Source organism: Paenibacillus sp. GbtcB18, from assembly GCF_019091125.1.
Taxonomy (GTDB): domain Bacteria; phylum Bacillota; class Bacilli; order Paenibacillales; family NBRC-103111; genus Paenibacillus_F; species Paenibacillus_F chitinolyticus.
The window spans coordinates 102,320-217,662 of the sequence record NZ_JAGXJX010000009.1; the positions used below are offsets into that span (position 1 = coordinate 102,320).

A 115,343-nucleotide genomic window follows, 5' to 3' on the forward strand; every position below is an offset into this window, starting at 1 on the left:
GTCCTCCAGCCTCAGCACCCCTCTCGCAAAAGCGTTCATAGCGGGAGAATCGCAATCAAAGGTCAGCACGATCACATTAGGCGCCCTGCCGGGCGCGGCCCGGAAGCTGTGAAATTCGTTCGGCTCGTGGAATATAGCCATGCCCTGTTTGAGGACATGCCCGGCGTCGTCCGTCACGACCTCGATCTCTCCCTTGTCCACGTACAGAAACTCCCAGAAGTTATGCCGCTCTCCCTGAAACACGTAGTCCTTCCCATGCTCGAAATAATACATTGTGATGATGCTGCCGATCCGGATCACCTGCTCCAGGTGCGTCCTCTGCATCCGGTTAAGCCGGGCTTCCCGGGTTTCTCCACTCGCGGGAACTTCTTGGGACTCCAAGGAACGAGTTTCTTGAGCTTCTTGAGATTCTTGAGTTTCTTGAGTTTCTTGAGTTTCTTGAGTTTCTTGAGTTTCTTGAGTTTCTTGAGTTTCTTGAGTTTCTTGAGCTTCTTGGGCTTCTTGAGCCTCTTGAGCCTCCTTCAACCCTTTTCGCTCTTCCCGATCTTCGCGCTCCTGCTCCCGGTCTTCTCTTGTTTCGCGGTTTCCCTGCTTTTCCTCGACTCCCTGAATTTCCAGGGTACCGGTTTTTTCGCGCAGCTCCTTCTCCGCCACTCTCTCACCTCCCTTAGCGTTCTCAACTAAAAGGGACAAAAAATCCGGCCCTTCGGACAAAGAAAAAGAAGGCTTCCCTTTTTATACTGAACGTAATGGATTTTATTCTTTTACCAAATGCGATTCAGAAAAGAGGAGCTTCTATGAACCTGGGAATAATCGGCTACGGCGACCGCATCAGCCACGTTGCGTCGGAGATCATGAAGCAGGACCCGGACTGTAAAATAACCGCCATCACCGATATCCGCCTCGGGGAACTTCGGGAACAGTTCCGTGAAAAAGGACGGGAGGATATCTCCTTCTACACATCCGCCGACGAGATGCTGGGCAACGAGCGGCTGGACGGCGTTCTGATCGGAACGCGCTGTTCCCTGCATACGCCCATGGCGCTCAAGGTGCTTTCCCGCCATCTGCCGCTGTATCTGGAAAAGCCCGTCGCGACAACGATGGAAGATCTGCTCCGGCTGAAACAGGGCTACGAAGCGTCCCGTTCACCGGTCGTAGTCTCGTTTCCCCTGCGGGTCACGTCCATCGTCGAGTTCGTCCGGGAAATCATCGACTCCGGTAAGATCGGTACCGTCGAGCACGTGCAGGCCGTCAATAACGTGCCGTACGGAGCGGTGTATTACCAGAACTGGTACCGGGACGAAGCCGAGACGGGAGGACTTTTCCTCCAGAAGGCGACACACGACTTCGACTATATCAATTCAGTTCTCCGCCTCGCTCCGACGGATGTGGCCGCCATGACATCCAAGCAGATTTTCAAAGGGACGAAGCCTGCGGGCCTGAAATGCACCGACTGCGAAGAAAAGCGGACCTGCCCGGACAGCACGGCGTTTCCTTCCAAAGATATCCCGGAGACGTGGGAATACTGCTTATACGCCGAAGACACCGGCAACGAGGATTCCGGCAGCGCGCTGATCCGCTACGAATCGGGCATGCATGTGTCGTATTCGCAAAATTTCTTCGCCCGCCGGGGCGCCGCTTCCAGAGGAGCGCGTTTCCTCGGGTACAAAGGTACCGTCGAGTTCGATTTCTACACGAACCGGGTCCAAGTGTTCATGCACCACACCCCCCGCGTGGAGACTTACGAGATCGGGGCGGGCGACAACCATTTCGGCGGCGACTCCGCCCTTGCGGCTAATTTCGCCGGGCTGATGCGGGGCGCCGCTTCATCGGTCGCTACGATGGACGACGGCCTGTTAAGCGCTTTGATGTGCGTCCAAGCCCGCGAATCCGCAGCATCCGGCACGTTCCGGCCTATCCGGTACGACACGCCGGCGGTATGTAAGCCTTAACCGGCCTCTTGAAGCAGCCTGTCCGTCACGGGACGGGCTGCTGTCCGTTTTACTCGATCTCGTATACGAGCCAGTCCGTAGAGACATGCCCGCCCATTTTGTTGTACAACGACTGCGCGGCCGTATTATCTTTGGCCGTTTCCCACGTCATGTAAGCAAAGCCCTGCTCCCGGATATAGGCCAGACACGCGCGGAACAACCGCTCTCCGACTTTATGTCCGCGGGCCGAAGCAGCGACGAAAAGATCGTTCAGCACGGCCGTCCGTTTGACTTGAAGCGTGCTGAACGAAAAATACAGCGTCGCGAAGCCGACGAGCGTACCGTCTTTTTCCGCAACAAACTGCAGACCGGCGGACGGATTTTCACGGAGATGGCCGATGAGCTTATCCAGCTCGCGCTCATCCGGACGAGGCCTTTTATAAAAGTCGACGATATATTGGATCATAAGATCGTGAAGCTGGCGGGTATCTTCCGCCGTTACGGGTCTGATGCTGACCGAATCCGTAGTCATGGCAGGCGTTCTCCTTCATAGCGCAGGTATAGGATGTATGCTTTTCTATCATTTTAGTTACGGCAGACCCCGGTTACAACCTTATTTTGCAAATCGGTCCGTTTCTCCCTGTCCTTCCGCACACAAAAACATCGTGTATTTTCCACTTGCCGAGTTTATAATAAATGGAATAAAACTTCATAGTTGCTGGAGGATTAGGAAATGAATGCCGTCGAGAAAAGAATTCATACTCTTCATCAGTACAAGCCCGCACTGACGCTGGACCCGTCCGCCGCCGATCATTTCTGGGACAAGAAGCTGGACCTTTTCAAAAACAAGCCCCTCAACGCCCGCGTCGAGCAGAGAGATTCGCTGATGCACGGCGTCGATACTTATCACGTTACCTACGAGGGATTTGACGAGACCCCCGTCCACGGCTGGTTTCTGGTCCCCTCTTTTATGCAAAAGAAGAGCTACCCCTGTCTCGTTATGTTCCCGGGATATACGGCCGACAAAGGCCTGCCGGAACGGTATGCGGCTTGGCTGCTGCAAGGTTTTGCCGTTTTTGCCGTCGATGTGAGGGGGCAGGGAGGCGAAACCGGCAACCGGCTCGACTACGACGAGGGAACCAGCACCGGCTGGATGACGCAGAACATCCTCGACAAGGACCGCTGCTATTACATGGCGGTTACGCTGGATGCGTACAAAGCGGTCGAGTGGGCCGCCGGACGGCCGGAAGTACGGACATCCAAAATCGCGGTAGTGGGCGGTAGCCAAGGCGGCGGCCTCTCGCTGATCACGGGCGCGCTTCACGAGAAAGTGTCGCTGATCGTTGCGGATATCCCGAACATGTGCCACATGGATTTCGGCGTGCTGAACTCGGTCGGTTCCTTGAAGGAAGCCGCCGATTTTATCAAGCGGAACCCCGACCGGCTGGAGGCGGTATTCGAAACGCTCGCCCATTTCGATATGATGAACCTGGCCCACCGCATCCGAGTGCCCGTCCGGATGACCGTCGGGCTCAAGGATATGGTGTGCTGGCCCGAGGCTATCTTCGCCGCTTACAACCGGATCGAAGGGGATAAGCACATCGACGTGCATCCTTTCTCCGGCCATGAAGTCAGCGAGCGGCAGCAGCAGGAGCACAGGCGCTATCTGGCCGAGTGGGCCCGCGAGGCGCAGTAGAGAAGCGCCGGGAGCCCGGCCTGAGAAGCAGGGTCTTCACGTTACCCGCCCGCAGAGCATGCGGACGGATAACGGAGGACCCTGCTTTTTTTGCGGCGGATGCAGGATGGAGCGAGGCTCCGAGGGAGGCAAGTCAGACGCCAGCCGAGGGCCGATCCCGGCAAGCGGCTCAGACACGCGGCATGTCCGCTTCAGGACTTGGGGCCGGGTTTGAGCGCCCGCTCGTTTCTTCGCCATTGCCCGCTCTCCTATTCGGCATCTTTCGGAGAGCCCGCAGCAACCTTCCAGCATCTGGAGTGTTTTTCGTTGACGCGTATACGTGTATACACGTATACTTATTTTAATCCGACTATCCTATAAAGGAGGTGAGTTCTATGGCGTCTACCCGGCAAATTCCTTTCATCACGAGCGGCAAGTCGTTGGGCGGACAAGCGTATGAAGCCTTGCGGGACTCCATCATCACTTTAAAGCTGGAACCCGGGCAAACGATTTTCGAAAGTGAAATCGCCGATACGTTCCGGATCAGCCGCACTCCGATCCGCGACGCGTTCCAGCTTCTTGTCATGGAGCATCTGATCGAGGTGCTTCCCCAAAGGCATAAGAAGATCGCCCGCATTTCGGAATCCAAAGTGAAGGAAAGCAGCTTTGTTCGGCTTAGTCTGGAGAGCAGCGCCTTCAGGCTCGCGGCTGGAAGCTGGGACAGTTCCGAGAAGTTCGTGCAGGCGGAGAGACAGATCAGCCGTATCCTCCGGGAACAGAGCGAGGCGGCGGAGCATCAGGATGTGGTTCAGTTCCTGCAGTTGGACGAAGCTTTTCACAAGTGCGTCCTGGAACTGACCGGCAACGCGACACTGCTTGAAGTGGTTTACCATATGCGGGGCCATCTGAACCGTCTCAGATACCTGGCCATGAAAGAACTGGGGCTGACCCCGAAACTGGTCGAAGAGCACCTGGAGCTGTTCGACAGTTTGAAAAAGCGGGACGAAGCGCGTACCGTTCAACTGCTGGAACAGCATCTCGGCAGCCTGAGTTATGAGATCCCGCAGCTCCGGGAGCAGTTTCCCGACTATTTCATCGACTGAAGACTCAAGCGGAAGACTCCGGAATGCCTTGCCCCTTGAGCATACGAGGGCAGGGCATTAAAGTACGTCGTCACGGAGCTTATTTTCACCGGCTTCCTTAATCCGCAGTACCGGGGCCCCGGCCTCTAAACTTATTGGGAGGATGATCACCTTGAAGATGACCTTTCGCTGGTTCGGCGAGAACGATCCCGTAACTTTAACGAACATCCGTCAAATCCCCGGCGTGACCGGAATCGTATCGGCTATCTACGATGTTCCCGTCGGAGATGCGTGGCCGCTCGACAAAATTACCCGCCTGAAGCAGACGATCGAAGATCACGGTCTCCGTCTGGACGTAATTGAAAGCGTCCCCATTCACGAGAATATCAAGCTGGGTCTTCCTTCGCGCCAAGCTTATATCGACAACTACAAAACGACACTGCGCAATCTGGCCAAAGCCGGCATCGATACCGTTTGCTATAATTTCATGCCGATCTTCGACTGGACCCGCACTTCGCTCAACTATGAGCTGGAAGACGGCTCCAACGCCCTCATCTACGAGGAAGAAGTCGCGCAGAAAATGAATCCGCTTACAGGCGAGCTGAAGCTTCCCGGCTGGGATACGAGCTATACGGACGACCAGTTGAAAACACTTTTCGACCATTATAAAAAAGTCGACGAAGAGAAGCTCTGGCTGAACCTCGCTTATTTCATCCGGGAAATCATGCCGGTCGCCGACGAGGAAGGCATCAAAATGGCCATTCATCCGGACGATCCGCCGTGGCCGATCTTCGGGCTTCCCCGCATCATTACGAACCGGGAGAACCTCGACCGTTTCCTCGGCCTCTATGACAGCCCGAATCACGGCCTGTGCATGTGCAGCGGTTCGCTGGGCGCCCATAAAGACAACGATTTCCCGGCCATGCTCCGTCATTTCGGCCACCAGAAGCGCATTCACTTCGTTCATGCCCGCAATATCAAGCGGATCGGGGACAAAAGCTTCTGCGAGACTTCCCACCTCTCGGAGCACGGCTCCGTCGATATGGTGGAAGTGATGAAGGCTCTCAAAGAAGTCGGCTTCGAGGGGCCTCTGCGGCCCGACCACGGCCGTATGATCTGGGGCGAAACGGGAAAACCCGGCTACGGGCTTTACGACCGCGCCCTCGGCATCGTCTACCTGAACGGCATCCGCGAGGCCCTGAACCATTAGCTGGTTCACTCCGCCCGGCGTGAGGGTAATTCCTTAAAAGATTTATCCCGTTCTGCTATCCCGTTCGGATCCTGCGAACAGGCGGAACTCACGCTGATAAGGAGGGCATACACATGCCGGATAAACGTTTGGAAGGTAAAGTGGCCGTCGTCTCCGGCGGCGGCTCCGGGATCGGCAAAGCTTCGGCCATCCGTTTGGCCCAGCAGGGAGCTAAGGTCGTCATGCTTGACCGCACCCCCGAAAATGCGGAGAAAACGAAAAAAGACATCGAAAGCGCCGGCGGAGAGGCTCTTGTGATCGAGTGCGACATTTCCAAGCCCGAGATGATCAAACAGGGATTGGAACAAGCGGCCGTCCGATTCGGCGGAATCGATATCGTATTCGCCAATGCGGGCATCAACGGAACCAAAGCCCCGATCGAAACGCTGGAGATCGACGAATGGGAGCAGACGATTAACATCAATCTGCGCGGAACGTTCGCTACCGTCAAATACGCGATTCCTCATCTGAAAGAAAAGGGCGGGAGCGTGATTATTACGAGCTCCATTAACGGCAACCGCGTCTTTTCCAATATCGGTTTTTCGACTTATGCCACGACCAAGGCCGGTCAGGTAGCCTTTATGAAAATGGCGGCCCTGGAGCTTGCCCGGTACAAAATCCGGGTAAATGCCATCTGTCCGGGCGCAATCGACACGAATATCGACGACAACACGTATCCGACCGACGATTTGAAGGAAGTTCAAATTCCGGTCGAATTCCCGGAAGGCGATCACCCGCTCAAGGGTGCGCCGGGAAAGCCCGAGCAGGTGGCCGATCTCGTACTGTTCCTTGCTTCCGACGAGTCCTCCCATGTCACGGGGACGGAAATCTACGTCGACGGCGCAGAGTCGCTCCTGCGCGGCTGATCGAACAAAGGGCGCTCTCCATTTTCGTGGAGAGCGCCCTTTCGGCGTTTGCCGGGCGTACGGCGCGCATGCCTGCCGTCATCCGGTGCCCTATGTAACGTCACGGGAGCGGCCGGCCTTTTTAGGCACCGGCGCGGTCGCGCTCCCATTTTTCCATCATCAGCTCGTACAGCTCCTCCAAAGGCATCTTCACGGCAGTCTGCGTAATGTTGACCGTAGCCTCCACCAGACCCTGATTCGCTTTCATGAGCGCTTTCTTGAACCCGCTCTGCCGAGCCAGATACGTTTCCGCGTCGTGAAGACGGATGCCGATAAACCGCTGGCCCATATAGTCGTACAGCATCATTTCCTCGATATCGGCCCACTTCAGCTTGCCCCCGCCGATAGCCGACGAATGGTCCACAATCCCCTCGTCGTTCACGATAAGAGAAGGCTTCCGGTTGAAGAGCCGGTAAATCAGGTACACCAGACACGCTCCGAAAAAGACGACGCTGACTCCCCCGATCGCTACAAGCCCCAGGGAACGCTCATCCTCCGATTGCCCTGCCCCTATAAATACGACGCCCAGTACAACAAAAACGAGTGCGGCCAAAACAAGCCCTATCGTTTTCTTGGTACTCGGATAAATGATCAAATCATTAGGCTGATGAACCGGCTGCAAAAAAAATCCCCCCTAATTTTCCCCTTTATCCGTTATATAACAAGCCTCGCGCGGGTTGAAACACACGGACGCATTTAAGACAGGTAGACGTGTCCCTGATACAGCTCGGTAATGCGCCGTGCCGCTCCTTCCAGCACCGTTTCGTTCAGCCCCTCCAGCTCCTCCAGATGCTCCAGCCTTTCCTCCAGCGAAAGCTCCGGGAACGTGAACAGGCTCCAGTTGGCCAGATTCTCGATTGCCTCCCGGAAATCCAGCCGGCCGTAATCCAGATAAGCCTTGTAGATATAACAGGCTCCGTATGACGGGTCCAGGGCCAAAGCCTGGTCGAACGCGTTGCGTGCCGCATCCTCTTCCCCTTCCAGCTTGAAGCAAACGAGACCCAGATTGAAAAACGCCGAAGGACTGTCCGGATGAAGTCTCGAAAACTGACTGGCGAGGTTGCGTGATTCGGCGTACTCTTTTTTGAGGTACAGCACATTGCCCCGCAGACTGATCAGATCCGTGTAGGAGGCATCCTTATCGTAGCCGACGATGCAGTCCAGCTCCGCTTTCTCCAGCTCGCGCAGAGTGAGGTAGCATTTCGCCCGGCTCTCGTAATAGGCCGCATGTTCCGGCTGAATATCGATTGCTTTCGTAAACGAGGCGATGGCCATGTCAAGGTGGCCCATCTCCTCAAGCACCCGGCCCATCGCATGGTGGTAGCCGGCGCCTTCGGAAATGCCGGGCTCCAGCTCCGCCGCATGATGCAAATCCATCAGAGCCTCGTCAAAGCGGGAGTCCATGAAATAAGCATAGCTGCGCTTCATGCGGAAATCCGCCCGGTCCTGCATCGCGATCGCTCTGCCGTAAGCGGACGCCGCCTGCCCGTAAGCGCCGGTCTCTTCCAGAATCAGCCCCCGCTGCTGCTCGTTGAGAGGATCGTCGTCCTCCAGTTCCAGCAGACGCTTGTTGAATTCCAGAGCTTTCTCAGTCTGGCCCAGATCCAGGTAAGCGTCCGCCAGCCAGTAGCAGACGATCGGATTCCCGGAATCCTGCTCGTAGAGCTTGTGAAGCAGGGGGACCGCTTCGGAGTCCCGGTTCTGCGCCCGGTAGAGAAGGACTCTTTCCATCCACAGGACGCGCTCTTCCACGTCCCGCTCCTTCTCCAGAACATCCAGTTCGCGCTCCGCGTCCTCCCAGCGCCCCGAGCTGCGGTAGACCGCCACACGCTGCAGGTACAAACCGTCGTTGTCCGGGTAGGTTTCAAGAGCGCGGTTGATTTCTTCCAAAGCTTCCCCGTACCGTTTCAGCCCGGCATAAAGACCCGCCAGATCCTTGCGGAACCCGCAGGTGCGCTCCGCCTCTTCCATGAAAATCCGGAAAGCACCCGCGCCGTAGCCGGTCCGGGTGAGCACGAGCCGCTGCCCCTTATCGGATATGTATTCCCATTCGATCACCTGGTCGACGGCTTTGCGCATAGAAGCGGCGGCTTCTTCCAGCCGGCCCAGATTCTCCAGCGTTTTTCCAAGCCTGTAATGAAAAATGGGAATGTCCCGGTCGGGATACGACAGCACTTTACGGAACGTTTGCTCCGCCCGCCCGTAATCTTCCATCCGCCAGTAGCACATGCCCAGCTCGTAGTAGCTCGATACGACGGAATCTTCGGGCTCGCGCTTGACGCATTCCTCCAGATCGGCGGCCGCCGCCTCGTAATCCTGAAAATCTTTGCGCCATACTCCCCTCGTATACCAGTACATGTAAGGTTCGGGATTGAGCCGGATGGCCTCGTCCAGATCCCGCAATGCCTCCTCTTCCCGACCGATTTCCTGCAAAATATGCGCACGCCGCTCATGAGCCTGATCCGAGCTCACCCTCCCGATAATTTCCCCCAGGAGAGACAACGCGTGTTCCGTACGCCCGCACTCGTGATAAACCTCCGCGACTCGAATCTTTTCGGCGGTGTCCAGCTTGCCGTAATCGGCTTTTTCGTAATACTGGAGCGCTTTTGCGAAATTTCCTTCTTTTATGTACTGTCTGCCTTTTTTTATATAATAGCCGTTAAAAAGCTTCACGGCCTTCCCTCCCTCTGTTCTGTCCTTTGCCAGTAAGTAAGTATACCTGAATCCGCTGAAATGAAACACGGTTTCATACGTCATCTGTTTCGGCACGTTTCAAGAATCCCACGCAGACCCCGATGCAGGAAAAGAACGTCAAAGGAACCTGCCTTCGTACGCTCTTCCGGTACAGCTATCCTTTTATTATACAAATTTTTACTCGGGGGAGGTATACGTTTTTATAGGGAATGATAAAAGGAAGCACAAATAGCCCTTCAACCGGCAGACTGCCGGCAAGGACTATTGAATAAAAAGGATCGGGAGAAGCGAGAATCTAATGCGGACGGCCGCCGGTCCGGCCGATGATGGAGGCGATCTCCAGGATAAGGGCCACGTTTCCGTCGCCCAGAATGGTCGCCCCGGCGATGCCCTCGACTTTTCCGATATAAGGCCCCAGCGACTTGATGACGATCTCCTGGTTGCCGATCAATTCGTCGACCGCCAGAGCGAGGCGCTTCTCGGCCGATCCCACGATAACGAGCGGAATGTGGCTGCCCGTATTCGCCTTGTACGGGATTTGGAGATAATCGTGAAGCCGGGCAACCGGAATGACCTGATTGCGCAGCACGATGACCGACTGTCCCTGGATGCTGCGGATCTCATCCGGATTCACGCGGACGATTTCCGCTATGTTGCGCATCGGGACGATGAAGGTCCGCCCGCCGAGTTTGACCTGGAGGCCCACGATAATGGCCAGCGTCAGGGGAAGTTTGATTTTGAAGCAGGTTCCTTGTCCGAGGCGGGTTTCAATGTCGATCAGCCCGTTCAGCTTCTCAATGTGGCTGCGGACGATATCCATTCCGACACCTCTGCCGGATACGTCGCTTACTATGCTTGCCGTCGAAAAGCCCGGGCGGAAAATAAGCTCCACGGCTTCCCGCTCGCTGAGCTGCCCGGCCTCTTCCTGAGTGATGACGCCCTTCTCCAGCGCCGAACGGATCATCCGGGCGGGATCGATCCCCGCTCCGTCGTCCTGGACGTAGATGACGACCTGGTTGTCTTCGTGAGCGGCCCGGATGGTGAGGACGCCTCCCGCGCTTTTGCCCGAAAGCGTGCGGACTTCCGGCTTCTCGATCCCGTGATCCACCGCATTGCGGATCAGATGGATCAGCGGGTCTGCGATTTCCTCGATGAGCGTCCGGTCCAGCTCGGTATCCTTTCCTTCGAGGACAAGCTCAATCTCCTTGCCCAGCATGCGGGAAAGATCCCGGATCATGCGGGGAAAGCGGTTGAAAAGCTGTTCGATCGGCAGCATGCGCGTCTTCATGACGCTTTCCTGCAGATCGCTGATTATCCGCGACAGATGGTCGGCTATGTGGCCCAGCTCGTCGACGGTCTCATCGGCGAAACGCCGCCGCTGCGTCCGCTCCACCTGATGAATGCGGGTCTGGTCGATCACGAGTTCTCCGACCAGGTTCATCAGGTGTTCCAGCCGCTCGACGCTCACGCGGATCGTCGGAGACTTGGCCTTCGCCGGGGCGGAAGCATCCTCGGCCGACGGCCGGGAGGCCGGTGCCGCGGCGTGCGGCGGCGCGGCACCGGCGGCCCCCGCAGGGCCTGCCGTGCCCGCTGCGGCCGGCGCGCTTCCCGCGGGGCCTGCCGTGCCTGTCGCGGCCGGCGCTGCGCTTTCTCCAGCGCCCGCTGCACGCTCTGCGGCCCCGGCTCCGCTTACCGCGACTTCCTCTTGCGCAAGCGGCTCCACCACGGCCCGCTCGACCTCCATCAGGCCGTCCGCGAATGCCTGCAGTTCCTCCAGGGACTGATTTCCCGCATACAGGAAGAGCAGGTCCCCGGGCCCCTCCTCGTTCAGACCTTCCGGTTCCGGATCGGCCAGAAACACGTCGCCGTACTCATTCAGCGCCGAATGGATAACGTACGCCCGGGCTCCACGGATCAGACATTCGGAAGCAATCCGAATGTCCACCCAGAACACCTTTTGACCGAGTTCCATCCGTTCCTGCACCCTTAACCGCAAATCGAGTGATAGAGACGGTTTACCGCGATGAGCCGGCAATACCTCCGCATCCGCCCTATCTGTGTCCATGTCCTGATCTTCACCGCCGAAGTTCCGCAGCGCCCGGACGCAGTCCGAAATATCTGCGGAAGACGACTCCCCGCCCACGATGTCGCGCTTAAGCTGCTTGAGAATATCCAGCGCGGTAAACAGAAGATCGATCAAAGCGCCGGACACGGCAAGCTGCCCGCTTCTAACCCGGTCCAGCAAATGTTCCATCTCGTGGGTTAACTGCTTCATCTCCTCGAAGCCCATCGCCGCCGACGATCCTTTGATCGTATGAGCGGCCCGGAACAGGCTTTGAATGACAATCCCGGACTCACCGGACTGCTCCAGCTTCAGAATCTCTCCGTCCATGACCTGAAGCTGTTCCTCCAGCTCCTCCAGAAAGATCTCCTTATACTCGGACAACATACCCGTCAACTCCTATTCGTGAAGCAGAACTTCGTCCAGTTTCAATATCCCGGCCAGGCCGCTGTCCGCAAGACCGATTCCCGTAAAAAATCCGCCCTGCACGCCGCCCACGCGCTCCGGAGGAGGCTGAATGTCCGTGAAGGTCGTCACTTTGTTCACATAATCCACCATGATACCGACGGTATCCTCCAGATGATGAACCACAACAATACGGGACGCCTTCGTCGGCTCCGCTTCTTCCATTCCGAACAAGGTCCGAAGAGAGATGACCGGGACGATCCGCCCTCTCAGATTGATCACCCCTTTTACATAGGGCTTTACATTAGGGATGGCCGTTACGGCCTGCATTTTAATAATTTCGTGAATATCGTAAATCCGGATGGCGTACTGCTCCCGGTCGATGCCGAACGCCACATATTGCTCCTGCCCGCTTCCCTGCATAAAAAGGTCCTCCCTGTCGTTCATACGGAATCGGCTCCCGCCGTTGAAAGAATAACCCCAATCAGGCTGACTGGGGTCCCTGCCTCGCTAGGCGGATTTGCTGATTTTAAACACCGCTACCGTCCGGTTAAGCTCTTCCGCCAATCCGGCGAGCGACTGGGCCGTCGAGGCCGTCTCTTCGCTGCTTGCCGCCGACTGCTCGGTTACGGCGGAGATGCTCTCGATCGACGACATAACCTCGGTGGACTGCGCCGCCTGCTGCTCGCTTGCCGCGGCAATCTCCATCACCTTGTTGGCCGACTCGTTCACCATGCCGATAATATGATGGAACGATTCGCCTGTCTGGCGGGACAGGACCACACCGTCGCCGACCGCTTTGACGCTCTGGCGCGTGTTCTCCTGCATGCCCTTGATGATCGCGGTTATCTGCTTCGTCGCTTCCCCGCTCCGCTCGGCGAGTTTCCGTACTTCGTCCGCGACAACCGCGAACCCGCGTCCCTGGTCCCCTGCACGCGCCGCTTCGATGGCCGCGTTCAAGGCAAGCAGATTGGTCTGCTCGGCGATATCGTCAATCACTTCGATAATCTCCCCGATTTTGTTGGAATCCTCTTCGAGCCTGGACACCTGCTCATTGACCTGGTTCATGCTCTCGATGGACGAGTTCACGATCTTGCCGCCCTGCTGGGCGATGTTCAGCGCATCCGACGATACCCCCGAGGCTTGTTCGGCGCTGGTCGCAACCGACGTAATCGCGGTCGACAGCTCCTTGAACAGCTCGTGGATGGTTTGGGCGGCGCCCGCCTGGCTGACGCTTCCGCTCGCGATTTCCTGCGTGCTCGCCGAAATCTGCTCGGCCGCCGCCGACACGCTCTCGGCCGACGCCAGAATGCCGCCTACGGTGCTTCGCAGGCTGTAGACCATTTCGTTCACGGATTTGGCCAACTGCCCGATTTCGTCGCGGGTGTCGATGTCCGTGACTTCGGTCAAATCACCCGCGGATACCTTACCCACCAGGCCGACCACCTGATTAAGCGGCCGGGAAATAATCCTCGCGATCGCATACCCCAGCCCGATGGAGATCAGGAAGGCCGCGATCATCACCCCGAAAGTCACGTTGCTGGAGCTTTTGTATAAGGCGGCGCCTTCGGCATTGCGCTCTTCCGCCAGCTTCACGTTAATTTCGAACATATCGTCGAAAAACTTCATGACCTCGTCGCCTTTGGTCTTGAAGCTTCCGCTCGCAAGCAGGGCTTTAAATGCTCCCCGGTCATCGCCGTAATCGACTTTGACGGCTTCCTCCAGCTGCTTCTGGTAGCTCTCCCATACGGAATGAAAAGCCTGGAGCAAATCTTTTTCCTTCTGAGTTATATCGGTTTTCTCGTAAACGGCTATTTTTTCACCGATTTTGTTCACGTTCTCGTCGATTTTTTTCTTGTACTCGTCTTTCTGAGCCGGAGTTTCCGCCAAATCGTTCATATCCCGGAGGTCCGTTCTTATCAATTGATAGTAGAAGGAAGCGTCCGAAACGACCCGAAGCGGAACCAGGTTATTCTCATACATGCTGCTTAGGCTGTTATTAAGTTTGCTCATATTGAAAAGTCCGAAAAAACCCGTAAATACAAGCAGAATCGCGATAAACACAAATGCCGAAACCAGCTTTGCCGAGGTTTTCAGATTGCGGTACCATTTCATTGTCCGTACCTCCTGCCTTTGCGCCCTTCAATCACTTTGAGCTCGGCCTCCAGATCGTGCAGAATGTCGTCTATTTCTTCGCTCGTCAATTTTCCCTCGTTTCGTTCCGGATTGTAATCGGTTCTTCTTCTGGAATTGTCCCACAGCGCTCGAATAACTCTCGTTCTTTCCATGCGTTTCCCCACCTTATCTTCTTGTTTAGTTGCCTATATCCTTAAGCGGCTTCGGTTTTCTGCAAAAGAAGGATCATCTGGATGGTTCCGACTTCCTGGAGAGAAACCGCTATTGAAATCCCTTTCTCGAATCCGTAAAGCTGCATTTGACCTACCATGACCGTGGGCGGGGTAATATCGATTTTGTGCCCTTTCTGATAAACGATAGCCGATGTATTTCCGGCAATCATATTCGCCATTTCACCTACAAAACTATGGAGCATTTCACCTTCAAGGGGCATGCCAAACATGGATTGTCCCAGTTTACCGAACGTTTGTATATCTCCTTCGATCACCAGTCTCCCTTCGACATCGCCGACAATCCCGATCAACACCCCTATCTCGCCCTGAATAACCGCATTTCGCACCATACTGGGCGGCTTCGTATCAATGGGGACGGGAAAAACCTGGCTCATCGATGCGATGGTACTGTTCAGCAAATCTTGAATTCCGTTTGGACTTTGCACTTCAATCATCCATCCTTTATATGTGTATAAAATGATCTCGGTCCGGGACCCTCGCTGTGAAACGCCAGCGGCCCGCGGTTAGAGGCAATCACTTACCCGCAAATTCGCATTCTCCCTAGGGGAGCGCTAAAAATCTGAGCAATCCGGCATAGGTTAAAAGACCTAAAAGATGCTTTAATCATAAACCGCAAAAGAGCGGTGGTAACCGAAAAAACTTTGCGGGAACCCGCAAAATTATTGCGGAAACTTGTAAATTCCTGTCGGTTTAATGGTAATAAATAGACAAAAAAAACCGTAACACGGCTGTGTACGGTTGAGTTTATGTCGAACTTGATAAATTTTTTATCAGGCCATTTTCGGAAAATCTTCGTCAGACAGGAGACCCAACTGCTTCGCTTTCATGGCCGCTTCGATCCTTGATTTCACGTTAAGCTTGTGAAACAGGTTCGTCAAACAGTACTCCAGCGAGCGCTGGCTCATCAGGACGGAGGCGGCGATTTCCTTGTTGCTTCTTCCTCTGGCAATTTCTTTCAAGATCTCGTATTCCTTGGAGCTGACCGCCTGTGTTTCCGGACTGCCGCTTGCCGATTCCGCAAACTGGCTGCCCGTCGTCCGCCTCAAGTGTTTGACCAGGGACAAAGGCAGCACCGCTTCACCCCTGAGAGCGCACCTCACAGCCGTTACGAGCTGTTCCTTGTTTGCCGTTTTGAGGACAAAACCGGAAATCCCGGCTTCAATCATCAGATTGAAATGATTGTTGAATTCAAAGCCGGTGTAGATGAGGATGACGGCGTCCGGAATAAGGTTCAGAATTTGTTTGGCCAGATCGATTCCGTTCATCGTAGGCATATGCAGATCGATCAGCATCACATCAAAACGCCGGGCAACCGCCAGCTCCATCGCTTCTTTGGCCGTATAGGCCAGCGAGACTTTCATATTGGTATCCTGCTCCAGCAGCATTTTGGTCCCCTCCATGACGGAAGGGTGGTCGTCGACCAATAAGATCTCAATCATCGTTATCCCTAACACTCCAATTTCTGATTTCGAATTTCTGATTCTGTTTCACCGGTACGTTAATGAGAACGGCGAGCCCATTGTTCGGGGAGGAGTAAAACTCAACGTCGCCATCCATGCTGCGAACCCTTTCTTTAATACCGTAAACTCCCATACTGTTGAAGGACTCCACCATTCCGCTAACATCCATACCGATTCCGTTATCCTCATAACTCAAATGAATCCGGTCGGAGTGAGCCGACAACATGAATTGAACTTTCGCTGCGTTAGAATGTTTCGTCGCGTTGGCCAGAAGCTCCTGTACAATTCGATACAACCCGATCAGCAAATCGTCGTCGTGCAGGGAGCCGTGAAAACCCGTGTAGTCAAAAGCAATCGAATAGTCGCTCCGAAGCTGAGTAAATTCGAACAGGGCCTCCAGAGAAGCCACAAGCCCCTCTTCCTTGAGCATCGGCGGCCTCAATTCGTTGCACGTGATGCGGATCTGATAAATAACGTCGAGCAGCCCCTGCGTAATCTGAGCCAGCTTCTCGCGCAGGACCGGCGGAACCTCGGCGTCCGACGTGATCTCGTCCAGCTTGCGGTACCAGATGATCTGCTCCTGCAAAGCCCCGTCGTGCAAATCCTGGGAAAGACGCTTGCTTTCATTTTCGGACAAATTGAACAAAAGCCGGATCAGCCAGGAAGGCGTCTTTTGGCGGGTCGCCAGCTCGCGAAGCTCCTGAGTCAGATCTTCGATGACTTTGAAATTGTCGTACAGGACACTCGCGTAGCGGGCAATCGTTTTGATCCATACCCTTTTCGATTGAAACCCGAGTGAAGGGGGTTTTTCCCCGATGCAGAGCAGGTAGCTATTCCCTTTTATTTCACCGATGCGGATCAAATGGCCGTCCGGCGTGTCGATAATTTCGCAGACGGGCAGCGGGTCGGAATAGCCCTCGACTATCTCTTCCCAGACGTGCTGGGGAATGTCCGGGCTGCCGTTTTTGACCGTAATCTTGTTCTGCTTGTCCACCTCAACGAGACTGATCTTCTCCGTGTGGATCATTTCCCGCACTTCCTGAATGAGCCTCCGGTCCAGCTCCTGCACATTCATAAGCCCGAATAAATCGCTTGAGAAGCGGTCCAGGCTCGTCTGCAGCATATAATAGCGGTCCTTGCTCTCGCGGACAATCTGTTCCGCATACTCCCGGTCCATTTCCGCCTTCTTCTGTTCGCTTATATCCCGGATGACCGTCATGGCGACATCTCTGCCGATATAAGGGATCGGAATGGACACCATCTCGGCGTCGATGATCCGGCCGTCCAGACGGATCATTTTGTTCTCCGTAATGCGGGTGGCTTCCTTGCTCTCGTAAACCGTATGCAAGCGGGCCCGCACCTTGTCTTTGTAATCCGGGTGGACGGTATCGTAAATCGAGCGGCCGATGAGACTGCAGCTCGTTCCCGCTCCGAACAGATCCAGCCCCGCCGGATTCACGTATTCGAATTTGTGGTCCCGGGTCAGAATCGTCGGAATCGGCGACAGCTCCACCAGATTGCGGCTCAGCCGCTCGCTTTCCTCCAGGGCCGTTTCGGCCTGCTTGCGCGCCGTAATATCCTCGAAGAACACGAGGAACGCTTCCGATCGGGCATCGTAAATGGCGGTCGCCAGCATATCGACCACCTTGCCGTCGCGCCGGGTAATCGCCAGGTCGATAGGATTGCTGGCTCCGAATTCGCGGATAACATCTTCTCCCACGACAGGCGAGCCCGGCTGAACCCAGTCCTGCGGCGTCGTGCCTATGATCTCCTCCGGACATTCCGCACCCAGTACCCGGACCGCAGCCGGATTCGCATAGATGACCTGCCCGTCTTTATAAAGCGCGATCGAAACCGGGGACAGCTCCACAAGGCTGCGGTAGCGCTCTTCGCTGTCCCGGAGCGCCCGCTCCATCTCCTTGCGCGCGGTAATATCCGTATGTACATGCAAGGACGAGTTCGTGAGGCCGTCGTAGATGCCCGTCACTTCCACATCGATGACCCCGCCGTCCAGCCGGACCATCTTGTACTCCAGCGTCGGGCCATATTTCTTCTGCGCCATCGCCACCGCGCGTCCGCGGGCCTGCTCCACATAATCCGGATGCATGAACTCGTAAATGCTCCGGCCGATAACCTCGCAGGGCTGCACGGCGCCGAATAACTCCAGCCCGGCGGGATTCGTATAGATAAACCGCTCGTCGCGGATCATCGTCAAGGGCTGGGGCAGCAGCTCGATCAGATGCCTGTAGCGCTCCTCGCTCTCCACCAGCTCCCGTTCGATCCGGACTCTCTCCGTAATGTCCCGGGACACGACAATGACGCTCTCGACTTCGCCGCCGGCTCCTTGGACAGGGTTCGCCACACAGTCAAAATGCAGCTCGGAACCGTTCCCATGAATAAGCCGGCAGCGCGCCGTCCATACGCAAGCCGATTCCGGCATTTCTTCCAGCTTAAGCCGGAGAACCTTCTCGTCTTCGGGATGCATGATATCGTACAGCGACAAACCCGCTTCGGTCGCACCGTCCAAACCCAGCCGCGCTTTGTAGGAAGGTGACGTATAGCGGAACTTTCCGTCCGTACCGATTACGGCCACGAGGTCCGTCATGTTTTCCGCGATCAGACGGTACAAAGCTTCGCTCTCTTTTAACGACTGCTCCGTCCGTTTCTGCGAAGTGATGTCCCGGGACAGCACAAAAATTCCCGTAACCGCGCTGTTTACATACACGGGCACCATTCTTATATCCCAGTCGTACATGCGGCCTTCTTTATGGTAAGAAGTCATTTCAAACGTCTGGGTCGTCCCCTGCACCACCTGTTCGAAATACACCGACATCCGCTTCAGGCTGTCCACACCGAACAATTCGATAAGCGATAGCGGGTTCGCGATATTACGCCCGTTCCCCGTAATTTCCAGGGCAGCCGAATTGATATCCAGAACCTTCCCGTGCAGATCCAGCTCCACAATCACATCCGAATGATGTTCGAAGAGAGAACGGTAGCGCTGCTCGCTTCTCAGCAGTGCTTCCTCCGCCGCTTTGCGGGCCGTAATATCCAGTACCACACCGTCCAGACGGACAAACTGCCCGCCCGTTTCATCCAGCGTCGGAATCATCCGCACCTGTACCCACCGGATCTCGCCGGTCGCGTGAACGATCCGGTACTCGCTGTAATCGGAAATCCCCTGCCTGACGTTAGCGCACGCTACCTTGTACCGCTGAAAATCGTCCGGATGGATAATTCTTTCCCACGCTTGCTGGGTAGCAAAATATTCAGGCCGATAGCCGGTAATTTTGAGTAGAGCTTCCGATGTGAAAGGGACGCGCCGGGACGAGTAATCATACGACCAAGTGCCGACATCCACGGTATGCATAATTTTCAATAGCAGGCCGTACTTTTTGACAAGCTCTTCATGATGTTTCCATTTTTCCAGATTTCTTTTGTAAAAGATAAGAAGGATTTGGACGGTCAGAAGAAGGATGCATACAACAGCGCCGATGATAAATTCATTCAAGATGTGTGTCTCCTTTATGCGTTGAAGAGTAAGCTCGGGGATGATGTGCGGCAGATGCGGCTGCCATGGAACAAGAAAGATACGAATTGGATTCAACTAGCTATTAGTTCGGAAAAAACACGTTCCAGTCCTTCCCGATCCGTGCGTAAATGCGGATAAATTTGGTAACGGGGGAAATTTGTTTAGCGCTAAAGTTTTTATACCGCGAAGCATTGGTTTATAATATAGCTTATCTGGATCAGCATTTAAAGGAGATCTTGCAAATGAGCCCTGATTTTTATTCGGCCTCTTCCCCGCTTCCTGCCGGTGGAACGCCTCCCATCAAGCGCGTCCTGATCATGACGCCCGTGGAAGCCGAGCGGGACGCCGTGCTCCGCGGTCTGGCCGGAGCGCCCGGCTTCCGGGTGGAGCTCGCGGGCGTCGGACCCGTGGCCGCGGCTGTCTCCACCACGACGGCGCTCACTGCCGCCGAGTACGACCTCGTCATAACCGCCGGAATCGCAGGCGGCTTTGAGGGCCGGGCCGCGGTGGGCTCGCTCGTCGTATCGAGCGAGATTCTCGCCGCCGATCTGGGCGCCGAGACGCCCGGGGGTTTCCTCAGCCTGGACGAGCTCGGCTTCGGCTCGGCCCGCGTGCCCGTCGACGCGGCGCTTGCCGGCCGGGTCGCCGAAGCCCTGGCGGCCGCCGGGCTGCCCGTAAGCACAGGTCCTGTGCTTACGGTCTCCACCGTGACGGGCACGGCGGAGCATGCCCTGGAACTTGCCGGGCGGGTGCCCGGCGCCGCTGCCGAGGGCATGGAGGGCTTCGGCGCGGCAAGCGCCGCCCTCTCCCGCGGCATCCCGTGCCTGGAGCTCCGCTCGGTCTCCAACGCGGTGGGGCCGCGCAACAAAGCGGCATGGCGAATTCCCGAAGCCCTCGCCATGCTGGAGAAAGCCAGTTCAGTCTTACCGGAGGTGCTGTTATGAAAATCGCGTTTTCCCCGTGTCCGAACGACACGTTCGTCTTTCACGCCTGGGTGCACGGACTCGTTCCGGGCGCACCCGAGCTCGATGTCCTGTATGCCGACATCGATATTACCAACGGCCTGGCCGCTAAGCCCGGCGGACCCGAAGTGATGAAAATCTCTTACGCGGCCCTGCCCTGGGTCCTCTCGGACTACGCCCTGCTTCCTTGCGGCGGCGCTCTCGGCAGAGGCTGCGGTCCGCTCGTGCTGTCCCGGGACTCCGCCGATCCCGCGTCGCTCTCCGGCAAGCGCGTGGCCGTACCGAGCGAACGCTCGACCGCGTACCTGCTGTTCCGCCTGTGGGCCGCCCAGCAGATTCCGGGCGGCGTCGGCGAGATCGTCGTGATGCCTTTCCACGAGATCATGCCGGCCGTGCGGGACGGGAAAATCGACGCGGGCCTCGTCATTCACGAGGCGCGCTTCACTTACCCGTCCTACGGTCTCAGCCTGCTGGCCGATCTCGGCAGCTGGTGGGAGTCCGACACGGGACTCCCGATTCCGCTCGGCGCCATCATCGCGAAGCGTACGATGGATCTGGAGGCGGTGGCGGGATGGATCCGCTCTTCCGTGGAGTATGCGTGGGCTCATCCGGAAGCGTCTCAGGCTTATGTGCTCCAGCATGCGCAGGAAATGTCTCCCGAGGTCGCCAAAGCGCATATCGATCTGTACGTGAATTCGTTCACGGCGGATCTCGGCGAAGACGGCTACGGAGCGATTGAAGCGCTGCTCGGTCGGGCCGCGAAGGAAGGGCTGGTGCCCGAGTTCGATCTGAAGATGCTTCGCGGGTAACGGGGCCCTGAGGCGTTCATGCCGCTGCCGCCGTGCAGCGCTCGCGCTTGTTTCGGAATGCCTGTTTTAGACGCACGGCCTTCCCGCTTAAAAGGCATCCCGCTAGCCCTGCACTTACCGCCGGCCCGTCGATAAATACGAGTCGCGCGGTAAAAAGACAAAGGCTACCACTTCAACGGCAGGGCTTGGTTTCTCTTCCGAATTGATTTTCCTATCCATTCGCTAAAACGATCCAACGCAGAAAAAGCCTTCGCGAAAGCGCAGGCTTTTTCTTGCGTTGGACCGCTTCCTAACCCTTCACACACGTGCGGATGTTCTATGCTCAATGAGAAGATTTTTCGTTTTTTTCTCAACTTATACGGTTCTGATGCTCTTTTTGCTTTCTAGTCATTCAAAAAAACGTAGTCCATGTCGGTATCCTTTCCCTCAAGAAAGTCCTGCATGGTCCAATCTATATCAATATCCGGATAAAGAGAATCGATTTTTTTATTGCCTATTAGGATAAATTTTTTCGTCGTGTAATAAACAACCGTTTTTGAGTTTGGCAAAGCAAATGTCTGGACATTCCCGAACATATCCGGCTTAGAAGAAGTCGGTTGTCCGATAAGGATACCTCCGAGTTCTTTCTTAAATGTAAAGGCATCACTGACGGCGGCCGAAGCCGATGCGTTATTAATAAATAGATATGTTTTCAAAGACCCGGCTTTATTTAACTTGTCGATAGAATCAATCAAGCCGTTTAACAAACCGGACCTCCCTCCCCCGTTGTATCTGAAATCGATGATTAGCTTATTCGTCGGATGTTGGGTTATTTGGTCCAAGATGTCTTGGATAAAATCGTTTACAGGCTTATCTGCCATCTCCAAACATTGATTATACTTGATGTAGATAGCCTTCTTTTCCGGAAGAGAAGCAAACCAATAATTTTTCGAGCTGTTTTGCATAAACAACGGTACAGAAGCGGTTTTCAACGATATGGAACGATTATTTTCTTTCGTCCCGCTTGTTTTAATCTCCTCGGTAACTCCATTGTTGTCGGCGAATCTAAACGATATCGTTTGTCCCGGCTTCGCAAAATTCAGACCGTATAGAAAATCCACATTTTTTAGGTAATCAGGAAATCGAGCTGCCACTGAATATTCATTATCGTGAGAAATAATCGAGCGATACTTGTCTTTCACTCTGTCAATGGGAGTTCCATTTATTTGGATTAGTTTTTTTCCAAGAACGGAACTGTACGAAGGGTCTGCGCCGACAACATAGATACCGTCTGAAAATTGCAGCAAAGAAAAAGGAAGCGACTCTTGAACGGGAAACTGCAAATAAGTGTGCCCATCCCCGATATCGGCTACAAGCTCAAGCAGTTTGACCTTAATCTGCTGTTCATTAAGCCGGGGAACTTGGGCCAGAAGGTCCGTAATTTTATTATTGAACTGACCTTGAGTAATTCTGGAAAAAGCATCAACGTGCCTAGAAGGTAACTCACGGGCCAAGTAGCGGATGTCCTCCTCCCATTTGTCGATAAAGCTTTTTTTCTCTGGGGATATGTAACTGCAGCCGGTCACGATTAAAAATAATATCAAGATCTTGATCACAACCATCATTCTTTTCATAGAACTTTCCCTGCCTGTAAAGAAGTTAAACTTCGAAAAAAAGTCATGTAGCCAAAAGAGTATTTTTATCGTAGTCATTTTCATTATTATAAAAAAATTCATTTTCAATTAACTTTGCCATATCAACCTGATCCTTTAGATAATTCATTATTTAGACTACCTTCTACTTTGTAAAATTTGTTTATTAATGATAGAAATAGGGATGATTCCACCTGCATTTTATCACTAAATTTTCCATTTTCCAATTACTCTATTTACCGCTGCCTGAGAGATCGCATCTTTTAATCTTATAAACAACACAAAAACACCTTCAGATATGCCCCGTCACAGGTTCCATATCTTTGAAGGTGTTTTCGAAAACGGAATGCTTATACCACAGGGAACCAGCCCGGTGTATTTATAATCGCATTCCATAGAGGATCGGGAATGACCAGACGCTCCTGATCGTCTTTCGTCAGCGTCGTCTTGATCTCCGACTCGTGTCCGTCCGCGATTTTGCCGACCCAGTCCGGTTCCACGATCAGCTCGCGGCCCAGGGCGATCAGAGGCACGCCGGTCTCCAAAGCTTTCAGTGCGTCGTCGGCCATATGAATGGAGCCTACGCCCATCACGGGCGTTCTGCCGCCGACGGTTTCGAGGATGATCTCGATCCGCGGACGGTTATCGTCCAGCGTTCTCGGAGTCGACCAGAAATCCATCAGGGAAACATGGATATAATCCAGACCTTTGTCGGCCAGCGTATTTACGAGCTGAATGGAATCGTCCATGGAGATTCCGGGTGTCTCGGCTTCTTCCGGCGAGAAGCGGTAGCCGACGGCAAACGGCTGTTTCGCATGCTCGGCCACGACACGCTTCACTTCGTCCACGATTGCCAGCGGGAATGTCATCCGCTTGTTCACGTCTCCGCCCCAGCGGTCGTCGCGGCGGTTCGAGTGCGGGGAGAAAAATTGATGAATGAGATAGCCGTTCGCTCCGTGAATTTCGACGCCGTCATAGCCCGCTTCGATAGCGCGGCGGGTCGTTTCGCCGAAGTCGCGGATAATGCCTTCGATCTCGGCATCCGTCAGCGCTCTCGGCACGACGCTGCCTTCCTTCTCTTCCGCCACGGCGCTTGCGCTTACGATCTCGCCGTTCGGCACCAGCTCCGGCGGGCAGCTCCGGCCGCCGTGGAAAATTTGCAGGATGGCTTTGGCGCCCTGCCCCTTGATTGCCGAAGCGAGACGGGCCAGGCTCGGGATCATCTCATCGCGGTCTCCGGCGAACTCGCCGGGAAAGCCTTTTCCGTTAGGCGTTACGTACGTGCACGCCGTAATGACGAGACCCGCTCCATTGGATCTGCGCTCATAGTAAGCGATCTCCGCATCCGAGACGGTTCCGTCCTCGTGAGACGAAAAGTTCGTCATCGGAGCCAGCACGATCCGATTATCCAACTCCACACCGCTGGGGAGAGAAAAACTCTCGAATAAAGGTTTGAATTTACGGTTCATCTGGTTTTTTCCTCCTCTATATCCAAACAAAGTTACAGGATTAGCTTTCTCTATGTCTTTAGGAAATATATAAATCCGGCAGGGAAACATCGGCGCTATGCCGATTCCGACCGAATACTTCACCGGAGGCTTTTGGAATGCCAAAGCTTGTTAGGACTATTCCTTGACTGTTATTTTATTGATAACAGTTTATGTTGTCAAGGGGCCTTTTGCCGCTTGTTTTTGCTTCGCACCTTTTTATCTGTCTATTCCGCCTGTTTCGATTGGATTTAGAAGGAATGAATGGCGGCTTGCTTTCGGATAAAACTGTAACTATAATGATTACATGATACTCTTGCAAATAACTCCCTGTTTGCTTCATGCGAACAGTCCGAGATAGAAATTTGGAGGTTTTCCTACTATGAAAATTGAAATCTGGTCCGATTTTGCGTGTCCGTTCTGTTATATCGGCAAACGCCGGTTCGAGCAGGCGCTTGAACAAGTTCCCTTCAAGAACGAGCTTGAAGTCGTTTACCGCAGTTTCGAGCTGGACCCGAACTCCCCCCGGGACATCGGCCACAGCGTCCATGACATGCTTTCCAAGAAATACGGGATGAGCGTGGAGCAGGCGAAAACGATGAATGCCAACGTGGTCGCGCAGGCGGAATCCGTCGGGCTCACCTACCGCATGGACACGATCGTCCTGACCAACACGTTCGACGCGCACCGTCTGGCTCATTTCGCGAACGCCCACGGCAAAATGCACGAGATGACCGAACGGCTGTTGAAAGCCTACTTCACGGATTCCCTTCATCTCGGTGATCATGCCGTGCTGGCTTCCCTTGCCGAGGAAGTCGGACTCGACAAGGCCGCGGCCGAGCAAATGCTGGCGGGCGACCAGTATGCAAGCGAAGTGCGTACCGACGAGCAAGAAGGCGCCGAGCTGGGCATCACCGGCGTTCCGTTCTTCGTGATCGACCGCAAATACGGCATTTCGGGCGCTCAGCCTCTTGAAGTTTTCGTGCAGGCTCTGGAGAAAGCGTACGGCGAATCCAAGCCTCTCACGATTTTGAGCGACGAAGGCGGCGCGGCTGACGGAGCCTGCGCCGACGGCGTGTGTACGCCTCCCGCGCGGGACAAGTAACATTGCCCGCTTCCCGGCGAAAGCACTCAAACCGCACAATAAAGACACGGGACCTCCACATCCCGTGTCTTTTTCTTCGCCTCAAGCGTATGCTTCAGACCTCACTCGCCCCCGCCTTCTACATCTTCAAGCGTCGCGGCATAAATATTTTTGCCATAGAAAATTTCGTCCATCTCCAGCTTCAGGCTTTCCGTTATTTCCTCCTGCTCCCCGGCAGTCAGCTTGTCCTTCGTGTAGCCAAACAAATAGTTGTTCAGATCAAATTCACGGAGTTTACATTTCGTGTGGAAAATATTTTCCTGGTATACGTTCACGTCGATCATATGATACTTATCCTTGATGGACTGCGGAATATAGTTCTGAATGGAGCTGATTTCGTGGTCGATAAACAACTTATGGCCGTTAATGTCCCTCGTAAACCCGCGGACCCGGTAATCCATCGTAAAGATATCCGTGTCGAACGAATGGATCATATAGTTCAGCGCCTTCAGCGGAGAAATTTCGCCGCAAGTGGAGACGTCGATGTCCGCACGGAACGTGGAAATGCCTTCGTCAGGATGATATTCCGGATACGTATGGACCGTGATGTGGCTTTTATCGAGATGAGCCACAACGGCTTCCGGCAGGGGCCCCGGGGACTCCTCGAACGATTCCGTGGGAGCGGTATCGACTGGTCCTTCCGATACGAGCATCGTCACGCTGGAACCCTGCGGCTCGTAATCCTGCTTGGCGATATTCAGAACGTGGGCGCCGATGATGTCGGACACGGTATTTAAAATTTTCGTCAGCCTCTCCGCATTGTACTGCTCGTCGATATATTCGAGATACGCCTGCCGCTCTTCCCGGGTACGGGTATAACAAATATCGTACATATTAAAACTCAATGACTTTGTAAGGTTATTAAAGCCATGAAGGGTGATCCGCTGCTCGGGTGTCAGTGCCATCCTTGGTTTCCCCCTATCCTCATTCAGGTTAAAAAGATTCTTTTTATTTTTACCCACTCTGCCCAATAAAAAACATGTCGAAAAAAGGGAGGAGCCGTCCCTTTCGCAAATACAAAAAGACCGCCCTTGCGGGCAGCCTCTGTCACGCTTTATACGGTCTTACTTAAATCCGGGAAGTCCCCGTTCCTTCAACCATTTTTCTTCGTAATAATCAAACACGTTGTTCTGCACAAGCGCTTTGCGTTGTGCCGCATATTCACGGCCGAGCTCCATGGATCGTTTGAGGACGGATTCGACTTTAAGCCGGGTGATCGGCTCCGTAACCCCATGCTCCTGGACAAAAGCGTACAAGGATTCCGCTTCTTCCTGTCTGCCCGCCAGACTCCAGCCCATCGCTTCCTCGCATAAAATGTGGGAAACGATCATTTTGTTGTGTCTTTTCCCGGATTCATCGCGGAGAGCATCCATCAGAAACGGCATAAAATCAATGGCATGGATTCGTTCTCTGCCGATCACCTGGCTGAAATATTTCGAATAATACAGCACAAACAGATCTGTAAACTTCTCCGTGATTCCCTTCTTGTTGCCGATATATTTATCGAACAGATACGTTTCCGACTTCAGCAGCAGAAATTTGAGACTCTCTTCCTTCACGTGCGGAATGGTAAATAAAATATTCCAGTAATAATAAAGCGATTCGTACGGATCGGAAATCGTTTTGGCAAGCCTGCCGTCCGAGAAGATCAGCGTACCCAGGCCCATCGCCAGCGATAAAATACCGAACAGCGTCACGACCAGATGGTCGAAGCTGCTTTTAAGCAGCGTCAAGGCGAGAATACCCGCCACCAGGCTCATAACGGGCCCGAGAATGAAAATGACGGACTGCTTCTTGTTATTCCGCTCATAAGAGGCTTCATCCCTGAAATCGGCCACATCCACCAGCACATTTCCGACATAATAAAAATTTTTCCAAGAAAAAATAATCTTTTTCTGCGGAATGGACAGGGTAATGGGCCCCAGGCTGAATTTGATTACTTTTCGGCCCGTAATAAACGCCCCCAGAACATGACCCAGCTCATGCACAAAAAGGGCGGCTCCGCCCGCGGCCACGAAAGACAGGAGGAAAACGACGATATTCAGAGCCATGCCGGGGCTCGCAACGGCAATTGCCGCAAGAACAACTAAACAGCCGATCAAAAACTTTACTTTTCCCTTCATTTCTCTCTCCTTTGAAGACCGGCAGAGCTTTGCGCCAACGCTTCCTGCCGTTTTGTTAAAAAGTTGTGTCAGGTTTATTTTACCTCATAAAATAAAAAGTTAAAAACACAAAGAGGCACATCCGCCTGAACGAATGTGCCTGACATGCCGGAACCCCTCTATTTATCCGGTGCCGCGTCGTAGTCTTCTTTTAAAATCGCGTAAATTTCCAGATCGACAATTCCTTTGCCGGCCCATAATGCGGCCTGCCGAAGCGTTCCTTCTTTGCGGAAGCCGTTCTTGATCAGCACCTTCTTGGAGGCATCGTTCGCAGGCATCACCTGGGCCTGAATCCGGTTTACCTCCGCTTCCGTAAACAGATAGGCGGTCAGCAGCCGGACGGCTTCGGTAGCGATTCCCATGCCCCAGCAATCTTCCGCCAGGAAATAGCCGATCGTCACCATATCGACTTTCTGGTTGAAATCGGAAGCCTCCGCGATTCCCGTCATCCTGCCGTCCTCTTTCCGGAAGATCCCCCATTTGATTCTCGATTTTTTGCCGAAATCTCTCTCGAAATGGCCGATCATCGAACGGACCGTCTCTTTGTTATGCTTGGGGATAATGCCGCAGTGCCGGAATACTTCCTCGTTGTCGTATATGTCGAACACCTCGTCGAGGTTGTCTTCTCCGATTTTTTTCAGCACCAGCCTGGAGGATTCCAGAACCGGAAGCTGCGCAAATACAGTTTGAATGTTCATGCCACACCTTCTCACAGCGGAATAAGTTCATCTTTGGGCCGTACGGGAATATACAGATCCACCTTCGCTTTGCCTTCCGGGTCCCGGAACGGGTCGTTCATACAGAACTCCAGCGCGTATCTGTCGTCCGCTTCGTACCCGCTTCCCGGCAGCCAGTTCCCGTACAAGTTTGCGTAAGCGAGGGCAAGCTTGTCTACGGTATCGTAAAAAGCGTACCGGCCGTACGAGCCGCCCTCCAGCTTTTTGAAGCTCACCCCGGTGTGTCCTTCCCGCTCGAAATCGGGCGGCAGCGTGACGCAGGCATCGTAGCGGCAGGCAAATTCGCCCACGAGAGACGGGTCGTCCAGCGAAATCCCGATGAACTGCTGACGCTCCGGGGTGAGTCCGTTCCGGCCGGCCCAGCTCCCGAGCGTCTCCCAGGTCCGCCCCGTCTCCAGGTAGCTTCCCGTATGGCGAACGAAGGCCACTTCCAAATCCGGCAGTTCTTTCAGCGTAACATTCATACTCCAAATCCTCCTCAGAAAGTGATTGACGTTACCGGCACTTTCATCATACTCGTGAGAGGAGGAGGGCTCTTCCCGCTTCTTGCGGTCTCCTAACGAAAAATTGCGGTCTTGGAGTTCTCTGCGGAGTTCACTCGGAGATTTTCCGTGCCGCTTTTTGAACACGCCGTTAAAAGTCGATAAAGATTCAAACCCGCAGGAATGCGCGATATCCAGCACCGTCCTGTCGGTATCCTTCAGCAGCCGGACGGCGTTCTCCAGCCGCTTGCGGGTCACGTAAGCGGCCGGAGTTACGCCTGTCACGGCGACAAAAATGCGGGAGAAATGGTATTTGGAAAAATTCGATACGCCCGCCAGCGCGTCCAGATCGAGTTTGCGCGAGCTGTTTTCCTCGATGTAGGCGATCACTTTGCCGATACGGTCGGCATATTCGTGCTTCATGGTCTTCTTCGTCCTTTCGGGCGGAATCTTGGCACGGCCGGTTCGGACCGTGCAGTCTCGGCGCGGGAGCGGCCGTCAGTCCGGCAGGGCGGCCCACGCCAACAAATCGGTCCGGGACCGCCAAAGTGCCCGGAGAGCGTCTTACAGCACTGTGGCCGGAGGAGCCGCTCGCCTAGATGCGCTGTCCGGCAGGCCGGACTTCACGGCCCAGCGGGTGCCGAGGCGGGCCGCGCGTCAGGCCGGGTCGCCGCGGAACGGCGCCTCGAACGCCTCGACTTCGTCTCTCGTCGGAAGCGAGGTCTGCGCGCCGAACCGCGTCCCCGCCAGCGCCCCGACTTTCGAGGCGAACCGGACCGCTTCCTCCAGCGCTGCCCCTTAAACGCCGTATTAGTAAACCCACTATTAAACATAGTGTATCACGCCTGCGTGGAGGTTTGCTTGACGGCATTCTTATGTGGTTTGCCGCCGATTCCGCAAGAACCGAAGTCCGCCCTCTTTACAGATAGTTGCCCCCGATGCAAAATATGGATATGGGTGATCCTAGCCTAAAATCCTTGTAGGAGTGATCCAATGTCCAAGAAGATCTTGATCATTACAGGCGATGCAGTCGAAGCTTTAGAGGTGTATTATCCGTACTATCGCGTGCTGGAAGAGGGCTATGAAGCGGTTCTCGCGTCTCCCCAGCAGAAAGTGCTTAAAACCGTCATCCATGACTTCGAGGGCTGGGACACCTACACGGAAAAGCCCGGTTACCTTCTCGAATCTCACGTTTCGTTCGATGAGGTCAATCCGGCCGAGTTCGACGCTCTAATCATCCCCGGCGGCCGTGCGCCCGAATATATCCGGCTGGATCCAAACATTCCCCGCATCGTGGGCCACTTCTTCGAAGAAGGCAAGCCGGTCGGGGCTATCTGTCATGCCGCTCTCGTGCTTGCGGCTCTAAAAAACAACAAATATTTCGAGGGCCGCACCCTGACCGCCTATACAGCCTGCCGGTTCGATGTGGAGAGCCTCGGGGCGAACTACACGGAAGAAACGCTGCACGTGGACGGAAACCTCGTCTCCGGGCATGCCTGGCCGGATCTGCCCGGTTTTATGCGCGAATTTCTGAAGCTCGTGAAAAGCTGACCGGACTTATTAACATCCCTTATCATTTATGCGATATAAAAAAGACCTGCCGAAGCTTCAGCTCCGGCAGGTTTTTTACGTAATCAAGTCCGTTACATAGAAGGCCGACGAAAAGCAGCGCCGATTCGGCAGTCCTCCGCCTATTTCCCCAGCAGACCCGCCCCTATCAAATAATCCTTCGCGGCCTGTTCCGCCGACACTCCCTGAACGTTCACCTTGTAGTTCATTTCGCGCATCTCGTCGTCGCCGATTTTCCCGCCCAGCTTGTTCAGAACCCCGCGCAGTTCCGGGTGCTCTTCCAGCGTCTTCGTAAGCAGTACGGGCGCGCCCTGATACGGCGGGAACAAATGCTTATCGTCCTCCAGCATCGTCAGATTATACTGCTTCAGTTCACTGTCGGTGGAGTACGCGTCCACCAGATTGATATCGCCGGACTGCACGGCCTGATAGCGGATTTTGGGCTCCATCTTCTTGACGTCCGCGAACTGGAGATCGTACAGCTTCTGAATGCCCCGGTATCCGTCTTCCCGGTCGGAAAATTCCAGCGTAAAGCCGGGCTTAATCGTCTGCCGCACGTTTTGCAGATCGGATATGGACTTCAGCCCTTGCTCATCCCCAAGCTGTGCGGGCACGGCCAGCGCATAGGTGTTGTTGTACGCCATCGGCGACAGCATTTCCATGCCGAATTTGCTCAGCATGCCGGCTTTCGCCTGTTCGTACACCTGCCTGCTGTCGGTGCTGACCGGTGTTTCTTTCAAAAATTCGGAGATGGCGGTTCCCGTAAACTCCGGGTAAATATCGATTTCGCCGGCCTTCAGCGCGTTGAAAACAAACGACGTTTTCCCTAAGCCCGGCTTAAGCTCGACCTTCAAATCCGTGTCCTGCTCGATGAGCTGCTTGTACATCTGGATGAGAATCTCCGGCTCGGAGCCTAGTTTGCCGGCGATCACGAGACTCTTGTCCTTGCCGCCCGTGAAGTACGGAATTAGCAGCAGAAGAAGCACGACCAGGACGGCCGCCCCGGCTGCCGGCACGAAGCGGCGGAACGACATGCGCTCGAACGCCCTCAGCAGCAGGTCGAACAAGATGGCGAGCAGCGCCGCCGGAACCGCGCCGAGAATGATAAGAGCGGAATCGTTGCGGTCGATGCCGAGCAGGATGAGATCGCCGAGGCCGCCCGCTCCGATGAGGGCCGCCAGCGTCGCCGTGCTGATGATGAGCACGGTGGCCGTACGGATGCCGGCCAGAATGACGGGCAGCGCCAGCGGCAGCTCCACTTTGAACAGGCGACGGCGGCTGTTCATCCCCATCGCTCTGGACGCTTCGATCAGCGAGGCGTCCACCTCTTTGATCCCCGTATACGTGTTGCGGAGAATGGGAAGCAGCGCGTAGATGACGAGCGCGATGACCGCCGGCACCCGTCCGATTCCGAACAGCGGAATAAGCATGCCGAGCAGCGCCAGCGACGGAATCGTCTGCAGAACGGCCGCGATGCCGATAATGCCTTCCGCTCCGCGGGTTTTCCGGGTAAGGTAAATGCCGAGCGGAACCGAAATGAGGACGGCGAAAAACAAGGCGATGACGGACAGCAGAATATGGTCCGCCACGGCGCCGAGAAGCTGAGACTGCCTCTCGCGGAAAACCTCGGCCAGCGTATTCATGTCCGCGCCCCCTCCTTCAGCCGCCCGGCCATGAACTTCAGCAGCGCCTGCCGCGAAACGGAGCCCACGATCACGCCGGCCTTCTCGACGGCGAGCACCTCTTCATCGGCAAGCAGCTGCAGAGCCGCTTCCAGCGGCACTTCCGCCTTCGCGATGGCCGCGGGACGGGTCGGGAAATCGGACGGGCCGATTTCCAGCAGCACATCTTCCAGCGTCAGCCGGCTGCCGAAGAGCGGTTTCCGCCCGCCGACGAACTGCTCGACAAACGCGTTCGCGGGAGTTTGTAAAAATCCCTGTGGGGTGTCCAGCTGTACGATCTCGCCTTCGTTCATAAGGCAGATCCGGTCACCCAGCTTCATCGCTTCCTGCATATCGTGCGTGACGAACACGATCGTCTTCTTGATCATCTGCTGAAGCTCCAGCATCTCGTTCTGAAGCTTCTCCCGGCTGAGCGGATCCAGCGCACTGAACGGTTCGTCCATCAGCACGATCTGCGGGTCCGCGGCCAGAGCGCGGACGACTCCCACCCGCTGCTGCTGTCCGCCGGACAGCTCCTTCGGCTTGCGGGAGCGATAGGTCTTAGGCTCGAGTCCCACCATATCGAGCAGTTCGTCCACGCGGGCGCGTATTTTCGCGCGGTCCCATTTACGCATTTCCGGCACGATGGCGATATTCTCTTCGATGGTCATATGCGGAAACAGCGCGATCTGCTGGAGCACATAACCGATGTTCCAGCGCAGCTCGTGGATGTCGTATTCGCTCACTTTGCGCCCGTTGATCCACAGCGTTCCCCCCGACAGAGGGATAAGCCGGTTGATCATTTTCAGCGTCGTCGTTTTCCCGCAGCCGCTGGGACCGATAAACACGAAAAATTCCCCTTCGTTAATTTCCAGATTCAGATCGTTTACGGCTACCGTATCGTCCGCGTAACGTTTAGAGACGTTCTCGAAACGGATCATAGTTTTCTCCTCTGCGGCACTGACTTTAATTGCCCCCTGTGTACCTGTCTCTATTTATAATAGCCTTACGGGCAAAAAATGAATCTGCGAAAAAAACCTTGAAAGCATATACGCCCGTCAAGGTTTTGAGGAAATTATCCGGCATGCGGGTAAGACTTCACGTCTTGCCCTTGCAAGCTTTTCCATACATCAGTACTTGTAGAGATAGATCCGTCCGGTCCTACCTGATCCGCCCGAACATCTGGTTCAGCCGACTGACGTTGAAAATGATAGAGTCTTTCTGACCGAAAGCCCCCCGTTCACTAGATGAGAAGCTGCTTCCGTGGTCCGCTTTTCTATTCTCCCTGTCTTAAACAGACACGTATTCCGACAGGCCATGCTCCAGCAGCTCATCCTCCGAGATCACCTTGAAACCTTCTTTGCGGAGCAAAGCCGCCGTGACTCCCTCGCCGGAAATTTTGGTTCCGTTAAAAGCCCCGTTGTAAATGGCCCGGCTGCCGCAGGAAGGGCTGTTTTCCTTGAGCACGACTACGGTCGCGCCGACCTTGCGGGCAAGCTCCAATGTTTTAAAAGCTCCGCTCGCGTAAAGCCCGGTTACATCGTTCCCGGACCGGTCGACCACCCTCGCCTCGCCCGCCAGCACGTCCTCGCCCGTGCCTCCGATAATTTCAGCCGGTTCGCGCGGAGTCGTGAACCCGCCCAGCAGCTCCGGACAGACCATCATGGCCTTGCCTTCGCCGACTAATTCGGAAATCTTCTCAACCAGACTGTGCGTCGCGTTATACCGGCATTCCAGTCCGGCCAAGCAGGAACTGACAAGTATCATTCAGACTGACATCCTTTATCCGTAAAGTTTGCAACTCGCTACGGAAAGTGTAGCACCGCCGGTTTCGTCTGACAACCATCCGCACTCGCAAGCCCACGGACGATTTCTACACAGGAAGAAGAACAGTGAAGACCGTTCCCTTGCCGGGTTCGCTTTGTACCCCGATGCTCCCTCCGTGCAGCAGAATGTTCTGCTCCGCGATGGCAAGACCGAGACCTGTGCCTCCGCTCGGGCGGGTCCGGGAATGATCGGCGCGGTAGAACCGGTTAAAAATGTGCGGAAGATCTTCGGGCGCGATTCCGCTTCCGTTGTCTTCGACAGTCAAAAGGACAACAAGCCGGCCTTCCCGCACCGCCGTCCCGGCCCCGATTTTAACCGTACCGCCGGCTGGGGTGTAGTGCAGTGCGTTGATCAGAATATTATACAGCGCCTGAAGAACCCGATGTTTTTCCACGGGCGCATAGATCTCTTCTTCCGGCGTCCGGAGCCGGACGTGAATGTTTTTGTCCTCCGCGATATACCGCGTTTTTTCGATCAGGCCTTGCAGGAGCGCCCCGATATTTTCCGGTTCCCGGCGCAGCTCCGCCCTCCCCGCCTCCATCCTGGACAGCTCCAGCACATCGTGGACCAGGCGGTTCAAGCGGAGCACTTCATCCAGCAGGGAAGAAACTTTCTCCTGTTTCAGGGGTTCGTCTATTTCCTGAGCGAGCTCCAGCTCTCCCTGCATAATCATCAGGGGCGTTTTCAGCTCATGCGCCACATCGGACAACATCTGCTTGCGGGAACGCTCCAGGCTCGCGAGACTGTCGTTCATCTCCTGCAGAGCCCTCGCGATGGCGCCGAATTCGTCTTTGCGGGCAACGGGAAGCTTGACGTCCCCCCCGCTGCCTTTTTTTATGGAATCGATGCCCTGTAAAAGCTTGCGTATGGGAGAGGTGAATCTCCTGGACAAAAAAAAGCTGATGACAAGAGCCGCGACGAAGGTGAACAGCAGCGATACCCGGACCACGACCGGAAAAATCCCGTACCACATGGATTTGAACTCGTACGTTTTGTACTGCTTGGCGTCCATGACGAAAAGCGTGCCGATTTTTTTGCCCTCCGCACCCGTCAGAAAGAGCGGAAATCCCTCGTCCTGGAGCGTCCTTAGAGGAAGCTGGCCTTTGTGCACGACCTGGCTGCCTTCGGAGACAAGCGCGATTTCGGGGAAAAAAGAGCTGTCGTCCATCTCTTCCGCCCGGACTCCCGCCCATGAGTTTCCGCCAGCCGCGTATTGGCGCTGAAAGTTCTCTTTTAAGGCGGTAAAAGCGGGCTTCTCCCGCATGTATTCCAGATCGCGGATAATATAGAACTGGATGTGCGTAACCGCGAACAGGGAGAACAGGATAAACGCGATAAGAATGCCCATGGAGAGCATCAGCTTCGCTCTAATTTTCATGGCCCGCTCCGAACCGGTATCCGAAGCCGTACACAGTCCGGATATAAGCCGGCTGCTCGGGATCGTCGCCGATCTTCTTCCTGAGCTTGCTGATATGCGAATCCACCGTGCGCTCGTCGATGACGAACTCCTCTTCGAAGGCATGCTGGAGCAGCTGCATCCGGCTGTAGACGCGCCCCGGCTTCGAGGCCAGCAGATGGAGCAGCCTGAACTCCGTGGGCGTCAGGCGGACTTCCTGCCCGCCTTTGAACACCTGCAGGCTCTCCTCATGGATAGCCAGCTCTCCCCTACGGAGCACGCTCTGTGGAGCGGTGCCCGGCAGGCGGTTCATCCGGCGCAGCAGAGAGCGGATTCGCGCCGCAAGCTCCCGCAGGCTGAACGGCTTCGTCAAGTAGTCGTCGGCGCCCATCTCCAGGCCCACGATCTTATCGGTCTCCTCCGTCTTCGCCGTCACCATAATGATGCCGGGCTCCCCCATCTCACGGAAACGCCGGCAGGCGTCCAGACCGCTCATGCCCGGCAGCATCCAGTCCAGAACGATAAGATCCGGCCGGTGCTCGGCATAAAGTCCGACGGCGGAGACACCGTCCCTTGCCGTATACAGGGTGTACCCTTCCGAACGGAGAAACGTTTCCATCAGCGCTAAAATCTTTTCCTCATCTTCCACGATCAGCAGTTTCACGGTCATGCCGCACGCGCCTCCTTTCGCTTTGCTCTTTTCCCCATTATACAAATCTTCCACCCACGGGAACGAAAAGAACACCGTCTCTGCGGAAGTTCTCCATAAGTTCGCAACATTTGCCCGGTAGCATCGGTTAAGAACGTTCTCATTTCTAGCTATGGAGGCTGATTCCGATGTCTTACCGTTTATCTATGAAACAGAAAAATTGGATGGTGGTCCTGCACGTGCTGTCTGTCGTAGGATGGCTGGGAGGCGCGGTGTGCATGCTCCTCTTAAGCCGTCATATGCTGTATGCCGATCAAGGGGATCAACTGTATTACACCCTGGAAAACATGCACCTCATCGACGGCACGCTGATCCGGTACCCCGCGCTGATCGCACTCGTTACCGGCATCGTCCTCTCCCTGTGGACCCAGTGGGGAATTTTCAAATACTACTGGATTCTCATCAAGCTTGTGCTGACCGTCTCCCTCATCGTGTTCGGCATCACCTGCATGGGACAGTGGCTTTCGGAATTGTTCCGCACAGCGGACGAAATGAGGCTGGCCGCTTTGGGCGACGCCGAATTTGTGGGCACCGCCTACCGGCTCCTCGGAGGAGCGGTCGCCAACATCGGGGCGCTCGTCTTCATGACGGCGATTTCCTATTTCAAGCCGCTGGGCAAAATCCGTAAAACGGCGCGCAAAAGCTAACCCGGCGCATTGAACTGCGGCTCTCCGCCGGGCAATTGCGCGTGAAGAGCTTCCGCTCTGCGGGAGGCGTCAGTTTCCGCGCTCACGGCCCCTTCGACCTGCGGAAGGGGGCATCAGGCGCCGGGAGCGGCAGAGCGCGGCCGGCGCGCTGTGCAGCCGGCTGCTTTCGGCGCCCGCCCGCCGTCAGCCTGGACCGGGATACTGTGCGCTGAGTTCCGCGATGAGCTCCCGGATGGCGGCTACGAGAGCCACCGGCTGTTCCACCCGCGCCTCCTTGCCGAAGCTCACAAAAAAGCGGGCGGCCCAAGGGATGAAGTCCGGCCGGATCATCCGGCTGATCGTTCCGGTCCCGTCCGCGTACACGGTTAACCCTTCGGCCATCCAAGTTTCCGCGCTGCACCGGCGGACGCCTTCCTTGTCGAGCAAAACGTGCAAAGGAGAGGCCCCCTCTTCATCGGAGAGCGACAAGTACTCTTGGACGGTAAGCTTGTCATAGTTCCGCTTGCCGCTCTGATCCTCCACCGGCTCGATGGCGGTGATCCGGTCTACGCGGAACACACGGATCGCGGAGCGCTCGAAGCAGTAAGCCGGACAGTACCATAAGCCGTTCGTCGCATAGATGCCGATGGGCTGGATTTTTCTGGTGACCATATCCGTATTGGCGTCATACCGGATCCGGATGATCCGCTGCTCCACCGCCTGCTCCAGAAGCCCGGCCAGATGAGGCGCTTCGACATGACGCTGCGGGGTCCAGAACGTGAAACGCGTCCGTAGTCCGTTAATCCGCTGCCGGGTCTCCTCCGGGAGATAGTGGGTAAACTTTTTCAATGCGGAGAGTGATTCCGGCTGAAAAGGCAGGTCGGCATAATCGCGCAGCGACTGGTAAGCGAAAAACATCGCGACCGCTTCATTTTCCGAAAATAAAATGGGCGGCAGCGTTTTCTCCTTCAACATCTGATATCCCCCGGCCGCTCCCGGCTCGGAATATAAGGGAAGACCCGCTTCGGTCAGCTCCTGCAGGTCCCGGAGGATGGTTCTTTTGGAAACACCGAATTCCCGGGCCAGTTCGCCTGCCGTAAACCTCCGCTTCGTATTAAGCGTAATCATCAGTTCGATCTGTCTTCGGGATTTGGACAATGGCCTGGGCTCCTTGCTTTTGATTTGGTTACAGACAGCTTTAAGAATTGCTTTTAGTATACCTCACAAACGTTGACAATCCTTGTCACCATTCCATGTTACGTTGATTACAGGCCGTTGAATCAGGAAAGGGGCAAGTCATGGAACTGCTAAAAGATTTATATAGTCCATCTTTTTTCGAGCGTTTTATTACCCTTGTTAAAGAAAAGTATCCCTCATTTGACGGGGACCGCTTCCGCGGCTCCATTTATGACGGGAACTGGGATACGGAGGCGTTCAAACAGCGGATACGGCATATTGCATGCTCGCTTACGGAAACGCTCCCTTCCTCTTATTCCGAAGCGCTGGAAGTGCTGAAGGCCGTCGCGCCGCAGTGCAGGGGAGTCGAGTATTTGTTCTTCCCCGACTTCATCGAGCTTAACGGTCTCGATTCGTACGAGCTGTCTATGGAATTTTTGCAAGCATTCACCCCGTACTCCAGCTCCGAATTCGCCGTCCGTCCTTTTCTGCTGCGGGAACCGGCGCTTACACTGGAACATATGAAGCAGTGGGCGCGCCACGAGAATGAGCATATCCGGCGTCTGGCCAGCGAAGGCTGCAGACCCCGTCTGCCGTGGGCTTCCAATCTGCCCGCCCTGCGGGAAGACCCCCGTCCGATTCTTCCGATTCTCGAAACGCTGAAGGAGGACCCTTCGGAATACGTCAGGAAGAGCGTGGCCAACAATCTCAACGACATATCCAAAGACCACCCCGAACTCCTCCTTAAGCTTGCCAAAGACTGGTACGGGAAATCGCCGGCCACCAATTGGATCGTGAAGCACGGCTGCCGCTCGCTGCTGAGAAAAGGCGATTCCCGTGCGCTCTCCCTATTCGGGTATGAAGAGATTCGGAACATCTCGGTTCATGCCCTGGACGTGAAGACCCGAAGCATAGCGGAGGGAGAGGATCTGGCGTTTACTTTCCGGCTTGTGAACGAATCGGAAGACATACAGGCCCTGCGGGTGGATTATGAAATCGGGTACCGGAAGAAAAACGGGACGCTTGCGCCGAAACGTTTCAAGCTGACCGAGAAACCGTTCGGACCGGGCGCTCATCCCCTTGCCAAACGACACTCGTTCAAGCTTCTGACTACCCGCACGTATTACGCCGGTGAACACGAGGTCCGCATTCTCGTTAACGGAACCCCGATGGCCGCCGTGTCGTTTGAATTTACGGGGTAACGCAATGCGGTCCCTTCCCGACTGATGCGCCCGCAGTCCCCCCCGCATCTTCTCTGGCCGGTCCAGGCTGCCGTTTGCCGGTAGTTTAGACCGATTAGCAAAAGGCTCAGGCCGCCTCCGAGGCGACCTGAGCCTTTATTTCCGCTTTCCCTGCTGCGGGAAGCAAAAAAAACCTTTCCGCAGCGTCTGCGCCGTTTTCACAAGGCACACGTTTACGGAAAGGAAGTATGGGTTCGGCATGGATGGAGCCACTCCGAGATCGGAGAAGGCCCGTTCCGGTTTATTTGAACCAGCCCTTCTCCTTGAAGCGGGTAATGGCTTCGATCCGGTTGCTCACGTCCAGCTTGTCGAGGATCACCGAGATGTAATTGCGGACCGTTCCGGTCGTAATGTACATCTGGCTGGCGATCTCCTTCGTGTTCTTGCCGTCGGCGATGAGAAGCAGCACTTCCTTCTCCCGCTCCGTCAGCGGATTTTCCTCGCTGTAGGCTTCGTCCACCAGCTCTGAGGCATAGAGCCTCCGCCCCGCCATTACGCTGCGGATGGAATCCGCCAGCTCTTCGCTGGGGCTGTCCTTGAGCAGATAGCCGTTCACGCCGGCCTTCATGGCGCGCTCGAAATAGCCGGAGCGGGCGAACGTCGTCAGGATGATGACCTTGCAGCCGGAGCCTTTCAGCTCCTCGGCCGCGTCCAGCCCGCTCTTCGCCGGCATCTCGATGTCCATGATGCAGACGTCCGGCTTGTGCTCCTGCACAAGTTTCAGCGCGTCTTCCCCGTTGCCCGCAACGCCGACAACGGTCATATCTTCTTCCAGATTAAGCAGGGAAGCAAGCGCGCCCAGCAGCATCCGCTGGTCCTCGGCGATCACAATGCGAATCATTCCCCCGCCTCCTTTGCCGGTTGTTTCAAGACAATCGGAATTTTAATGACGACCGTGGTCCCTCCGTCAGAGACAATGTCCAGCGTGCCGTTAATAAATTCCAGACGTTCTCTCATCCCGCGCAGCCCGTTCCCGCGGAAATAATCGAACTGCTCCGCCCGGCCGTTCCCGTTGTCCTTCACCTTGACGACGAGGTCCGTCCGCGACGGTTCGATCACGATCGTGCAGGCCGTCGCACCGCTATGCTTGACCACATTGGTGACCGCTTCTTTGAGGCACATGCTGACGACATTCTCCGTCATCAGCGAAGCATCGATCTGTTTCGGGTCGCCTTCCAGCTTGAACGAAATCTGCGCCGCTTTCAGAATCTGCTTGACCCGGAACATTTCCTCGGCGACCCGCGTGCTGCGCATGTTGGTCACCATCTCGCGCACTTCTTTCAGCGCGCTCCGCGCCGTCTGCCGCACATCGTTAATCTCGGCCCGCGCCTGATTCGGATTTTTGGCGATAAGCTTCCCCGCCAGATCGCTCTTGAGCCCGATCAGAGAAAGCTTCTGCCCCAGCGTGTCGTGCAGATCCCGGGCGATCCGCTGGCGTTCCTCCAGCTTGACCAGCTCGTCAATCCGCTTGTTCGCGTCCTCCAACTGCTCCTGCAGCTTGTCCCGTTTGTTCTTCGTATACGTATTGACCGGAAGCAGGATCACCCCGATCAGGGAGATCAGCACGAACGGCAGCTGTGTAATGAAGATCGGATTTTGCGTGACAAACCCGTAATTGATCGTAGCGATCGTACTTACCAGATGAATGGTATAGAAGGTGAAGAATCCGATCTTGTTATGGATATTCCCGATAAAAAAAGCGAGAAACAGCGAGAAATACACATACCCGAACAGCAGCGTCATCGCGATCGAAACGACGATCTGGACACTCGTCCAGAAATACACAAGCCACCCCTTCGATACGACGGACAGCACATAGCAGCAAAAAAACACGATGATCATGCCGATGCCGAAGACGTTCTTGAGGGTGGAACCCGAGCTGAATATGAAATAAAAAGGAAGGATGTAAAAGACTACCCACACATAAGGACTGAGACCGGTGTTTTTTTGAAAAATTCGAATCCAATTTTGCATGGTCTCTTCACCTTTTCTGCGGCGCCGTTTTACATCCATTTTAGCATAAACCGTTAAGTTTGGGGTTATTCGCCCTGGAAACCCGGCTTCGGATTTTTCAGGACATCGCTTGCGGCTCCCGTCTTACGGAGCACATGTTTGACATCTTTAAAGCTTACGAACGTCTTGCCTTTTTCGTCCCACAGACGGAACCGGAGAGACTGAAGGCTCGTGCGGAGCGTGATGGTCGTCGCTTTTTGCAGAGGAGGCGTGGAGTTGTGCGCTTGTTCCAGGTGGTAATTCGGCACTCTCGGGCTCAGATGATGAACGTGATGGTAGCCGATGTTGCCTGTGATCCACTGCAAAACTTTCGGAAGCTGGTAGTAAGAGCTGCCGTCAACGGCCGCTTTCACGTAGCTCCACTCGTCTTCCTTCTCGAAGTAGGAATCTTCGAACTGGTGCTGCACATAGAAGAGCCAGATGCCCAGCAGTCCCGAGACGAAGAAGACCGGCGCCTGCACGAGCACGAATGCCTGCCAACCGATCAGCCAGCACATCAGCGCATACAGCAGCACGATGGAGATGTTGGTTACATACGTGTTGATGCGTTCCTTGCGCTTCGCTTTCTTGCGGTTGAAACGGTACTGTATCAGGAAGACGGCAATCGGCCCGAGGCCGAACATGACCAGCGGATTGCGGTAGATGCGGTAAGCGGCTTTGCGGAACCAGGGAGCCGCCGCGTATTCTTCCACGGTCAGCACCCACATGTCTCCGGTGCCGCGCTTGTCGAGATTGCTGCTGGTGGCGTGGTGCACGGAGTGGCTGTATTTCCACTGCTCGTACGGACACAGCGTCAGAACGCCGGTAATGGTGCCGAGAATATCGTTCGCCCGGCGGCTTTTAAAGAAAGACTGATGACAGCAGTCGTGAAATATGATGAACGTCCGGATGACAAACCCGGCTGTGATTAAAGTTAGAGGAAGCGTGATCCAGTAGGAGACGGAAAGGCTTACGTAAGCCGCATACCACAGCAGGAGGAGAGGCACAATCGTGTTGAAAATCTGCCGGATACTGGATTTTGTATCGGTTTTTTCGTAGGGGGCGACATCTTTTTTCAAATTCATAACTTTCGTCTGAGACATTCTTATGTGTCCTCCTCGTTCTGACGCGGGGCATTCACCTGGCATCAGCGCGCTATTCTACCCCCATTATAGGGATAACCGCTTGCGAGCAGTAGTCATAAACGTCATGAGGGCACATGATAAATGTCATATAGGGCGGAGGGGAAAATACAGCGAGAATGCACCGAAACGGCTTCTTTCAAGGGAAAAGACACGGATTCCCGAAGGTTCGGAGGAGACGGCCGGGATGCGGTCAGTAAAAATCCGCCCGGTTCTCTTCGTCCGCTATGTCCTGAACCTCTTCGGGCGTGATGATCATGACGGCGTATCCGTCTTCGTTCTGCTTCTTGAGGGCCCGCTCCTTCATAAAACGGGGACTCCCCTCGCCCGCTTCTTCGTCATAAAAAAGAAGAAGCCCGTCCGTTTTGCGCAGGAGAAGATCGTCCCGTGCCTGAAGCTGCCACACGCCGGCATACGGCTGCTTGCTGACGGCTCCGTAGAAATCCACGTCCTTCAGGATGCCGCGGTAAAACTCCTGCTTGTCTTCCTTCCATTTCTCTTCCGGGTTGGCGTAGGCGGTCAGAATCGAAAGCTTCAGCTGAGGATACTCCTTCTTGAGTCCGATCACGACCTCGCATGCCCACAGATCGACCCCATATTGTCCCGGCGTGATCACCCATTCCAGCCCGTCTTCGATGAGCGGGACAAGCCGGCCTGCGATCGCTTTTTTGATATATTCAATGCCTTCATGCTTTTCGTTAAAAATGTTCAGCTCATGCGCCCGGTAGCCGGTTACGAGAAGATTTTTCAACTGCGGACACTCCTTAGGTGCGGGTGATAACGTACATCTTCCAATATACACGAAAAGAAGGGATTCCGCCTGCGGAAGGATGGGCCTTGCTTGTCTGTGATTAAACCGACACCAAAACACTAGATCATGTGCTAGATTAATTAAAAACATCTATATATAGTGTTTTTGGAAGGGAGACATCTACATGTCGTTGTTAGACAGGACGGGCCTGGGCAGCGTCGATGCCGTGCTGGAGGAAATAAAACAATGGGGAGACGCCATCATGGAGGGCAGCGATGCCGATCTTCTGCGCGAGAATGCCAATCTGAACGGAGAGAGTTTCTCGGGGAAAATGAGCAAGTTCGGAAGCGAGTATGCCAGATGGTATGCCCGGCGTTTTACGATGCCTGCGGTGCTGGTAGAGGCTGTAGACGCCAATTATTTGTATGTGCACGATCTGGACCAATACGTACTCGGGACGACCAATTGCATGTTTATTCCGTTCGCCAAACTGCTTCGGCGAGGATTTGATACGGGCAGCGGCAGCGTGCGGTCGCCAAACTCCATCTCGTCGGCTATGGCGCTTGTCGCCATCATCTTTCAATCGCAGCAGAACGCCCAGTACGGCGGTGTTTCCGCCAATAAGCTCGACCATGATCTTGCTCCTTATGTGGCCAAGTCGTTTGCCAAACATTTCAGGAAGGCGCTGCGTTATTTCGGTGAGAACGAACCGGCAGACGACGAGCGGGGCATCTCGATGAGCCAGGCGGATTTGCGGGTATTGTGCCCCGAATCTTACCGCTATGCGCTTGAAGAGACCGAAGAGGAAACGATGCAGGGCGCAGAGAGTCTGATTCATAACCTGAACACCATGTCCAGCCGCGCGGGCGGGCAAATCCCGTTTACCAGCATCAACTACGGGACCTGTACTTCCCCCGAAGGGCAGTTGGTCATTCAGTCCATTTTAACGGCTACGATGAGAGGACTCGGGCACGGGGAGACGCCGATTTTTCCTATTCAGATCTTCAAATGCAAGAAGGGCGTAAATCTGGAACCCGGAGACCCGAATTACTCCCTGTTCCTGAAAGCGGCTGAATGCTCGTCGCGAAGGCTGTATCCGAACTTCGCCAATCTCGATGCCCCGCTCAACCTCGAACATTACTACCCGGCCGATCCCGATACGGAGTTCGCCACTATGGGCTGCCGTACCCGGGTTGTCGCCGACCGCTTCGGCCGGAACCGTTTGTCCGGCAAAGGCAATCTGTCTTTCAATACGCTGAATCTGGTGAAGCCGGGCATCGAGTACGGCATCGTTTCGGGCCGCCGCAGTAAGGCGGATGAAGCGGGCTTTTACCGTAAACTCACTCGTTATCTCGAGATTGCTCTTGACGGATTGCTGCACCGCTTCGGCATTCAAGCCGCCCAGAAAACTAAAGCATCGGATTTCATGATGCGGGAAGGAGTCTGGGAAGGCGGGGAACAGCTTGATCCCGACGATACCGTAGGCGACCTGCTCAAACACGGCAGTCTGTCTATCGGGTTCATCGGCCTGGCCGAATGCATGAAAGCGATGTACGACTCCCACCACGGTGAAAGCCCGCAGGTGTACGCCAAAGCCATCGAGCTGATCCGCTATCTGCGTCATTTCTGCGATGCCAAAAGCGAGGCGCTGAACATCAACCTTACGCTATTCGCGACTCCTGCCGAAGGATTGTCCGGCAAGTTCACCAAGCGGGACCGGGAAGCTTACGGCTGCCTGCCCGGTGTCACCGACCGTGAATATTACACGAACTCGTTTCATATTCCGGTGTATCATCCAGTGACATCGGCGGAAAAAATCAGTCTGGAGGCCCCGTTCCACGAATTATGCAACGCCGGAGCCATCACCTACGTGGAACTGAATGGGAATGCCCGCAATAACCTGCCCGCCTTTGTCAAAATCATTAAGTTTGCACTTTCCCGGCAGGTCAGCTATTTCAGCATCAATCACCCCATCGACCGCTGCAGTGCTTGCGGTTACGAAGGCATTATCGGCGCCGTTTGTCCCGGTTGCGACAGTCATGAAAAGGACGTGCATATCCGCCGCCTGCGCCGTGTGACCGGCTATCTGACCGGAGACTACCAGACTCGCTTTAACGGGGCCAAGCAGGCCGAGGTCAGAGACCGGGTGAAGCACAGTCCATGAATATTTGCGGTTATGCACCGGAGACCATTGACGAAGGCGAGGGGCTGCGGACAGCGCTCTATATTAGCGGTTGCCGGCATTACTGCCGGGGATGCTTCAGTCCGAGGACGTGGGATTTCGATTACGGCACGCCCATGGGAACTGACTGGGAAGAGCGGATTATCGCCGAAATTCAGAGCAACCCCATGCTCGACGGCCTATCCATTCTGGGCGGCGACCCCTTCTTTTCCGCCGGTCAGGTAAGTTCATTTCTGGACCGTCTCCGGCAGAGAGCGGGCACCGTCAACGTCTGGATTTACAGCGGCTATACTTACGAAGAACTCTCCGCAAATCCGGAAAGCGTTGAATACGGTCTGCTAAGCCGCTGCCAAGTGCTCGTAGACGGCCGATATGTAGAGGATCTCCGGGATCCGGCGCTTCTGTATAGGGGAAGCCGCAATCAGCGGTTAATCGATATCGGAGCGAGCCTGCGGCGCCGGAAGGCCGTTTTGTGGCAGTCCGCTTGGGACCGGGAGCCGCCGACGGCATAGCGTACCCGCTTGGCTTTTGGCAGGCAGGAACGAGGGCCTTCGTTCTTCACACCCCATGCAGCTCCTAGCGCGCGCCCGTTTGACGGCGTCTGGCTTCGCGCGGCAGCAGTCAACCCCACGAGACCGGCAGTCCGGCTGCCCGAACCGCGGACAGCCCCACACCAAAAAACCGTCCTAACGAAAGCGTCAGGACGGTTTACTTGCTCTACAGCCTCGGGTCGATCTCTTTCTCCTTCGCCACTTCAAACAGCACATTGGCCGCCGCTTTCTTATACGCCTCGTTGTCCGGCGATATATCGCTGTATTTTACGGCAAGCATTTCCTTGCCCAGACGATATTCGTTCAGCGAGGTCCGCAGCTTGAGCTTGATGTTCTTCTGCTTCATAAGCTTGCCGTACTTGTGCGGGAAACCGGTAATCGTACCCGTAAACGAGGGTCAAATAATCCCAGTTGCCGACTTTCATATAAGCGCTTATAAAATAAAAAAAGCACTGATTAAAAAGCCTTAGAAAAGAAGATCCATAAAATAGAAGGAGTAACAAAAACTAATCCCAGTAAAGCAATAAGCATTAATACAGGATCAACATCAGGATTGCAAATAAAAACAATTGTTGTTCCTAATATATATATAAGATTCATAAAATAGGAGTAATACATACCTTTATTTTTAATCATTTTATAGCGTTCATCTTCATTTTTTTGTTGTGGATATAAGTAAAAAGATGTAAATAGGTTGAATGAAATGGATGACATGAATATTAGTATAGGCCAGAAAGTGGTAGCTGCCTTATCCATAAAATAAATATAAACAATAATTATAAACAAAGAAATAAAAGCAAAAACTAAGTTAGTTTTTCTCCCCTTCAAATGTATCAGCTCCTTAAGACTTATTCCATAATAAAAATCTCTTCGACTTGTGTGTTAAAAATTTTTGCTAATTTCAAAGCTAAAATTAGAGACGGTTTATACTTACCCTTTTCAATAGAAATAATGGTTTGTCTTGAAACATTTAATTTTTCAGCTAAATATTCTTGAGAGTATCCCTTTTTAACTCGAAAATCCCTTATTTTGTTATACAATCATTAACATCCCTTTTTATACTAATTCTAACACCATTTCTGATGTAAAGCAAGCTTTACATTTGATACAAAAAAACAAAAACAATAAATTTATTGTTTTTGTTTTTTTGTATCAAATTATCTCGCTCCAAAACTAAACCCCTTGTTCCGTGCATATCTAAACCAAAGGCCATTTCCTTTATTAGTATTACTAAAAACACTTGCGCTTCCAGCAGCTATCATAGCTACAATATCTGCACAATACCCTGCTATACGTGCCCAACCTGGTATTTTACTTAAAATATAACCAGAAATACCTACAACTACTGAACCTACATAAACTAAATTAATGATTTTTCTAGTTGAGTCATCATTAAGGTATAACCAATCTCCGATATCTGGACTTCCATGATGATACCAATAGTTCGAGGAATCAGTTCCATATTCAGTCAAATCCTCAGCATAATAAAAAGGAGTCACAGTTCGCCCATCTTCTATTTGTTGATTTTCTTGTTGATTTTCTTGTTGTTTTAATTGATCTTCTCTTGTTATTGAATTTGCAACATCGAAAACTTCCGATAACTTATCAAAAACTGCTTTAGGTACTTTTTGGTTAGCACCTTCATTCCAGTAATATATTCCAGATTCTCTAGTATAAAAGGATTCATAAGTCTCAAGGTCGGAAAAAATACTCTTTGCTTCTGCCAATTTAGTGGAATCAACTTGAAAAACTGTCGTGTTTTCTGCATGACCTATCGCAGGATTCAAAGAAGAAACCGAGCCAAACACAAGAGATGCAGTTAATGTTAAAACAAAAAAATTTTTTTTCATAGTTCTCTCCTTGTACTACGTTTTATTATTCTTACAAATTTTACAATAAATAAAATTAAATGTCTATAATTTCTTTATCTTCAAAAAGTCTCTTATGTTTATTTTCCAATTTAAGATTTGATTGATATATACTGTTCAATTATTTAAACTGAAATTAACAAAGGGATTTGTTTAGACTAACTTGTACACAATTTTCATGAAAAACATCTTTTATTTAATTCGAACTAATGCCCCAAGCCGCACAAAAAACTGTCCTGACGAAAACTGGTCAAGACCCCATTTAACGGACAAATGAAAAAGCCAAGGCTGCAAGCTGCCGTCAATACTCCATCGGCGTCAGCTTGTTTAGCTTTCACGGCGGACGAGGATGATTTTAAAAATGTAATCCGAAATTCTTCTTTGTGCCTCGTCGTGACTTCGGATATCATACAGATAGAGCCCTTCCGTTTTGAAATGCGAGAAGAAGCTCTCCATGGAGGCGTATCGCTTCCTTATTCATTTCCTCCGACCCAGGGGGTTTTTCCAATGTTTATTCTAAGGGGGCACTTCAAACGTCAGGACGGCTTACTTGCTCTACAGCCTCGGGTCGATCTCTTTCTCCTTCGCCACTTCAAACAGCACATTGGCCGCCGCTTTCTTATACGCCTCGTTGTCCGGCGATATATCGCTGTATTTCACGGCAAGCATTTCCTTGCCCAGACGGTATTCGTTCAGCGAGGTCCGCAGCTTGAGCTTGATGTTCTTCTGCTTCATAAGCTTGCCGTACTTGTGCGGGAAACGGTAATCGTACCCGTAAACGAGGGTCAAATAATCCCGGTTGCGGACTTTCATGTAAGGCACGGTCTCACTGCCGGGCAGTTCCGGTTTGATAACGACTCCTTCCATATGAAAATCGGTGGTCAGACTCTCGAAATAAGCCTCCGCCTTCTCATAGCTGTCCGGGTCTCCCAAATTCAGCAGCAGAAACTCATCCCCGGACAAAAATCCGTACGCCTCGGACGTCGTCATCTGCGGAAGCTGCTCTTCGCCGTTTTCGTATATCAACTTGAGGATCGCAAACGGCTTGTATTCCGACTCGCCAGCCTCCCCGTAAAGCTCCAACTGCCTTTTATACGTGTGGTAGGCGGCCTCATGTTCCTCCAACGGGACCCGCTTCTCCAACAGACCACGCATGTGCTTGTAGTTCTGGTAGACGCTCGAACCGTATTTTTCGCTTAAACGGGCTTTCGGCATCGTGAACTGATCCTTTTCGAAGCCGCTTGCCGTGTAAGCCTCCGCAAGTTTACCGAACGCCTCCTCAAAGCCGTTTGCCTTCAGGAAGTCCAGCTCCGCTTTCAGCGCCTTCTCGATCGGCCTGAACTGGCGCTCGATAAGCCCCTCACCCAGAACGTGCCAAGGAAGCAGCTCGCCGTCCAGCAGAAGCACGGCTATTTTATTTTCTTCCATATAGGAATCGAATTTGTCCAGCAGGCTTCTGAAAATATCGCTTAAATCGGCTCCCTTGATCTTGTAGCCGTTCCGGCTGACGCCATAGCAACGATCGGGGTCGCGGTGCAAATAGATCTGGCATCGGGAGCCCATATATTTGGGCTGAAGCACGACTTGATGCACTCCATGATCCGCAAAGTAGCGCAGACCCTGCCTCAGTGATTCCAGTTCCCCGGCGGCCTCGTCTTTGTCTGCGGGAGACATGGTTCCCGAGATGGTATTGATCCGGTTCCTCGAGCAGTAATGCAGCCGTCTCAGTTCCTCGGCGTCCAGATCCTGGAGAGTCACTTTGGGCTCTTCCCGGAACAGAACCGGAAGATCTTCCGGCAGTACCGCCGCTTCCGCGCTGCGCGATTTGAAAAACGGCTTGAACGACAGGCTGACCGCAGTCAGTTTGTTGCCGTTCACGCAGCCCGTATCCACGTGGATTTTGTTGCCGATCCGGAACGCGTTCTTCGCCGCAACGTGACCGAATACGTGATACGGATGATTCCTGACCGCTTCTTCCTTCACAAAAGCGAGCTGCTTTTCGAAAGATTCTTCCCGGTCCAGCCTGAAATTGCGCTGATGACGCGCCGAATTCGCATCCAGCTTCCCGATATATTTATTGCGGCACGGCGAATGCGTCACGTAGAATGAAGGCCCCCGGGTACCCACCTTCCGGTAAAACGGCTTCGACATGTCGACGAGCTCGTTGAATTTCCGCTGCAGCTCGGCATCCTTCTTCAACGTATCCACGGACGTGAAATACGAATGAAACAGTTCCTCCTCCACGCCGCCGATCTCACCTTTCAAATACTTGAACACGAAGTTCTCATGGTTGCCGAGGACAAACAAGAAGTGTTCACGGTTTTCGTAAAGGAACTCCACGACGGCTCTCGTACGATGGCCTTTATCGATCCAGTCTCCCGTCAGCACGATTTTCGTGTTTCGCAGCTTATCCGGCAGTTCCAATGAATTGCCGCTGAGCTTAAAGCCGTAGTCCAGCAGGAGTCCTTTCAGATCGTCCACACATTCGTGGACATCCCCGACGATGATGCAGTCGTACTCCTGCGGGAGCACAGCGGCAAGATACTCCTCCAGATCGAGGATTTCGACCGTGTAAGCCCCGTTCGCCTTCCCTTCCTCCGGGGAATAGAAGTCCTTGGCCCGCACCTTGTGGATTTTCGTATACCCTTCGCGGGAGAGCGACCCCATCACGTCTTTTTTCAGCCGGTTGATATGCGATGTAATCAGCTTCTTGGACCGTTCCGACGCGTAATAATCGTGCCGCTTCCGGTAATCGAAAAGGATGACTTCCAGGTTGTAGTTGTTTTCCTTCGCCACAGCACGGACCTTCTCGCGGAAATCTTCGGCCAGCCCCGTCGTATCGACCACCACAAACTCGGCATTGACGGGAAAAGAAGTCGCCATCTTCAGCCGTTCGAACAAGAGATGGAAAGCCTGTCCGCTGGATTCCAGCATAATCTGATCGTATTTATCGTAATCGAATCCGAGGATTTCCTGCCGGATTTGGTCCGAGGACAAATATTGGACGTTCGCTTTCACCGCTTTATCGGAAGCCTCGAATTGAAGACCCGGAATGAGAACCTCCTTGGCGAAAGTCGTTTTGCCGCATTCGGTCGAACCGACCAGCATGAAAATCGTATGGACGCGGGTTTGAATGTTCACGGGTTACGCCTCCTTTTTCGTTAAAATAACGCCCTGCGTCGTGCGGATGGAGTTGACCCCGTCCCCGATGGCTACCAGTTCGGCCCGGCAGCCTGCAGTTTCGATAAAACCGTCGATCCACTGCCCGAACTCTTTCTCGCCCATCTCCCATTTATGATCGGGATGCCTGTAGCCTTCCAGTTCATAGAAGGGGTTGAAATCGGCATTAGGCGTCGTAATGATAAACCGGTCGAAGTCCACTTCCGCGCAAACCTGTAAAATCAGCTCCTGCGCTTCCTCGAGACTCATGTGTTCAATGACCTCCGTCAGAATCACATCGACTTTTTCCCCGTTATACTGGTCGAAAAAATGCCCGATCGAAGGCAGAGGAACGAGATTATCCAGTTCCTTGGCCCGGGCCTTGCGGGTGACCGTCTGCAGCGCTTCTTCATCAATATCCACCGCGTAGTAAGTGTCTTCCAGTTTAGCCGCGAATGGGATGGCGTAAAAACCTTCCCCGCATCCGATATCGAGAACCGCTTTGTCAAAAGGAAGCCGCCCGCGGATGAAAGTCCGCCTCTGATGACCGGTTCCTCCGAAATCGAAATCGATTTCGTAACGGTCCGTTTTTTCCAGCTCCCCCTTATACTTCTTAAAGCGCTCACGCGAATGGAGGAAATTCCTCACGAACAAACTGCGGATATAAAACGGCGCGTCGATCACCTGAACGCTGCGGATATACTTCTCGAGCAGAAGATCGGAGATGTCGATATATTCGTTGCCGAACGTGGACAAGAACAGGCAGAGCACGCTGACGGCATGCAGCAGGTGATACAGGCTGAGCCCCGTCGTCACCGTGAGGGAGTAGGTTTTATGCGCCTGATGCACGATTTCGAACGAAAAATCCGGCAGATGCTTTTCAAAAAAATGAATGTACCGGATCATTTCGATATGTATCATTGGAATCCGGACGGTATGCGTAAAGCCTTCCGAATCCCGTTCGTCCCGTATTTTAAGCGGAGCCGTAAAAAATTCGTTCCATGCGTTAAGCGGAAACAGCGGCGTATTGTAACGGGACACATTGAGGTATTCGAACTCTTCCTTGTCGTGCTGTTTGTAGGAAATTTCGTTGTCCGCGTCCTTAAAATACACGTTAAAGGTGTTCTCGCCGGTGTACCAGCCGTAAGCAATGCCTTTGCGGACCGGTCTGAGCAGCATGCCGGATTCCGGATTTTTGCGGATCAGGTACGAAAACTGCGGATTTGTCGAGCTAAGCTGAACAATAGCCATAAGAAAGTTCTCCTTGTCTTTGTCATACCCTCATTATCGCTTATCCGGCGGCGGCGGAACATGGCGAAAGTATTACGATGCCGGGACAAAGTTTCCGTTTCCCCCGTCACCGGCCTTTGATACAATGAAAAGATGACAGATTTTAGGGAATATAAACAGGATGGGGGAGGACTATGGCTCGCGAAAGCTTCGATAAAGAAATCCAGTTCCTTCGTCTGCTTGTTCTGACGAGCGGCGCCTACAGCCGGCAGCAGTTTGCCGAACGGCTGGGCATTTCCGTACATACGTTTGATAAAACGCTCCGCCGGCTTAAAGAAATAGCGAGCACCGTCTCTTACCCGCTGGCCGAAGAACAGGGCCGGGAATTCGCGGAGATGCTCCGTTTCAATTATTATGAATCCTCCGATCCTCTGCTCCTCTTCCTCTACCGGGCGAAGTCGATGAAGGAGTCCGAAAGCCGGCGTCTGCCCCTCCTGCTGGCGGTCATGCAGGAGCAGGAGCGGGCCATGTCCGCCGGAGAATTGATCGACGCATGCTGCGGCGGAATGCCGGACGACGTCCCTCTGCCCGACGAGAAAACGATCCGCTCCGACCTCAAATATTTGGAGGAAGTCGGCGTGATCCGTAAAGAAGGGAGCGGCCGCCCCTACCGGTACCGGCTGCATAACGATCTGATCCGGCAGCTCAGCCGGGAGGAGCTTCTGGATCTGTACGATTTTGCGGACGTGATGGCGAATACCCGGCTTCCTTCCGTGCAGGGCTATCTCCTCCGGGACAGCCTCAAGAAAGCGATCCGGCAGCAGGGGCTGGAAACGGCGATCGCCGAGCCTTTTTTATACAAATATCACTATTACTCGCGCATTCTGGACGAAGCGCATCTGTTCCCCCTCTTTCAGGCGATCCGGCAGCGTAGGAAGCTCCGGTTTCTGTATTTTTCGCCGAAAACGCACAAAAGCTATGCCTCCCGCAATACGAATCCCCTGTTCGAACGGGAGACAAACGGGAAGCAGGCGCATGTGCTTCCGCTGAAGGTCGTGTACGACCATCAGTACGGAAGATGGTATCTGCTCGCAAATGACGCCAGGCAGGGGATTATGAAGTTCCGCATCGAAGGACTCACCCAGATCGAGGAGCAGAACCCGGTCCCGGAAGAAGAATTCCGGCGCAAGCTTGCGGAACTGGAAGAGAAAACGCGCTACAGTTGGCTCATCGATACATCCGGCCCCGTTAAGGTTCGCGCGCGTTTCTACAGGCCGCTGGATGCTCCGGCCGACTTTATCAAGGAGAGGGTGCTGCTGCAAGGGCAATGGGGAACGATCACCGAAGAGAACGAAGAATCGTTCGTCTACGAAATTACGGTCAACGGACTGACCGAGATCAAGCCATGGCTGCGCAGCTTCGGGTCCAGTTGTGAAGTGCTCGCTCCCCGGCAGCTTAGAAAGGAATTCATCGCGGAATGGAAGGAGATTCACGCTTACTATGAACCTGTTCGAGAAAATCTTTAACTACCAGATGATTTCCCGGCTGGAAGAGTCCGGCGTCGTGGCGCTGACTTCCCATGAGCGCACCTGGTTAAAATCCGCTCTGAGGCATCCCGCTGCGGATGAGGCCTTTGCGGCCGATACGCTGGCGAAGCTGCGCAGCCTTCTCGAAGAGGAGGCGGATCTGGAGACGGATTCCCTTGTCACGGAGAAGGCCAAAAGCCCCGACAGGCAGGTGTACCATCCGCTTCTGCGCCCCCTGCGCCGTTTTATGCGGGAACGGCAGGGAATCCGGCTCAGTTACCGGATCCGGAACGGCCGTACGATGGAGAGCCAGTCCGGCGTCCCTTACAAGCTGGAATACTCCATGGTGAAGAAAGAATGGTACCTGCTCTGGTACCACTTACGGAACCGTATGTATATGGCGACCAAGCTCGGCAGCATCCTCGAGCTAGAGGCTGAGGCCCCGGCGGACGGTGTATACGAGGAAATTACCGCCAAGCTTGATCAGAGCGTCCGGCTGCGCAAAGAAAGCTCGGTCATCGAAGTCGTCCGCACTTATAACCGTGAGTTGTCGCGGATTTTGTACGCTTTCTCCTGCTTTGAGAAGGAGGTCAGCTATGACGACGAGAGCGATCTGTACCGGATCAGACTGACCTATATGAGCGAAGACGCGGAATACATTTTATCGAAAATCCGTTTTCTCGGAATGCGAGTCAAAGTCGTGGAAGGGCGGCATCTGCGGTGGCGGATGGCCGATTCGTCGGCGCGGGCGCTCGCACGCTACGGGGATGAACCTGAAGAAAACGGCGGCACATCGCCTGATGCAGAGATGGAAAAGCACATAGAAACGCCAAAAGCGTCGGCTCCGGGGAGCTGACGCTTTTTTTTGTGCGCGTTATTACGAGCGTTCCTTTCGGTTACCGGTCAAGGAGCAGAGCTCATCGACTGAGGAAAAACAAGAATAAGGGCGGTCCCTTTGGGATCAGGAAGAACATCTTGCTTCCTAGATACCTATCCCTTTTTTTCGGGTGCTTTGGAATACGGCGATGGCTTCCGCTTTGGAACGAACAGCCAGCTTCCGATAAATCACACTCATGTAGTTATCGACGGATCTTTTGCTGACAAAAAGCTTATCTGCTATCTGGCTGCTTGTTTCTCCCGCTGAAGCCAATATCATGATTTTCGTTTCCTCTTCCGTTAATTGATCCGGATCTTTCTCCGGATCGGAAACGAGCTTCGCAATGGTTTCATGCGGCAGCACCAACTGATTATCCAATATGCATTCAACCATCCTCTTTATGACGGGGGCTTCTTTTTCTTTGGAAATAATACCATGGACGCCTATCTCCGTTAACGGGGCAACCAAATCAAGAACATCAAAACCGGTAATCATCACGATTTTCATTACCGGATACGTCTCTTTAATCCATTTAGCAACGCTAATGCCCGAACGATCCGGCAATTGATAATCGAGCATAACGAGGTTTGGGTTATATAAATTAATCATTTCCATTCCTTGAGCCCCGTTTTTTGCGATACTGACTACCTTCAAGCCCTCAATTTTTTCGATAATGTGCTTGGTTGCTTCCGCCATGACGGGATGGTCATCTATAATGATTACTCGAATTTCTTCATTCAAAATGCAGCTCCCTCCTTCCAAGGAATGATCGCTTGAATTTTTAGGCCATTGCCTTCGCTGCTCTCCAAAGAAAATTGACCGTTCAGGGATATGATCCTGCTCTTCAATTGCTTCATCCCCATTCCCGATATTCTGCCATCCTGCCAATCTAAAAGATCGATATTGAACCCCTTCCCGTCATCTTCATAGAAGAGTAATACCTGCTCGTTATTTACACCTAACCGAATAGAAAGCAAGTTTGCCTCGGAGTGCTTTTTTGCGTTATTAAGAAGCTCTTGGATAACACGGAACAAATGGCGTTTTGTTTCCAGACTTAACCGCTCGACAGCGTCGGCTTCCTCGACGCGGAAATCGACTTCAAACGATTCAAGTTTCATTTCTTGATCGATTAATTTTTGCAGAGCGAGTACAATACCGATTTCTTTAATTAAGTGCGGATGCAATTCATAGCAGCTTTGCCGCAAGTTTGCATTGATGATATCGATGTACTCCATCATGTTTACAATTTGCGCTCGATGCTGGGGTGCCAGGTCTTCCTGCAAATTGCTGAGTCTTCTTTTAAGGAAAAACAAGTCTTGCATCGTCGTATCATGCAGGTCGGTAGCGATACGTATGCGTTCCTTCTCCTGTAAGTCGAACAGGACTTTCCGGAACCAGATCAAGGCATCCGTCGCTTCTTCATTTGGAATTTGGGAAGCAATTTGCTGCATCTTCATTTGCATCGTACGAATTAAATAAACATTCTCGAGACTCACAGACAGATGACCGATTACGGTACGAAGCCACTGTCGGTCTTCCGTACTCACATATGTATTTTCTTTTTCCTCCGTCAAAATTAGGTGGCTGGTGTATTCTCCATGCTTTGAAATAGGGTAAATAAAATACACGCCGCGTCTGCATTCTTGGAATGGTTTATCCCTTGTAAGATTCTTAACGATGCGTTCATCTATATCACCGTCGCATACTACATCGACCTCTGCAGAAGATGCAAACACGACAGCTGCTCCATAAACCTGCAGAACCGACACAATATCTTTCAAAACCGCCTCTTTAAATTCCCGAAAGGTTGTGATTTCACTCAATTGATTCGTAATTCGGCGGAGTGAATCCCGATGCAGACTTCTTCTTGGAAAAAAATAAGGCTCCGTTATTTTTGTAAAATATTCAAGCGAGAAGAGGAAAGCCGAGCAAAACATGCATCCAAGCATAAATACAAGAATGATTTGTTGAAGCGACAAATCAGGCAGATAGGCAACCAACACACCTGTAAAAAACACGGAAGGAATGATAGACATAACCGCCATAAAAAGCAGCCGGCGGACAAATAAATCAATCTCGTAAAGTTGTTTCGTTGCGATCAGATAGGTAAGCAGAATCGGGAAAAGTAAAGCGAAGAGCCCTCCATATACAGGATCCACGATGTAAGGCAAAGAAAAAACTAATGGTATAAAGTATAAAAAAGTAATCGGTCCAAACGAAATAATTAACGAAATAAAAATCATTTTGACAATACTCATTGCATACTTTTTATCTTCCCGCTCTTTCTTGTAAAACAATAGTAGTGAAGCAATATTAAATATGAAACCGACTACAAATACGATCATGGAAAGCCTGCCCATGATATGGTAGATAGATTTTGTCAAACTGGATGGAACAAGATATATCAATTGAACTAGAAAACATATACCAATAAAAACATACACAAATTTTAATAGTTTAGAGGTAACGGGCTGGCGTTCTTTATTTCGTTCACTTATGAACATCATGAAAAAATGAAAAAACAAAACCGGCAGCAACATAACAGTGGTGCTAACCAAGTATTTGGCAAGTCCGTCAAATCTCATAGAACCTGGCAAGGACATGAACAAAATACCTAGATCTAAAAAAATCAAACATAAGTAGCGAAAAGATAGTAAGGGCGGCATCTTGCGAATCAATATAATCAATATCGTAAAACAAAGGATTTGTCCGAAAATATTGCCTAGATCATAGTAAGTAACATGAGTAGTAGGTTTAATATCAACTATTTCTTCATCTCGTAATATTTCCAGCTGGTATCCACGTCCGATTGCCCCCCATTTTATGACACTCTCATCAAGTTGTGGAGGTCCTCCATCAATCTTCAAAATTTGATCTCCCAGTTGAAGACCCAAGTCTTCGGGTACTTGACGGGTCTCAAAATCCGTGATTAACCATCTATTTGGCTGAGCCTCTGTAATATAAATTCCAACAAGTGGGTATGTAAATATGAGATGAATGAACCAGGCTTGAATAACAATTATAATTACAGTCATTATACTCAAAAGCCATTTTGGATACATAACAATTTCCTACTTTCGACCCAAAAATATGTTATATATATAAAAAGAAACATTATTATTTAGGAGGTTGACCTTAATATGCAGCTTATTCTTTGGACCCCGGAACTACGAATTTCCATAAGAAAAATGAAAGCAAGAGCACTATCCAATTCTCATTCTGAAGATTTGACTCGAAAGAATCATCAATCAAACCTAGACCGGAGCCTTAAAAAGAAGCCATCCGAACCCAAAGAATATTGGTTTTAACTTTTTCCTTACTTTATTCCATTTGTAAGTATATTCCTTCTCGAATTATAGCTTAAAATAGGTTTTATGGGTACATAACAAACGAATAAAAGCCGCTTTTCCTATTTTCGGGATTGGCGGCTTTTTGTATGGTTTCGTTCTTAAATTCCTAATTTCCAGATTTCATACCTATGCGTTTCTACAAGCAAATAAATAAAAGAAGTAAACTATTTTCAAACGATTGTAAGCAGTAGATAAAACAAGGTATAATTTACCATAAAATACTAGTACCGATTCAATGGCAGGAGAAACGTTGACATGGCTGACATGATTCCCATCGGAAAAGGAGTGGTGAGAAAAATGAACGAAACCGTGTATGACCCCGATTTTTTTAAGTCACAGCAGGAGGGGTCCAGGAAATCGGCTTGCGAGGTAGTTCCTATTCTCATGGGCCTTATTAACCCGGAATCCGTCATCGACATCGGATGCGGCACCGGCGCTTGGCTTTCCGTTTTTAAAGACCTCGGCGTCCGGGAAATTCTAGGGGTAGACGGTGATTATGTGAATGATGACATGCTCCAAATACCGAAAGAGAATTTCAGAAAACATGATCTTACCGCGTTTTTTTCTTCCGGAAAGCAGTATGATCTGGTCGTTTCCCTGGAGGTCGGCGAACACCTGCCCCACGCTTCCGCCGAAACTTATGTAAATACCCTCGTTTCCCATGGGGATGCCGTTCTATTCTCGGCCGCCATTCCTTACCAAGGGGGGAAGAATCATATCAACGAACAGTGGCCGGGCTACTGGGCCGAGCTTTTTAACAAAAAAGGATTTGTCCCCGTTGATTGTATCCGCAAGCAGGTCTGGGAAAATGCTCGTGTCCAGTGGTGGTACGCACAAAACACCCTGCTTTATGTAAGAGAAGAAGCCCTGAGCCGTTATGCTTCCCTTAAGGATTACCCGCCTTCGGAATCGGATCCTTTATCGCTTGTTCATCCCCGCTTATATCTGCATCTGGCCAAAGATTTCTTCGGAGACGACGGCTATAAGGACGGCTATATTATCGGCAAGAAATTTACTCCCCGGATATAACCCGCCGCTCGGAAACGTGCAATCCGGCTCCCGGATCAGCAAAAAGGCCGCCTCCTGAGAGACAGCCCGGGGCCGTACGCTTCTGAAGCGTCCGCACCCTTTTCCTATTCGTTCAAATGATCTCCTAAGTACTTCACAAGCCCGTCGTCCGCATCCTGGGAATATTCCCAGACCATGGCGCCGCCGAGATTGTTCGCCTTAATGTAGGCGATTTTTTCCCGGAGCGCTTCTTTATCTTCGTAAGAAATGAATGTTTCGCCGTCGTACAAATAAGCCGCTTTGGCTTTCTCGTCGAAATACCGTTTGAACCCGTTCTTGTCCATGTATTTCTTCTCGATGGTCTTGTAGCTGAGATCCGTCTTGTCGATGTCGATCGGCTTGCCCGGAGAGAACGCCCCGTCGCCGTCGCTCTTGACGTCTTCCCATCCGTACGAATACGCGGGAACCCCGAGCAGCAGCTTCGCCGGATCGATATGGTGACTGAGATACAGCTTCACGATACTGTCCACGCTGTCTATGGATTTGTTCTCCGCATCCTTGTACAGATTGGAGTTAAGCCCCGTCGTATCCGACCATTTGCCCGTCAGATCGTAGCTCATCACGTTGATGTAGTCGACGTATTTTTCGACTTTCTTAACCTCGACATTCTTGAAGTACCAGTCCTGGGTCCCTGACGCAAAGGTCAGGATGTACTTCTTGTTCTTATGCGGAAGCTGGTTCAGCTTCTCTCTGAGTTCCTTCATAAGGAACGTAAAGTTCTGGGTGTCTTCGCTGCGGGATTTTTGCGTTCCCCAGGCATCCGAGGCCGGATATTCCCAGTCGATATCGACTCCGTCCAGGCCGAGCTCTTTGACCAGGGCAATGATGTTGTCGGTAAACGTCCGCCGGTTCTCCTGCAGACTCGCGTCGGAAAAACCGTCCGCCCCGTATCCCCCTACGGCGAGCACGATACTCGTTTTGGGGTTGTTTTTTTTGAGCTTTTTGATGTTCTCTTTGATTTCGGCATCCGCCGCTTCGTCTTTATGAAAAGATACCTTGTACTTGTCCCCTATTTGGGCGAAAGCCAAGAACGCGATATCGATCTTCTTCTCCTCGAAGTTGATCTCGTCCAGCTTGTCCCCGGTCGGGATGACGTAGACGGAATTGATTTTATGGTCTTTGGCCTGACTGGTGGTATAGAAGTAAAAGCCCATTCCGGAGATCAGCAGCGCCACGAACAGTTTCGTATACAGGTGTATTTTCATCGTTACCCTTTCCCGCCGAATAAGACATTCGTCACGATTTTGTTGAGATTGAGAATTTTGACGAGAATGTAGCTGACCACAAAAACCGCGCCGAGGTTAAACAGAAGCGTAACGGTCGTCTCGACCAGGCTTCCTTCGACCTCCGTCCTCCGGGAGACCATAATTTCGATAAGCAGGTGAATCAGGTAAATGCTGAAGCTCGCTTTGGAAATGGAGCCGACGAGCCGTTTGACTTTGTCGTTCACCTTGGCGCTGATCGCGGCATCCTTTTCTTTAAAGAGAATAAAGAGGCCGGCTGCCATGAAAAATGTCGTCACGGAGTAATTGCCGTAGAACATCTCGTCCAGCACTCCGCTGTACATGGAAGCGAAATACGTGGCCACCGGCGTCAGAAAGAAAGAGACGATCCCCAGATTGAACAGGACGTTCTTCAGCTTGGGCGATATCTCATAATGGAACAAATAATAGCCCAGGATAAAATAACCGAGATAACCCATAAACAAAGGGATGTTCATGATGGGCACGTACAGGCTTTCCGACGTAATCCGCAGCACGCAGTCCGTAACGAAGCGGTACGCGATGCTGACGGTAAACCAGAGCAGCAGATAATACCGCAGCTCCTTCTCGGTGCATGCCTTGACCATTCGGCTGATGAGCGGCACCGTCAGGTAGATGGCAATGATCGCATACAGGAACCACAGGTGGATATAGTTGCGGTCCAGAATGAACTTGTAAGCGAAGCTGAGCAGGAATTCCCCCGCGCCCATGGTACTTTTCTGCAAATAATACTGGGTGAAAATGCTGTAGATCAGAGACCAGCTTACGAGCGAAACGAAAAGCGGCATGATGCGCTTCAGGAAGAACGTTTTGTAGGATTTGACTTCCGACCGCAGAATCATCGCTCCGCTGATCATAAAAAAGACGGGCACCGCGAAACGCGCGGCGGAATTGAACAGATTGCTCACCCACCAGGAGGCCGTGTTGAAATCGTTCGTGCTGGTCAGCAGGGTGGCGGTAATATGTAAAATGATCACGGCGAGAATCGAGAGAATCCGCAGGAGATCGATGTAAATGATCCGGTTCGTTTTGAGCACTGCGTTGTTCATAAAGGGTTTCCTCCGTTAGCTCTGAGATAGTGGGGAAGCGGGTGCGGTAGGCGGGGCGGTTACGCTGCGGGAAATGGACGCGATTCCTTTTCTCTCGACATATCCCCAGCCTTCGTCGTTATCGAAATATTTGAATGTCCCCACAATATTGATATAGAGCAGCACATTCCGGTACGTCAGCAGTTCCAGCTGGCTGAAAATAAACATGCGGATATAGTCCTTGAGCGTGTAGGTGCTCCCGTATTTCTTACAGAGCGCAAGCGCAATGACAATCTGAATCGCGTTAATGAGCAGCGTGGCCGACAGGATAAGCAGCGCCATCCATATGCCGTCACCCGCTAGCAGCAGCTGGAACAAATAGACGAACGTCGTGAACGCCGTCAGCGTCCCCAGCACAAAGCCGTCAATGGCGAAAAACAGCCGGACGCCCAGATTGAACTTACGAGGCAGGTCCGACCAATAAATGAGGATGCAGTCGACAAAAGCCTTCTGCCAGCGGATCCGCTGTTTGTAGAAGTTCGGCATGTTCTCGGGGCATTCGGTGTAACAGACGGCCTCGGGGGCGTACACGAGCTTTTTGGAAAGATTGTTCGCTTTGATATATTCGTGGATTTTCAGCGTGATGTCGATATCCTCGCCGACCGTGCTCCGGAACCCGTCCACCCGGATGAGCACCTCTTTGTAAAAAGCGCCGAAAGCGCCGGAAATGACCACGATCGAATTAAGCGCCGATTGGGTCAGTTTTCTAACGTAGAAACCGTGAATATAAGAGATGATCTGACTCTTGATGAGGCCTTTTCCCGTAAATCTCTCCTGGATTTGCCCGTCTTTTCTTTCCGCGCCCTGGACAATTTTGACGGTACCGCCAAGCGCCATGACGTCGGGATCGTGAAAATACTGGTTCACATATTGAAGCGAATGGGCTTCCAGCATCGAGTCGGCATCCAGCGTAATGACGATGTCCGAGAGGGCGTAATCGATTCCGGCGTTGAGGGAGTCGGCTTTGCCGCCGTTCTGTTTATCAATGACATAAATATGGGGATACTGCCGGGAGCGGTAGAAGGCTCTAACCGGCCGATAGGTTAACTCCTGCATGACCTGCCGGTCATCTTCCTGCAGATCCAGCAGCTCTTGGAGCCTCCGGAGAGTCGCGTCTTTCGATCCATCGTTGATAATGATGATTTCATGATTCCGGTATTTCAGGCCTTCCATCGCTTCGATACAATTGCGGATCGTCAGTTCCTCGTTGTAGGCCGGCACAAGAACGGAAATCGATTTTTCCTCCAAGCCTTCCTCCAGCTTCTTTACCTTGCTGAACAGCAGCGGAATAAAGGTATACAAGAGCTGGAACGCCAAAAAAACGAGGGTCGTTACGTATAACAGGATCTGCATCTCTCTACTCCTCCTATCTTTTCTCTTTGTCTATAGGTTTCCTCCGGTTAAGCCACGCATTACAGCGCTAAAGGATTTATCCGATAATCTCCTTTCATCTGGAAATGTAGTTCTTTTTATCTAATTTAGTCTAATCTACTAATAGTGTAAAACTCTTACATCATCCGATAAAGCGAATACATCACACCTTTACTAAAAGTTTCCTCCGTTTTGCTCCGATTATCTAACCCTGCCAAGTGAATGTTTTGCATTTTTTGTTATTTGTGAAGAAAATAAAGACTCAAAGCGTTTATTTTGAGTCTTTTAAGGAATTAATTGGATTTTTTAAGTTGATTATTAAGAAAAATTAAGTATCTTAGGCCCGAGTTAAAAAAATCTACATAAATCTCAGCTCTTCAAAGCGACCATCTGATAGACGAGGCGCGGCTTGGCATCCGATCCGCCGTAGGAGCTTTCGGCCACTTTATACTGCGAGGAGCCGCTTCCGTCCAGGAAAATGCCGTCCACCAGGGTTCCGGAACCGATTTTCTCTTTGATCGCGGTACGGAAAGCGGCCGCTGTCGGCTTCGAATCGGTTACGATCAGCCAAATATTGTTCGCGTTGTTGTACACGAGGGCGGTCCGGTTGGCCGCGCCGTCCGGGTTCTGAATATTTTCCGCGGCGGCCTGGGTTTTCCAGGCGGATTCGCTGCTTTTCAGCATCATGCTGATGCCGCCCTGCGCCCAATAGTTGCTTTTGTTGGCCACCTGAATCTCGCTCATCTTCCGAACGACCTGAACGGAGAACGCCCCGCTTTGGTCGTCCCACACCAGCGTACCTCTGGCATACTTTGCGTTTTCGCTGCCGTTGGGCGCCACAGCTACGTTGTTGTTGACGGCAATCTGAAGCAGCGTACCGTCGTAAAAATACCCGCCGTTCACCCCGTAAGCCGTCTGTCCGACCACGCTCGATGCGCCGATGGATTTGATGGTAATGTTTTTGGGACTCGTCTTAATCGAGTAGAGCTTTACTCCGTTGGATGCGGTGACCGTTGAAAAGGTATAGGCCATTTATATTCACTCCCCTTTAAATTTTCAGGGCGTCTGCCCTTTCATTTTAAAGGCGGAAATCGGCGTGCAAATACAACCGCTAAGGCCGGATTTTCTTCCTTTTCTTCCGGCTCTAATCGCGGCCAAACCCTGGCGAATACCTCCGCGGGACCCAAGCCATACTAATAAAATCTTTCCATACAGAGGAGGACCTCTTTTGTCCACGCAAAAATGGCGGATTCCCGCTACCGAAGGGCTCGGATTCCGGCTCGGCAAAGGCCAGACCGTGCGGATCACGGACGTGGAAGGCGAGCAGATTGCCGATATCGTCGCCTACCGGGCGGACAATCCCGCGGAGAAGTTCGACCCGACCGTCACGATGGATGCTCTGCGAAAAATGAAAGTAACCCCCGGGGACATCCTGTATTCCACCCGGTATACGCCGCTGCTTACCATTGTGGCCGACACGGTAGGCCAGCACGATTTTATCAACTCCGCCTGCCGGCCGGAAATGTACGAGTTCACATACCGAAAGAAGGATCATGCGTGCTGTTACCACAACTTGAACAAGGCCATCGCCCAGTTCGGCATCGAGCCTCCGGAACAGCACTATCCGTTCAATTTGTTTATGCACACGGTTATACAGCCGGACGGTTCCATCCATGTGAAAAGACCGCTGTCCAAGGCCGGAGATTACGTGGACCTGCGTGCGGAAACGGATCTGCTGGTCGCGATGTCGGCTTGTCCGGCTTCGGAAAGCGTCTGCAACGGCTACGTCTGCACGCCGATAGACGTCCAAATTTTGTAAATTCTTCTAAACGGGACATTCCCTGAATACAATGACTTGTACGCTTGTACCTGTCATCCATCTCTAAGGGGAGTGTTGCTTTTTGAATGCCTTCTTGACCTATGTCGTGCTCGGCATCTCGTTATCCGCGCCCGTAGGCCCCGTCAATGCCGCCCAATTGGAAAAAGGTGTCCGCTTCGGCTTTCTTCACGCATGGCTGATCGGAGTGGGCGCCATGATTGCCGATCTTTTTTACATGCTGCTGATTTATTTCGGCGTTGCCCATTTCCTCGATACCCCCTTTATGAAAACCTTCCTGTGGCTGTTCGGCTGCTTTGTTCTTCTATACACGGGAATCGTGACCCTGAAAAGTCTCAAGCTGAGTGAAAGCGGCGAAATGCGGGAGTCCCCTTCCGAAATGAGTTCTTTCCGGTACGGCTTTTTTATGGCGCTGACGAGCCCCTTGACCATTCTTTTCTGGCTGGGTATATACGGCTCCGTTCTTGCCCAAAGCCCCCAGAGCCACGGCACCGGCCAAGCGCTTTGGCACAGCCTCGGCATATTTGTCGGCCTTATGATCTGGGATATCGCGATGGCCCTTTTCGCAAGCTCTTTTCACCGGTTCGGCACCCCCCTGATTCTTCAGATCACTTCCCTGCTCGCCGGAATTTCGCTGATTCTGTTCGGACTCTACTTCGGCTATGAGGCTCTTCTGATGCTTGCGGGCTGACCCTCGTTTACCTTCGGTAACCCCCGGAACCCCGGGGCATTCACCTATTCCAATCCGGGCTCATACACTGCATGGTGTGGAGAGGGGTTGGAAAGAATGGCGGAACTCCGCAGCAAGATATGGATCGAGGAGCACAGAATGGAGCTTCCGGAATGGCAGCGGACGGCGTTCGGGGAATTCGCCGCGATGATCGGGGGCCCTGAGAACCAGTACCCCTGTGTGCCCGGACATCACGGGTACGTCACGAATAATCTCCGGTACGGCTTTGCGCCCGATCCCCGGACTGCCCAAGCCGTATCCGATACGGCCGAGCTTCTGAACGCCTATGGGAGCTGCTCGCGTGAAACGGGAAAATACGCCTCGCTTGTTATTTTTTTCGAAACTCCGGAGGACTTGAAAAATCACGGAGACGTTCTTGCGTACGAAACCTTGTTCTGGTCCCTCCTCAACCGATTGCACGACAAAGACACGGCCCCTTGGCCCGAGAATATCCCGCAAGATCCGGCGAAGCCCACGTGGGAATTTTGTTTCGCCGGTCAGCCTTATTTCGCCTTCTGTGCGACACCTGCGCACGGGCAGCGCAAAAGCCGGCACTTCTCTTCGTTCCTTGTGGCATTTCAGCCCCGCTGGATTTTCGATGAAATCAATGAAACGACTGCGTTCGGTCGGAATATCAGCAAAATAATCCGCAATAAACTCGCGGACTATGATGACGTACCGGTGCACCCTTCGTTAAAATGGTACGGACAACCGGACAATCAGGAATGGAAGCAGTATTTCCTGCGGGACGATGAAACGGCTCCTTCCCGTTGCCCGTTCATGGCGATGAAAAATCAGTTGAAAAATGAAAAATAACGGACCTTTTCCTAAATAAAAAACAACCCGGTATGGTTTAACGCAAACCATAACCGGGTTTCTTGTATGTTTACTGGTAGCGCGGAGCGAAATTCGCCGGAATGCCTTGATTGCCGATAGGCGATTGCGGGTAGCCCGGCGTCGGTACGAACGTGTTCAGCATACTCTGCATATCGTTTTGTTGAAGCTGGGGCACCTGATAGTACGCATGTTTGTTTTGGTACAGGAAAATCTCGTAAGCCAGCTCGATGAAATTCTGCACCTGGGAAGCAAGAACACGGCGGACAACCGGATTCGTGACTTCCACAGCGGACATCGTCAGAAGAGACGCGTGCGTTTTGATCAGTCCGAGCATATGGCCGCTGATTCCCGCGTCCTTCACGTCCGCCAGAGACTGGTTCGGCTTCTTGGGCTGGCTCGGCTTGATGCCGTACTGAATGTTGGTCGGCTGCTGCATCATGTACGTGGACGTCTCATGGCTCGGCTTCCGGCCTGTCGCGAAACATTCCGCGGTAAGGTTGTATTGGGAAAGGATAAAGCTGTACTGGCGGTCGATGATATCCAGAAGCTCCGGGTCTTTGACGAAAGTCCGGAACAGCATAAACTGGTCGAGCACGTTGATCGTCCCGGAAAGCACCTCATGCATGTCAAAAAATTCGTGGCCGCCGTGGTTAAAGTTAGGCAATCCCTGCTGGTTCTGATTGTTGAAATAATTTTGCTGCTGCATGTGAAATCCCTCCGCTAGGTTGATGGTTAACAACTTGAATAGTTTAGGTTTTGAATCGTCTTTTTATGAGGAGAACTTTCTTTCTCCCCTCCGGATTACAACGTCACGACAATCTCGTGAACCCTGTTATCGTCTGCCAGCGGAACGAACGGACCTTCGCCGGAGGAGAAATCTCCGTCCGCTTCCTGTCCGTCGATTGTCAGGCGCGTACAACCGCTTGATTTCCTCGACGGATTAAGGACCGTGATCCGGTATTCGGATTGCCCGAAGCGGTATACCGCCGAGAACTCCGGCCATTCCGGAGGAATACAAGGGCGGATGGACAGCTTCGCGCCCCGGCGTCTAATGCCGAGGATCCACTCCATCCCCGCCTGGTACATCCATCCCGACGCACCGGTATACCAGGTCCAGCCCGCATGTCCCCTGTGCGGCGGCTCCGTGTATACATCGGCAGCCATGGCATAAGGCTCACCGACATACTTCCGGACCTCCGCCGCTGTTTTGGTATGCATGATAGGGTTGAACATCTGGAACAGTTCAAGCGCCTTTTCCCCGTTCCCGAGACCGCACCAGGCCACAATACTCCAGATCACGCCGTGCGTATACTGGCCGCCGTTTTCCCGGATACCCGGAGGGTACCCCTGGATATATCCCGGGCTCGGGTCGGTCTTGTCGAACGGAGGCGTCAGAATATGAGCGACGGACAAGCTGCGGTCGACAAGTTCCCGGTCGAAGGATTTCATGGCCTGACGGGCTCTATCCTCCGGAGCCATGCCGGAGATGACCGACCATGATTGGGCGATGGAATCGATGCGGCACTCCGCGTTGTGGATCGACCCGAGCCACTGACCGGCATCCGTGAAGGCGCGGCGGTACCACTGGCCGTCCCAGGCGCTTTCGTTCAGCGCCGCGGCCAGTTTCTCCCGCTGGCTCCGGAAGCGCCCGGCGTGTTCTTGTTTTCCCCGGATTTCGCAAAGATCGGCCATTCCCTGGAGGACATCTCCCAGGAACCATCCCAGCCAGACGCTCTCCCCCCGCCCCTCGGGTCCGATCATACTCATACCGTCGTTCCAGTCGCCGATGCCGATCAGAGGCAGCCCGTGCTCCCCGAATTTCAGAGCGCGGTCTACCGCCCGCACACAGTGATCGAAGATCGTGCCGCTATTGCCGGACAGAACCGTTTCCTCGTACCGTTCGTGCTCATCCGCTTCCAGCGGTTTGCTCGTAAGGAACGGCACCGTTTCGTCAAGAATGCTCCTGTCTTCCGTATGATCGATATACCGGGACACGGCGTAAGGGAGCCACAGCAGGTCATCCGAAAAGCGGGTACGGATACCGCGGTGCGTCTCCTCGTGCCACCAGTGCTGGACATCCCCTTCCTCGTACTGATGAGAAGCGTGAAGCAGAATCTGGGCGCGGGTCAGGTCCGGACGGCTGTTCAGCAGGGCCAGCGAATCCTGGAGCTGATCCCGGAACCCGTAGGCTCCCCCCGCCTGATAGAACGCGGTACGGGCCCACATACGGCAAGCGAGTGTCTGGTACAGGAGCCAGTGGTTCAGCATCATATCCATTTCCGGCACGGGAGTGGACACGGTTACGGTTCCAAGCAAGTCTTCCCAGAACGTACGGACAGCCTCATAAGCGGCCATGCAGGCAGCAGGTTCCCTGTACTTGCTGGCTATCCGCACCGCTTCTTCGCGGGAATCTCCGCAGCCCAGAAGAATATAGACCGTCCGTTCGGCGCCCGGTTCCAGTTCAAACTTCGTCCGCACGGCCCCGCATCCGTCATAAACGGGACCGGTCACGCCCGACAGATCGGGCCGGCTCATCGCGGCCGGATCTTCAAACGTCCGGTTGCGGCCGATAAATTCAAGCCTGTCGCCGGTCCAGGACAGGCTGCTTTCGTCGGCATGCACCGTTAAGAAGGCGGTGGCATTGCGGAAGTTTTCCTGATACGCGTTTCGGGCGGTCAGGCTGTGCGCTTCGTCGTCCCAGTCGGTCATAATGAAGGAGGCATTTCCTTCCCGCTGGACGCCCAGCACCCATTCCGCATAGTAGGTAGCGGACAAAGATTTCTTGTGTGAAGTTGCGTTGCGCAGCTTCACTTCGATAATCTTGACGGGGTCTTCCAGCGGAACGAATACCGTCATTTCCTGCCGTATTCCCCGGCTTTCATGCTCGTAGCGAGAATATCCCCTTCCGTGAGCCACCTGGTAAACGGAAGGATCATCTTGCCCCCGGGAAGGAGCCATCTGCCAGAAATCCCCGTTTTCTTCATCGCGGATATAAAAGACTTCGCCCGGCGGGTCTAAGGCGGGGTCGTTCGACCACGGGGTCAGCTTGCATTCCCGGCTGTTGCGCCACCACGTGTATCCCGTGTACAGCTCGGAGGCTAGGCAGCCGAACCGCGGATTCGCCATCACGTTAATCCACGGAGCCGGGAGATGCTCCCCGTTCTTGAGCGTAATCCGGTACTCCCCGCCGTCCGGTGAAAAGCCTCCCCACCCGTTGAAAAATAAGGTGTCAGCGGCAGGAACTGCGCCAGAGGCATCAACTTTTTCCCCGTTGATGCCCGAGACTCCGGTTGTAGCGGCTACGGTTGTTTCCGCTACGGTGTCGTATGCTTCAACGGAAGCCGCGGCTTTGTTTGAGTCCGTGGTGGATTCCGCATCGCTTCGGGATGCCGCCCCCGGACTACCGGCTGTGCCCGAAGCGGCGGTTGTGCCCGCTGTGCCTGAGGCCGCAGCCCCGGCCGCACCGGAGACGGCGGACGCATCCGGCCGTAGCGGAGCCGACGCTTCCCCTGCCGTAATCGGCAGCGGAACGTCGCGGGCATCCTTCCGGGGCCAGATCTTCAGCTGCGCCCGCAGGCTGGGCCCGTCCGCACGCAGAACGACCCGCGCCGCCGCTAGCAGCAGCGTATGGTCCTCTTGCGGCATTGCGGAAGCGGGAACGACATGGATGCCTCCCTGCCCGGCGGCACCCGCATTCCCGGCCGCCTGCTCCGATAAGCGGACGAGCGCATCCCTCAGCTCCTGCTGATACCCGCCCGGAGATTCGTTAAACAGCACGAGATCGAAAAACAGCCCGTGCCGCCGCAAATATTCGAAGCCTCCAAGCAGCTTCTGCACGAACGGCAGATTTGCGCTGTCGGCAACTCTCGCCAGAACGATGGGCCTGTCGCCGGAAACTCCGTAAGCCCAGAGGCCCTGCTGCCCTTTGCTGTTGGCGGCGATGCTTTCCGCCTGCTCGGGCTTGAACGGCCCCCTATAAAGCACGCGGCCCGCCAGCGCCCTGTAAACGGCGGCTTCCGCCGGCGTGATGTGCAGATGCTGCAAATCGATCTGGCTGCGGGTCCAGGCGAGCTGAAAGGTTCTGTCGATCTGCTGAGCCTGAAAAAGCTGCCGGACCATGTTCAAGCTTTGCTCCTTCGAATCCGCGACGCCGGTAACCGCGCAGAGCCGTATGCTCTCGCCCGGCTTGAGGCTGATGCGTCGGCGCATGACGAAAGCCGGATCGGCCACGGAACCGACCGTACCCTCGAGGCGGGAAGCGAGTCCTTGCGGCCTCGCAAGGGAATGACCGCGGCCGATGAAAGCGGCCCGGTCGGTCTCGAATTCGGCCGGACCTAGAACAGCGCCGAAGGCCGACAAGTTGTGAAAAGCCCAAATCGACGTCTCTCCCGCATTCCGCGGGCGTTTGCGGGCAAGCAGGCAGCCCGTCTCCTCGTCAAACTGCGTTTCGACAAACAACTTCGTGAAAGCCGGATGAGCCTTATCCGCATCGGGCAGCGCCAGAGCGATTTCCAGAAACGTCGTCACTTCGACGATGCGGGCCTCGCTGCTTTTGTTCTCCAGCGTCAGCCGCCGGACTTCCGCGTTCATTTCGGGCGAGACCGTAATTTCAAGCACGGTCTGTATGCCGTCATCCTCCCGGCGGAAAGTTGTCCGTTCCTGGGAGAAGCGTACGCTCTGAGAGTCCGAAGGAACGCGGCAGGGCTGGAAGGTCGGGGACCATACCTTCTCCCGGGTAACATCGCGGATGTACAGGTACACGCCCCACGGATCTGCGACGGGGTCTTCCCTCCACCGGGAAACGGCCAGTCCGTTCCAGCGGATAAACCCGCTTCCGCTGTTGGTAACGGCCGTCGTGAACGACCCGTTGGAGTGGACACCCACTTCCGGAGCCGGCGTGTCGGCCGCTATGCTTTCCGGCGCGGAATAAGGGCGTTCCGCCTCCGGCTTGTGAATACGCGACTTTCCCGTCAATTCCCGGGTCAGCATCGACTCGCGCGGCGGAATGCGTTCGATCAGAAGCAGTTCGGCTGCCTGGACGCGTTTGTCGCTGTGAAAATAATCGTACATTTTAACGGGGAGAATCAGGTTCGCGATTGTCAGCAAACTCATGCCTTGGTGGTGAGCCATAAAGCTGCGGATAATTTTGCAGTCTTCCCCCTGCGGCATTCGGTTTGCCGTAAAATCAATCGCTTCGTAGAAGCCGTATTTCCCCCTTGCTCCAAGCTCCTCCATCCGGTTCAGGTCCTCCAGCCCTTCCCGAAGGGCAAACGGAAGCGCCATAACCGCCGCATAAGGCGCGATCACAAGATCTTCTTCCAGTCCCCGCTTAAATCCGAGGCCCGGCACACCGAATGCCCGGTACTGATAGTTCATCTGGTAATCGAACGCGTAATAGCCCGATTCCGAAATGCCGAATGGGACGCCCCGTTCCTGCGCGTATTCCATCTGCCGCTTGACGACGCCCCGGTACGTGCTGTCCCAGAGCGTATTGCGGTAAGTCCGCATGATGAGCCACGGCATCATATACTCAAACATCGTACCCGACCACGAAATCAGCGTGGTCTTGTTCCCCTGGAGTTTGACCGTGCGGCCCAGCGCCATCCAGTGGGATACGGACACCTGACCCAGCGCGATCGCGACAAAGCTGGTCTGCCGCGCCTCGGACGCCAGCAGATCGTACAAAATACGGTCCCGTTCCCCTGTCGCGCCGTGATACCCGAGAACAAAAAGCTTGGCCTTATGATCGTAAAGCTGCGTAAAATCGGTCGCCGCGATAAGCGATTCGAGCCTCTGTAAAAGCTGCTGCCCGCGGGACAGCCAATCCGTATGGTTCGACGGAGCCTCATGACCCGCAGGCTCGGGCCCGCTTCCTTCGGCCGTCAGGTCTGCCGAACGCCCGCTGCCGTTTTTGGGACCGATGTCCTGGCTGTTGTCAGGGTCCTTGCCTTTTCCCTCCGTTTTTCCGTCAAACCCGTTCAACGCGGATTCTCCGGGCGGGGTCTGATCCAAGTCGACAGCAAATTCCACCCCGTAGGCCCCTGTCGGTGCCCGGTTAATCTCCGTAAAGCGGCCTTCTGTTCCCGCTTCTTGCCGCAGCCAGCTTGCCAAGCCCTGCTTGACCGTCATCAGACTTGCAACGAAGTTGCCCGAATCGACTGTGGACACATAGGCGGGCGGAAGAACCCCCAATGTCAGCGTGTCGTACCAGTTGTATAAATGACCGTGCCATTTCTCCAGGTTTTCGACCGTGCCGATCGTATTTTCCAGCTTTTCAACCAGCGATGGAGTGTCCATAAAACCGAATTCGCGTGCCGCAAGCGCCGAAGTCAGCAAAAAGCCGATATTGGTCGGAGACGTCCTGTGAGCCACTCCGTTCGGCGGGTCTACCTGGACATTATCCGGAGGCAGGTAATGATCTTTCGGACCGGCATAGTCTTCGTAAAAAGACCAGATTTGTCTCGCCAGCACCCGGAGTTTCTCCTGTTCCTCCGCTCCAAACGGCGCTTCCTCCCGTTCCACGGGCCGGTCCAGCCATGAGACAGCCAGAGGGGCCAGCGCCCAGAACAAGCTTAACGCGAGACCGGCCCACAACAGGGATGCCGAGGCCTGTACAGCCGAGGCGAGCGCAAACACGATAATGAGCACATACCCCCATCCCGCTTGAAGAAGCGGTGTGCGCTGCTGTCCCGGGCTGCTTCGCTCGATATGGGACGAGCTGGTCCACTCCAGCAGCCGGCGCTTGCTGACAAACACGCGGTACAGCGTTCTGCCGATCGCATCCAGCAGCACAGCCGTCTGAAAAGGCAGCGTCCAGATCTGGATCAATACGTGCAGAGCTGTCGCCAGCAGACGCTTCGGCTGCTTGTAAATCCGGCGGAGGATAAAGAGCTGCCGGAGCAGCGGCAGAAACATCGTCGCCAGCAGCACGGCGGCCCAGCGCCAAGGCGATCCCGGCAAAACGGTCCAGGCGAGAACGAGCAGGACGAACACCGCAGGCGGAAGCAGACTCCGCCTCAGATTGTCCAGCATCTGCCAGCGGGTCAGAAAAGATAAATCAATGGGCCGGAGCACTCCCCGCCGGTCGCAGATACGGGAAAAAAGCCAGCACACAAGCTGCCAGTCGCCGCGCACCCAACGATGAAGCCGCTTCTGGTAGGAAGCAAACTTGGCCGGATGATCGTCGATCAGCTCGATATCGGACAACAGCGCGGCGCGCATAAAACCGCCTTCCAGCAAATCGTGGCTGAGTACGGTATTATCGGGAATCCGCTCGCACAGAAGTTCGGCAAACACATCCACATCGAAGATACCTTTCCCCGTAAAAATGCCCTGGCCCAGCGCATCCTGGTAAGGGTCCGAAGCCGCGAACGCATATGGGTCCATGCCCGGCTCGGACCAGAAATACGCCAGCCGCGAGCGCATCGCCGAATCGTGGCTGATCCCGATGCGCGGCTGAAGCACCCCGTAGCCTTCTACAACCCGTGTCCTCGCTTCGTTCAGGCGGGGGCGATTGTACGGCAGATGCAGGGTTCCGATCATCCGCTGCGCACTGCCCATCGGAAGCTGCGTGTCCGCATCCAGCGTGATCAGATAGCGGATCCGCGGAAGTACGGACGCATCGCCGAATTTCACCGCATAGCTGGTATCGCCGCTGCCTCTCAGCAGTTCCACGAATTCGACCAGCTTGCCGCGTTTGCGCTCCCAGCCCATATACACGCCCTCACGGGGATTCCAAAGCCTGCGCCGCTGGTAAAAATGAAACGTCGTTCCGCCTGCTGCGGAGTACTTCTCGTTTAACGCGCGAATTTTATCCTCGGCAAGACGGACCAGCCGGTCATCCTCCGGAAGCTGTTCATCCGGCGCATCCGTAAAATCGCCTAGAAGCGCATAGTGGATGTTGGAATCGCGGTTGGCCAGATAGTGAACCTCCAGGCGGCCCGCAAGCTCAGCCACTTCGTCGGGCGAAGACCAGATCGCCGGTATAACCACCATCGTGCCGGCTTCCGCCGGAACACCTGCGGAGAAATCATACCGGAGCAGGGGACGCGGACGGCAAATCCGCTCAATACCGAAATGCAGCCAGGTCATTCCCCATTCACTCACGGGCAATAGCAAAGCTAGGAGGACGGCTGCCCAGGCGAGAGCGGACAAACCATGCCCGATTCCGATCCATGCGGCCGCGATAAGCCAGAGCACGGCGAACAAGCCGAGCATCGAGGCGAAATAGGTACCGGCCGGACGCCTGGATATAGCGTTCTCCGGCATCGTTCGGGGAGAGCTGCACTTCCGCAGCGAGGCGATCAGCTTCTGTACACCTTTCGATTCGAGCAGATAATAGGAAGGAAACTGCTCCCGGGTGCGCTCTCCCGCCGCCAGAGGTGCCGCGACTTCTCCATTCTCATGGAGAATAAGGACATCGGTCCGGGCGGAAGCAGCCGGGCCCGACGCGGCCGGAGCGGACACGGCGAGCGCATCTTCTGCTCGCACTGATACAGACGGCTTCCCGGACGCTGAGCCCGGAACCTGCGCTGGGCAGTCCTCGCCCGGCATTCCCGCTGGTTCGGCCGCTGCAAGCGAAGAGCCGCTCCGGGCGGAAGCTGCCGAGTGCCCGGAGGCCGCATCCGGGCTGCCGGAACCGGCGCGGGCGGCGTCCGCCCTCTCGGCCGCTTCCCTGGCCAGCGCCACCGCCTGTCCGGCAACCAGATTCTCGGGCACCCGCAGACGGCGGGCAAGCCGCTCCACTTCGGCGAGAATCTGATTCCGGCTGTACGCGTCGAGCAGCGGGTACACGCCCGTATACTCCTGGCGGAGCGTCCGGTCCGGCAGACTGATCTGCTCGAAGAGATCGTTCCAGTCCCAGCGTTCGTTCTTGCGCAAGCTGGTGATTACACTCCCCGCCCGGGCCTGATAAGCCGTCTGGAGCCGATGCTCGTAAGAAACGATGCGGTCAAGGTCCTCCGCCCCGTTCTCGTAACTGCAAATCAGCCATTCCCGGACGGAAGCCGCATCCCCGGCCCATTCCCTCAGATGGCTGATTAAATGGACGATCCACGGGCCCGGCAAAGGAAGCGTGAGGCCCGCTTTTTCCACCTGGAGATGGACCGTCTCGGGACTTAAGGCGGCAGGCTCGATCAAGGAAAGGATGCGCCCGACGTCTATGCAGACTTCGCGGCGCTCCCGGACGAAAGCCATCGTTTCCGCCAGCTTCTTCACCAGAACCAGACGCAGAATGAGCGGCACCGAACGGGCTTCGGTCAGCGTTAAGGCGCTCACTTCCTGGTAGGCCTGAATATAAGCAAGTATCGTTTCCTCGCTCAAAATTCCCTCGACATGCGTCAAATAGTCTTCCATCATGGACTGAATGCGGAGAAGCCCGCTGCCGCGCAGTCTCGGCATGCGGTCCAGTGCGTCCTGAAGGAGCAGAGCCCTGACTTCCTGGGCCTGCTCTTCGACAAATTCGGCATTGTCCAGCAGCCACTGCTCGGCCGGTTGGGTACAGCCGGCATGAACCGTCTGCAGGGAAAGAACAAAATCCCTTAAGCTTTCTATGTCCTTCTTAAAATGTTGTTCGATATAAGCGGGCCTTGTACGCGGCAAGGTCGTTACGTGCTGCAGCGCAAGTTCCCGCGCTTTTTGGCTGAGTTGTTCGTTCGTATAGGTCATCGGTTCCTCCGGAGATCAGTTAGTCAAAGGTGTACTGTTCGTCCGGTGTAACTAAACAGTCCGGGACAACTAAATTATTCCCAGCTTTGGCTGGTTTTATGAGCCGGCAAGCATCCTCCGCAGGATCGGCCTTGAACGAAACCGTTTCGCCTTCATGCTTATGCTTGCCTGCGCAGTTCAGCTTTTCCCTAGCGCAAACATGCAAAACGTCGACATGCAAAAAAGGCCTCGTTCCGGAAGGAACGGGCCTTTTTGTCTAAACCGCCGGGCGGCTTAGACCATGATTTTGCAAATATTGTTCGTAAATTCGACCGGATCGCTCACCTGGAGACCTTCGATCAGAAGAGCTTGATTGTACAGCAGATTCGTGTACAGGTTCAGCTTGTCTTTATCGCTCGCATAAGCTTCTTTAAGGGAGCGGAACACGTCGTGGTTGACGTTGATTTCCAGCACTTTGTCGGCCTGGACTTCCTGTCCGTTCGGCATGGCCTTCAAAATTTTCTCCATTTCGATCGTCAGCTCGCCTTCGGTGGACAGGCAGACCGGATGGGATTTTAGACGTTTGGACGCTTTAACGTTCTTCACTTTGTCCGACAGGATCGCTTTCATTGCTTCGAACAGATCCTTGCTGTCGTTTTCCTCTTCTTCCGTCTGCTTATCCGCCGCGTCCGGCTCGATTCCGAGGTCGCCGCTGGATACGGATTTGAATTCTTTTTCCTTGTAAGCCATCAGCATTTTAATCGCAAACTCGTCGACATCGTCGGTGAAGTACAGAATCTCGTAACCTTTGTCGAGGACCATCTCCGTTTGCGGAAGTTTCTCGATACGGTCGATAGACTCCCCGGACGCGTAGTAAATGTACTTCTGGTCTTCCGGCATAGCCGATACGTATTCATCAAGCGTGACCAGCTTTTTCTCTTTGGAAGAAGTGAACATGAGCAGGTCTTGAAGATCGTCCTTGTGGGTGCCGTAGTCGTTATAGACACCGAACTTAAGCTGACGGCCGAAAGACTTGTAGAACTGCTCGTATTTGTCTCTTTCATCCTTAAGCATGCTTTGCAGTTGGCTCTTGATTTTGTTTTTGATATTTTTGGCGATCAGCGTCAGTTGGCGGTCATGCTGCAGCATTTCCCTGGAAATGTTCAGGGACAGATCCTCCGAATCGACCATCCCTTTTACGAAACCGAAATAATCCGGCAGCAGATCCCCGCACTTGTTCATAATCAGCACTCCGTTGGAATACAGCTCAAGACCTTTCTCGTATTCCTTCGTGTAATAATCGAACGGAGTGCTTTCCGGGATGAACAGGATCGCTTTGTACACGACGGCGCCGTCCGCACTGATATGGATATGTTTGAGCGGCTTGTCGAACCCGTACCGTTTTTCCGCATAAAAGTTTTCATAGTCTTCCGTCGTCAGCTCATTTTTGTTTTTGCGCCAGATCGGAACCATGCTGTTGATTGTCTGTTCTTCGTGGTATTCTTCGAACTCGTCTTCGCTGCCTTCTTTAAGCCGGCGGCCGGATACGTCCATCTTGATCGGATAGCGGATAAAATCGGAGTATTTCTTAATGATCGACTTCAGGCGGTACTCTTCCAAATACTCGTCGTAGTTGTCGTCCTCGGTGTTCTCTTTAATTTTCAAAATGATTTCGGTTCCGACCGTTTCTTTGTCGGCAGGCACAATCGTGTAGCCGTCCGCGCCTTTGGACTCCCATTTGAACGCTTCCTCGCTGCCCAGCGCCCGGCTGATGACCGTAACGACGTCCGCCACCATGAAAGCCGAATAAAACCCGACGCCGAACTGCCCGATAATGTTGTGGCCGTCCTTGGCTTCGTTTTCTTTCTTGAAAGCGAGCGAACCGCTCTTGGCGATCACGCCCAGGTTGTTTTCAAGATCCTCTTTGGTCATGCCGATTCCCGTATCGGAAAGCGTCAGCGTACGGCTAGCGCGGTCGGCTTTTAATTTAATGAAATAATTGTCGGCGTTGAATGCCAGGCTGTCGTCCGTCAGAGCTTTGTAGTAAATTTTGTCGATCGCATCGCTGGCATTCGAAATCAGTTCTCTTAAAAAGATTTCCCTCTGGGTGTAAATCGAATTAATCATCATTTCCAGCAAACGCTTGGATTCCGCTTTAAACTGCTTCTTGGCCATGAGTGAATCTCCTTCCACAAGATCATAGTTAGCACTCCGATGTCATGAGTGCTAATTCCTAGTTTTATAGTACCTATTCCATTTTTTGAAGTCAACCGCTCCGTTAAAAATACATGCGCTTGTTTTCTCTCTTTTTGCATGAAAAAAGAGTTATTCCCCAGCCGTATGAAAGACCGCTGGAGAAATAACTCTTCTCTTCTTAAATCAGTTCGGATTTCTGAAGAAGTCTCTGCACGATGGCGGCGACTTCCGCTCTTGTAATCGACGCTTTCGGAGCCAGCTCCGTAGCGGTTCTCCCCGCAAAGATCGCGCCCTGCAGGCAATCGGCCACGCCGCTTTTCGCCCATTCGGCAGTCGCTGCGGCGTCCGCATAAGGAGCCAGCAAATCCGCCGCTTCTTTGGACGGCAGCTTGTCCCGGAAGCCGGTAGTCTTCATTGCTTTTGCCATGATGACCATGGCTTGCTCGCGGGTGATTTTGTCGGACGGACGGAAAGTTCCGTCTTCAAAACCGCCGATGAGCTTATGCGCGTAAGCGGTTTGCACCGCAGCGCTGTACCAATCCGTCGGGTTCACGTCCGAGAAAGGCGCGGACGCTTTTTCCTGTTTAAGTCCTAGTGCCCGCACCATGATGGCCGCAAACTCCGCACGTGTGATCGCCGTATCGGGGTTAAACGTGCCGTTTTCGATACCGTTTACGACCATGCGGGAGCCCATATCGTTGACCGCATTCTGAGCCCAGTGCCCGGCAACGTCCCGGAATTCGACCGGGTGCCAGATCACGGAGTAGGTGCTGTTCGTCAAACTGTTGATTTTCGCAAAATAGCGCCCGTCCATCTTTACGATCCGGGTCGGTACATGACGGACGGTCCCGTCCGCTTCCACGACAACGCCGGTTGTAATCTTGCCGGGATCCACGCCATCCGGGATAGCGATGGTACGCTCTACATAAGCGTTGAAACGGGATACTTCAACTGTCGCGCCACCGTAAGTTCCGGTAACCGCAAAGTTGATCGCCGGAGCTACCAGCGTGAAATTACCATCGGCCGCCGAATTTCCGACGACTTTCAGCGTTTCCTTGGACGGAGTGGCTACTTCGATGCGCACTTTGATATCGTCCAGTGCGGCCGGCTTGCCGAGCTGATCCGACAGCGCGCCGACATTGATTTGTTCCGCAGGAATCGTGTACGTGTTATCTCCGAAGGAGATTTTAACGACGGCCTGCTTCTGCTCCATGGATTTCACCATTTGACCCGTCAGTTCGCCTACGAGCACATCCGCTTTCTTGTCTTTCGCAAGCGGGATGATCACGACTGCGTGCTGGCCTTCGGACGCCAGCTTCTCGTCCAGCTTCTTCGGATCCACCGAAACCGTCAGTACCGACTGACCGTTTACTTCGGTCGACTTCACGGTTCCGGCACGTTCCGTCTTCCCGTTAACGAGGATATCGGCTCCTTCGTTAGCCGGTACTTCCGTAACGGGAGGTGCTGTTGGCGTTGGCGTGCTCGGTTCCGAGGAACCTCCGCCTCCTCCTCCACCTCCTCCGCCGCTTGACGGAGCATAAGGCGTGACGGAATTCGACGGAGCCGAAGCCGCGCTTTCGCCCGCCGCGTTAAGAGCTTTAACGGTGAACGTATACGCGGTGCCGTTCGTGAGCCCGGTTACTGTAATCGGGCTTGCCGTGCCGCTTACCACTTTGTCGCCAGGCGAAGCGGTAACTTCGTAGCCGGTGATCGCGGTGCCTCCGTCAGACGGCGCCGTAAAGGAGACGACCGCTTGGCCGTTGCCCGCCGTGGCGGTAACGTTAGTAGGCTCGGACGGAGTGGTGTACACCGTCAGAAGCGTTTCGTCAGAAGGGGTCGGGTACAGTCCCGACGCCGAGACGATAACGCGGTATTTGTTCCCGTTCATTTCTTTGGTCACGGGGAAAATGCTTAGGAGAGTTCCCGTTTCGCCCGGTAAATCGTGAAAACCCGTTCCCGTGTTCACCTGCCACTGATAGCTCAGATCGCGTCCGTCCGCTTTCAGGGAAAGATTAATGCGAGCTCCCTTGGGAACCGAGAGATCACCCGGTGGCTGGGTTTTAATAACGGGCGGCACGACAGGCTGTGTCACAATCAAAGTCGCACCGTTCGATATGACCTGCAGTCCCCCCGTGCCCGTCACGATAACCCGGTACCAATTGCCGTCCATTCCCTGGGAAACGGCCGCAATGTTCAGCACCGCGTTCGTCTCGCCGGGCATGTCCTGGAAGCCCATGCCGCTGTCTTCCTGCCACTGGTACGTCAGTCCCGTTCCCGTTGCGGTTACGTTAAAGCTGGCGGGATTTCCTTCAAGCACCGGCGGCGGGCTTTGCGGATGGATCACAATTACCGGCAAAGTCGGAATCGGGATTATCGGCAGCACCGTCAGCATTGCCGCGTTCGACGTCACCGGCTGGCCACCCGTACCCGACACGACGACACGGTACTTGTAGTTGTTCATGCCCAGCGACACGGCCGGAATGCTCAGCGTGGCGTTCGTCTCACCCTGTAGGTTTAGGAAGCCTGATCCGGTGTCCACCTGCCACTGATACGTCAGTCCCATTCCTGTAGCCATAACGCTGAAAGAAGCGGGGTTTCCTTCAAGCACCGGCAGCGGGCTTTGCGGATGCAGCGTAATCACCGGAGGAAACGTTGGAAACGGCGGCATCACATTCAGAGCCGCCCCGTTCGACGTAACCGGCTGGCCGCCCGTTCCTGACACGATGACACGGTACATGTAGCCGTTCATACTCGGAGAAACGGCCGGAATGCTCAGCGTGGCGTTCGTTTCGCCCGGCAGGTTTTGAAAGCCCGATCCGGTGTTTACCTGCCATTGATACGTCAAGCTCGTACCCGTGGCCGTCACGCTAAAGAAAGCGGGCATCCCTTGAAGCAGCGACGGGGTGTTTTGCGGCTGTACCGTGATCGACGGCGGCAAGGTCGGAATCATCGGCAGCACCGTCAGCAGCGCCGCGTTCGACGTCACCGGCTGACCTCCAGTGCCCGACACGACGACACGGTACTTGTAACCGTTCATGATCGGCGAAACGGCCGGAATGCTCAGCGTGGCGCTCGTATCGCCCTGCAGGTTTACGAAGCCTGATCCGATGTCTACCTGCCACTGATACGTCAGTCCCGTTCCCGTGGCCGTCACGCTAAAGGAAGCAGGCGTTCCTTCAAGCACCGGCGGCAGGCTTTGAGGATGCGCCGTAATCGCCGGAGGCGTAGCAGTCGGCGCCGAACTTTTAACGGTCAAGGCGAAGTCCTTCGTCACACTTTCATTATTTCTGCTGATTTTCGCCTGAAGAGCGGCCGTTACATCTCCTCCGGCCGGAGGCGTCACTGTTCCCGTCGCGGGATCGATGACCCCGTTTCCTCCGGTCCAAGTGATCTGTGTGAAATGCGTACCCGCACCCGGAAGGTATAGGTTCTGGGTAACATGTGCGTCGCTGTCTCCGACGGCATAACCGATTTCCAGAGCCGTTTTGTCATCCTGGAGAGCTCCGGACACAATCTGGCCGATCGTCGAGTCTATGATGGTTTGAATCCCGAACGCGGCGACATACCCGTTGACAGGAATGCCGTCGAGTACGGCCTGGTCCACAACCGCTTGCTCCGTATAGTCCAGAACGGAATACTTGCCCAAATCCAATCCGGGATTGAGGAAGGTTCCGTCATTAATCCAGCTAAAAGCGGCACTTACACCGGAACTATCGGTAGCTTCATGCAGAAACAAAAAGAAATTCCGGTTATCCAAAGCACTGCCGTAAGCATCGCGCAGATCCGTAACCGTCGCAAAAGGACGCTTGCTGAACAGGTCATCCACGATAAAGTCGTTATCCGCTTTTCTGTTCAAGTAAAAACTATCCTTCTGCTGCACGGTTTCAAAAATATCGTTGGGATAATCCAGAATGGCCTGATACATTTCCGCAGCAGTGACCGCCGCGTTATAAGCTGAAAGTCCGCCGGGAGACGCCGCCTTTACCGGGCCCGCTGCGCCGAACAAAACGGCGTTAAGCACAATCACGCTCATCAACATAACCGAAATCCATCGGAAAGAGGATTTTCTCTGATGCATACATTCACCTCATAAGTTGTAGAAAACTTGGTAACGCACTGACAAAACCGACTATCAACGAAATTTTCTCTCTCTTTATCTGAGCTTCGGCCAGCCCCTTCCCCCCTTTTTTAACATGGAGAATTGTATCAGCTTCCACTGAACGGATTCTGGACAAAATTCGTCATTTTTCGCCAAAATGGTACATTTCGGATGCCGGCAGCAGCAAACCTGCTCTCCATTGTTTTTAGCCCGATAAAAAAAAGCCCGGCCGCTCAAGAGGGGCAAAGGCTTCGTCCGGGATAACCGGAATCGCTCAGATGCTCTGCATCAGGTGTCTATACAGGTTAGTTGTTTCGCGGCCGGGCTCCGATCCCAGCTCCTCGCGGAGGGCGCTTGCGAACGATTCGTAATGCTTTTTCAGCGACAGCTTGTCACCCAGACCGGCATGGACTTCCATCCCCGCCCGGCAAATCTCTTCCGAGAACGGCTCCTTTTTCTGGAGCAGCTCCAGCCGCCGGAGAGCGGAATGAGTCTGTCCCGCAGATACTTCGTAAGCCGAAGCCAGAAGGCTGGCCTGAATGTACTGCCCGAGCAGCTGCGCCCGGTACGATTTGGCCCAGAAATAATCGTGCTCCTCGAGGTAATCCCCCCTGTACAGCTGCAGGGCCTGGTCCAGCCCCCGCCACTGCTCCCGCGACGTAATCTCGCCGGCAGAGGCGGCGGTCAGGAACAGGTCCACATCGGTGCGGAAACCTTCCCCCGTGAAGCGGTAGCTGTCATGGGAATAATCGATGCCCGCTCCGATTCCCCAGGCTTTGAGCATTTTGCGCACCTGGTATACGGAGGTGTGAAGCTGGGTGACCGCTTTATCCAGAGAAAGCTCCGGCCATAGCGTCTCCAGAATGACATCTTTGGACACCCGCTTGCTCCGGTGATGAACGAGGAAAGCGAACAGCTCCTGCGCTTTCTGCGTGCGCCATCTCAAGCTGCCGCCTGGCCCGGGGCCTCCCGCCAGAGACAACTGCTTGAAGCACAGCACGGACGGCTCGCCGGCCGGTGCCGCCTCCCGTCGGACGGCCTGGAGCTGGCTAAGACGCGACTCCAGGCGGCTGACGGTCTTGGCGAACCGTTCCGGATCGACCGGCTTGAGCAGATAATCGATCGCGCCAAGTTCGAACGCTTCGATCGCGTAGTCGTTATAGGCGGTTACGTAGACGATCTGCGCCTCCGGGTTCAGCCGGTACAGATTCTCCGCCGCTTCAAGGCCGTTCATCTCGGGCATCTCGATGTCCAGGAAGACGATGTCCGCCTTCTCGGCAGTCATATGTTCAAGCCCATGCCGGGCCTGCGTATACATGCCCGCGACCTCCATGCGCCCATCCGCCCGGAGCAGACGCTCCATCTGGATCAGGGCGGGCTTTTCGTCGTCAATCAGAATGGCCTTCACTGCTTTTGGCCTCCTCCCGTATTTCCCCGGGTCCCCCCGTTATTCGGCACCCGGAACCGGACAGTCGTGCCCTGCCCCGCCTCAGTCCGGATATCGAGCCCTTCGCCGAACATCGTCAGCAGACGGGTATGGATGTTGATCAGGCCGACTCCTCCCCCGGCCTCTGCCGATAAGAGGGATGCCGCGCGTCCCGGTTCCATCCCGACTCCGTTATCCGTAATTTCCACGAGCAGGACATCTTCCTGCTCCTCGACGGAAATTCCGATCGTTCCGCCTTCCGCACGTCTCATGATGCCGTGGCGAACCGCATTTTCAACGATCGGCTGGATGCTGAGCGGAGGGATCAGACGGTTCGGCTCAGCCCGGATGTCGTATATGACCTGCAGCCGTTCTTCGAAACGTGCCTTCTCCAGAACTAAATACGACTGAACGAGAGCCATTTCCTTCTGTAAAGGTACCAACTGGTCGCGATTCTGAAAATCGAAGCTGCCCCGAAGATAACGGCTGAGTTCCAGAAGCAGCTTCGTCGTTTTGTCCGGGTCGGAGGGCAGAAGCGCGATAATCGTATTCAGCGCGTTGTACAGAAAATGCGGCTTGATCTGCGCCTGCAAAAACGCCATCTCCGCCGAAACCGCGTTCCGGACGGACATGCGCATCTCAAGCAGGGTCCGCACCCGGGCTCTCAGCTCGTCGGCATCGACCGGTTTGCGCAGAAAATCGTTGGCGCCCGCCTGGAAACCGGTGCGCACATCCTCCGGCAGGCTCCGTGCGGTCAGCAGCAAGACCGGGAGCTCGGCCAGCGAGATGCGGTCGCGGATCGCCCGGCACAATTCCAGACCGGACATGCCCGGCATCATCCAGTCGGCAATGACCAGGTCGATGGACAGCCCCGAGCCGATATGCGCCATCGCTTTGGCCCCGCCGTCTGCCGCAATCAGCCGGTAACCTTCAACCGACAGCAGGTTGTACAGCACTTGCAGGTTGACCGGATCGTCGTCGACCAGCAGAACAGTCGCGTCGATTTTGCCGACGCGCCGGTCCTCCAGGACTTCCGGCAGGACGGCGGCGGCCGTTTCGTCTCTTGCGGCGGAAGCCTTGAACCCCCCGTCGGAAGATCGTGCCGCTTCCGGTGCGGCCGTAGTCGACGGAACGGTAAACCGGAATACGGAACCTTCTCCGAGCCGGGATTCCGCTTCGATTTTTCCCTCACCCAGCTCGACCAGCTTCTTCGTAATACTCAGTCCGAGGCCCGTTCCTTCGTAATCGCGATCCCCTGGGTCGACACCCTGATCGTAAGCATGGAAAATTTCTTCCATGCGGTTCTCCGCGATTCCGATGCCCGTATCTTTAACGAAGACGAGCACATGGCCGCTCTTCGTTACCGCCCCGATCGTGACCGTTCCCGCCGGAGTGAACTTCACGGCATTGCCGATCAAATTGTACAAAATTTGCTGAAGACGGTCTTCATCCGTCAGAAGCCAAGGAAGCCGGTCGGGCCATTCTTGCTCGAAACGGATGTCTTTGTGCCGGGCGACATGGGTCATGACTTCCAGCACCGCATTCGTTGCGGCTTTGAGATCGACCGGCTGCCGTTTCAGCACAATTTCGCCGTTCTTAAGCTTGCTGAAATCAAGAATATCGTTAATGAGAAAAGTAAGCCTCCGGCCCGTAGACACAATCATCGCCAGATCGTTCCTCTGCTTAACGTTCAAAGCGCCCGATGCGCCTTCCAGCATAGATTGGGCCATGTTGACCATTCCGTGCAGAGGCGTACGGAGTTCATGGGACGTGCTCGCCATGAATTCATCCTTCAGCCCGTCCAGGGAAAGCAGCCTTTGCGAAAGCTGGTCCACCTCCACAAAGGTCCGGTTAAACCGCTGCGCCAGCAGAATAGCCTGAGTCAACACGAACATCAGCATTTCCGCCGGAACGAGCAGCAGCCCTTCGTACAAGCCGACCAAGTTGAGCACGTACGCCGCTATGACCATCAGAATGCTCATCACACCGGCGATCATGAGCAAGGTGTCCTCGGAGCGCTTGCGCACATCCCTCAGCAGAACGAACGCTATATAGCACATGCTGAGGAAGGAAATCGCCAGGATCAGCACCTCCAGCCGGGAGAAAACAACCGGCGGCAGCAGCAGGCCCGCGAGCAGACCGGCTGCCGTCACGAAGGAGCTCACCCGCAGCGCAAGCGGATGAACGCCGCCCGGTACGGCAACGGCTACATAACGGAGCAGGAAAAAGTACACGAACGAAGACACCATGAGCTGCACCTTGAGCAGCCAGGTGTAAGAAAACCCCGGCCAGACGGCGGGAAGCATCTTCTCCCCGTGCGTGAGCACAAACAGCAGCCCCACCAAACAAAACAGCCCCAAATAAAGCGAGGCGGGATCATTCCTCCGCATCCTGTACAAAACCAGAAAATAAAGTCCGGGAATCAGAAAACCCGCCATCGTCATCCACTCGGAAAATAATGCCGCTTCCCGGCTTTTCATAACGGACTTCTCGTCTCCGAACAAGATCGGAGTGAATATGCCGCCGGAGGAATAACTGTGGTTGGAAACCTGAACCACGATCTCGGCTTCGCTTCCCTTCAGATAGGTATATCCCGTGTACGGAACGTTGTCGGGATTTTCTTCCGCGGCCGTACGGCCCGGCGTTCCGCTCGCTCCCACTTCCCGGCCGTTCACGAACACCCGGTTAGCCATGCGGATATTGCCGGTGCGGATGCCGTAAATAGCCCCGTCCGTCTCGTTAAGCCGCACGTTGAGACGGAACGTGGCATATCCTTCCGCGGCCGGATCGCCTTCCTCCCCCATATACGCATTCCATTTGCCCGGAATTTGCGCCATACCGGTCGGTACGGGAAGCGTCCTTCCCGACTCCGCGGAAGGATGAAAATCTCCGGGAACGAGCAACTTCCCCCTGTAAAATTCCCATTCGCCGCTCAGCCGGACCGTCCCTTTGTCCGCAAAGTTCCAGGCTCTGAGATCCAGCGCCCCGCGGACGGCATCGGGATTTCGTTCGTTCGACACGACGTGCTGAAGAACGGAATACACCGGCAGCAGCAGAATAAGCGCGGCCCCGAGTATAAAAAACAGCGCTTGTTTTTTCATAGGCCGACCCACAGCCCGTGAAATCGCTTGCAAAAACCCTGTAAACCGTCTTTCCAGACCAAGTGAAGCTCCCAGCGCGCGATGCTTGGCGTCACATGACGGTGGTCAACCACATGCCTGCAGCTCCTGTGCCTCTTCTGACCGCCGCGCATGTACAACACCGTAGACAAATTGCGCTCCCGTACACCTCTATGATATAAAGTCCCCATTGTTCGTCACCTGCCGGAAAAAAGTTGATATGCTGTTGTATTGTACCACAGCCCGCGCCGGGTTTCTTTTGGTTCGAATAAATGCAAAGCTAAGAAATAAACCGTGCCCATTCTCCCTCACGGATAGACAGCAGCGCCTCGGTATGCATCGGTCTTATGCAGCGGATAAAACAAAAACCGCCCGCTATAGCGGACGGCTTTTATCTCATTAAAAGAGTGAAGTCCCCATTTCCCCCAAAAAAGATGAGCCTCCAATTCCATCAGAGACCCATCTGCCCGAATGCCGTATGAACGATCGTTACCGATACGATCGCCGCTCTAATCGCGCTCCACCAGCAGCGCCACGCCCTGGCCCCCGCCGATGCACAGCGAGGCCAGGCCGCGCTTGCCGCCGCGCCGCTCCAGCTCGTGCAGCAGCGTCACGAGCACGCGCGCGCCGCTGGCGCCGATGGGGTGCCCGAGGGCGATCGCGCCGCCGTTGACGTTGAGCTTCTCCGGCGGTACGCCGAGCTCGCGCCCCACGGCAAGCGACTGCGCCGCGAAGGCCTCGTTGAACTCGAACAGGTCGATGCCGTCTATCGGCACGCCCGTCCGGTTCAACAGCCGCCGCACGGCGCTTACGGGCCCGAGGCCCATCACGGCCGGATCGAGCGCCGCCGAGGCGTAGCCCTTGATCCGGGCAAGGGGTTTCAGCCCCCGTCGGCCGGCTTCCTCGGCCGACATGACGACAACGGCGGCCGCCCCGTCGTTGATGCCCGAGGCGTTGCCGGCGGTCACAGTCCCGCCGGAGCGGAACGCCGGGCGCAGCAGCGAGAGCGTCTCCGCGGTCGTGCCCGCGCGCGGAAATTCGTCGCGGTCGAACGGGAGCGGGTCCTGCTTCTTCCGCGGAACAGGGACCGGCACGATCTCGCTCCGGAAGCGTCCGTCCGCGGCCGCCCGCTCCGCCTTCTGCTGGCTGTGAGCCGCGAACTCGTCCTGCTCCTCGCGGGAGAGGCCGTACCGGTCCGCGACATTCTCCGCGGTTTCGCCCATGTGGATGTCGCACATGGCGCACCAGAGGCCGTCGCGGATCATGGAATCGACGAGCTTGCCGTCGCCCATGCGCAGGCCGGAGCGGGCGCCTTCCAGCAGATACGGCGCCGCGCTCATATTTTCCATGCCTCCGGCCACGACTATGTCGGCATCGCCGAGCATAACCGACTGGGCCGCCAGCATGACGGCTTTGAGCCCGGAGCCGCATACTTTGTTCACCGTAAGGGCGGGAACGCCGTCGGAAAACCCGCTTTTCAGCCAAGCCTGTCTCGCCGGGTTCTGCCCCAGTCCCGCCTGGAGCACGTTGCCCATGATGACCTCATGGACATTCTCCTGTTCCACTCGCGCCCGTTCCAGCGCTTCGCGGATCACGATGCTTCCGAGCTCCGTCGCGGGCACGCCGGCCAGGGAGCCCTGAAAGCTGCCGATCGCCGTACGCACGGCGCTGACAATAACCGCTTCTCTGGTCATTTCGGTTCACCCTTCCTGTCCGCAGGCTTCGAGCCGTTCTTTTAAAAGAGGGCCGAGCTTGAACGCCGCTTCGGTCTTGGCCCGGACTTCGTCCAGCTCCGCTTCTCCGAGCAGTTCGGCCAGCACCATGCCTTCCGGCGTAAAATCGAATACGGCCAGATCCGTAATGAGCCGGTTCACCACTCCTCTGCCCGTCAAAGGAAGGGTGCAGGCTTTTTTCACCTTCGATTCCCCGTATTTGTTCACGTGTTCCATGATGACGACGATGCGCTTGGCTCCGCTCACCAGATCCATCGCGCCGCCCATCCCCTTGACCATTTTGCCCGGAATCATCCAGTTCGCGAGATCGCCACCGCCGGATACCTCCATGCCGCCCAGAATAGCCAGGTCGATATGGCCGCCCCGGATCATGGCGAACGATTCTGCACTGTCGAAATAGGAAGCGCCCGGCACCGCCGTGACGGTTTCCTTGCCCGCGTTGATCAAATCCGGGTCTTCCTCGCCCCGCTTCGGATAAGGACCGATGCCCAGCAGCCCGTTCTCGGACTGGAGCATCACGGTGATACCGGCGGGAATTTCGTCGGCTACGAGCGTCGGCATTCCGATCCCCAGGTTGACGTACATGCCGTCCCGGATTTCTTGTACGGCGCGTTCCACGATTCTTTGGCGCGGATGGCTCATGCTGTCTCCTCCTTCGCTTCGCGGACCGTCAGACGCTCGATCCGTTTCTGATAGTTCCCGCCCCGTACGACATGCTGCACAAAAATGCCCGGCGTATGAATGTCATCGGGGTCCAGCTCTCCCGCCTCCACAATCTCCTCGGCTTCCACGAGCGTAATCTTGCCCGCCGCCGCAGCCAGCGGATTGAAGTTGCGAGACGTTTTGCGGAACACGAGATTCCCCGCCGTGTCGGCCTTCCAGGCTTTCACCAACGCGAAATCACCGGTGATCGCTTTTTCCAGAATATACGGCCGGCCCCCGAAATATTTCTCTTCTTTGCCTTCCGCTACCAGCGTCCCCACGCCCGTCGCCGTGTAAAAAGCGGGAATGCCCGCCCCGCCTGCCCGGATGCGTTCCGCCAGCGTGCCCTGAGGCACCAGCTCAACCTCCAGCTCGCCGCTTAAGTACTGCTTCTCGAACGTTTTGTTTTCTCCGACGTAGGAGGACACCATCTTCTTGATCTGCTTGTTCGCCAGCAGCAGCCCGAGCCCCCAATCGTCGACTCCGCAGTTGTTGCTGACGACCGTAAGCTCACCGGTGCCCTGCCGCTCCAGAGCGGCGATCAGATGCTCCGGTATGCCGCACAGGCCGAAGCCTCCCACGATCAGGGTCGCTCCTTCCCCGATGACACGTACGGCTTCCTCCGCTGATTTCAGTACTTTGCTCATGTCTTCCCCTCTCCTCTCGCGTGATTGATGTCTCTCTCTACTGCGCCGTATATCCGCCGTCGATCAGCATGGACGTTCCCGTCACGCCCTTCAGCTTGTCGCTGGCGATGAGCATGGCGAATTCGGCGATTTCATCGACCGACAGGAGCCTTTTTTGCGGTACCAGAGGGTAGATGACCTCCTCCAGCACGCTTTCCAGGGGAACGCCCCGCGTTCTTGCCAGATCTTCCAGCTGGCCGCGTACGAGCGGCGTATCCACGTAGCCCGGGCACAGCGCGTTAACCGTAATGCCGTGCGCCGCGCCTTCCAGGGCCGCTACCTTCGTCAGCCCGATGAGTCCGTGCTTCGCGCTGTTGTAAGCGGCTTTGCCCGCAAAACCGATGACGCCGTTGATCGAAGCCATGTTGATGATCCGCCCGTACTGCTGTTCCTTCATAAGGGGCAGAGCATGCTTGATCCCGATAAAAGCCCCCGTCAGCATCACTTTGATCATGAATTCAAACTTTTCCACCGGGAATTCCTCGATAGGCGCGACATGCTGCAGACCCGCGTTGTTCACCAGAATATCGAACCGGCCGTAGGTTTCGTGCGTAGTCCGGATCGCTCCGGCGAACTGGCTTTCGTCGGTTACGTCGCAGGCGAGACCGATGGCCTCGTATCCTTCGTCCGCCAGCCCCCGGGCCGCCGTTTTTGCCTTTTCCTCCTGAATGTCGGAAATAACGACCTTGGCCCCCTCGCGGGCGAATGTGCGGGCGATTTCAAGGCCGATGCCGCTGGCCGCGCCGGTGATCAGGGCTGTTTTTTGAGCCAAAAATGGGGTCATGACCGCCACTCCTTCCGAAAGTGTTTTATAGGGGATGAAAATGAATGCTGAAATAAAAACGATCTAATTACCTATGAATGGCCTTAACTGTCAACGGTCTAAAATAGGCGCCGGACGGCTCCGCTTCATCCCGGCCTCTTTTACATGAAAGATAAAACAGCGGCGAGAATAAGCACCGTAAGTGTTTTGACAACGGTTATGGCGAAAATATCCTTGTAAGACTGACGGTGCGTCAGGCCCGTGATCGCGAGCAGCGTAATGACCGCTCCGTTATGGGGCAGCGTATCCATTCCCCCCGAAGCCATCGAAGCGATCCGGTGCAGCCATTCCGGGCTGATTCCCGCCGCCTGGCCCGCTGCCAGGTACTGTTTGCCCATGACTTCGAGCGCGATGGACAGCCCGCCGGAGGCCGATCCGGTGACCCCGGACAAAATATTGACCGACACCGCTTCGTTGATAAGCGGCTGGGAACTGATGTTGAGGATGAAATTCTGGATCGCTTTGAAGCCGGGCAGCGTCTTGACCACGTTGCCGAAGCCGACTTCGGAAGCTGTGTTGAAAATCGCCAGAAGCGATCCCATCGCGGCTGCCGTCAGCCCTGCCGCCAGCTTGCTCTGAACGTGCCGGACGTTGATGCAGAGCGCCGCCGCGATGCCGATGAACAGGGCGATAATAAGCGCCCATGAGGATGCAACCGTTTTCACATTCGCGATGTTAAACGTTTTGAGAAGCTCCGGGCTGTACCAGGTGTTGACCGTCAAAAATCCCCGGCTCAGCAGGTAGTTGAACACCAGCACCAGCACGAGCGGAACGAGCGAAACCCACAGGTTCGGGTAACGCTGGCCTTCGGCGGTTTCCGGCTCGTTCTTGTGTCCGGTTCCGTAGCCTTCGCCTGCGGCTGCCGCTTGCTTGCGGCGTTTCTCCAGCCAGAACATGCCCGCCGCCAGCACCATGACTCCGCCCACAATCCCCACGACAGGGGCCGCGTACGCGTCCGTTCCGAAATACGTGGTCGGGATGATGTTCTGCACCTGCGGCGTTCCGGGGAGCGCATCCATCGTGAAGGTAAAGGCGCCGAGCGCGATCGTGCCGGGAATGAGCCGCTTCGGAATATCCGCTTCGCGGAAAACCGCCACCGCGAACGGATAGACGGCGAAAGCGACCACGAACAGCGAGACGCCGCCGTAAGTCAGCACCGCGCAGGCCAGCACGACCGACAGCATGGCGCGTTTGGAGCCGAGCACTTTGACGATGGAACGGGCAATCGAGGAGGCCGCTCCGTTCAGCTCCATCACCTTGCCGAAAATCGCTCCGAGCAGGAAGATCGGGAAGTACGTTTTAATATAGTTCGCCGCATTCGCCATATAAGTCTCCGTGTAGCTCGGCATAAGCGCGAGCCCGGAAATGACCACGGCCAGCAGCGTAAAGATCGGGGCAAACACGATCACCGGATACCCCCGGTAAGCGAAAAACATCAGCAGCCCCAAGGCGAGCACAATCGCCACGACCTGAACAAACACCATGCGCCTTCTCCTCTTTTCTGTTAGAAGATCTCTTGTAAGCCCTTACATTCTTTTGAGTTGACGTGCTGCTCTCCATAAAATTCCGGGGCGTCCCCTGAATTTTGAACGTTCTGTGTCCGCTTTTAGTTTACACGGCAGGTGAGGCAAGGTAAAATTCAGACATCGAATGGCTACCATTCCAAAATTTTATGGCTGGGGATGAACGACCGTGGACGTAAGAAATCTCGCCTCCGTTCTGGAGGTCGCCAAACAGCAGAATTTCACGAAGGCCGCCGAAATTTTACATATGACTCAACCGACTTTAAGCAAGCTGGTCAAAAGCATGGAGGACGAGCTCGGCGTCACCCTGTTCGACCGCAGCGGCAAAACCGTCAAGCTCACCGACTCGGGCGCCGCCGCCATCCAGCGGATGCAGGTCATTCTCCAGTCCGTGAACGACCTCTACACCACGCTGGACGACGTGTCCCAGCTCAAAACGGGTACCATCCGCATCGGACTGCCCCCGGTGATCAGCACCGTTTTCTTTCCGCGCGTGATCGCGCCTTTTCAACGGAAATATCCCGCGATTCAGTTCGTCATGATCGAGGAGGGCGCGAAAACCGTAGAGCAGCGCGTTCTGGACGGATCGATCGACATGGGCGTCGTCATCTCGCCGGACGAGGATTCCAGCCTGGGACGGCTGCCGTTCATCCGCCAGCACGTCTCGCTCGTGCTGCATCGCGCGCATCCGCTGGCCGAACGGGAAACGGTCTCTCTCGCCGATTTGAGCCGAGAGCCGTTCCTGCTGTTCGCCAAGGGCTTTGCCGTGCGGCATCACGTCCTGGACGCCTGCCACAGCGCGGGTTTTCACCCGGCCATCGCCCACGAAAGCTCGCAGTGGGATCTGCTGGTAGAGATGGTCGCCGGGGGACTCGGGGTATCTTTTATCCCGGAGCCGATCACTTCCAAAATAGCGAACCCGGATGTCCGGGTTATCCCCAAAACCTCGCCGGGCATTCCGTGGAACTTGTATGTGCTGTGGAACAAGGAACGGTATGCTTCTTACGCGATGCGGGAGCTTCTGGAATTTATCGGGGAAAAAGCGGAGGGAGCGGAGGTTTGAGCCGGAGGAAATTCCGCGTTCGCCAATTGCGAAACGAAAGCATGAAAAAAGACATAAAAAAAAGGATACCTGCCGGTGCGGGTATCTTTTTCATTTTGACGCATAAAGGAACTTTTATTATATTCATTCCGGTGATGGTAGTGGAAACAATTCAACCTACATAACGCCGATCTTCATCCCTTGTCCGGCAAAAAGTTTCTCGACGGCCTCCTGCAAGCGTTCCTTCTGGATCGGTTTGACCACGAAATCGCTGGCCCCGCTGCGGATGGCTTCCATGACAACCTGCTGCTGCCCCATGGCGGAGCACATAATGATTTTAGCGTCCGGATTGGCGGATTTGATGTGCTTAACGGCTTCCAATCCGTCCATTTCGGGCATCGTAATATCCATCGTCACAAGGTCCGGCTTCAATCGGCCGTAAAGATCGACCGCTTCCTTCCCGTTTTGGGCTTCGCCGATCACGGTATGTCCCATCTGCTCCAAAAACATACGGACCAGCGTTCTCATAAATGCGGCGTCGTCCACAATCAGTACGTTCAAAGCGCCCCCTCCTTCTGTCTGTTCCAATGTATCAAAACAAACTGAACAAAAACTAAACATGTCCGGGAAGGGAGCGTTTACTGATCTGAAAAGACGCAAAAAGCGCTCCTCGAATTATTCAACCAAGTGCCTGTTCTCGTATACCGTAACTTCGCAGACCGGTTCAAATCCCGCCCGTTTGTAGATCCCGATTCCGTCGGGCGAAGCCTGCAGAACGCAAAGCCGGGGCTTTCCTTTCTTGGCTTCGCCGATAAGGAATCGAAACATCGCGGAGCCGAAGCCTTGTCCCCGGAAGTCCGAGCGAGTTGCGATATCGTAGATGCCGACGCTGTCATCCGTGAACATAAGCGTACCGGTACTGACCGGCCGACCGCGGTAGGAGCCGACATACAGCTTCATAGGAGAAGTCCCCCACAGCGGCAGACGGGATATTTTCCGGTAAAAAGCCCTTACGGCAGCCCCTTCCTCCGATTCTCCGAACAACGAAGCCAGCACGTCTCCGAATTGCTCCGCTTCCGCAGGGGATGCAATTTCCTTTATACGAAAATCCGCGGGGCATTCGGTTCCGGGATGAAGGGCATCCAAGTCCGCATACATCGCGATGTTCGTTTCCGCTTCTTTTAAACCCGCTTGTCTTAACGTCTCGAACGTGACGCTGTCTTTGCTTTCCCAGGACCATAACGCCATCGGGTATTTTTTGTCCGTAAAATAATGAACCGTCTCTTCGAGGATAGGTTCGTCCCCCGCTGACAGGCGGGGTTGCAGCAAAACCGCCACGTTAAACGTATCCGAAGGGAGGCCGCTATCCGCTCTTATGTATTCGGGTGTTTGTTTGAAAGTACAGCCTTCTGCCCGACTTGCCAGATGGGAGACCTTCGCGATAAAGTTATCCCGGATCAAACGGGCTGTTTGGCCCTGCCCTTGCCCTGTGTTCATGCCGATGTCCTCCTTGCTTCCGGGCTGTGGGTGCAGCCGGTTTTGACGTTTATTGAGACATTTTTTTGAAGATACCTTATGACTACGAATTTATCAAGAGAGTCATCTGGGGGTACTTACAAGCTTAGGTTAATCGATGTCCACTAATCAAGCCTCCTTAAAATATAGGGCAGGCAGACCCCTACACCCATTCACAATAAAAAAACGCCCTCTGCGGCGCGGTTTTCGAATCTGGACATTTTTGCAGGATAGAACTCATTACGATTTGCTCTATTATTCAAATGATAACAATACTGCGATCACTACCGCCATTGACCCAACCCCCGCATAAACAGGCACCTTTTTATTGTCAATCCCAGTCTTAATGATCATGAAATCTAATACGCCCATTAGTATCACACAGAGTACGATTTTCAAAATGCTATTTAGCGGCAGGAGGTCGACTATTAGAAAAACCACGATGAAAAAAACAAAATTAATCGGGTACCTGATACTCAATTTGGCATCTCCCTTTCTTCGTGCAAATCCATTATATACTAAAACATATACAAAATTACCAATTGTTGTAAAACACTAGTCATTTTTTATGTCCTGTAATACAGCCCATATTGCTTTCAAAACGCTATAGAAGTAGCCCTACTGGAAGGCAAAGCCAGCTTACTTGGCCTAGCGCATCTCTCCTTTCCCTCGCCTGCCGAAATTTTATGCAGTTAACCAAAGTTAATTCTCAAGACCTATCGTTTTTGCTAGACTGGACCCTGCTAACTCTTTGAGTCGGGCATAAGGGTTCCCCTTCTTGACCGGCTGCAACCGTACTTTCAAAGGAGTGATGACATCTTCATGTCTAACAGGCTGCGCAAAATATGGGGGACGACTGTCCTGATAGGAGGGATACTGGCCGGATGGTGCCAAACGGCGAATGCGGCCGTCATGATGGAACCTCTTCCCGCGTCGGCTGACTTGCCCTCAGACCTGGCGGGAGTTTCGGCAAGCGGTGTGCTGAACGGCAGCAGCCTCCTTGTAACCGGCGGTCAATATAACCGGAACAATACGTACGCCAAAAACTCGTACACCTTCTCGCCTTCGACCCAAACCTGGTCCACTTATGCTCCTGCGCTGAACTTGGCCTACCACACCCAGTCGGAGATGAAGGACGGAAGAGTCATCGTCACGGGCGGCGACACCTTTCTGAGCGGCACCGGGTTCGTGTACAACAATTTGACGCGGATTTACAACCCGTATACAAACGCCTGGACCCAAGCATCCAATTTGCCCAAAAATATGCTGGGGAACTCACAGAGCACGCTGCCGGACGGCAGAATCGTCAGTGTCGGCGGAGCGGATTCTATCTTTTCTCCGAGCAGCAGCATACTGTACAACAATACGTACATCTACGATCCCGCCGCCAACACCTGGACGGAAAAAGCACCGCTTCCGATCGGCATTTACGGAGCTGCGCAAAGTACGCTGGCGGACGGCCGTATCCTGTTAACGGGGGGCCAAAGCGGATACGTTTATTCCTTTGCCGCCTATATTTACGACCCGGCCACTGATATTTGGATCAAAGCGGCCAATCTTCCCTATCATTATAACGACCTTTTCTACCGTCATGCCCAGGTGACGCTCCCTAACGGCAAAGTGCTGGTCATGGGCAATTATAATTTCTTTTTGTACGATCCCGTCAGCAACACTTGGACCTATGACACTCCTTCCGTTAAAGGAATGCAAAACGCCAAAATGACGGTTATCGGCAGCAATGTGTACGTTATAGGCGGGTACGACAGGAACTACGAACTTAACACGACCGTCTACAAGCTGTCGTTTGATTTTACGGCGCCTACGGCCCCCGTTATCACAACGTCCTCGGCAAACTGGTCTCCTGCGGATGTCACCGCGACCGTGACGGCCGGAACGGATGCTCATTCGGGTGTCAAACAGACGGAATACAGCTTATCCGGCGCGACTGTTCTCGGGTGGACGCCTTATGTGAACGGCGATGTGATTACCGTCTCGAATTCGGGAGAGACCACGATCAGCGCCCGAACAATCGACAAAGCGGGCAACGCGAGCAGCGTGACGACCGCCGTGGTGAAGGTAGATAAAACGGCGCCGACTCCTCCCTTCATAAAAGGAGCGAGCTCCGCCTGGACCAACCAAAACGCGTCGATCACGCTCACACCCGGTACGGACAATGGCGGATCGGGCGTGCAGCGGTCGGAATACAAGCTTACCGGCGGCACCACGCAGGACTGGACGCCCTATACTGTAACTATTCCGATCAGCATGGAAGGAATTACAACGGTACATGCGCGGACAATCGACAACGTGGGCAACGTGAGCGCCGAAAGCACGGCCGTGGTCTCCATCGACAAAGCATCGCCGACCATTCCTTCCATTCAGCCCTCGGCAAACGGCTGGAGCAAGGACAACGTCGCTGTAACGATCATGCCCGGCACCGATGCCCTTTCGGGCGTAAACCGGACCGAATACACCTTGTCCGGTGCGACGACGCTCGGCTGGACGGTTTACACGGGCCCCGTCACGGTAAGCGCCGAAGGTCAGACGACCGTCAGCGCGCGCAGTGTGGACAAGGCCGGCAATACAAGTTCCCCCGTGCAGACGGTTATCAAAATCGATAAAACAAGCCCTTCCGCTCCCGCCGTCACTCCGGGAACAACCGGCTGGACAGCGGCAGCGAGTGTGCCGGTAACGGTTCAACCCGGAACCGATCCCGGAGGCTCGGGCGTCAAGTCAACGGAATACAGCTTGTCCGGAGCCATGACCAAGGGCTGGACCCCCTACACCGGGCCCTTCTCCATTACGGTGCCGGGTCAGACTACGGTCTCGGCCCGAACGACGGATCAGGCGGGAAATGTCAGCGGAACAGGGACGGCCGCCGTCTCCATCGACCGCACTCCTCCGGACGCTCCGGTAATCGTACCCTCTGCCGCAGACTGGACCTCCGCTCCGGAAGTTTCCGTAGCGATAACGCCCGGCGCGGATACCGGCGGCGCCGGCGTGAGCCGCACGGAGTACAGCTTATCTGGCGCGGAGACGCTCGGCTGGACCGTGTACACAGGGCCGCTGACCGTTAAAGCCGAAGGACAGACCACCGTCGAGGCCAGAACGGTCGATAAAGCGGGCAACGTTGGCGCGGTGTCTTCCTCCACGGTCAAGATCGTCCGGACTCCTCCGGGCGCTCCCGCCATTACAACGCCGGCCGACAAGTCGCTTCTGAGAAGCCTTCCCGCCGTTACGGGAACGGCGGAACCTTCCTCCTCCGTCGTCGTTACCATTGACGGCAAAGCCCACCCCGCCGTAAAAGCGGACAGCGGGGGCAGGTTTTCCTCCAGCCTGCCCGGGCAGCTTGCGGACGGAGTACACACCGTAACGGCGGTCGCAGCCGATACGGCAGGCAATACGAGCCCGTCCAGCGTCGCGGTAAGCTTTACTCTGGATACGACGGCCCCTGCCGAACCTGTCATTTTGTCCCCTGCCGAAGGGTCACTGAGTAAAGACACCAAACCGGTCATTTCCGGAACGGCGGAAGCCCATTCGTTCGTTTATCTTTACGTGGACGGGGCGCTGAAGACAATCGTGCAGTCGGACGGAGGCGGACTCTGGAGCTATGCGATTCCCGCCGCACTGCAGGATGGTAAGCACAGCGTCCGGGCGTACGCATCCGACAAAGCCGGCAATAACGGCCCTTCGTCGAAGGCGGTAATCTGGACGATCGACACGACGCCGCCTCCTGCCCCTGTCGTGCTGACCCCCGCCAGCGGCACAAGCACGAACCGGAACCAGCCGGTTATCAGCGGCACAAGCGAACCCCGCGCCCTGGTCCGGATTGAACTGGACGGCAATGCGGCAGGTCCGGTGACGGCCGACGGGAGCGGGAAATGGTCCTTCATCCCAGCCGCTCCCCTTACCGACGGGGTTCACTCCCTCCGGGCAAGCGCCGAGGATACGGCAGGCAACATCAGCCCGGATTCCGACTTGGTGCCGTTCACCGTGGATACACGGGCGCCTGACGCTCCCGTCATCCTGAAACCGCTGGCAGACGCGCTTTTGAACACGGGTTCGCCCAGGATCGAAGGGCACGCCGAAGCGAACGCGGTCATCCGCATAGTGCTGGACGGCGGAAGCGTTCAAACCGTTACCGCCGGTCCGGACGGCAGTTGGGTGTATATTCCCGCTTCCGCGCTTGCGGACGGACCTCACGCTGTGAAAGCGGCGGCGGCCGATGCCGCAGGCAATATCGGCGGCTATTCGGCCGAGACGGCCTTCCGCATCGATACTACGGCGCCTGCCGCGCCGAAGATCACGGAGCCCGCGCCGGGAACCGTCACGAATATGAACCGGCCTCTCATCAAAGGAACGGCCGAAGCGAGCGTGACCGTGAACGTATATGTAGACGGCGCTCCCGCCGGAATTACAACAGCCGGTTCGGGCGGCATTTGGAGCTTCACCCCCGGGGCCGCTTTATCCACAGGAACGCATCGGCTCACGGCTCTTGCGGTTGACGCCGCAGGCAATGAAAGTCCTTTATCTCAGGAAACCGCATTTACCGTTGTTTCGACCAATACCGCGCTTCATTCCCTGAGCCTCAGCGGAGCGGCCTTGAACGAAACGGTCACTGGCTCCACTTACCGGTATACGGCTCAAGTGCCGTATTCGGTAACGCTCACTTCCATCCAAGCGACAGCGGAAGATGCACAGGCGTCCGTACGCGTACTGCAAAACGGGCAGCCGGTGACCAATCCGGTTGCGCTGGAGGTGGGCGACCAGACGTTTATCGTTGAGATCACGGCACAGGACGGGATGACGGTAACCCCTTATACCGTAACCGTCACAAGGGCCGCTTCCAGCGAAGTCACCCTAAGTGAATTAACGGTTACGACGGGGGAACTCACACCCCGTTTTGACGGCGCCACGACGGTATATTCAACCACGGTTACGAACGATGTTTATGCCGTAACCGTCGGAGCCAAAGCTTCCAGCTCCGTGGCAACCTTGGCGATCAACGGCACTGTTTTCAACGGAAATGCCGGAAGTCTGCCGCTCAGTCTCCATGTCGGCTCCAATCCGGTCACCGTCACGGTAACCGCTCAGGATGGCGTAACGACGCAGAGCTACCATTTGGAAGTAAGCCGGGCTCCGAGCAGCAACGTCACGCTTAGCGGGCTGACGCTCTCCGAGGGCAGTCTCGATCCCGCTTTCGAAAGCGGGATGGTCCATTACCGGGCAGTTGTCGGTCCTGACACGGCAAGCCTTACCGTCACGGCTTCCGTTTACGAGCCGAATGCAACCCTCGTCGTCAACGGCCGACCGGTTGTCAGCGGACAGCCTTCTGTGCCGCTTGCGCTCCAGCCGGGCTTGAATCCGATCACGGTTGTCGTGACGGCACAGGACGGAATCACAACTCAGTCCTATGTAGTGGACGTGACCCGTCAGCTTAGCTCGAATGCCGGTTTGACCGGACTTGAACTGTCGGCGGGTCGGCTGAATCCCGCTTTCGACGCAGACACATCGAATTACGCACTGACCGTTGATTATGAAAACGACCGGACGACCGTAACGGCTTCCGTTTACGATCCCGATGCGCTGGTGACGGTCAACGGGGTTCCGCTCCTCAGCGGAAAACCTTCGGCACCGCTCGCGCTGCGTGTCGGAGCCAACCCGGTCGGGGTCACCGTCACGGCAGCGGACAGGCAGACGGTAAGAACATATACCGTCCTGGTCACCCGTCAGCCCCGGCAAGATTCCGGCGGGGATTCGCCGGGCACTTCGCCCGGAGGAACTTCTCCGACGGAAGAGCCTAAGACGCCCGTAGATCCGGGACAGCCGCAGCATCCGGGAGAACCCGGCGGCACGGGAAATCCGGGCGAGCCCGGGGTACCCGGCAAGCCGGACGTTCCCGGCAGACCGGGTTGTCCTTCTCCGGCCTCTTCCCCGCATCCAGTGTTCTTCACGGATATGAAGGGCCACTGGGCGGAGGCGGAAGTTACACGCGCAGCGGACTGCGGTATTGTCAGCGGCTTCGAAAACGGCACATTCCGGCCGCAGGAAGAGGTCACGCGCGCCCAGTTCACCGTGATGCTGGTGCAGGCATACGCGGTGGCCCTCCGGCAGGAACAGCCGGCTCCTTCCGCGGGGTTTGCGGACAGCGACGGCATCCCCGCCTGGGCCGCCGAAGCCGTCGCGCTCGCGCAGGGCGCAGGCATCGCCACCGGCTACGAGGACGGCACGTTCCGGCCGAGTGCGCCGGTCACCCGCGCCGAGATGTTCACCCTCGCGGCCAAGGCCGCCAAGCTGCAGCCGGTTCCGGCCGGCACGCTGCGTGAGCTGTACGCGGACGCGGACAAGATCCCCGGCTGGGCCGCAGGCTACATCGCCGCGGCCCAGCAGAAAGGGCTCGTGCAGGGCCGCGGTCCCGGCACGTTCGACCCGCTGGGCTACACGACCCGGGCGGAAGCGGTCACGCTGCTTCTGCGGATGCTGGAAGCGAAGTGAGCGGCCCGACCCGTGCGCGTGCGAGGCGTGGCGCCTTATGAGGCGTCCACCCGCGACGGCGCTGCGAACACGCAGGGTGCGCAGGGGCGCCGCATGACGGCAGCCAACCGCAGCTGCGCGTATGCTGACGGCGGGTACGCAGGCGGCGGGTGTGCGAGGCGACAGAAGTACGCTCCGCTGCCGACCCGCAGTTAGCGAAGCCGAACCCGTCAGGGCTTCACCTAACCAAAATCAAAGAAGCTGTCCCTTAGTCACTTTCGTGACTTTGGGACAGCTTCTTTTTCATACGCATAGTTCCTAGGACCTATCAAATATCTGACAAACCCTCATTTTTTTCCAATCCCCTGCCGATAAATATGGAATACATACTACAACTCCCCGGGAGAGACAATTCATGAATAAAAACGCAGTTCTGGGTTCCACCGTCATCATCGGCCTGTTCATCCTCATCGGCGTATTGGGCTACCTGCTTTTCCAGAAAGCTCAAGGCATGAAAGCCGGAGAGAAACCGGCAGCCTCCAATCCGCCCGTGGAGACTCAGTCTCCCGCCGCGACCAGTGGTGCAAAACAAGAAGAGCAAGCCAGCCTTGTGCTTGCGTTCGAGCAAGCCCTGTATGCGGCCGAACGGTCCGCCAGCGACGCCAAAAAAGAAGCCGATCGGGAAATCGGCCGGATGAATCAAAATACCATGCCGGATTCCGCGGTCATTTTGAATGCCTATAATCAATTTTCGAAAGTGGCGGAAAAAGTCAGAAAAATTCCCGTTCCGGCAGGCCTGGACCCGGATATAACCGCCGAGCTTGAAAAATCCAGGGAAAAATACGCCCAAGCTTACGACCACAAAGCCCAAGGCATGAATGCGCTGATGGATTATATCAACACGACCAAAGCCGGATCTGCCGTATCCTACGGGGATCATATTAAGCAAGCGGATGCTTTGCTGTTTGAATCCGTCGGTACCGTCATCGCCATGCAGCAAAAGCTCGGAGTCGACTTTTCCAAAAAAGAGACGCCTGCTCAGAAGACCCAAACGGCCGCGCAGGAACCTGGGTCGAGTCCGTCTGCGGGCTCCTCCGAAGCAGCCGCAAGCAAGGACGGTTCCGCGTCAACGAAGCCGGCAACGCCATCGACAGACAAGTCGACATCGTCATCCGCAGCCGCCGCTAAGCCCTCACCGTCACCATCGGCAGCGCCGAAACCGTCGCCGGCTCCAAGTTCCACAGCTCCGGCCGCGCAGGCTCAAGAGCCCCTTTCCATTGCCGGCATGAAAAAAGGCTATTTCGGCGGCATCGAATTCGGACTCGGCACGGACTTCAAAGCCGTCGAGGCCAAGTGGGGCAAAGTCAAACAAGATCAGCATCGGGAAGGCGGCGCAGGCTACCTGTACAAGCCTTGCAATTGTTCTTTTTTTGTCGGGAAGCAAAATAAAATTTCAGCCATTGAACTCAATACGCCCATGACCCTGCAAAAAGTCATCGACCGGCTGGGCAAACCTTGGCAGGAAGGCTGGGACCCGATGGAAGACTCTTATATGCTGGTTTACCAGTTTAGCGGGAACAAGGAGCTTTACGTCGAGACTCAAGTCACAACAAACAATCCGGACGCTCCCCCGCCTCCGCGCAGCGCCAAAACCGCACGCATCACCCTGATTCAGAAATAAAAGAATCCGCACAAAAAGAAAGAGCTTCGGAGTTTCAGTTTGTCTGAGACTCTGGAGCTCTTTTTTGGTTAAAGCGGCCAGTACTGGAGGAACTTCTCGATAAGACAGCCTTCGCCATCTACATTCCTTCTTCTTGAAGGTGCCGAGTAGTTTGCATTTTGGATTCTTTGTCGTGCTTTTTAGTCGTGTTGGACACCGAATTAAGATATTACATCTATTTTAACTTTGGCTCTAAGTGTCCACCTTTTAGTCTAGCGACAATGCGACGTGACACCGTTCACTACAGTGCTTTGTTTGGATAGTTCAAACCACTCACCCGTAAGGGATGCGAGACAACGGATTTGCCCCTGCCGAGCGTGCCATGAATGCTACTTCAATCCGTGCACCGTAAGGGATGCGACTGCAACATAAGGAAATGAAGTTCCCATTTTTTCAGCAAATTTCAATCCACGCACCCGTAAGGGGTGCGACACCAAACACCGAGTCATTGACACCACTTGCTTTAATTTCAATCCACGCACCCGTAAGGGGTGCGACCCTGATAGCTGCTTTCGCTTTTAGCCTGTCTAATATTTCAATCCACGCACCCGTAAGGGGTGCGACCTGGAAGACATGGGGCAACCGAACCGCAGCCTTTCCAATTTCAATCCACGCACCCGTAAGGGGTGCGACGAGGGAGGCGGCCGAGATGAACGGCAGCGACTTCGAAATTTCAATCCACGCACCCGTAAGGGGTGCGACTTGGATACTCCGGTTCTTCCGGGGGGCTTCCCGATTTCAATCCACGCACCCGTAAGGGGTACGACTGCAACATTTATTGCTAATGCGATTCAAAGATACATTTCAATCCACGCACCCGTAAGGGGTGCGACCCCGGATAGTTTCCGAGCGAATCTCATATCTACGAACATTTCAATCCACGCACCCGTAAGGGGTGCGACATTGATACCCTAGACACATAACCCTCGGAAGAGGTATTTCAATCCACGCACCCGTAAGGGGTGCGACTTCTTCAACCTTCGAAACTGGCTTTAGTCCCGCAAGATTTCAATCCACGCACCCGTAAGGGGTGCGACCCAATACGAAACTTAACGGGGTTGCTGGTAACGTGATTTCAATCCACGCACCCGTAAGGGGTGCGACACGTACTACAAGTATCAAACAGGAATTCCCACAATTTCAATCCACGCACCCGTAAGGGGTGCGACTACGGATTCGATCATGTGCAATGAGACGGGATACAAATTTCAATCCACGCACCCGTAAGGGGTGCGACGTGGACACCGGCTATTTGTGCTGGGCCTGGTTCATTTCAATCCACGCACCCGTAAGGGGTGCGACAGATTTTGTAGAGCGTGGTCTCGAAAGCATGACAATTTCAATCCACGCACCCGTAAGGGGTGCGACGACACGCAGGTTACCGGGTGTGTTTACTACCTGGTATTTCAATCCACGCACCCGTAAGGGGTGCGACCCAAATTATCCGAAATCTTAGTGAGTTCGCTTAATATTTCAATCCACGCACCCGTAAGGGGTGCGACCCAGCACGGAGGGTATCGCTACCCTGCAAGGGCGATTTCAATCCACGCACCCGTAAGGGGTGCGACTAGCGACTCAGACCATATACGCGCTGATCCTGAAAATTTCAATCCACGCACCCGTAAGGGGTGCGACGTCGAACGAGAGGCGTATGCGGGCGGCAGGACTATTTCAATCCACGCACCCGTAAGGGGTGCGACATATGGGATACACGGTTAAAGACTTTTCAGACGCATTTCAATCCACGCACCCGTAAGGGGTGCGACCCGAATTCTTCCCACCGAACGAGTAGCCCTTATTGATTTCAATCCACGCACCCGTAAGGGGTGCGACTGATTCGGAGTCAAAGTAAACAAACCTCCTTGGTATTTCAATCCACGCACCCGTAAGGGGTGCGACTCCTTTAATTGTTCAAGTGTGATCATTACGCGCGATTTCAATCCACGCACCCGTAAGGGGTGCGACCGCACATAATACTTATACCGTTCGCCGGAGTAGAATTTCAATCCACGCACCCGTAAGGGGTGCGACACCGTTTTTTAACCAATAAATGGCCAAAACGGCTTACTGCCAAAAATAAACTAGAATTTAACTCTTCTATCCCGAATATAAAATACCATATTATGTTTAAACAATTTATTTCTGGATAATATCCGGTGCGAATCCCCCTGGGAAATCATGTTCACTTCCCATTCGCACTAGAAAATCAGCGGACCTTCCAGATCAAGCGATGCCTTAATGCCAATATGCTCTACCTTGGTCTTATACTGATTTCCTAGTCGATAGAATCTTAGACTATCCTCATTCGGATCGATAATTTCAATTAACTCCATTTTTAACACAGCAAATTGCGCAGCGTCAACAACGCATTCGAACACGGAATTCTGGACACGCTGACCGTAGTTTTGGCATAATTTCGATACTTTTCGTAGCCTACGCTGTCCCGCTCCGCTTGTCGTGCTGACATCATAAGTGATTAATACCAGCATAGGCTGCACCTACTTCCACAGGAATGGAGGATATTCATCCAGATCGTTGCGCAGGTGCCGTGCCAATAGCAGCGCTTGTGCGTGCGGCACCAATCCCCAAGTGATTTTCTCGCCTAGGTAGGGATGGGTGATTTTCTCTTGCTTCTTACTCTGCCATGCGGTCAGGAACTTCTTCCTGCCGTCTTCTGTCATGATTACCGCTCCGTTCTCTTTGCGTACAAAATCCTCTTTGTTTATCCCTTTTTTGTTGATCAGGGACAAAACGAACTTGTCGGCATAGACACCGCGCAGCTCTTCCATAAGATCGAGCGCCAGCGAAGCGCGGCCGGGTCTGTCCCGGTGCAAGAAACCCACATAAGCATCGAGCCCCACCCCTTCCAGAGCGGCAGAGGTATCATGAGCGAGAAGGGTATACGCCAGCGACAGCATGGCATTGACATAATCCAGCGGCGGCCTGCGAGACCGGGTCCGGAAATGGAAGTCTTCTTTTTGCTGGAGAATCATCGCATCGAACCGCTGGTTATAAATGAGAGCCGCTTGTCCTTCCAGTCCTCTAAGCCGCTCCAAGTCCTCGCATTGTCTGATGCTTTTCATAAGAAGGGTCAACTGCTGGGATGCTTCTTTGAAATTCTCCACATCTATACGCAGCGGATAATCCCTTGTCATCCGTTCAAGCATCCATTTGTGGTTATACACTTTACCGATTATAAAATTGCGGGCTATTTGAGCCGACATAAGTTCACTTTCGGATACGAGATATTGCTTCTTGCGAAGAACGACATTGCCTCGGCTTTCTCCGATGACCCTTGCCAGAAATTTTCCGCTCATGCTGAGGAAGACGATAGCTATATTGCGCTCTGCACAGTACCTCATAAGTGCCGGACTTGCACCCGTATATCCGAACGTGACGATGGATTCCAAATTATGCAGAGGGATTCTGTTTATCTTCTCCTGCTCCTTTAGCAGCACGATATTGTCGCCGTCCAAAGAAAGGTATACGTCCGGTTGTGTAACGAATAAGGTATTCAGAAGCTTTTTCATTCGCAAATTTTCCCCTCCATGTAACTGCGGACCGAACGCTTGCTCATCACTTCCGGGAGACAGATGGATAAGAGGGAGCAGCTTTTGCAGAATGAACCTGTCTTTACCTTTGGCGTATGTCTGCGCTTATAATAGTCGTGCATTTCCCCGGCAATGGATTTTACTTTCTGTTTAATCTCCTTTGTCAGCTCGACCTCAAGTCTGTGCTTAATTTCGTTGTAGTATAGATAGCCCGTTGGAACCTCGCAGAGCAGCATTTCTTCCAGACACAGAGCTTGAGCGGCTAACTGAAGGACATCGGCGTCACTGACCTTGGGTTTCCCTCGTTTGTATTCAACAGGCACGGCTTTGTATGTACCTTTCGCACCGTGAATTTCGACGCCTTCGGCGCTTCGAATAAACTCTACCACATCGCATATCCCTGTAATTTGAAGTTCATCCGACTTCACCGGCATAGCGCGAACCGTAAGCTTATCTCCGCGCTTCTCTCGGACAAAAGGCTGATCGGCTTTTTGATGAAGATGCTTGCCTTCCACGGTCCGCACGTTCTCTTCCCACTGTTGTTCAATATGAATAAGCGCCCACTGACGTTTACAAAATTCAAAGTGCTGGATGCCCGAAAGCATCAGGTACTCTTCTTCTCCGCTTTCCATCAAAGCCCGTCCAAAATTTCTACCTTCAAGCCGGGCAGTTCGGACAATTCAATCTTGTAGTCTCCGAATGATTTTGGTTCTTCGATCTTTGGCTTTACAGATAAGGAGCGATGGACTTTGGCCGAGGAATATTGACCCAATTTGGAGTTGTGCTCCCACCAGTATACATGGTGGATTTCCATACTGCCGTCGGGTCTTGCCGATGACAAGTCATTCTCGAATAGGGTCACGAGTGCCTGCTTGATTTTCTCCGCATCCGCATTAGTAAAGCCGGTTTTCTCCGCAAGCTGGGTATTGATGCTTCCATAGAATACATACAGGCCATGATCGACCCGGTGCTTCATGCCCATCGTATCGGGGCCTCTATCCTTGCCCGGCTCGGAGTTGACGCTCTTCGTAATCTGCATGCTCGTAATATCGATCGGGTGGACGCTTTTGGCCGTATGAACGGATACCGGGCCTCTCACCCCGACGGAAACACCTTCACCCTTCGCGCCGCCTTTAAAAGCGAACACTTGCCCAAAGCTCCGCACATCCATCCATTCCTGACAGGCTGCCCAAGCAAAATCGTCACCGGAGCTTTTCTTGGCCTTGAGAATCTTGTTCAGTTCCTCGTTGCCGTCCGCACGTTCTCTCAGGCTTCCGAACGAATCGTTCTTGCGGTCATTGGACTGAACGAAGATGGATTCTCCCAAATCTTGAAGACGGTTTCTGATTTTGCGCTTGATCGCGACATCCGAGATTTCTCCAAAGCCGTCGTAATTCTGTCTCGGACGGTTGCCGTTCAAAGGATCTCCGTTAGGGTTGGCGTTCGTGACCGACAGGACGACTGCAAAATCAATTTTATGATCGAGGCTGCTCATTATACTCTCTCCTCCTGATCGGATGCTTGGGTGGCATCCTCGGTTTTCTCTTTCTTCTGGTATAGATCGTATCGCTGGCTGTAGTAGCCTAACAGGTATTTTCCCGAAAGCGGCTTATTGTTGAAATCTTCCATGTCGAGCTTCGTGCTGATCTCCTCCAAAAGCATCGTGTACCTTCTGGCATTAGCCCCGAGACGGTCCAGATACGGCTGAAGACTTTGATGGATGATCCTCCACGTTCTCTCCGGGTGACTGGAGAACGCATTCATGTATCGGATCGCGTTCGTCGCGCGACCCTCATTTTTGTCCAGCGTGCTTCTTTCGAGCACGTCGGCCACCGCAAGCAAGCGACCGAACAAGTAACTGCGGTCCGTAATTTCTTTGTTTAATGCCACGGGATATCTCTCCTTTCGGTTAATAAGGGCACATGTGATGCTGAGTATTTTTTCCCATTCCCATTTCTCCAGAGCGACCGGATTAGAAGCACGTTGTATCGCACTCCGTTCAATATCCGCAGGAATTCTGTCGCCGTCCAGGATGCAGGGCAGCATGCGCTCCATAAGCCCTTTGACCAGCTTGTCGCTCGCTCTCGGGCCGTAAGCCGCAAACGCGATATCCTTCGTCGCCGGTGCTCCGTAATACTGAACATACTCCATCTGCTCGTTCCTGCGATACTGGTGCAGCCATACGCAGGTGGTATGCCATTCGACGAGCTTTTCCAGGTAAAGCTCCTTGTTCATGTTGCGGTAATACAGCACGGCCATCCGTCCGGTCGTCGCCGAATCCAGGATGAGGATGTTGACGTCGGACCGGAAATGGTCTTTATACCTCGAAGTGAGCCGATTCTGGAAACCGTCCATCGCCTTGGAATGTTCCCGCGCAAAAGATTGATTTGTGCCTGATGGAAGGCGCTCCTGCTGTGCCGCCTCTGGATCTAGTGCAAAAGTGTCTTCAGACAGATCGGGAACATCCGGCACTTCGTTCCCCCAGATAAGAAAAACCCGCTGATCGAAGGTTTTAGCCTGCCGGTTGATCAGCCATTTCAGCGCATTATGAGCTTTCTGGGAAACCTCGTAAGAAATGCTGGCCGCTTGGCCGCTATCGCTAAAACGGCCTCGGAAAGTAAATCCCGTTTTATCGTTCGCCGAAATCAGCTTCGCTTTGTCCGCCGCGTTGCGGATTTTATTCGCATGCTTGTCCGTCGCAGGCAGTCTCTCCCCAGTCACGTAACAAATGTCTTCACTGCCCAACTGTTCTTGGTAATAACGAATGAACGACTCGTAAACATCGGGGTCTTTCCAAACTTCCGTCAACGAGCGTTCAGGAGAATACACCGTGAAGCGTATAAAAGCGCTATCCTGTTCGCCTGCCAATACACCGAAAATTTTCGGTTTTTCGGGAAACAGGGACTCGTATTTCTTGTCCCACTTGTCGATCAGACGGTCGCTCTCATCCAGACACAGGATTTTCTCGCTCGCCAGGTCCTGAATCAGCCGCCTTTTGCTCAAATAGCGGTAAATGCTTTGTATCTTGGGATGAGCATAAGGTGACTCCGCCCAGTTTTGAAGCTCCCGGATATAAGCGGCAAAGGGCTCTTCACCCTTGCTCTCCCCGCCATAGTCAAGGAAATCACCCGCGACGTAACTCAGCTTGTCGTGAAGAGGGTAAGGCGCAACGACGGCACCCGCCCGGCTCGCGGACTTCTCCGTGCTTGGAATGAGCGTACTGGCATTCTTCTCGATCACCTCGGCGGAATGATACTCCCCGTCTTCCGTGATCCTTACCTCGATGTGGGCGTTCTGGGTCGTATGCGACACAGGCAGCAGCGTAAACTCGCGCTCGTTCAAGCCCTTCTCGACGACTCCTACACTATTCAGGTTCGCTTTATAGGTTTCATATAAATTCAGCAGCCAACTCATGGATTAACGTCCCCCTCTCCCCATCTTGCCAGCAGCGCATCCGCCGATTCCACATTGGTGTGGTCAAAATGCTTGGGCTTCATTTCCGAGATGGTGCGCACTTGTATGCATTCCTCGGGTTTATCAAACTTGATGATGCCGTTACTCATGACTGGCTTCCATAAGCGTACCTCCATCTGATCCCGGCCGGTCTCATCTGGATAATTAATGCCGTGAACCATATTTCCCAGATGAATATCGCCATACTCGTCGTAGAAACCTTTCCCTTCGCCAAAAACACACGGCTCTACGTAGCCTTGGCACTCTCTTGTTCCGAGGAAAATATCTCTGCGGCCTCCCGCTTTAAGCGAACGCAGCAAAATATTATGGTGTTTATGTTCGTTGTGATCGAAAGCCAGGTCGGGGCGGTTCTTATTAAAGTCAAAATAGGCCTTAACCTGATAACAAACATCCTTTAAATAGGTGTAGTTGGCAAGCGTGTTTCCTCCGCTGTAATCAATAGGCCGGACTCCTTTGGATTCCATACGGATGGGATTCATAATCCGAATCTCGTCTACTACATATAAAATGGTAGGTTTCCAGTAAATGCTTTCGGTTATCCCTTTGACCGCCTGATACGTGGGGACTTGATAGGAACACTTCTCTCCTCCAAGCTTCGTGAGCGGATCTGTAAATAAAGCGTAGTCACCGTACACGACAAACTCGACTGAGTTTCTCATTGAGTCACCTCCTTTCACGTGAACCGAACAACATATAGCGAAACTAATTTGGGATTATTTAACACATTAAGTATATATTAAAAATAAGTCTCAGTTAAGATAAAACGTTAGCCCATCAGTAGCCCTGCCCAGCTTTCGTTCTCCGCATCGAAACCAAACTTCTGGTTGTAAGCACCCTCACCCAGTACAAGAACTTGTCCATCCAGACAACGTTCCAGTCCGCCATTTTTGTCTACCCGCATTAGCTCATGGTTCATCAGATTGATGGTGTATTGCTGAGCTTTTTTTAACAATCGAGTCAAATCTTCTATACGGCCCGCACCGTTTAGATCCGCAATGATCTCTTTGCCTTCATCACCGTAAGGAACAATAACGGACGCACCGATATCTTTGATAACATAGAAATGCTCAGCCGCCGTCCTGTAGCTGTTCACCAGAAATAAGGGCAGGCGCTCTCCCCGGTTGTCCCGGTAATCCTGGAAATAAACATTGTCTTTTACAGGAGCGAACAACAAATTCGTTAAGGTCTGGTTGCTGCCCAGCTTGGGTACCGGAAAATTCAGGTTTGCGTCAAAATCTTCATAGAACTCCCTGAAGTACCGCTCCATAGCTTTTACGGACAACAAGTGCCCGCCGTGATTAGATGAATTTCTTTTTAGATCGATCAGTATTCTTCTCGAAATCCTCTTGCCCCGCTCTATCTCCGGCAAATGGTTCAGGTTCTCTTCGGTATGATCGATCACATAAACCTGCTGTACTTCATGTTCCCCATGGCGGTTGCATCGGCCGGCAGCCTGAGCAATCGAATCGAGCCCGGCTAAAGAACGGATCACACATTCAAAGCTTACATCCACTCCCGCTTCAATCAGCGGCGTGCTGACACAGAGAACCTTTTTCTTCTCCTTGAGCAACTGTCTGATCTCATCCAGCCTGTCTTTGCGGTGAGCGGCGCACATAGAGGTACTCAAGTGAAAGACCGGAATACCGTCCATCCGTTGAACCAGCTCCTCGTACGCCTGCCGGACGACAGATTTGGTATTAAGAATAACCAGCGCGCTTTGCACGTCTCTCATTTTTTCCACAACGAACTCCACAAGTGTTTCCGTACCAAATGTTTCCCCCGTCGCACGATCCACGATTTCCACCCGTTTAAACGCGGTTACCACGTCACCCAGATTGGCGACTATTTCGGCCTCTGGGCTCAGGTGCAGCTTGTGCTCGACAAAACCGAGAGCCGGCTGCGTAGCCGTACACAGCACAATGCTGGACGAACCAAAATGGTTCAGGAAATTCAATGCCATATTGAACAGCGACACACACGAAACGGGAACCTTTTGCACCTCATCGAACACGAGGACCGACTCGCTTAAATGATGCAGACGCCGGATATCCCGGCTGCTTTTGGCATAGAACACATTCAGAAACTGCACCATGGTTGTAAAAATAACGGGAGAATCCCAGTTATCCCTCGCCAGCTTAAGCTTCTGCCGCATATCGACTTTGCCGTCCGTATGCTCGTCCTCATCTTCCCCGTCCTCAATCACATTGGAGTGATGCTCTAAAATATGCTCCGCATCCTGGAGAACCCTGCGTACTTCCGCGGCATTCTGCTCGATAATGGTCGTATAAGGAAGAATGAAGACAATACGTTTTTTTCCGTAAATTTGTGCGTGTTTGAGCGCATACCGGAGACTCGCCAGTGTCTTCCCACCTCCTGTGGGAATAGACAACGTGTAAATACCGGACGGTTTCTCTGCAAACTTGTCGCATTGCTCGGACATTTCTCTGCGTAGAGCTTTTATCTGCGGGTCTGCCTCACCGCGTTTCGACAATGACCCGATCTCGGTCATGAGACGGTCATAGAAGGAGCCGAACAATTCTTTTGGCTGCCACGTCACTAGAGCGTCAGAGATATTTTCCTCGAAACATCGGGTATTCGTACGATCCGCATCAATCAGTGCACTAAACACATACTTCGTTAAGAACATGCATCGCGCTTCCAGACTGAGCGGAGATTCCTGTGCCAGAAAAACCTTCAGTTCCAGCGAAGCCTGCTCCACATACCCGTAAAATTCTTCTTCCCTCATTACGTTCTCAAAAAAGTGCCGAACCACTTGCGGAAACTCGCTCAACTCCTTGGCCTCTTTATCCCGCACACGCTGCAAATAATTCGATTCCAACTCTGGGTTCAAAAAATCCTGAAGGTAGGAGTGATGAGAAAGAATCGCATTGCCCACGATTTCGGCCAAAACTCCTTTATCCCTCTCAATCTTGCCTGTATGAAAAAGGTGATACAGCAGACGCCCGCCAGCCGTAGAGTGATCCACAGACCCTCTTTTCGGCGGGGCTTCGGGATTCCTAACCGCTTTCAGCAGGTACTCTTGAAAAGCAACCGCATACTTGCCCAAATCGTGAAGCAGCCCCGCAAGCCCTGCGATATGCTTAATGCCTATTCCTTCTCCGTAAGACTCGGCCAATCTTTTGACTCCAAGAAGATGCTCTTTCACACTTTGGTGGTCTCCGTCGCTCTCTCGAATATGTGCGATGAATTCCAAGCTGATTCCTCCCTTACAAGACGCTGCTTCAGTCCGAAAATAGAACCATTTACCTACAAACCATACAGATAAGGTAATTCTATAGACCTATTTCAAATCCCTTCCTATAATATACATTTTTCACAAATTAGACTTGAAAGAAATTAAAAAGACCATCTAAAGAAGAGCCCTCGTTAGCGGCTGCGGTTTCCACAACTGAGATCCGCATAAAAAAAGAGCTTAAGAGTTGTCCGCTACAGCGACTCTTAAGCTCTTTTCCAGAGACTCCTACTTTGTTTCCTTCTTAATATATTTCATTTCATGCTCGTAAAATGAGCGACTGAACTTCTCAAGAAAGCCGACATGACACAAGCAATTTCAATTAGCGCACCCGTAAGGGGGGCGACTAGGCCGGGGTATTTTTGTTTTTCAGTCCATTACATTTCAATCCACGCACCCGTAAGGGGTGCGACTGTGCCACTTGATCAAATGTTGGTGTGTAGCCTTCCATTTCAATCCACGCACCCGTAAGGGGTGCGACGGTTTTGGCTGTCTTTTCCGAAAAGAGCCCATACATTTCAATCCACGCACCCGTAAGGGGTGCGACGCTTGCCTTCTTGCATATTACCTGCGGAGTGACATTATTTCAATCCACGCACCCGTAAGGGGTGCGACGTAGGAGATCATCACGCGACGCATAATTCCCTTGCATTTCAATCCACGCACCCGTAAGGGGTGCGACCTGATGATGACATTCCAACGGTCGTACTGATACGAATTTCAATCCACGCACCCGTAAGGGGTGCGACTTGTTCATGTTGTCGATGTACCATTGCATCGGGAACGAATTTCAATCCACGCACCCGTAAGGGGTGCGACAAGGGATGATATTCCACGCTGATCGAGAGCCTTTTCATTTCAATCCACGCACCCGTAAGGGGTGCGACTCCGGCTTAAATAGTATTCGCAGGCTTTCAAACATTTCAATCCACGCACCCGTAAGGGGTGCGACCCGCCAGAAGACTCCCCATTGCTTTCGGCAGCTTGGTATTTCAATCCACGCACCCGTAAGGGGTGCGACATACACTTGTTCGTTCAATTTAATTTGCATGAATATTTCAATCCACGCACCCGTAAGGGGTGCGACTTTGGTATCTCCCATGTATTTCTGTGTTACATCATTTCAATCCACGCACCCGTAAGGGGTGCGACTAGATCGAGTTTTTCATGCGGTTTGTTACATCATATTTCAATCCACGCACCCGTAAGGGGTGCGACTTGAATTTCCAATAAGGATCTTATCCTCATAGAATTTCAATCCACGCACCCGTAAGGGGTGCGATCGGCTCAAAAAATCATAGTCCGTATGCTGACTGAAAAATTTCAATCCACGCACCCGTAAGGGGTGCGACGAGGCCGCCCAGGGAGAAAAACGCAGTTTTACGGATATTTCAATCCACGCACCCGTAAGGGGTGCGACGCCGAAAAAGAACTCGCTAAATATGTGGTCGAATTAATTTCAATCCACGCACCCGTAAGGGGTGCGACAACAGGCTGAAGATTACCTGGCAAACTGGGCCGAAATTTCAATCCACGCACCCGTAAGGGGTGCGACAGGCGCTCGCAATGGGGTTAGGGTAATTGATGTTGAGATTTCAATCCACGCACCCGTAAGGGGTGCGACAGGCGCTCGCAATGGGGTTAGGGTAATTGATGTTGAGATTTCAATCCACGCACCCGTAAGGGGTGCGACTCCGTTTTTTAACCAATAAATGGCTGAAAACGGCTTTACTATCAAAAATAATCTAGAATTTAACTCTTCTATCCCAAACAAAAAACTTCATATTATGTTTAAATTGTTTTTTTGTGGATAATAATCGGTGCGAATCCCCCTGGTAAATCATGTTCGCTTCCCATTCGCACTAGAGAAAAGCAGAATTTCGAGATCAAGCCGATGATACGTTCTACCTTGGTTTTATAATTATCTTTATTTTTAACATAGCATATAGTTCAGTGACAACAAAGCATTTACTGAGATTGCGGAGCTCCTTTTTTTTAATAATGGCCCGGCACATTAGATTAAGATAATCCGGCACCCTGTTTTACTTGCCTGTACTTGTTTTTGTCACTTTCTCTACTTTCCAAGTATCTTCATTTTTTACTAGCTCAATCGTGTACGAAATACCGGTACCCATCCTTTTGGTCGAATTCACGGTAACTTTATCCGAGGTTGTTTTACTGAGGCGAATGCCAAGTGCCAGATCGTTTCTCCCATAGATAAAATCTTCGGGGAGTTGCTGAACCGACGCATTGTACCTTTGAGCCACACGCTCGAACAATTTTTTCCTCTCCGTTTCGCTTATTGCTTCTAAAGTTTCTTTGCTATAGCTCACACCGGTAAATTGGTTGTTATATTCGGCGTCTTGCTCGATTGTGGCTACGGTTGATAAAAATAATATCTCGCCGACATCAACAGGGTCTTTGCCGCTAGAACATCCTATCAGATTGAGACCCGTTAACGAAAAACATAGGTAGATTAGAAGTATTCTTTTCATTATTTCCTCTCCCCTCCTATATGAAATAGGCACATTCGGACAATCTTTGTTTAGCTTCGGTGC

General features: G+C 54.0%; 83 protein-coding genes, 1 pseudogene and 2 CRISPR repeat arrays (1 of these 86 cut by a window edge). Of the genes and pseudogenes, 22 read left to right on the top strand and 62 right to left on the bottom strand.

Features of this window, described 5'->3' with window-relative positions:
• Positions 1-654, bottom strand: partial view of a helix-turn-helix domain-containing protein gene (locus KVT34_RS23455; RefSeq protein ID WP_309244127.1) — the 5' portion only. Its footprint begins 573 nt before the window's first position; the window shows 654 of its 1,227 coding nt (coding positions 1-654); the start codon lies at positions 652-654; its stop codon lies beyond the left edge, outside the window.
• Positions 655-797: 143 nt separating this feature from the next.
• On the opposite strand from KVT34_RS23455, the gene KVT34_RS23460 reads away from it, so the two are divergent.
• Positions 798-1,952: a Gfo/Idh/MocA family protein gene (locus tag KVT34_RS23460; RefSeq protein ID WP_217561654.1), complete on the top strand. Its 1,155-nt coding sequence runs from the start codon at positions 798-800 to the stop codon at positions 1,950-1,952.
• Between the two features lie 49 nt (positions 1,953-2,001).
• Here KVT34_RS23460 and KVT34_RS23465 read toward each other — a convergent pair whose 3' ends face one another.
• Complete coding sequence (locus KVT34_RS23465; RefSeq protein ID WP_217561656.1) at positions 2,002-2,463, bottom strand: GNAT family N-acetyltransferase; 462 nt, start codon at positions 2,461-2,463, stop codon at positions 2,002-2,004.
• Positions 2,464-2,664: 201 nt separating this feature from the next.
• Here KVT34_RS23465 and KVT34_RS23470 point away from each other — a divergent pair, with 201 nt between their 5' ends.
• Positions 2,665-3,627: an acetylxylan esterase gene (locus tag KVT34_RS23470; protein ID WP_217561658.1), complete on the top strand. Its 963-nt coding sequence runs from the start codon at positions 2,665-2,667 to the stop codon at positions 3,625-3,627.
• A gap of 36 nt (positions 3,628-3,663) precedes the next feature.
• On the opposite strand, the gene KVT34_RS23475 is transcribed toward KVT34_RS23470, so the two are convergent.
• A complete protein-coding gene (locus tag KVT34_RS23475; protein WP_217561660.1) occupies positions 3,664-3,864 on the bottom strand; it encodes a hypothetical protein in 201 nt (66 codons plus the stop codon).
• Between the two features lie 137 nt (positions 3,865-4,001).
• Here KVT34_RS23475 and KVT34_RS23480 point away from each other — a divergent pair, with 137 nt between their 5' ends.
• The 3 genes from KVT34_RS23480 to KVT34_RS23490 all read left to right on the top strand — a co-directional run bounded on the left by KVT34_RS23480 (position 4,002) and on the right by KVT34_RS23490 (position 6,803).
• A complete protein-coding gene (locus KVT34_RS23480; protein ID WP_217561662.1) occupies positions 4,002-4,709 on the top strand; it encodes a GntR family transcriptional regulator in 708 nt (235 codons plus the stop codon).
• Between the two features lie 151 nt (positions 4,710-4,860).
• A complete protein-coding gene (uxuA, locus tag KVT34_RS23485) occupies positions 4,861-5,898 on the top strand; it encodes a mannonate dehydratase (RefSeq protein ID WP_217561664.1) in 1,038 nt (345 codons plus the stop codon).
• A 113-nt stretch (positions 5,899-6,011) separates the two neighbouring features.
• On the top strand, positions 6,012-6,803 hold the full coding sequence (locus tag KVT34_RS23490; RefSeq protein WP_217561666.1) for an SDR family oxidoreductase: 792 nt from the start codon (positions 6,012-6,014) through the stop codon (positions 6,801-6,803).
• Positions 6,804-6,924: 121 nt separating this feature from the next.
• On the opposite strand, the gene KVT34_RS23495 is transcribed toward KVT34_RS23490, so the two are convergent.
• The 9 genes from KVT34_RS23495 to KVT34_RS23535 all read right to left on the bottom strand — a co-directional run bounded on the left by KVT34_RS23495 (position 6,925) and on the right by KVT34_RS23535 (position 19,343).
• Positions 6,925-7,464 carry an STM3941 family protein gene (locus KVT34_RS23495; RefSeq protein ID WP_217561668.1) on the bottom strand — a complete coding sequence of 180 codons (540 nt, stop codon included), beginning with the start codon at positions 7,462-7,464 and terminating at the stop codon, positions 6,925-6,927.
• A 74-nt stretch (positions 7,465-7,538) separates the two neighbouring features.
• Positions 7,539-9,515, bottom strand: coding sequence for a tetratricopeptide repeat protein (locus tag KVT34_RS23500; protein WP_217561670.1), 1,977 nt, complete (start codon positions 9,513-9,515; stop codon positions 7,539-7,541).
• Positions 9,516-9,831: 316 nt separating this feature from the next.
• A complete protein-coding gene (locus tag KVT34_RS23505; RefSeq protein ID WP_217561672.1) occupies positions 9,832-11,985 on the bottom strand; it encodes a chemotaxis protein CheA in 2,154 nt (717 codons plus the stop codon).
• A gap of 12 nt (positions 11,986-11,997) precedes the next feature.
• Positions 11,998-12,450: a chemotaxis protein CheW gene (locus KVT34_RS23510; RefSeq protein ID WP_254635089.1), complete on the bottom strand. Its 453-nt coding sequence runs from the start codon at positions 12,448-12,450 to the stop codon at positions 11,998-12,000.
• A 63-nt stretch (positions 12,451-12,513) separates the two neighbouring features.
• Positions 12,514-14,118, bottom strand: a complete 1,605-nt coding sequence (locus tag KVT34_RS23515) for a methyl-accepting chemotaxis protein (RefSeq protein ID WP_217561674.1) — start codon at positions 14,116-14,118, stop codon at positions 12,514-12,516.
• On the bottom strand, positions 14,115-14,291 hold the full coding sequence (locus KVT34_RS23520) for a hypothetical protein (RefSeq protein ID WP_217561676.1): 177 nt from the start codon (positions 14,289-14,291) through the stop codon (positions 14,115-14,117). Before KVT34_RS23520 ends, KVT34_RS23515 begins: the two co-directional genes overlap by 4 nt.
• Positions 14,292-14,332: 41 nt before the next feature.
• Entirely contained in the window at positions 14,333-14,797 is a 465-nt protein-coding gene (locus KVT34_RS23525) for a chemotaxis protein CheX (protein WP_217561678.1), read from the bottom strand.
• Between the two features lie 345 nt (positions 14,798-15,142).
• Complete coding sequence (locus tag KVT34_RS23530; RefSeq protein ID WP_217561680.1) at positions 15,143-15,811, bottom strand: response regulator transcription factor; 669 nt, start codon at positions 15,809-15,811, stop codon at positions 15,143-15,145.
• On the bottom strand, positions 15,804-19,343 hold the full coding sequence (locus KVT34_RS23535) for a PAS domain-containing sensor histidine kinase (protein ID WP_217561682.1): 3,540 nt from the start codon (positions 19,341-19,343) through the stop codon (positions 15,804-15,806). Before KVT34_RS23535 ends, KVT34_RS23530 begins: the two co-directional genes overlap by 8 nt.
• A 263-nt stretch (positions 19,344-19,606) precedes the next feature.
• Here KVT34_RS23535 and KVT34_RS23540 point away from each other — a divergent pair, with 263 nt between their 5' ends.
• Together KVT34_RS23540 and KVT34_RS23545 are read left to right on the top strand one after the other, a co-directional pair.
• Positions 19,607-20,308: a futalosine hydrolase gene (locus tag KVT34_RS23540; protein WP_217561927.1), complete on the top strand. Its 702-nt coding sequence runs from the start codon at positions 19,607-19,609 to the stop codon at positions 20,306-20,308.
• Positions 20,305-21,135: a 1,4-dihydroxy-6-naphtoate synthase gene (locus KVT34_RS23545; protein WP_217561684.1), complete on the top strand. Its 831-nt coding sequence runs from the start codon at positions 20,305-20,307 to the stop codon at positions 21,133-21,135. The genes KVT34_RS23540 and KVT34_RS23545 overlap by 4 nt, the downstream gene beginning before the upstream one ends.
• Before the next feature lie 383 nt (positions 21,136-21,518).
• Here KVT34_RS23545 and KVT34_RS23550 read toward each other — a convergent pair whose 3' ends face one another.
• Both KVT34_RS23550 and KVT34_RS23555 read right to left on the bottom strand, forming a co-directional pair.
• Entirely contained in the window at positions 21,519-22,748 is a 1,230-nt protein-coding gene (locus tag KVT34_RS23550) for a S41 family peptidase (RefSeq protein WP_217561686.1), read from the bottom strand.
• Positions 22,749-23,116: 368 nt separating this feature from the next.
• A complete protein-coding gene (locus KVT34_RS23555; protein ID WP_217561688.1) occupies positions 23,117-24,235 on the bottom strand; it encodes an NADH-dependent flavin oxidoreductase in 1,119 nt (372 codons plus the stop codon).
• A gap of 400 nt (positions 24,236-24,635) precedes the next feature.
• Here KVT34_RS23555 and KVT34_RS23560 point away from each other — a divergent pair, with 400 nt between their 5' ends.
• Positions 24,636-25,358 (top strand): DsbA family oxidoreductase, encoded by a 723-nt coding sequence (locus KVT34_RS23560; RefSeq protein ID WP_217561690.1) that lies wholly within the window; start codon positions 24,636-24,638, stop codon positions 25,356-25,358.
• Positions 25,359-25,459: 101 nt separating this feature from the next.
• Here the strand turns inward: KVT34_RS23560 and speD are convergent, their stop codons facing one another.
• The 4 genes from speD to KVT34_RS23580 form a co-directional block, all read right to left on the bottom strand.
• The gene (speD, locus tag KVT34_RS23565; protein WP_217561692.1) at positions 25,460-26,302 is read right to left on the bottom strand and encodes an adenosylmethionine decarboxylase; all 843 of its coding nucleotides are present in this window, start codon (positions 26,300-26,302) and stop codon (positions 25,460-25,462) included.
• A 159-nt stretch (positions 26,303-26,461) separates the two neighbouring features.
• Positions 26,462-27,520: a site-2 protease family protein gene (locus KVT34_RS23570; protein WP_217561694.1), complete on the bottom strand. Its 1,059-nt coding sequence runs from the start codon at positions 27,518-27,520 to the stop codon at positions 26,462-26,464.
• Positions 27,521-27,678: 158 nt separating this feature from the next.
• Positions 27,679-28,257, bottom strand: a complete 579-nt coding sequence (locus tag KVT34_RS23575) for a GNAT family N-acetyltransferase (protein ID WP_217561696.1) — start codon at positions 28,255-28,257, stop codon at positions 27,679-27,681.
• Between the two features lie 11 nt (positions 28,258-28,268).
• On the bottom strand, positions 28,269-29,201 hold the full coding sequence (locus KVT34_RS23580) for an AraC family transcriptional regulator (RefSeq protein WP_217561698.1): 933 nt from the start codon (positions 29,199-29,201) through the stop codon (positions 28,269-28,271).
• Between the two features lie 570 nt (positions 29,202-29,771).
• On the opposite strand from KVT34_RS23580, the gene KVT34_RS23585 reads away from it, so the two are divergent.
• Positions 29,772-30,329 carry a DJ-1/PfpI family protein gene (locus tag KVT34_RS23585; protein WP_217561700.1) on the top strand — a complete coding sequence of 186 codons (558 nt, stop codon included), beginning with the start codon at positions 29,772-29,774 and terminating at the stop codon, positions 30,327-30,329.
• Positions 30,330-30,469: 140 nt separating this feature from the next.
• On the opposite strand, the gene opuFB is transcribed toward KVT34_RS23585, so the two are convergent.
• The 5 genes from opuFB to KVT34_RS23610 all read right to left on the bottom strand — a co-directional run bounded on the left by opuFB (position 30,470) and on the right by KVT34_RS23610 (position 35,901).
• Positions 30,470-31,990 (bottom strand): osmoprotectant update ABC transporter permease/substrate-binding subunit OpuFB, encoded by a 1,521-nt coding sequence (gene opuFB / locus KVT34_RS23590; RefSeq protein ID WP_217561702.1) that lies wholly within the window; start codon positions 31,988-31,990, stop codon positions 30,470-30,472.
• Positions 31,987-32,949 (bottom strand): ABC transporter ATP-binding protein, encoded by a 963-nt coding sequence (locus tag KVT34_RS23595; RefSeq protein ID WP_217561704.1) that lies wholly within the window; start codon positions 32,947-32,949, stop codon positions 31,987-31,989. The genes opuFB and KVT34_RS23595 overlap by 4 nt, the downstream gene beginning before the upstream one ends.
• A 349-nt stretch (positions 32,950-33,298) precedes the next feature.
• The gene (locus KVT34_RS23600) at positions 33,299-33,775 is read right to left on the bottom strand and encodes a 2-thiouracil desulfurase family protein (RefSeq protein ID WP_217561706.1); all 477 of its coding nucleotides are present in this window, start codon (positions 33,773-33,775) and stop codon (positions 33,299-33,301) included.
• 106 nt (positions 33,776-33,881) lie between these two features.
• Positions 33,882-35,213 carry a sensor histidine kinase gene (locus KVT34_RS23605; RefSeq protein ID WP_217561708.1) on the bottom strand — a complete coding sequence of 444 codons (1,332 nt, stop codon included), beginning with the start codon at positions 35,211-35,213 and terminating at the stop codon, positions 33,882-33,884.
• Complete coding sequence (locus tag KVT34_RS23610) at positions 35,203-35,901, bottom strand: response regulator (protein ID WP_217561710.1); 699 nt, start codon at positions 35,899-35,901, stop codon at positions 35,203-35,205. The genes KVT34_RS23605 and KVT34_RS23610 overlap by 11 nt, the downstream gene beginning before the upstream one ends.
• A 167-nt stretch (positions 35,902-36,068) precedes the next feature.
• Here KVT34_RS23610 and KVT34_RS31990 point away from each other — a divergent pair, with 167 nt between their 5' ends.
• Positions 36,069-36,587 (top strand): hypothetical protein, encoded by a 519-nt coding sequence (locus KVT34_RS31990; RefSeq protein ID WP_254635090.1) that lies wholly within the window; start codon positions 36,069-36,071, stop codon positions 36,585-36,587.
• Between the two features lie 183 nt (positions 36,588-36,770).
• Here KVT34_RS31990 and KVT34_RS23620 read toward each other — a convergent pair whose 3' ends face one another.
• Complete coding sequence (locus KVT34_RS23620) at positions 36,771-37,724, bottom strand: helix-turn-helix transcriptional regulator (RefSeq protein WP_217561712.1); 954 nt, start codon at positions 37,722-37,724, stop codon at positions 36,771-36,773.
• Between the two features lie 140 nt (positions 37,725-37,864).
• On the opposite strand from KVT34_RS23620, the gene KVT34_RS23625 reads away from it, so the two are divergent.
• Complete coding sequence (locus KVT34_RS23625; protein WP_217561714.1) at positions 37,865-38,944, top strand: DNA alkylation repair protein; 1,080 nt, start codon at positions 37,865-37,867, stop codon at positions 38,942-38,944.
• 280 nt (positions 38,945-39,224) lie between these two features.
• Here KVT34_RS23625 and KVT34_RS23630 read toward each other — a convergent pair whose 3' ends face one another.
• From KVT34_RS23630 to KVT34_RS23645, 4 genes are all read right to left on the bottom strand, one after another.
• Positions 39,225-39,824, bottom strand: a complete 600-nt coding sequence (locus tag KVT34_RS23630) for a response regulator transcription factor (protein WP_103997010.1) — start codon at positions 39,822-39,824, stop codon at positions 39,225-39,227.
• Positions 39,821-40,957, bottom strand: coding sequence for a sensor histidine kinase (locus KVT34_RS23635; protein ID WP_217561716.1), 1,137 nt, complete (start codon positions 40,955-40,957; stop codon positions 39,821-39,823). Before KVT34_RS23635 ends, KVT34_RS23630 begins: the two co-directional genes overlap by 4 nt.
• A gap of 65 nt (positions 40,958-41,022) precedes the next feature.
• Positions 41,023-42,078, bottom strand: coding sequence for a Delta(5) desaturase DesA (gene desA / locus KVT34_RS23640; protein WP_217561718.1), 1,056 nt, complete (start codon positions 42,076-42,078; stop codon positions 41,023-41,025).
• 232 nt (positions 42,079-42,310) lie between these two features.
• Positions 42,311-42,868 (bottom strand): SLOG family protein, encoded by a 558-nt coding sequence (locus KVT34_RS23645; RefSeq protein ID WP_217561720.1) that lies wholly within the window; start codon positions 42,866-42,868, stop codon positions 42,311-42,313.
• Positions 42,869-43,052: 184 nt separating this feature from the next.
• On the opposite strand from KVT34_RS23645, the gene KVT34_RS23650 reads away from it, so the two are divergent.
• Together KVT34_RS23650 and nrdG are read left to right on the top strand one after the other, a co-directional pair.
• Positions 43,053-45,032, top strand: a complete 1,980-nt coding sequence (locus KVT34_RS23650) for an anaerobic ribonucleoside triphosphate reductase (RefSeq protein ID WP_217561722.1) — start codon at positions 43,053-43,055, stop codon at positions 45,030-45,032.
• Positions 45,029-45,562, top strand: a complete 534-nt coding sequence (gene nrdG / locus KVT34_RS23655; RefSeq protein ID WP_217561724.1) for an anaerobic ribonucleoside-triphosphate reductase activating protein — start codon at positions 45,029-45,031, stop codon at positions 45,560-45,562. Before KVT34_RS23650 ends, nrdG begins: the two co-directional genes overlap by 4 nt.
• Positions 45,563-45,767: 205 nt before the next feature.
• On the opposite strand, the pseudogene KVT34_RS23660 reads toward nrdG, so the two are convergent.
• The 7 genes and pseudogenes from KVT34_RS23660 to KVT34_RS23690 all read right to left on the bottom strand — a co-directional run.
• Positions 45,768-46,029: pseudogene (locus tag KVT34_RS23660) on the bottom strand (metallophosphoesterase); the annotation flags it as partial.
• Between the two features lie 28 nt (positions 46,030-46,057).
• Positions 46,058-46,429: a hypothetical protein gene (locus KVT34_RS23665; RefSeq protein ID WP_217561728.1), complete on the bottom strand. Its 372-nt coding sequence runs from the start codon at positions 46,427-46,429 to the stop codon at positions 46,058-46,060.
• A gap of 20 nt (positions 46,430-46,449) precedes the next feature.
• Positions 46,450-46,641, bottom strand: a complete 192-nt coding sequence (locus KVT34_RS23670; RefSeq protein WP_217561730.1) for a helix-turn-helix transcriptional regulator — start codon at positions 46,639-46,641, stop codon at positions 46,450-46,452.
• A gap of 117 nt (positions 46,642-46,758) precedes the next feature.
• The gene (locus KVT34_RS23675; RefSeq protein ID WP_217561732.1) at positions 46,759-47,451 is read right to left on the bottom strand and encodes a hypothetical protein; all 693 of its coding nucleotides are present in this window, start codon (positions 47,449-47,451) and stop codon (positions 46,759-46,761) included.
• A 345-nt stretch (positions 47,452-47,796) separates the two neighbouring features.
• Positions 47,797-47,925, bottom strand: coding sequence for an IS3 family transposase (locus tag KVT34_RS32775; protein WP_217561734.1), 129 nt, complete (start codon positions 47,923-47,925; stop codon positions 47,797-47,799).
• Between the two features lie 99 nt (positions 47,926-48,024).
• Positions 48,025-50,610, bottom strand: coding sequence for a metallophosphoesterase (locus tag KVT34_RS23685; protein WP_217561736.1), 2,586 nt, complete (start codon positions 50,608-50,610; stop codon positions 48,025-48,027).
• Positions 50,611-50,613: 3 nt separating this feature from the next.
• Positions 50,614-51,879: a class I SAM-dependent methyltransferase gene (locus KVT34_RS23690; RefSeq protein ID WP_217561738.1), complete on the bottom strand. Its 1,266-nt coding sequence runs from the start codon at positions 51,877-51,879 to the stop codon at positions 50,614-50,616.
• Positions 51,880-52,052: 173 nt separating this feature from the next.
• Here KVT34_RS23690 and KVT34_RS23695 point away from each other — a divergent pair, with 173 nt between their 5' ends.
• Both KVT34_RS23695 and KVT34_RS23700 read left to right on the top strand, forming a co-directional pair.
• The gene (locus KVT34_RS23695) at positions 52,053-53,384 is read left to right on the top strand and encodes a helix-turn-helix transcriptional regulator (RefSeq protein ID WP_217561740.1); all 1,332 of its coding nucleotides are present in this window, start codon (positions 52,053-52,055) and stop codon (positions 53,382-53,384) included.
• Positions 53,359-54,240, top strand: coding sequence for a WYL domain-containing protein (locus KVT34_RS23700; RefSeq protein ID WP_217561742.1), 882 nt, complete (start codon positions 53,359-53,361; stop codon positions 54,238-54,240). Before KVT34_RS23695 ends, KVT34_RS23700 begins: the two co-directional genes overlap by 26 nt.
• A 126-nt stretch (positions 54,241-54,366) precedes the next feature.
• On the opposite strand, the gene KVT34_RS23705 is transcribed toward KVT34_RS23700, so the two are convergent.
• Together KVT34_RS23705 and KVT34_RS23710 are read right to left on the bottom strand one after the other, a co-directional pair.
• Positions 54,367-55,002, bottom strand: a complete 636-nt coding sequence (locus tag KVT34_RS23705; RefSeq protein WP_217561744.1) for a response regulator transcription factor — start codon at positions 55,000-55,002, stop codon at positions 54,367-54,369.
• Positions 54,999-57,323 (bottom strand): sensor histidine kinase, encoded by a 2,325-nt coding sequence (locus KVT34_RS23710; RefSeq protein WP_217561746.1) that lies wholly within the window; start codon positions 57,321-57,323, stop codon positions 54,999-55,001. Before KVT34_RS23710 ends, KVT34_RS23705 begins: the two co-directional genes overlap by 4 nt.
• Positions 57,324-57,866: 543 nt before the next feature.
• On the opposite strand from KVT34_RS23710, the gene KVT34_RS23715 reads away from it, so the two are divergent.
• A complete protein-coding gene (locus KVT34_RS23715; RefSeq protein ID WP_254635091.1) occupies positions 57,867-58,640 on the top strand; it encodes a class I SAM-dependent methyltransferase in 774 nt (257 codons plus the stop codon).
• 104 nt (positions 58,641-58,744) lie between these two features.
• Here KVT34_RS23715 and KVT34_RS23720 read toward each other — a convergent pair whose 3' ends face one another.
• The 4 genes from KVT34_RS23720 to KVT34_RS23735 form a co-directional block, all read right to left on the bottom strand.
• On the bottom strand, positions 58,745-59,884 hold the full coding sequence (locus KVT34_RS23720) for a glycoside hydrolase family 18 protein (RefSeq protein ID WP_217561748.1): 1,140 nt from the start codon (positions 59,882-59,884) through the stop codon (positions 58,745-58,747).
• A gap of 2 nt (positions 59,885-59,886) precedes the next feature.
• A complete protein-coding gene (locus tag KVT34_RS23725; RefSeq protein WP_217561750.1) occupies positions 59,887-60,990 on the bottom strand; it encodes an acyltransferase in 1,104 nt (367 codons plus the stop codon).
• A 15-nt stretch (positions 60,991-61,005) separates the two neighbouring features.
• Positions 61,006-62,382, bottom strand: coding sequence for a glycosyltransferase family 2 protein (locus KVT34_RS23730; protein ID WP_217561752.1), 1,377 nt, complete (start codon positions 62,380-62,382; stop codon positions 61,006-61,008).
• A gap of 387 nt (positions 62,383-62,769) precedes the next feature.
• Positions 62,770-63,432, bottom strand: coding sequence for a phosphodiester glycosidase family protein (locus KVT34_RS23735; RefSeq protein ID WP_217561754.1), 663 nt, complete (start codon positions 63,430-63,432; stop codon positions 62,770-62,772).
• A 196-nt stretch (positions 63,433-63,628) separates the two neighbouring features.
• Here KVT34_RS23735 and KVT34_RS23740 point away from each other — a divergent pair, with 196 nt between their 5' ends.
• From KVT34_RS23740 to KVT34_RS23750, 3 genes are all read left to right on the top strand, one after another.
• Positions 63,629-64,219 carry a DUF1989 domain-containing protein gene (locus KVT34_RS23740; RefSeq protein WP_217561756.1) on the top strand — a complete coding sequence of 197 codons (591 nt, stop codon included), beginning with the start codon at positions 63,629-63,631 and terminating at the stop codon, positions 64,217-64,219.
• 82 nt (positions 64,220-64,301) lie between these two features.
• Positions 64,302-64,928, top strand: coding sequence for a LysE family transporter (locus KVT34_RS23745; RefSeq protein ID WP_217561758.1), 627 nt, complete (start codon positions 64,302-64,304; stop codon positions 64,926-64,928).
• Between the two features lie 96 nt (positions 64,929-65,024).
• Positions 65,025-65,783: a YqcI/YcgG family protein gene (locus KVT34_RS23750; protein WP_217561760.1), complete on the top strand. Its 759-nt coding sequence runs from the start codon at positions 65,025-65,027 to the stop codon at positions 65,781-65,783.
• A gap of 70 nt (positions 65,784-65,853) precedes the next feature.
• On the opposite strand, the gene KVT34_RS23755 is transcribed toward KVT34_RS23750, so the two are convergent.
• The 11 genes from KVT34_RS23755 to KVT34_RS23805 all read right to left on the bottom strand — a co-directional run bounded on the left by KVT34_RS23755 (position 65,854) and on the right by KVT34_RS23805 (position 91,714).
• Positions 65,854-66,510 carry a spore coat protein gene (locus KVT34_RS23755; RefSeq protein ID WP_217561762.1) on the bottom strand — a complete coding sequence of 219 codons (657 nt, stop codon included), beginning with the start codon at positions 66,508-66,510 and terminating at the stop codon, positions 65,854-65,856.
• A 95-nt stretch (positions 66,511-66,605) separates the two neighbouring features.
• Positions 66,606-75,470 (bottom strand): GH36-type glycosyl hydrolase domain-containing protein, encoded by an 8,865-nt coding sequence (locus KVT34_RS23760; protein ID WP_217561764.1) that lies wholly within the window; start codon positions 75,468-75,470, stop codon positions 66,606-66,608.
• A 273-nt stretch (positions 75,471-75,743) separates the two neighbouring features.
• The gene (htpG, locus tag KVT34_RS23765; protein ID WP_217561766.1) at positions 75,744-77,624 is read right to left on the bottom strand and encodes a molecular chaperone HtpG; all 1,881 of its coding nucleotides are present in this window, start codon (positions 77,622-77,624) and stop codon (positions 75,744-75,746) included.
• Between the two features lie 199 nt (positions 77,625-77,823).
• Positions 77,824-81,723: an S-layer homology domain-containing protein gene (locus KVT34_RS23770; RefSeq protein ID WP_217561768.1), complete on the bottom strand. Its 3,900-nt coding sequence runs from the start codon at positions 81,721-81,723 to the stop codon at positions 77,824-77,826.
• Positions 81,724-82,018: 295 nt separating this feature from the next.
• On the bottom strand, positions 82,019-83,152 hold the full coding sequence (locus KVT34_RS23775) for a response regulator (protein WP_217561770.1): 1,134 nt from the start codon (positions 83,150-83,152) through the stop codon (positions 82,019-82,021).
• On the bottom strand, positions 83,149-86,271 hold the full coding sequence (locus tag KVT34_RS23780; protein WP_217561772.1) for a hybrid sensor histidine kinase/response regulator: 3,123 nt from the start codon (positions 86,269-86,271) through the stop codon (positions 83,149-83,151). The genes KVT34_RS23775 and KVT34_RS23780 overlap by 4 nt, the downstream gene beginning before the upstream one ends.
• Positions 86,272-86,798: 527 nt before the next feature.
• Positions 86,799-87,983 (bottom strand): acetyl-CoA C-acetyltransferase, encoded by a 1,185-nt coding sequence (locus KVT34_RS23785; RefSeq protein ID WP_217561774.1) that lies wholly within the window; start codon positions 87,981-87,983, stop codon positions 86,799-86,801.
• 6 nt (positions 87,984-87,989) lie between these two features.
• A complete protein-coding gene (locus KVT34_RS23790; RefSeq protein WP_217561776.1) occupies positions 87,990-88,664 on the bottom strand; it encodes a 3-oxoacid CoA-transferase subunit B in 675 nt (224 codons plus the stop codon).
• Positions 88,661-89,371, bottom strand: a complete 711-nt coding sequence (locus KVT34_RS23795) for a CoA transferase subunit A (protein ID WP_217561778.1) — start codon at positions 89,369-89,371, stop codon at positions 88,661-88,663. Before KVT34_RS23795 ends, KVT34_RS23790 begins: the two co-directional genes overlap by 4 nt.
• 37 nt (positions 89,372-89,408) lie before the next feature.
• Positions 89,409-90,194: a 3-hydroxybutyrate dehydrogenase gene (locus KVT34_RS23800; protein WP_217561780.1), complete on the bottom strand. Its 786-nt coding sequence runs from the start codon at positions 90,192-90,194 to the stop codon at positions 89,409-89,411.
• Between the two features lie 140 nt (positions 90,195-90,334).
• Positions 90,335-91,714, bottom strand: a complete 1,380-nt coding sequence (locus tag KVT34_RS23805; protein ID WP_217561933.1) for a GntP family permease — start codon at positions 91,712-91,714, stop codon at positions 90,335-90,337.
• A gap of 211 nt (positions 91,715-91,925) precedes the next feature.
• Here KVT34_RS23805 and KVT34_RS23810 point away from each other — a divergent pair, with 211 nt between their 5' ends.
• Positions 91,926-92,819, top strand: a complete 894-nt coding sequence (locus KVT34_RS23810; protein WP_217561782.1) for a LysR family transcriptional regulator — start codon at positions 91,926-91,928, stop codon at positions 92,817-92,819.
• A 156-nt stretch (positions 92,820-92,975) separates the two neighbouring features.
• Here KVT34_RS23810 and KVT34_RS23815 read toward each other — a convergent pair whose 3' ends face one another.
• Both KVT34_RS23815 and KVT34_RS23820 read right to left on the bottom strand, forming a co-directional pair.
• Complete coding sequence (locus KVT34_RS23815) at positions 92,976-93,359, bottom strand: response regulator (protein ID WP_084706698.1); 384 nt, start codon at positions 93,357-93,359, stop codon at positions 92,976-92,978.
• Positions 93,360-93,473: 114 nt separating this feature from the next.
• The gene (locus KVT34_RS23820) at positions 93,474-94,295 is read right to left on the bottom strand and encodes a GNAT family N-acetyltransferase (RefSeq protein WP_217561784.1); all 822 of its coding nucleotides are present in this window, start codon (positions 94,293-94,295) and stop codon (positions 93,474-93,476) included.
• An 840-nt stretch (positions 94,296-95,135) separates the two neighbouring features.
• Here KVT34_RS23820 and KVT34_RS23825 point away from each other — a divergent pair.
• Both KVT34_RS23825 and KVT34_RS23830 read left to right on the top strand, forming a co-directional pair.
• Positions 95,136-100,808, top strand: a complete 5,673-nt coding sequence (locus tag KVT34_RS23825) for an OmpL47-type beta-barrel domain-containing protein (protein WP_217561786.1) — start codon at positions 95,136-95,138, stop codon at positions 100,806-100,808.
• A gap of 394 nt (positions 100,809-101,202) precedes the next feature.
• Positions 101,203-102,468, top strand: a complete 1,266-nt coding sequence (locus tag KVT34_RS23830) for a hypothetical protein (protein ID WP_217561788.1) — start codon at positions 101,203-101,205, stop codon at positions 102,466-102,468.
• A gap of 439 nt (positions 102,469-102,907) precedes the next feature.
• Positions 102,908-104,538: a CRISPR direct-repeat array (repeat unit 32 nt; unit sequence ATTTCAATCCACGCACCCGTAAGGGGTGCGAC).
• Positions 104,539-104,705: 167 nt separating this feature from the next.
• Here the strand turns inward: KVT34_RS23830 and cas2 are convergent.
• The 8 genes from cas2 to KVT34_RS23870 all read right to left on the bottom strand — a co-directional run bounded on the left by cas2 (position 104,706) and on the right by KVT34_RS23870 (position 115,280).
• A complete protein-coding gene (gene cas2 / locus KVT34_RS23835; protein ID WP_217561790.1) occupies positions 104,706-104,996 on the bottom strand; it encodes a CRISPR-associated endonuclease Cas2 in 291 nt (96 codons plus the stop codon).
• 9 nt (positions 104,997-105,005) lie between these two features.
• Positions 105,006-106,037 carry a type I-C CRISPR-associated endonuclease Cas1c gene (gene cas1c / locus KVT34_RS23840; protein WP_217561792.1) on the bottom strand — a complete coding sequence of 344 codons (1,032 nt, stop codon included), beginning with the start codon at positions 106,035-106,037 and terminating at the stop codon, positions 105,006-105,008.
• Positions 106,034-106,690 (bottom strand): CRISPR-associated protein Cas4, encoded by a 657-nt coding sequence (gene cas4 / locus KVT34_RS23845; protein WP_217561794.1) that lies wholly within the window; start codon positions 106,688-106,690, stop codon positions 106,034-106,036. Before cas4 ends, cas1c begins: the two co-directional genes overlap by 4 nt.
• A complete protein-coding gene (cas7c, locus tag KVT34_RS23850) occupies positions 106,690-107,553 on the bottom strand; it encodes a type I-C CRISPR-associated protein Cas7/Csd2 (RefSeq protein ID WP_217561796.1) in 864 nt (287 codons plus the stop codon). The genes cas4 and cas7c overlap by 1 nt, the downstream gene beginning before the upstream one ends.
• On the bottom strand, positions 107,553-109,472 hold the full coding sequence (gene cas8c, locus KVT34_RS23855; RefSeq protein WP_217561797.1) for a type I-C CRISPR-associated protein Cas8c/Csd1: 1,920 nt from the start codon (positions 109,470-109,472) through the stop codon (positions 107,553-107,555). The genes cas7c and cas8c overlap by 1 nt, the downstream gene beginning before the upstream one ends.
• Entirely contained in the window at positions 109,469-110,191 is a 723-nt protein-coding gene (gene cas5c, locus KVT34_RS23860; RefSeq protein WP_217561799.1) for a type I-C CRISPR-associated protein Cas5c, read from the bottom strand. Before cas5c ends, cas8c begins: the two co-directional genes overlap by 4 nt.
• A 107-nt stretch (positions 110,192-110,298) precedes the next feature.
• A complete protein-coding gene (gene cas3 / locus KVT34_RS23865; RefSeq protein WP_217561802.1) occupies positions 110,299-112,746 on the bottom strand; it encodes a CRISPR-associated helicase Cas3' in 2,448 nt (815 codons plus the stop codon).
• Positions 112,747-113,100: 354 nt separating this feature from the next.
• Positions 113,101-114,478: direct repeats of the CRISPR family, unit length 32 nt; unit sequence ATTTCAATCCACGCACCCGTAAGGGGTGCGAC.
• Positions 114,479-114,827: 349 nt separating this feature from the next.
• Positions 114,828-115,280, bottom strand: coding sequence for a hypothetical protein (locus KVT34_RS23870; protein WP_217561804.1), 453 nt, complete (start codon positions 115,278-115,280; stop codon positions 114,828-114,830).
• Between the last annotated feature and the right edge of the window lie 63 nt (positions 115,281-115,343).

Excerpts from the sequence above, each read along its gene's own strand:
- KVT34_RS23460 (WP_217561654.1), top strand. The coding sequence starts at position 798 with ATGAACCTGGGAATAATCGGCTACGGCGACCGCATCAGCCACGTTGCG.
- KVT34_RS23465 (WP_217561656.1), bottom strand. The coding sequence starts at position 2,463 with ATGACTACGGATTCGGTCAGCATCAGACCCGTAACGGCGGAAGATACC.
- KVT34_RS23470 (WP_217561658.1), top strand. The coding sequence starts at position 2,665 with ATGAATGCCGTCGAGAAAAGAATTCATACTCTTCATCAGTACAAGCCC.
- KVT34_RS23475 (WP_217561660.1), bottom strand. The coding sequence starts at position 3,864 with ATGGCGAAGAAACGAGCGGGCGCTCAAACCCGGCCCCAAGTCCTGAAG.
- KVT34_RS23480 (WP_217561662.1), top strand. The coding sequence starts at position 4,002 with ATGGCGTCTACCCGGCAAATTCCTTTCATCACGAGCGGCAAGTCGTTG.
- KVT34_RS23490 (WP_217561666.1), top strand. The coding sequence starts at position 6,012 with ATGCCGGATAAACGTTTGGAAGGTAAAGTGGCCGTCGTCTCCGGCGGC.
- KVT34_RS23505 (WP_217561672.1), bottom strand. The coding sequence starts at position 11,985 with ATGTTGTCCGAGTATAAGGAGATCTTTCTGGAGGAGCTGGAGGAACAG.
- KVT34_RS23510 (WP_254635089.1), bottom strand. The coding sequence starts at position 12,450 with ATGAACGACAGGGAGGACCTTTTTATGCAGGGAAGCGGGCAGGAGCAA.
- KVT34_RS23515 (WP_217561674.1), bottom strand. The coding sequence starts at position 14,118 with ATGAAATGGTACCGCAATCTGAAAACCTCGGCAAAGCTGGTTTCGGCA.
- KVT34_RS23520 (WP_217561676.1), bottom strand. The coding sequence starts at position 14,291 with ATGGAAAGAACGAGAGTTATTCGAGCGCTGTGGGACAATTCCAGAAGA.
- KVT34_RS23530 (WP_217561680.1), bottom strand. The coding sequence starts at position 15,811 with ATGATTGAGATCTTATTGGTCGACGACCACCCTTCCGTCATGGAGGGG.
- KVT34_RS23540 (WP_217561927.1), top strand. The coding sequence starts at position 19,607 with ATGAGCCCTGATTTTTATTCGGCCTCTTCCCCGCTTCCTGCCGGTGGA.
- KVT34_RS23545 (WP_217561684.1), top strand. The coding sequence starts at position 20,305 with ATGAAAATCGCGTTTTCCCCGTGTCCGAACGACACGTTCGTCTTTCAC.
- KVT34_RS23550 (WP_217561686.1), bottom strand. The coding sequence starts at position 22,748 with ATGAAAAGAATGATGGTTGTGATCAAGATCTTGATATTATTTTTAATC.
- KVT34_RS23555 (WP_217561688.1), bottom strand. The coding sequence starts at position 24,235 with ATGAACCGTAAATTCAAACCTTTATTCGAGAGTTTTTCTCTCCCCAGC.
- KVT34_RS23560 (WP_217561690.1), top strand. The coding sequence starts at position 24,636 with ATGAAAATTGAAATCTGGTCCGATTTTGCGTGTCCGTTCTGTTATATC.
- speD (WP_217561692.1), bottom strand. The coding sequence starts at position 26,302 with ATGGCACTGACACCCGAGCAGCGGATCACCCTTCATGGCTTTAATAAC.
- KVT34_RS23570 (WP_217561694.1), bottom strand. The coding sequence starts at position 27,520 with ATGAAGGGAAAAGTAAAGTTTTTGATCGGCTGTTTAGTTGTTCTTGCG.
- KVT34_RS23575 (WP_217561696.1), bottom strand. The coding sequence starts at position 28,257 with ATGAACATTCAAACTGTATTTGCGCAGCTTCCGGTTCTGGAATCCTCC.
- KVT34_RS23580 (WP_217561698.1), bottom strand. The coding sequence starts at position 29,201 with ATGAAGCACGAATATGCCGACCGTATCGGCAAAGTGATCGCCTACATC.
- KVT34_RS23585 (WP_217561700.1), top strand. The coding sequence starts at position 29,772 with ATGTCCAAGAAGATCTTGATCATTACAGGCGATGCAGTCGAAGCTTTA.
- opuFB (WP_217561702.1), bottom strand. The coding sequence starts at position 31,990 with ATGAATACGCTGGCCGAGGTTTTCCGCGAGAGGCAGTCTCAGCTTCTC.
- KVT34_RS23595 (WP_217561704.1), bottom strand. The coding sequence starts at position 32,949 with ATGATCCGTTTCGAGAACGTCTCTAAACGTTACGCGGACGATACGGTA.
- KVT34_RS23600 (WP_217561706.1), bottom strand. The coding sequence starts at position 33,775 with ATGATACTTGTCAGTTCCTGCTTGGCCGGACTGGAATGCCGGTATAAC.
- KVT34_RS23605 (WP_217561708.1), bottom strand. The coding sequence starts at position 35,213 with ATGAAAATTAGAGCGAAGCTGATGCTCTCCATGGGCATTCTTATCGCG.
- KVT34_RS23610 (WP_217561710.1), bottom strand. The coding sequence starts at position 35,901 with ATGACCGTGAAACTGCTGATCGTGGAAGATGAGGAAAAGATTTTAGCG.
- KVT34_RS31990 (WP_254635090.1), top strand. The coding sequence starts at position 36,069 with ATGTCTTACCGTTTATCTATGAAACAGAAAAATTGGATGGTGGTCCTG.
- KVT34_RS23625 (WP_217561714.1), top strand. The coding sequence starts at position 37,865 with ATGGAACTGCTAAAAGATTTATATAGTCCATCTTTTTTCGAGCGTTTT.
- KVT34_RS23630 (WP_103997010.1), bottom strand. The coding sequence starts at position 39,824 with ATGATTCGCATTGTGATCGCCGAGGACCAGCGGATGCTGCTGGGCGCG.
- KVT34_RS23635 (WP_217561716.1), bottom strand. The coding sequence starts at position 40,957 with ATGCAAAATTGGATTCGAATTTTTCAAAAAAACACCGGTCTCAGTCCT.
- desA (WP_217561718.1), bottom strand. The coding sequence starts at position 42,078 with ATGTCTCAGACGAAAGTTATGAATTTGAAAAAAGATGTCGCCCCCTAC.
- KVT34_RS23650 (WP_217561722.1), top strand. The coding sequence starts at position 43,053 with ATGTCGTTGTTAGACAGGACGGGCCTGGGCAGCGTCGATGCCGTGCTG.
- nrdG (WP_217561724.1), top strand. The coding sequence starts at position 45,029 with ATGAATATTTGCGGTTATGCACCGGAGACCATTGACGAAGGCGAGGGG.
- KVT34_RS23675 (WP_217561732.1), bottom strand. The coding sequence starts at position 47,451 with ATGAAAAAAAATTTTTTTGTTTTAACATTAACTGCATCTCTTGTGTTT.
- KVT34_RS32775 (WP_217561734.1), bottom strand. The coding sequence starts at position 47,925 with ATGGAGAGCTTCTTCTCGCATTTCAAAACGGAAGGGCTCTATCTGTAT.
- KVT34_RS23690 (WP_217561738.1), bottom strand. The coding sequence starts at position 51,879 with ATGGCTATTGTTCAGCTTAGCTCGACAAATCCGCAGTTTTCGTACCTG.
- KVT34_RS23695 (WP_217561740.1), top strand. The coding sequence starts at position 52,053 with ATGGCTCGCGAAAGCTTCGATAAAGAAATCCAGTTCCTTCGTCTGCTT.
- KVT34_RS23700 (WP_217561742.1), top strand. The coding sequence starts at position 53,359 with ATGAACCTGTTCGAGAAAATCTTTAACTACCAGATGATTTCCCGGCTG.
- KVT34_RS23710 (WP_217561746.1), bottom strand. The coding sequence starts at position 57,323 with ATGTATCCAAAATGGCTTTTGAGTATAATGACTGTAATTATAATTGTT.
- KVT34_RS23715 (WP_254635091.1), top strand. The coding sequence starts at position 57,867 with ATGGCTGACATGATTCCCATCGGAAAAGGAGTGGTGAGAAAAATGAAC.
- KVT34_RS23720 (WP_217561748.1), bottom strand. The coding sequence starts at position 59,884 with ATGAAAATACACCTGTATACGAAACTGTTCGTGGCGCTGCTGATCTCC.
- KVT34_RS23725 (WP_217561750.1), bottom strand. The coding sequence starts at position 60,990 with ATGAACAACGCAGTGCTCAAAACGAACCGGATCATTTACATCGATCTC.
- KVT34_RS23730 (WP_217561752.1), bottom strand. The coding sequence starts at position 62,382 with ATGCAGATCCTGTTATACGTAACGACCCTCGTTTTTTTGGCGTTCCAG.
- KVT34_RS23735 (WP_217561754.1), bottom strand. The coding sequence starts at position 63,432 with ATGGCCTATACCTTTTCAACGGTCACCGCATCCAACGGAGTAAAGCTC.
- KVT34_RS23750 (WP_217561760.1), top strand. The coding sequence starts at position 65,025 with ATGGCGGAACTCCGCAGCAAGATATGGATCGAGGAGCACAGAATGGAG.
- KVT34_RS23755 (WP_217561762.1), bottom strand. The coding sequence starts at position 66,510 with ATGCAGCAGCAAAATTATTTCAACAATCAGAACCAGCAGGGATTGCCT.
- KVT34_RS23760 (WP_217561764.1), bottom strand. The coding sequence starts at position 75,470 with ATGACCTATACGAACGAACAACTCAGCCAAAAAGCGCGGGAACTTGCG.
- htpG (WP_217561766.1), bottom strand. The coding sequence starts at position 77,624 with ATGGCCAAGAAGCAGTTTAAAGCGGAATCCAAGCGTTTGCTGGAAATG.
- KVT34_RS23770 (WP_217561768.1), bottom strand. The coding sequence starts at position 81,723 with ATGCATCAGAGAAAATCCTCTTTCCGATGGATTTCGGTTATGTTGATG.
- KVT34_RS23780 (WP_217561772.1), bottom strand. The coding sequence starts at position 86,271 with ATGAAAAAACAAGCGCTGTTTTTTATACTCGGGGCCGCGCTTATTCTG.
- KVT34_RS23785 (WP_217561774.1), bottom strand. The coding sequence starts at position 87,983 with ATGACCAGAGAAGCGGTTATTGTCAGCGCCGTGCGTACGGCGATCGGC.
- KVT34_RS23790 (WP_217561776.1), bottom strand. The coding sequence starts at position 88,664 with ATGAGCCATCCGCGCCAAAGAATCGTGGAACGCGCCGTACAAGAAATC.
- KVT34_RS23795 (WP_217561778.1), bottom strand. The coding sequence starts at position 89,371 with ATGAGCAAAGTACTGAAATCAGCGGAGGAAGCCGTACGTGTCATCGGG.
- KVT34_RS23800 (WP_217561780.1), bottom strand. The coding sequence starts at position 90,194 with ATGACCCCATTTTTGGCTCAAAAAACAGCCCTGATCACCGGCGCGGCC.
- KVT34_RS23820 (WP_217561784.1), bottom strand. The coding sequence starts at position 94,295 with ATGAACACAGGGCAAGGGCAGGGCCAAACAGCCCGTTTGATCCGGGAT.
- KVT34_RS23825 (WP_217561786.1), top strand. The coding sequence starts at position 95,136 with ATGTCTAACAGGCTGCGCAAAATATGGGGGACGACTGTCCTGATAGGA.
- KVT34_RS23830 (WP_217561788.1), top strand. The coding sequence starts at position 101,203 with ATGAATAAAAACGCAGTTCTGGGTTCCACCGTCATCATCGGCCTGTTC.
- cas2 (WP_217561790.1), bottom strand. The coding sequence starts at position 104,996 with ATGCTGGTATTAATCACTTATGATGTCAGCACGACAAGCGGAGCGGGA.
- cas1c (WP_217561792.1), bottom strand. The coding sequence starts at position 106,037 with ATGAAAAAGCTTCTGAATACCTTATTCGTTACACAACCGGACGTATAC.
- cas4 (WP_217561794.1), bottom strand. The coding sequence starts at position 106,690 with ATGGAAAGCGGAGAAGAAGAGTACCTGATGCTTTCGGGCATCCAGCAC.
- cas7c (WP_217561796.1), bottom strand. The coding sequence starts at position 107,553 with ATGAGCAGCCTCGATCATAAAATTGATTTTGCAGTCGTCCTGTCGGTC.
- cas8c (WP_217561797.1), bottom strand. The coding sequence starts at position 109,472 with ATGAGTTGGCTGCTGAATTTATATGAAACCTATAAAGCGAACCTGAAT.
- cas5c (WP_217561799.1), bottom strand. The coding sequence starts at position 110,191 with ATGAGAAACTCAGTCGAGTTTGTCGTGTACGGTGACTACGCTTTATTT.
- KVT34_RS23870 (WP_217561804.1), bottom strand. The coding sequence starts at position 115,280 with ATGAAAAGAATACTTCTAATCTACCTATGTTTTTCGTTAACGGGTCTC.